Raw genomic sequence first — 112054 nt, 5'->3', positions numbered from 1 at the left:
GAGGTGCTGATCGCGCCGGCCATCGCCGACGGCGCCGACCCGGAGGTCCGCTTCGCCGGCGCCCCCGACGGCGCCTGGCTGTCGCTCACCGGCACGGCCGAGCCCCTCGTGACCTCGGTCGACGGGGCGGCGCTCTTCGCATCGATCGCCGGGCCCGACGGTGCCCCCGTCGCCGCCGGGCGCCTCGCGCTCACCGCGGACGCGGCGGGGACGCTGTGGGGCGGGATCGGATCGATGGCCGTCGCGACCGAGCACCGTCGACGGGGCCTCGCCACCCGCGTGCTCGCGGCGCTCCGGGCGCGGGCGGCGGAGGAAGGCGCGCAGCGCGTCTTCCTCGAGGTCACCGCCGACAACTCCGGCGCGCGGGAGCTGTACCGCCGGGCCGGCTTCACCCGCCATCACGGCTACCACTACTGGGCCGAGCCGCAGTGACGGCGCCGGGTGCCACGGCGTGGGGTCCTGGTCCCGCCGACCACCGTCGCGCGGAGATCACCACGGTGATCGGCTCCGGCGACGAGGATTTCGCCCGCGCCGCACACGACGTCCTGCGGTGGGCGGTGAAGACGCGCAGCGGCTTCGCCGTTTCGGCCGCGGGCCCCGTCGAACCCGGCCAGCGGCTGACGGTGACAGCCCGGGTCGCCGGGATCACGATCCGGGAGCCCGTCGAGGTCGTCGAGGTGGTGGACGCCCCTGAACGGGTCGGCTTCTCGTACCGCACCCTCCCCGGGCATCCGGTGCGCGGCGAGGAGGCCTTCGTCGTGCACCGCGACGGCGCCACCGTGCGCCTGACGATCCGGTCGCTGACCCGGCCCGCGCCGCGCGGCTTCTGGCGCGCGGCGTTCCCCGCACTCCTCGTGGCGCAGCAGGTGGCGCGCGCCCGGTACGTCCGGGCGCTGCGCCGTCCCGGCTCCTAGGTGTGCGCCGCCGAGTCGACGACGTCCTGGTACTGCGGGAACCGGGTGATGAACGAGCGCACGTAGGTGCACACGGGGATCACGCGCCGGTTCCGGGAGCGCAGATCGTCCAGCACCCCCGACACGAGGGCGCGGGCGAAGCCCTGCTTGCCGAACTTCTCCATGACCACCGTGTGCAGCAGGATCACGTCACCGTGGTCGGTGACCTCGTAGCCCTCGACCCCGATGAGCTCGTCGCCCGACCAGAGTTCGTACCGGTCGCGCACCGGATTGTCGAAGAGACGCAACGACTCCCCCAGTTCCAGCGTGGGCGGGGGAACCTCGACCTTGTCAGCCATGAACACCTCCATGTGATGCGGATCACCCCACCGTACGCCCGAACCCCGACAAGTCGGCGTACTCGCGACCGGTGTTTTCACATCTGTCACATTTCTCGATCGTGAACTTCGGAACGCGGTTACTGTGAACCGCATGACGCTGGTCGCCCGCGGGCTCACGCGGACCTTCAAACAGCACGTCGCGGTCGCCGACGCGACGCTCACGCTGCCCCCTGGCCGCATCACCGGACTGGTGGGCCCGAACGGCGCGGGCAAGACGACGCTGCTGCTCATGCTCGCGGGCCTGCTGCAGCCGTCGTCGGGCGCCATCGAGCTCGACGGTGCGCCCATCGCCCCCGATGCGCTCCGGTCCCGCGTCGGGTGGATGCCCGACGTCTTCGGGACCTGGGACTCACTGACTCCGACCGAGATCCTGACCACCTTCGCGAAGCTGTACGGCGTCCCGTCCGGCGAGGCCCGCGCCCGGGCGACGGACCTGCTGGCCCGCGTGCACCTGACCGAGTTCGCCGACCGGCCGGCGCAGGTCCTCTCCCGCGGGCAGAAGCAGCGCCTCGGCTTCGCCCGCGCCATGGTGCACCACCCGCCGATCCTGCTGCTCGACGAGCCCGCCTCCGGCATGGACCCGCGTTCGCGGTTCGAACTACGCGACTCGCTGCGCGCCCTCGCCGACAGCGGCGTCGCCGTCCTCGTCTCCTCGCACATCCTCTCCGAGCTCGGCGAGATGGTCGACGACGTGGTGATGATGGCGCGCGGCCGCACCGAGGCGCCGCCGGAGTCCGCGGTCACCCGGTGGCGGATCCGGCTCCTCGGTGAACCACCGAGCGGCGGAACGTATCTCACCTTCGATTCCGAGGCCGACGCGGCCGCACACCTCGCGCAGAGCATCGCCGACGGTGCCCGGATCGTCGAGTTCGCCCGCGCCACCAACGCCCTCGAGGACTCGTACTTCGCACTGGAGGCTGATCGCACATGAACGGCTTCACGCAGTGGTGGCGCACCGTCGGCGTGCTCACCGGACTGGAACTCCGTCAACGCACCCGCGCCACCCGCTGGCGCGTCCTGCTCGGCGTGTTCTTCCTCGTGGTCTCCGCCGTGGTCTTCGGCCTGCTGTGGTTCATGACCGTCACCTCTCCCGAATCCGGGCGACAGTCCTTCGAGGAGAACCTGTACTTCATCGTCCTCGGCTTCGTCGGCTTCCTCGGGCTGGTGATCGCCCCGACGATGACGGCGACATCGATCAACGGCGACCGGAAGGACGCCACCCTCGCGGTCGTGCAAGCCACCCCCGCTAGCGGCGCGCAGCTCGCGACCGGCAAGCTGCTCGGCGCGTGGATCGCCTCCTGCGCCCTGCTCGTGGTGTCGGCGCCGTACCTGATCTGGGCCATCGCCGTCGCCGAGTACCCGGTCGTCTTCTCCGTGCTCGGCGTCGTGGTGACCGCGCTGATCTTCCTGTCCTACTGCGGCATCGGTCTCGGCTTCTCCGCGCTGCTCGCTCGACCGATCGGCTCCGCCGCCGTCACGCAGCTGGCCATGCTGTTCCTGTTGATCGGCCTTCCGATCATCGCCGTCCTGCTGGTCCCTGCGACGAAGACCGAGGTCTCCGCGGACCGGCCGATCTGGACGTACTCCGAGAACGGGGAGAGCGGCACCTGCCGCATCGAGCGGACGAACGTCACCGTCGAACACACCGAGCGCGTCTGGTGGATCCTCGCGCCGAACCCGGCGGTCGTCCTCGCGGACTCCGCCGCGCAACGGGACTACGGCCGCGACGCCGACCGGGACCGCCGAGCCTGGAACCGCTACACGTCGGACGACCAGCGCATCCCGTCCGAATCCGGCCTCGCCACCATCGCCGACGGGGTGTCCGACATGCGCACCCCGCCGGCGGCGAACCAGGACCGCACCTGCGGGCGGCCGGGCTTCTCCACGGGCGATGACTTCATCTACTACTCCGACTTCGGCGACCCGCGACGGACGGACGGCTACCTCGGGCACTCCTGGTACTGGGGCCTGCTGGCGAACCTGGCGCTGGGCGGGCTCGGGCTCGCCTTCGCGGCCCGCCGCCTGCGGGTTCCCGCGGCGAACCTGCCGCGGGGCGTGCGGATCGCCTGAGACTCCGCCGTGTGTGCGCTACCCTCGGTAACGCACACCACACGGGAGCTCACCGCAGTGAGCTGAGAGGACGTCTATCGCGGGCGTCGACCGTACGAACCTGTCCGGGTAATGCCGGCGTAGGGAAGAGGAGTCCCGCATGCCTGTTTCGTCGTCCACCCCCGTCTCCACCGTCACCGTCGGCCCGATCGAGGGCTCCGAGAAGCGGTACCGCACCGTCCCGGGCACCGACGGTGACCTGCACGTCCCGTTCCGGCGGATCGCGCTCACCAACGGCGATCACCACGACGTCTACGACACCTCCGGCCCGTACACCCAGTACACCGCCGAGGATCAGCTGCACGACCTCGCCGAGGGCCTCCCCAAGACCCGCGACGCCTGGACCACACCCGCCCCGGTCGACGGCGCGAGCACCCAACTCGCCTGGGCCCGTGCGGGAATCATCACCGACGAGATGCGCTACGTCGCGTCCCGCGAGGGCTTCGACCCCGAGAAGGTGCGCGAGGAGGTGGCGGCCGGCCGCGCGGTCATCCCGGCCAACCGCAAGCACCCGGAGCTGGAGCCCGCCATCATCGGCAAGGCCTTCGCCGTCAAGATCAACGCGAACATCGGCAACTCGGCCGTGACCAGCTCCATCGCCGAGGAGGTCGAGAAGATGGTGTGGGCCACCCGCTGGGGCGGCGACACCATCATGGACCTCTCCACCGGCAAGGACATCCACGAGACCCGCGAGTGGATCATGCGCAACGCGCCGGTCCCCGTCGGCACCGTCCCGATCTACCAGGCGCTCGAGAAGGTCAAGGGCGACCCGACCAAGCTCACCTGGGAGATCTTCCGGGACACCGTGATCGAGCAGTGCGAACAGGGCGTCGACTACATGACCGTGCACGCCGGCGTGCTGCTGCGCTACGTGCCGCTCGCCGCGAACCGGGTCACCGGCATCGTCAGCCGCGGCGGCTCCATCATGGCCGCGTGGTGCCTCGCGCACCACGAGGAGTCGTTCCTGTACACGCACTTCCGCGAGCTGTGCGAGATCCTCCGCGAGTACGACGTGACCTTCTCCCTCGGCGACGGCCTGCGCCCCGGCTCCATCGCGGACGCCAACGACGAGGCGCAGTTCGCCGAGCTCCGCACCCTGGGCGAACTGACGAAGATCGCGAAGTCCTATGGCGTGCAGGTGATGATCGAAGGCCCCGGCCACGTCCCGATGCACAAGATCGTGGAGAACGTGCGGCTCGAGGAGGAGCTGTGCGAGGAGGCGCCGTTCTACACGCTCGGCCCGCTCGCCACCGACATCGCGCCGGCGTACGACCACATCACCTCGGCGATCGGCGCGGCGATCATCGCGCAGGCGGGCACGGCGATGCTCTGCTACGTCACGCCCAAGGAGCACCTGGGCCTGCCCAACCGCGACGACGTGAAGACCGGCGTCATCACGTACAAGATCGCGGCGCACGCCGCCGACCTCGCCAAGGGGCACCCCGGTGCGCAGTCCCGGGACGACGAACTGTCCAAGGCGCGCTTCGAGTTCCGCTGGGTCGATCAGTTCAACCTGTCGCTGGACCCGGACACGGCCCGCGAGTTCCACGACGAGACGCTGCCCGCCGAGCCCGCGAAGACGGCGCACTTCTGCTCGATGTGCGGCCCGAAGTTCTGCTCGATGCGGATCAGCGCCGACGTGCGCGCCTACGCGCAGGAGCACAACCTGGTGACGCAGGAGGACATCGACGCCAAGCTGGCGGCCGATATGGCGGCGAAGTCGCAGGAGTTCGCCGACGCCGGTGGGCGCGTGTACATCCCGCTGGAGCCCTCCCGGGCATGACGGATCGCCGATCCGAACCGACCACGGTGACGGTCGGCGCACCGTCGCGCCTGCCGAGCGCCCCGCGAGGCTCCGCGCCGCACCGGGTGCTGACCATCGCCGGCTCGGATTCCGGTGGCGGCGCGGGCATCCAGGCCGACATGCGGACCTTCGCCGTGCTCGGACTGCACGCCTGCGTGGCGATCACCGCCGTCACGGTGCAGAACAGCGTGGGCGTGCAGGACTTCCGCGGCGTCGAGCCGGCGATCGTGGCGGCCCAGATCCGTTCGGTGGCGGGCGACATCGGCGTCGAGGCCGCGAAGACCGGGATGCTGGCGTCCACGGAGATCATCGAGGCGGTCGCCGCCGCGGCGGACGCGGAGGACATCGGTCACGGCCGTGCGGTGCCGCTCGTCGTCGACCCGGTGGCGGCGTCGATGCACGGCGACCCGCTACTCGCGACCGAGGCCCTCGACGCGCTGCGCTCCGTGCTCGTCCCCCGCGCCACGCTGGTCACCCCGAACCTCGACGAGGTCCGGCTGATCACCGGGATCGACGTGGTGGACTCCGCCACGCAGGCGGCCGCCGCCGACGCCCTGCTGGCGCTCGGGGCGCAGTGGGCACTGGTCAAGGGCGGTCACCTGCGCGATTCGCCGGAGAGCCCGGACCTGCTCACCGACGGCACCGAGTCCATCGCGTTCACGGCGCCGCGGGTCCCGACGGGGCACGACCACGGCGCCGGCGACACCCTCGCCGCGGCGACGACGGCGGCCCTCGCGCACGGCGCGTCGGTGCCGGCCGCCGTCGCCTTCGGCAAGGCGTGGGTCACCGAGGGCCTGCGCTGGGCGTACCCGCTCGGCGCGGGCCACGGCCCCGTCAACCCCCTCTGGGCGGTCGCCACCCCCGATTGAACGATGTTTTGGAGAGGAAAACCGCAGGTCGGAATCTCCAAAACATCGTTCAATCGGAGCAGGGGGTCAGACCGCCGCGGGGCGGAAGGGCTCGCGCACCAGGCGCATGCCCGCCTCGGCCGGCGTGCGGTCGGCCTTGCGGTGGTTGCATTCCGCGCAGCAAGCGACGAGGTTCGTCCACGTGTTGCCGCCGCCGCGGGAGCGCGGGAAGACGTGGTCGATCGTCGTGGCCCGCGCGCCGCAGCCCGCGTACTGGCAGGTGTGGTCGTCACGGCGCAGGATCTCGGTCCTGCTCGCGTGATCGGCGGTGCGACGGTAGGGAACCGCCGCGTACCGCACGAGCAGCATCGACTTGGGCACCTCGATCACCGTGCTCGGGGAGCGCAGCACCCTGGGCGGGTCGTGCGGCTCGAGGGCGAGGGCGACCTCGCGCAGCATCATGCCCACGGCGTCCTGCCAGTGCACCGCGTCGAGCGGGCTGTAGTCGGCGTTGAAGACCCGCACCGGCGGAGCGGGGACGAACGTGCTCATACCGCACCTCCTTCCGGTCGTCCGGGCGTGGCGAGCAGGTCGAGGATAGGAGCGGGCGATTGCGCCCGCAACGCCTTTTCCGCGCGGACGCACCCGCCGACCTGCCGGTTCCCGGCGGTATCCTCACCCCATGCAGTTCCTCCCCCTGCCCGCGGACGGCGAGACCCCCGTGCGGGTGATGACGATCGCGGGCTCGGATTCGGGCGGCGCCGCAGGCCTCCAGTCGGACCTGCGGACCTTCGCGCTCGCCGGCGTGCACGGCACGAGCGCGATCACCGCCGTCACGGTGCAGAACAGCCTGGGCGTCACCGGTTTCCACCCGATCCCGCCCGAGACCGTGGCGGGCCAGATCCGGGCGGTGGTGGAGGACATCGGGATCGGGGCGGCGAAGACGGGCATGCTCGCGACCGCGGGGATCATCGACGCGATCGCCGACACCGCCGAGGAACTCGGGATCGGCGCGCGCATCCCCTTCCTCGTCGACCCGGTCTGCGCGTCGCAGCGCGGCGACCCGCTGCTCACGCCGGAGGCGCTGGAGACCCTGCTGCGCCGCCTGTTCCCGCTCGCGCACCTGGTGACCCCCAACCTCGACGAGGTGCGCCTCATCACCGGCATCGACGTCGTCGACGAGGCCACGCAGCGCGACGCTGCGCGCGCCCTGCACGCCCTCGGGCCGCGGTGGGCCCTGGTCAAGGGCGGCCACCTGCGGACCGCGGCCACCAGCACGGACGTGCTGTACGACGGTGCCGAGTTCCTCGAGTTCGAGGCGCAGCGCCTCAACACCCGGCACGATCACGGCGCCGGCGACACGCTCGGCGCGGCCACCGTCTGCGCGCTCGCGCACGGCTACGACGTCCCGGAGGCCGTGGCCTTCGGCAAGGAGTGGGTCACCCGGTCCCTCGCGGCCGCGTACCCCGTCGGCGCCGGCCACGGCCCCGTCAACGCGTCGTGGCGGCTGCGCGAGAGTTCCTGAGGCCCGTCCACCTGTTCATCGCGGCCACCACCAACGGCAGCGCGAGCACCACGATGATGAGCCGCAGGCTCTGGACCGTCGCGATCAGCGCCATATCGGCCTCGGCACTGCCGGTCGCGCTGGCGACGACCGCGTTGATACCGCCGGGGGTCGTGGCGAGGTAGGCGTCGGCCAGCGGCACCCCGGTCAGGTACGCCGCTGCGGCGGCGAGGAGCGCGACCAGCCCGCACAGGACGACGATGCCGCCCGCGATCGCCGGCAGCAGGTGCGCCAACCGGCGCAGCAGGCGCCGGTCGAACATCAGCCCGACCTCCAGCCCGACGACGATGAGCAGCAGTTCCTTGAAGGCACCCTGCGGCGCGAAGCCGCGCGTGAGCTCGGCGCCGCCGATCACGGCGGCCAGGAGCATCGGCCCGATCAGCCCGCCGCCGGGCAGGTGCAGCCTGCGCCCGAGCCACATGCCCGCCAGCGCGAAGACGAAGGCCGTGGACAGGCCCGCCACCTGGTCGCCGCGCCCCACGATCTGCAGGTCGAGCAGCCAGGACTGCGAGGACGCCGTGGCGCCGCCGGCCAGGCCCACCATGACGAACGGCGCGGTGAGGCTCACCAGCAGCACGCGCGAGTACTGCATCACGCCGACGACGTCCTTGCGCGCTCCGAGCTCGTCGCAGAGGGTGACCACCGCCGAGGAGCCTCCGGCCATGAGGCCCAGTGTCGCCGTGCGCTGGTCGAGCCCGGAGACCCACCTGCTGAGCACCCAGGCTGCGGCGACGGAGAGGACGACGGTGAGGACCGAGATGGCCAGGAAGGGCGCGAGCACAGGACCGACGGCCCGCATCGCCTCCAGATTCAGGTAGCCGCCCAGCATGACGCCGATGAACGCCTGCGTCCACCGGCTCACCTCGGCGGGGACGGCGACCTCCCGCCCGATCGCCATGCGCAGCGTCGCACCCAGCACGAGCGCCGCGAGGAGCGCGGGCGCGGGGACCCCGAACAGCCCCATCGCCTCGGCCAGCAGCCAGGCCCCGACGAGGACCGCGACGTACCGCACGCCCCGTCGCCCGACGGTGCGCCGCACGAGCCCCGGCGCGGGGTCCCGCACGGGCGCGTCCGGGGCGGTCGGCGGGGCGGCGCTCTCGACGGTCACCCTTCCTATGTAGCACTGCGAACGATCAGCGGAAAGGGCCGGCGACGAACGTTCACGCGATGCTTACATAGACCCTGTGAGCTGCGTCGATGTGAAGGCGCAATGAGTCATGCGTCACGTCGCGCGACCAGCGCCGCGCCCCCGGCCCACAGCGCGCCGATCACCACGACCAGGTACACGAAGGACACCGGCGCGCCCCACGGGAAGCTCTCGTCGAAGAGGACGCCCATGAAGTTCTGCAGGTTCGACAGCGGCAGATAGGGGCCGGCTTCCCGGGTCTGCGGGATCGTCGTGATCACGTTGTCGACCACGAACAGGTAGCCCAGCAGCAGGGTGATGGCACCCGCGCCGTTCCGCAGCGCGCAGCCCACCGCCACGCCCAGCACCGCCGCGAAGGCCGTCCCGATCGGGAAGGCGAGGAACGAGCCCGCGCCCGAGCGCAGGACCTCCGCCGGGGATCCGTCCACGATCACGCCGAACAGCAGGACCGCGACGACCATCGCCACGGCGTAGGTCACGGCGCACACCACGGCGACCACGAAAGTCTTGGCCAGCAGGGCGATCCACCGGTTCGGGACGGCGAGGAAGGTCGTCCGCAGCGTGTTGTACCGGATCTCGGTGGTCACCGACAGGACGCCGATGACCCCGGCGAAGGTGATGGCGATACCGGGCAGTGCCGCGAAGCCCGAGAGGGGCGCCAGGGCGACCACGCCGATGTCGTCGATGGTCTCCCCGATGTTGCGGACCACCAGCGCGACGATCACGGTGATGGCCAGCGCCGCCGCCGACGATCCGATGAGGAGCCACTTGGTGGCGCGGACCGTCGCGAGCTTGACGAACTCGGCCTGTACAGCGCGGACGATCATCCGATGCCTCCCGTTCCGCGGTACTCCACGGCTCCGCCCGTGAGGCGCATGAAGACCTGTTCCAGTGAACTGCTCTGCGGGGCTAGCTCGGCCAGTGGCAGCCCCTCCGCCGCGGCGATCTCACCGACGGCGTCGCTCGTCGTGCCGCGGACGGTGAGGACGGTCCGGCCGCCGCCACCGGGCGCGGCCTCGGCCGCCGCATCGACCGCGAGGCCGCGCGACGTGAGCGCCTTCGCCAGCTCGCGGTCGCGCGGGCTCCGCACGCGCACGGTGTGCTCCGAGTTCTGCGCGATGAAGTCGGCCATGGTGCCGTTCCACACGAGGTGCCCCCGGCCGACGATCACCACGTCATCCGCGGTGAGGGCCATCTCCGCGAGCAGGTGACTGGAGACGAAGACGGTGCGCCCCTGTGCCGCGAGGGATTTCATGAAGGTACGCACCCAGACGATGCCCTCGGGGTCGAGGCCGTTCACGGGCTCGTCGAACAGCAGCACGCCCGGATCCCCCAGCAGCGCACCGGCGATGCCGAGGCGCTGCGCCATACCGAGGGAGAAGCCGCCGGCCTTCTTCCGCGCGGCGTCCGTGAGGCCGACGGCCGCGAGGCATTCGTCGGCGCGCCCGGCGGGGATGCCACTCGCCACCGCGAGCCAGCGCAGGTGGTCGCGCGCGGTCCGGTTGGGGTGCACCCATTTCGCGTCGAGCAGCGCGCCCACCTTCGTCAGCGGGCGGTCGATGGCGCTGTACTCGCTGCCGCCGATCGTCGCGCGGCCGGCGGTGGGGCGGTCGAGTCCGAGGATGCAGCGCATCGTCGTCGACTTGCCCGCGCCGTTCGGCCCCAGGAACCCGGTGACGCGACCGGGCCGCACCGCGAACGACAGGTCGTTCACCGCCTGCACGGCCCCGTAGGTCTTGGTCAAACCCGCGACTTCGATCATGGATTCACGCTAACAATTCTTCGGCCGCGCCGCCGTGACGCGCGCCCGGCCATAGACTCGGCCCGACCGGACTCCGCGGAGGGGGCGAGCGATGAGTGGGGACTCGACGAGCGACCGGGCGGGCACGACCTTCGGCCCGTACCGGCTGGTGCGGCTGCTGGGCCGCGGCGGGATGGGCGAGGTGTACCTCGCACACGACACCGTCAAGGGCCGCGACGTGGCGCTCAAGCTGCTGCATGCCGGCGTCGCGCAGGATCCCGGATTCCGCGAGCGCTTCACGAACGAATCGCGGACCGCCGCGCGGCTGTCGGACCCCCACGTCATCCCGATCCACGACTACGGCGACATCGACGGCACCCTCTATCTGGACATGCGCCTCGTCGACGGCAGCAACCTCGCCGAGCTCGTCGCCGCGGGGCCACTGCCGCCCGAGCGGGCCGTCGACCTGGTGACACAGGTCGCCTCCGCACTCGACTCCGCGCATCTACAGGGCCTGGTGCACCGCGACGTGAAGCCCGCCAACGTCCAGGTCACCCCGTCGGGTTTCGCGTACCTCCTCGACTTCGGCCTGGTCGTGGTCGGCGACGCGGACCGGCTCACCTCCGCCGGCCTGTTCGTCGGCTCGCAGGCCTACGCCGCCCCGGAGCGCTTCGACGGTGGCGGCGCCACCCCAACGGGCGACGTCTACTCGCTCGCCTGCGTCCTGTACGAGCTGCTCGTCGGCCGGCCCCCGTTCGCCGCGAGCTCGATCTCCGAGATGATGCGGCACCACCTGCTCTCGGCGCCGCCCCGCGCGGCGGCCGCCGCGCCCCGCCCCGTCCCCGTCGCGCTCGACGCCGTGATCGCCAAGGGCATGGCCAAGCGTCCGGAGGATCGGTATCCCACCTGCGGCTCGCTCGCCCGGGCCGCCACCGCCGCCCTGCAGAGCACGCCGCAGAGCTGGGGCACCACGACGACGGTGCCCTCGGCGCCGCGCGCGGCGGGCCCGCCGTCCGCGCCGTTGCCCACGCAGATCTCGTACCCGCACGGCGGGCCGTCCTCGGGTGGGCAGCCGCGGTACGTCACCCCGAGCTACGCGCCGCCCGCCGCGTACCCGCCCGCCGCGGCAGCGCCGCGACGCAGTCCAATACTGATCCCCGCACTCGCGGTCGGCGCGATCCTGCTGGTCGCGGGCATCGTCGCCGCCGTCGTCCTGCTGGGCGGCGGCGGACCGTCGACGCCCGTCGCGGCGACGACGACCACCGTCGCGCCCACCTCCGAGGCCACCACGACCACGTCACCGTCGGCCACGCCGACGGTGACGAAGGCCGCCCAGCCGCCGAACGTCGAGGTCTGCGTCGGGAGTACGAGCGCGGTCTTCGGCACGGTCGCCGCGGACAGGGGCAGCGGCGTCCCCGGCGAGCCCTACACCTCGTGCGGCTTCGCGAACGTCATCGCGGCCGCCTATCGCGCGCAGTTCACCGCGCCCCAATCCGGATCGGTCTCGGGGGTGAGCCCGAACGCGACGAACCTCGGATCGATCGCCATGTCGTGCACCGGCACGACGAACGTCGTGACGTGCCGGGGAGGGAACAATGCGATCGTCTACATCTACTAGGGCCGCAGCGCTTCTCGCGGTCGCGCTCTGCTCCGCCGCGTGCACGGTCGGCGACGCGGGCTCCACCGCCCCGTCATCGTCCGAGGCGCCGCACGACGCGGCGAGCGCGCGCTCCGGCGCGCCCGTCGGACCGTCGTCGAGCCCCGCACCGCGCGCCGCGGATCCACTGCTGGCGGCGCTGAACCGGGCGGTCGAGCGGATCCCCGGACAGGCGAGCATCGCCGTCGCGGGCGACGGGCGCGTCGTGACCGCCGGGAACGTCACCGGCTTCCCGGCATGGTCGACGTCCAAGGTGCCGCTGGTCATGGCGGCGCTCGAGCGGGCGGAGAAGCCCACCGCCACCGCGGACATGCGTGCCGCGATCACCCACTCGGACAACGCCGCCGCGGAGGCGATCTGGGACTCCCTCGGCCCGCCCGCGAAGGCCGGCCTCGCGGTGCAGCAGGTGCTGCGAGAGGGCGGCGACGCGCAGACCGTGGTGCAGTCCAGCAAGGTGCGCCCCGAGTACTCCGCCTTCGGCCAGACCCTCTGGGAGGACGGCCCCGCCGCGACCTTCGCCGCCCGCCTCCCCTGCTCGCCGTCGGGCCGGATCGCCGCCGGACTCATGCGTGAGGTCGACGCGAACCAGCAGTGGGGCGCGTTCGGTCTGCGCGGCGCGCAGTCGGTGGGTGTGAAGGGCGGCTGGGGCCCCGGCACCGACGGCGCCTACGTGGTCCGGCAGCTGGCCGTCGTGCAGACGCCGCGCGGCTACACCGGGCTCATGCTGTCCGCGCGGCCCGCCGACGGCTCGTTCGCATCCGGCAAGGACGCACTCACCCGGCTCGCGGAGACGGTCCGCGCGCAGCTCGGGGCCCTGCCGGCGGCGCCCTGCTGACGCCGCCCGGCTGTGGTTCCCATCACACGGACGAACCGGTCATGCGATGATGAATCACCCGCTGTGACCCCGGAGAGACCGATGACCGCCAGCACGATCGACGCCGACGTCACCCGGTCCGCCCTGCGAACCATTCGTACGCGCACAGAACTTCCCGTCGCCTTCGTCGGCCTGGTCGATGAGGACCACGTCGTCCTCGGCGGCGGCGTCGGGCTGCGCACCCCCGCGCTCAACGGCCTCCCGGTCGCGCGCGGCGCGGGCCTCGGCGGGCACGTCCTGCGCACCGGCCGCCCCACCGCCGTCGCCGACTACGGCACCGCCGGGATCACCCAGCACTACCACGCCCACGTCCAGGCGGAGGGCCTGCGCTCGATGGTCGCGGTCCCACTCGCGGTGAACGGGGTGGTGCGGGCCGTCTTCTACGCCGCAGACCACAGGCAGTCCACCTTCGGCGATGCGGTCCTGGGCGCCGTCGCGCGCACCGTCCGCGACCTCGCCTACGAGCTCCGCGTGCGCGACGAGGTGGAGCGGCGGATGCAGTTCGCCGAGGCCGCCGCGGCGGAGCGCTCCGCGCTCGGGGGCGTCGACCGGGAGCTCCTGCGCGAGGTCTTCTCCGAGCTCCGCGCCCTCGCCGGGGAGATCACCGACGGTGCCGTGCGGACCCGCCTCGAATCGGCGTGCGGCCGGATCACCGACCTCGGCCGCCCGTCCGGCGGTGCCGCCCGGCCCGAGCGTCCGCTCACCGCCCGCGAGCTGGACGCCCTCGCCCACGTGGCCCTGGGCTGCACGAACGCCGAGGTAGCGCAGCGCCTGTCGATCAGCGCGGAGACCGTCAAGGCATACCTGCGCAGCGCCGGCCAGAAGCTGGGCACGAGCACCCGGTTCGAGGCGGTCACCCGCGCCCGCAGCCTCGGACTCCTGCCGTAGGCCCGGGCACCGTCTACCCCCTTTCGGGGGTATCAGGGGTGTGACCGCGGTCACTACCGTTCGTGGGGTTCACCGACCCGAGGAGCGCACGTGACTGCACCCGAACTCCCCGCCGTCCCGAAAGCCCGGCTCCGCCGGGTGGCGATGGCCAGCTCGATCGGAACCACGATCGAGTTCTACGACTTCTTCATCTACGGCACCGCCGCCGCCCTGGTGTTCCCCACCATCTTCTTCTCGAACATGAGCCCCGGCGTCGCGACGCTGGCCTCGTTCGCCACCTTCGCGGTCGCCTTCTTCGCCCGGCCCGTCGGCGCGATCCTGTTCGGGCACTTCGGCGATCGGATCGGCCGCAAGCGCACCCTGGTGTGGACGCTGCTCATCATGGGCGCCGCGACGGTGATGATCGGCCTGCTGCCCGGTAGCGAGACCGGCGTCTTCGGGCTGTTCCCGAACGGCATCGGCACGCTCGCGCCGGTGCTGCTCGTGGTGATGCGCTTCTTCCAGGGCTTCGCCGTGGGCGGCGAGTGGGCCGGCGCCACGCTGCTCACCGCCGAGTACGCCCCGAAGGGCAAGCGCGGCCTGTACGCGATGTTCCCGCAGCTGGGCCCGTCGTTCGCGTTCTTCCTCTCCAGCGGCACGTTCCTGCTGTTCACGCTGACCGCCGGTGACACCAAGAACGCCGAGAGCGCCTTCATGACGATCGGCTGGCGCGTCCCGTTCCTGCTGTCCGCACTGCTCGTGCTGGTCGGCCTGTGGGTGCGCCTGACCGTGGAGGAGACCCCCGTCTTCACCGAGGTCCGCAAGCGCGCGATGAGCGAGATCAACCGCACCAAGCTGCCCTTCCTGGACGCGATCCGCTTCCAGTGGAAGGAAATCCTCATCGCCGCCGGTGCGCTGGCGTCGCTGTTCTCGCTGTTCTACATGGGCACCGCGTTCCTCACGAACTACGCCACCAAGAACCTGGGCTTCCCACGCACCACGGTGCTGGCGATGGGCATGGCCGGCGCGGTCTTCTTCGGCCTCGCGATCGCCGCGTCGGCGATCTACTCCGACAAGATCGGCCGTCGCAAGGTCATCATGACCTCCTGCGGGCTGGCCGTGGTGTGGTCGCTCGTCCTGTTCCCGATCCTCGACACCAAGAGCCTTCCGATGTACGCCGTCGGGCTGATCGGCACGCTGATCATCTTCGGCATCGCCTACGGCCCGGCCGGTGCCGCACTGCCCGAGATGTTCCACGAACGCTACCGCTACACCGGCGCCGGCCTGGGCTACAACCTCGCGGGCATCTTCGGCGGCGCCATCCCGCCGCTGATCGCCGCGAAGTGGGTGGCGGACGGCAACCAGCTGTGGGTCGGCTTCATGCTGGCCGGGCTCTCCGCGGTGAGCGTGCTCTGCTGCTACCTGATGGCGGAGACCAAGGACCACGACATCGTCGAGTCCACGCCGGCCGACCGCGACGACGCGCGCCCCGGCGAGGACCTCGCCAGCGTCTGACCGATCAGAGCGTACGGGCCCCGCCGAGAAGCAGATTCGTGACCACACGAGCGCTCTCGGCGGGGCTCGTCACGTCGACGTCGCTCACCATCGCCGCCGCGGTGCCGAGCATGTAGCCCAGCCACACCTCCGCGATGTCGCCGATGCCGAGACTCTCGTGCAGCAGGCCCACTGCCAGCGCTCCGCCGAGGATCTCCTCGAATCTCGACGCGGCCTCCCGGTACAGGACCAGGTAGGTGTCGAAGGCCTCGACGTCGACGCCGGGTACCTCCAGCGCGAGGAAGCGGAACTCGTCCAGTCGCTCCGCGATGTCCTGGAGCACATCCCGATTCAGGTCGAACACCGCGGCCTGCAGCGCCTCCACGGTGGCCGCGGGCGGATCGGCCACGACGCGGTCGAGCCGACCGAGGACGGCCTGCCGGTTCCGCTCCACGAGCACCGTCAGCATGTGCCGCTTGCTGTCGAAGTAGTTGTAGAAGGTGCCGTGGCTGACCCCGGCGCGCTCGGTGATCTCGCGGACCCCGACCGCGGCGTAGCCCTTCTCCACGAACTCGGCGATCGCGGCATCGAGCAGCTCGGCGGACCGTCCGGCCACCGGCACCGGCGCGGCGGCGTCGGGCTCCGCGGGCGCCTCTTCGCCCGACGGTGCCAGGGGTGGCAGTGCCGCCCGCGCCTCGCCGGACAGGATCCCGCTCGCCGACATCCGGACCGCGGCGCGCACGTAGTCCCGCCGCCGCTCGGGATCGTCACCGGCGGTCAGCGCCATCACCAGGCCGGGCACACCGAGGGCCGGGAGCAGGCGCCCCAGGTGGACGGTCTCGGTCTCCGGGTGCTCGGTACGGGTCACGATCCACCCGAGCTCGCGGGCGTGGCCGAGCGCGCGCCCCATCATCGAGTCGAAGGTCTGGTAGAGGCCCTGGATCCGGAAGCGGAGCTCCTCGTCGACGGTGCCGGACTGCACCATGACCACCTTGAGGATGTCGGGCCGCGAATCGACCAATCCGAAGAGCCGGCCGGCGACGCCCTCGACCATCTCCTCGGCGGCGGCGAGGTCGCCGCTCGCGGTCACGTCGACGACGCGGTCCGGGGCGATGGCGGTCATCAGCTCGTCGACGCAGCGATCGAAGACGAGGTCGAGGAGCTCGCGCTTGCCCTCGACGTAGCGGTACAGCGTGCCCTGCCCCATGCCGGCGCGCTTGGCGATGTCGGCGACCGAGGCGTGCTCGTAGCCCTGCTCGGCGAAGACGGTGAAGGCGGCGTCCGTCAGCTCCTCGCGGCGCCGCTCGGCGAGGCCGACGGACGGCGGACGGCCGCGGCGCGGCCTGGGGGCCTCCGCGACGCCCGACTCCGTTACCGACATGGTTGAAGATTCTATCGCGGTTCGGCCTCCCGGCGAGTCCGCCACTCTGCGATCTCAACGCCCATCGGCGTCGCGGGCTCCCCCAGTTCCAGGACCTCGCAGGCGATCGCCCGCCACGGCGCGCTCGCCCGGAGCTCGCCGAGCAGCGCCACCGTCGACATGTCGGTGCGCCGACCGAGGGCGTGCTCCGCCTGCAGCATCTGGCCCTCGAACTTGTCGTAGAAGCCGCCGGCCGGGAGCGTCGCGGCGATCACGGCGTCGCGCGCGGTCTTCGGCGTGATGGTCACCGTGCCCTCGCGCAGGTGCCAGCCGACGACGTGGTCGATGTACTCGGCGAGGTCGTCGGCGTCCATGAGGTCCGGGCGGCCGATGAAACCCGCCTGCACGGCGAGGTCGTGCACCCGCTCGGTGTCGCCGCGCAGCAGCGAGGTGAACAGGTCCCGCTCGAAGGCGTGCTCCTCGTCGGTCAGGTGCACCGTCATCCCGAAGTCGACGAATCCGGCGCGGCCGTCGGGCAGCACGAGCACGTTGCCGGGATGGGGGTCTGCGCAGAACCGGCCGGTGCGGTACATCTCGCCGCAGTAGAAGCGGTACACGGCCTCGCCGATCCGGTCCCGCGCCGGCCCGTCCAGGGCGGAGGCGGAGGCGAAGGGCTCGCCCACGAGGAACTCGGTGACCAGGACCCGGCCGGTGCACAGCTCGTCGACGGGCGGCGGGACGACGATGCCGGGGTGTCCGGCGAAGAGGTCGGCGAAGTAGCGGTGGTGGCGCAGCTCGGCGACGAAGTCCAGCTCCGCGAGCACCTGGCGGGCGATCTCCTCGGACAGCGCCGCGGCGTTCGTCGCGGGGATGTACTTGCCCAACACCTTGAGCAGCAGTCGCATGTTCTTCAGGTCCGCCCGGACCATCGCGTCGATCCGCGGGTACTGGATCTTCACCGCCACGGCGCGACCGTCGTCGAGAACGCCGCGGTAGACCTGCCCGATCGACGCCGACGCGATCGGCCCGTCGAGCCGGACGATGCGCCCCCGCCGCTCCCCCAGCTCCCGGTCGAGCACCGTCATCATGGCGGAGTCGGTCCACCGGGGCGCCGACCGGAACAGCGGCTGCAGGCGCTCCGCGAAGGCCTCCCGCGCCGAGCTCCCGGTGATCCCGATGTCGATCACGGCCATCAGTTGGCCCAGCTTCATGGCCGCGCCGCGCATGCCGCCGAGCACCGTCACCAGGTCGTCGGCGAGGGCGAGGAGCGTCGCGTCGCGGGCGTCCCGGGCCGCCCGATCGTCGCGGAACCGTCCGGTGGCCAGAGTGCCCGCCGTCCGGGCGGCGTGGCGCACCGCGACACCGCCGATCTGCGCGCTGCGGCGGATCCGTCCCGACGGTGCCTCCGACGCCCCGTCCGGCAGCCCGCCCCGCTCAGGCCCCGCCACGGGAGCCCGTCGCCGCGGCCATCCGGCCGTCCATCGGGGAGGAGGGCACGGCCCAGCGGCGCTGTGGGATCCGGCCGGCACCGCGGGCGAGCCGGCCGGCCTCCACCGCGAGCCGCATGGCGGTCGCCATCGCCGCCGGATCCGCGGCGCGGGTGACCGCGGACGCGAGAAGCACGGCGTCGCAGCCGAGTTCCATCGCGCGCGCGGCGTCGCTCGCGGTGCCGATCCCGGCGTCCAGGATCACCGGAACGGAGCTCTGCGCCACGATCATCTCGATGTTGTGCGGGTTGAGGATCCCCAGGCCGGTGCCGATCGGCGAGCCGGCGGGCATGACCGCGGCGCACCCGACGTCGGCGAGGCGGCGGGCGAGGATCGGGTCGTCGTTGGTGTAGGGCAGCACCGTGAAGCCGTCGGCCACCAGCTCCTCGGCGGCGTCCACGAGGGCGACCGCGTCGGGCAGCAGGGTCCGCTCGTCGCCGATCACCTCGAGCTTGATCCAATCCGTGTGCAGCGCCTCGCGGGCGAGCCGCGCCGTGAGGACCGCCTCGGCGGCGCCGAGGCAGCCCGCGGTGTTCGGCAGCGGCATGATGCCCAGCTCGCGGATGGTCTCGAGGACGCCGCCGCCCTCGGCCAGGCTGGTGCGCCGCAGCGAGACGGTGGTCAGCTCGGTGCCGGACGCCACGAGGGCGGCCCGCAGATGCTCGAGGTTGGCGCTGCCGCCGGTGCCCGTGATGAGTCGCGAGCCGAACTCCCGGCCGGCGATGACCAGCGGATCGGAGTGCTCAGCCACCCTGGACCGCCGTCAGCACCTCGATGTCGGCGTAGGCCGGCAGCGCCTCGTCCCACCGCGAGCGCGGGTGGACAGCGCCGTTCACCGCGATCGCGACGCCCTTGTCCGGCAGCCCGAGCTGCTCGAGCAGCGTCTGCGCGGACGTCCCGTCGAGCACCTGCCGGTCGTCACCGTTCACCGTCAGCTCCATGCCTGCACCTCCTGCTTCAGAACCATATCCGCCGCTCGCGCCCCGGTCACCGGGGCGAGCAGCAATCCGTTGCGGCCGTGCCCCGTCGCCGCGAAGACGCGGCCACCGAGCGGCGCGATCACCGGGACGTTGCCCGCCGTCGTCGGCCGCAGCCCGGCCGCGACCTCCACGAACTCGTACTCGCGGAGGAAGGGCAGCACGGCGAAGGCGTCGTCCAGCAGCTCCACCACGGGACCGACCCGCACGCCGAGGTCGCGGTCGTTCTCGTACTGCGTCGCGCCGACGACCACGCCGTCGGCGCGGGGCACCACGTACACCTGCCGGCCGCGGACCCGGGCGCGCACCGTCACCGTCGGGGGCGGCAGGCAGGTGGGGCCGCGCCGCAGCCGCACCACCTCGCCCTTGACCGGCCGCACGCCCAGCCCCGGCGCGAGCGCGGCGGAATCCGCACCCGCGCAGACGATCACGGCGTCACCCGGGAGGCCGTCGAGCGCCGCGGCACCGTCGACCTCCTCGGCGCGGAAGGCCACGCCCTCCGCCGCGCACGCCGCGCGGAGTGCCCGGTGCAGTAGGCGGTTGTCGACCGAGATCTCGTCGGGCGCGGTCGCGGCGGCCCGGATCCGCGGCGCCGCACCGGGAACGGCGCGGGCGGCGGCCGACGGACGCAGCGGCGCGAATACCGCGGGATCGCCGACGGCATCGGCGACGGTCTGCAGGTCCGCGGCGTCGCCCTCGTCGACGGCGAGGTGCACGGTGCCGCGGGAGGTGACAAGCGGACCGTCGGCGTAGGGCTGCAGGTCGCGCGCGAATCCCTCCCACAGGCCCAGGGATTCGACCCCGAGCCGGTACAGCTCCTCCTCGCCGGGCCATGCCTCCGAGTACGGGGCGATCATGCCGCCCGCCACCCACGAGGCGCCCGAGCCGGGCCGGGGATCGACGACGGTGACGGTGCTCCCGCGCCGCGCCAGCGTCCAGGCGACGGTGAGGCCGACGGCGCCTCCGCCCACGACGGTCACAGTCTTCTTCACACCTATGGATCCTTCCTTCGCCGGCATTACCCGGATCAGGTCTGACGGTCAGGGGCGCGACGTGCCCCACTCTCAGCCCCGCGGCGGGAGCTCCCGTGTGTACGTGACCCAGCCTACTCCGCCGGGCCTACGCTGGGGCCATGATCTCCCCCCGCGAGCGGCTCACCTCCGCCTCCCTGTACCTGTGCACCGACGCCCGCCGCGAGCGCGGCGACCTGGCCGAGTTCGTCGCCGCGGCGCTGCGTGGCGGCGTCGACATCGTGCAGCTGCGCGACAAGGGCTCGGCGGGCGAGCGGGAGTTCGGAGCGATCGAGGCCGCGCAGGAGATCGAGATCGTCGCGCAGCTGCGGGAGATCGCGCACGCGCACGGCGCGCTGGTCGCGGTGAACGACCGCGCCGACGTCGCGTTCGCGGCCCGGGCCGACGTGCTTCACCTCGGCCAGGACGACCTGCCGGTGCCCGTCGCCCGGGAGATCGTCGGGCCGGACGTCGTGATCGGGCGGTCCACGCACGACGGTGCCCAGGCCCTCGCGGCCGCCGCCGAGGAGGGCGTCGACTACTTCTGCACCGGCCCGTGCTGGCCCACGCCCACCAAGCCGGGTCGCTACGCGCCGGGGCTGCCGCTGGTCCGCGAGACCGCCGCGGCCGCACCCACGCGGAAGTGGTTCGCGATCGGCGGCATCGACCTGGCCCGCGTTCCCGAGGTGACCGCCGCCGGCGCGGATGCCATCGTCGTCGTCCGCGCCATCACCGCCGCCGAGGATCCCGAGTCCGCCGCCCGCGCCCTCAAGGCCGCCCTCGGATAGCCGCACGGTTCACGGACCGCGGTGCAGCTCCTGAAGTCGGGTTCCCGTCCGGTAGAGCTCGATCAGTAGGGGCCGCAGAGTGCGTCCCGCCTCGGTGAGCGAGTACGTCACGCGATTCGGGTAGCCGCGATGGGCGATCCGATCGACGATGCCGCGGTCGACCAGTGCGGCCAGGCGCTCGGCGAGCACCTTGTCGGAGAGGTCGGGAAGCGCCGCTTTCAGGCCGCCGAAGGTGAGCTCGCCGCGGCTCAGTTCCCGCAGGAGGAGCGTCGTCCACTTCCCCGCGATCGCTGCCAGCGCGGTTTCCACCGGGCAGTCGTCCGAGGGCGCGCTGTGGTTTCCCGCACCGTCCGGGACGAGATCGTCGACCACTGCCGCACTCACCGTTTGGTGAGCCACGGAAACGGCTGCCAGCGTGTGCTCATGGACCACACAGCCCACGCTATCGAGCTGACCACCGAGCCGCATCTGCATCCGGACGTCTTCGCCGCGGCCTTCAACTCCGGCGATCCGGCGGCTTTGGAGCGGGTGTACGAGCCGAGTGCGGTCTTCATCCCGCGCGAAGACACCGCGGTCACCGGTGACGAACGGCGGTCCGCGAACACCGCTCTGCAGTCGCTCGGCGTCCCGATCCGCATTGCGGTGAAACAGGTGCACGTGTTCGACGACGCACTCGCGCTGCTGATCGTCGACTGGCAGATCGTCGGACGAACCGCCGCAGGAGACGACGTCGACGTCCGCGGCACGGCGACCGATGTGGCTCGACGCGGGCGGGACGGGCGGTGGAGGTACGTCATCGACAACCCGTTCGGTGTGGCCGAACGTACGTGACGTCGCCTACCGCCTGCCATCGACGGCGCTTGCACGAGCCGTGTGGGCATCAGTGCCGGCGGGGCGAACGCGGCCGCTCGCCGCGGCGACGCGAGCGCGGTGGGACGAGGAAGATCAGCACGACCGCGGTGACGACGAGGACCAGCAGCAGCGCCCACAGCGCTACCCCGTACACGGACGGTCAGTCCTCGGCGAGGGCGCGGACCTGGACCTGCAGGTCCGGCCAGGCGGCGGCGAAGGCGGGGTGCAGCTTGCGGTCGGTCACCGAACCCAGCGAGACCCACTCCAGCGCCGTGGACTCCTCGTTGGGCACGAGGTCCCGCGGCTCGACGAGACGGGCGAGCACCGTCGTATAGGTCCAGCCGACCTGCGAGCGGGCGGTGACCACCTCGGAGAGCACCTCGAGCGACGTGGGCGGGAGGCCCGTCTCCTCGAAGGCCTCGCGGAGGGCGGCGGCGGCGGCGGACTCGTGCGAGTCGCGCGCTCCGCCGGGCAGCGCCCAGGTTCCGCCCTGGTGGCTCCACCACGCGCGGTGCTGCAGTAACACCCGGCTCTCGTCCGGCGACAGAGCCAACAGACCCGCGGCGCCGAACCGGCCCCAGAACCGGGAGCCGTCCGGGTCGCGGACCCAGCCGTTCCCGTCACCCAACACGACACCCACCGTAGCGGACGAAGGGGCCACTCGGGGCGCACACAATGCGCGTCATCCCGTCTTCGGGAGGGGGTCGCGCGATAGGGTCGAAGGCACGAAGTTCGCAGTGGCCCGACCCCGGCCGAAGGGTGGCTCTCAGGGAAGGAGCAGACGGTGACAGCCCAGGCGTCGAAGAATCGGCAGCTGTCGTCCCTGCGCCTCCGATCCTTCCCGGAATCCTCGGTATTCGCGGAACTGCGGGAGTTCTTCACCTCCAGCCCGGGCAAGCTCGTCTCCATGGCGCTCGTGCTCATCACGATGTGCTTGTTCGCCGGCTGGTTCACCTCCGCGGCGCAGCTCTCCCGCACCGAGGTGCTGCAGCAGAACCTGGCCGACTACGAGCCCCGCGCGCACGCGGCGCAGGTGCTCTACAGCTCGCTGTCGGCGGCCAACGAGTCCGCCAACGCCGCCTTCGTCGCGGGCGGCCTCCCGTCCGACGAGATCCAGGGCAGCTACAGCGTCGCCCTCGCCACGGCGGGGAAGGCGCTCATCACCTCCGCGACGAGCCTTCCCGCCGACGACGGTCGCGCCCACGACAACCTCGACACCATCGCGATGAACCTGCCCGTGTACACCGGGTTGGTCGAGACGGCGCGCACGAACAACCGGCTCGACAACTCGGTGGCGGCCGCCTATCTGGCGACCGCGTCCACCCTGATGCAGGACACCCTGCTGCCCGCGGCGGAGAGCTTCTACCGCGAGGAGACCGAGAACCTGCGCCGCACGCACGATCAGTTCGCCTCGCCGCCATGGGCGATCTACGGGGTGCTCGGCATCGCGCTGGCGTCGGTGCTGCTCACCCACCAGTATCTCGCGCGGCGCACGCAGCGCCGGGTCAACCGGGGCCTGGTCGTCGCGGCCGCGGCGCTGACGATCGCGATGACCTGGGTGGTGGTCGCGGGCTTCACCTCGTCGACCTACTCCCTGCGCGCCGAGCAGCGCGGGACCGCCGCGGTCGACGCGCTCTCGCAGGCCCGCACCCTGACGCAGAAGGCCCGATCCATGGAGACGATGGGGCTGGTGCAGCGCGGCGCCGGCCGCGGCGTGCCCGCGTCGGCGTTCGCCGAGACGCTGCAGAGCGCGGAGAAGGACCTCGAGTCCGTCGGCGACTCCGACCCGCAGATCGCCGCCGCGGTCGAGGCGGCGCGGGCCGACGCGCAGCGCTGGGTCACCGCGCACCAGCAGATCGCCGCGCGCGAGGCGACGGGCGACTACCTGGGTGCGACGCGGCTGGCCATCGGCACCGACCCCGGCTCCGCGGCCGTCGCCTACCGCTCCCTCGACGGGCACCTCACGGCGGCGATCGACCGGGCCCGCACCCTGTACCGCGACAACGTCAACACCGCCCGCTTCGCGATCGCCTTCTCCGGCCCGGGCGCGTTCATCCTCTGCGTGCTCGCGGCCGCCGGGGTCGCCGCGGGCTTCTACCCCCGAGTCAGGGAGTACCGATGATGCGCCGCACACTGCAGGGGATCGCCCTCGCGCTGACCGTCGCGCTGGCGTCGACGGGCTGCGTCGTCGCCGCCCCCGAGGCCCCCGGCGACGCGGTGACCGGCGTCGTCCAGCCGGTGCCCGGCTCCGGCTCCCTCGTCCCGACCGACGCGCCTATCCCGTCGGAGGTGTCGATGTGCACAGCCACGCCGTCCCCGTCGGGCCTGCCCGCGCCGGGGCAGATGGTGCCGGGCACGACGATGGCCGACATCCAGGACCGCGGCCGCCTCGTGGTGGGCATCGACATCGGGTCGAACCTGCTCTCCTTCCGCGACCCCATCACGGGCGAGATCAAGGGCTTCGACGCCGACGTCGCGCACCAGATCGCCGCCGCGATCTTCGGCGACCCCGACCGCATCCACTTCCGGATCCTCTCCACCGCCGAGCGGCAGAAGGCGCTCGAGGAGGGCACCGTCGACGTGGTGGTCAAGACGATGTCGGCCACCTGCGAGCGGGCGAAGTCGGTGGCCTTCTCCGCCACCTACTTCATCGCGCAGCAGCGCATCCTCGCGCCGCGGGGCGCGCCGATCAACACCGTCGGCGACCTCTCCGGCCGGCGGGTGTGCGAGGTGCGGGGCACCACCTCGCTCGACCGGGTGCGCCGGCTGGTGCCGAGCGCCTCCGTCGTCGCGGTGGACTCCTGGTCGGACTGCCTCGTGATGCTGCAGCAGTCGCAGGTGGACGCGATCTCCACCGACGACGCGATCCTCGCCGGGCTCGAGGACCAGGACCCGAACCTCACCATCACCGGGCCGTCGATGGGGCTCGAGTATTACGCGGTCGGCGTCGGGAAGAACCGGACCGACCTCGTGCGTTTCATCAATGGGGTGCTGCTGCGGATGGCCTTCGACGGGACGTGGATGCGCCTGTACAACCAGTGGTTCGCGCCGTCGCTCGGCCAGGTCTGGTCGGCGCCGGCGGCGAGGTACGAGGGGTGATGCACGATGACTGACGACGTCGAGGAACACACGCAGGCCCAGGCCGTCTCCTTCGACGACGACGAGGAGCCCGAGCAGGGCACCGTCGGCGCGCCGATGGTGGACCTGTTCGACGACACCGAGCCGCCGCCCGTCGGCACCCAGGTGACGACGGTGCCGCCGCCCGCCCCCGCCGTGGCGACCGAGGCCACGCCGCGGTTCGGCAACGGTCCCGTGCGGACCGCGAGCACCACCCGTGTCGCGGCGCGGCGGCGCGTGGGCGGCGGCCTCGTCGAGATCCCTCGGATCACCGAGGTCGACCCGTCGGAGGCGATCCGCACCAACCCGATCATCGCGGAGGGCAAGCGGTACTGCTGGAACTGCCGCAAGCCCGTCGGCCGCGCGCACGACGGCGAGCCCGGCCAGCTCATCGGCTCGTGCCCGCACTGCGGCGCCCGGTTCTCCTTCGAGCCGGCGCTGAAGCCCGGCGACATCGTCGCCGACCAGTACGAGATCAAGGGCGCGATCGCGCACGGCGGCATGGGCTGGATCTACCTGGCCACCGACCTCAACGTGGTGGACCGGCCCGTGGTGCTCAAGGGCCTGCTCAACTCGGGCGACGCCCAGGCGCAGGCCGTCGCCGTCTCGGAGCGACGGTTCCTCGCCGAGATGACGCACCCGTCCATCGTCAAGATCTACAACTTCGTCGAGCACCCCGATCCGGACGGCACCCAGATCGGCTACATCGTCATGGAGTACGTCCCGGGGAAGACGGTCAAGGACATCCTCGCCGAGGCCGCGGACGACGCCGACGCGGGCGCCAAGGTGGAGGTCGAGCAGGCGATCGCCTACATCCTCGAGGTGCTGCCCGCCCTCGGCTACCTGCACAGCCTGGGCCTGGCCTACAACGACCTCAAGCCCGACAACATCATGATCAGCGAGGAGGACGTCAAGCTCATCGACCTGGGCGCCGTCGCCCCGCTCGGCGGCTACGGATACATCTACGGCACACCGGGTTTCCAGGCGCCGGAGATCGCGAAGACGGGGCCGTCGGTGGCCTCGGACGTCTACACGGTGGGCCGCACCCTCGCGGTCCTGGTCGCCAAGGTGCCGATGGAGGGGGGCCGGTACGTCGACGGTCTGCCCTCCCCCACCGAGGACGACACGCTCGCGAAGTACAACTCGCTGTACCGGCTGCTGGTGAAGGCCACGGCGGAGGACCCGGACGAACGCTTCTCCTCGGCGGCGGAGCTCACCGATCAGTTGCTCGGCGTGCTCCGGGAGTGCCTGTCCACCAAGTCCGGTGAGCCGCGTCCCGGCCTCTCAGTGGTCTTCACGCCGCAGCGCTCCACCTTCGGCGTCGAGCTGATGCTGCGGGCGGTCGATCCCGACCCGGAGGTCCACGACGACCGGCTGCGGGCACCGGAAGTCCTGGCGGCGCTGCCGATCCCGATCGCGAACCCGGCCGACCCCGCGGCCGGCGTACTCGCGCTGACCATGCGCAGCGACCCCACGCAGATCCTCGACTCGCTCGCCGAGCTGCGGGAGGCGATGGCGGGCACCGTCGAGATCGATCTCGCGGAGGCCCGCGCGCACCTGGAGCTGGGCGAGGTGGACGCGGCGACGACGCTGCTCGACTCGCTCGCCTCGCGCGAGCCGCACCGCTGGCAGGTGACCTGGTACCGCGCCGAGACGGCCCTCATGCAGGGCGACTACGCGGCCGCCTACGACTACTTCGAGACGGTGACCGACCAGGCGCCCGGCGAGGCGGCCCCCAAGCTGGCCGCCGCCGTGGCCGCCGAGTTCTGCTACGTCTCCGGCGAATCCGACCCCGAGGGCTGGCTGGACCGGGCGCGATGCCGGTACGAGAACGTGTGGCGCACCGACCGCGGCATCATCTCGGCGGCGTTCGGCGCCGCCCGGATGAGGCGCGCGGCGGGCGACATCGTGGGCACCGTCGAGATCCTCGACCAGGTGCCGTCGACCAGCCGGCACTATCACAACGCGCTGTGCTCGTCTGTGGTCGCGCTGGTGCACGGCCGCGACCTGGCCGACGTCACGGAGGCGCAGCTGCACGAGGCGGCGCGGCGCGTGCGAACCCTGCCCAAGTCCGAGTTCCGCCGGCTGCAGCTGCGCGCCCTGGTCCTCGGCGTGGCCCTCGGCTGGGTGCAACACCGCAACCAGCACGGCCGGCTGGACGGCACCCGCACCCTGCTCGACCACGCGCTCACGGAGCGCGGCCTGCGCAAGGCGACGGAGAAGTCGCTGCGCGACATCGCGGCGCTCGCCGAACGCAAGCGGCAGCGGCACGCACTGGTCGACCTGGCGAACGCGATCCGCCCGCGCACCTTGTTCTGAGGCGCGCCCGCTCGCTGCGCTCGCGCGCTCCCTAGCGGGGCGGCCACCTCCCTATGTCCATGAACATGGGGAATGCACGGCGCGCGAGGGCGATTCACGTCCCGCTAGGGAAGGCGCCCCGACGGTGCCGGGCGCCCCGCTACGCCTCGCCGGTGCGGCGGGTGCCGATCGGCACGATGCAGGGCCGGCCGGGAGCGACGGGATCGTCGATCACCTTGGAGTGGAGTCCGAAGGTCTCGCGGAGCATCTCCTCGCTGATGACGTCCGCCGGCGCGCCCTGGGCGACCACGGCACCGTCCTTCATGGCGATGATGTTGTCGCTGTACCGGATGGCGAGGTTCAGGTCGTGCAGCACCATGACGACGGTCCGCCCCTGGCTGCTGAGCTCGTCGACGAGGTCCAGCACGTCGAGGGCGTGCGAGAGGTCGAGGTAGGTGGTGGGCTCGTCGAGGAGCAGCAGGTCGGTGCCCTGCGCGAGGGTCATGGAGATCCACACCCGCTGCCGCTGGCCGCCGGAGAGGGAGTCGACGGCGCGATCCGCGAGGTCGCGGACGCCGGTCTGCTCGAGCGCGGCGTCGACCACCTCTGCGTCGTCGGAGCTCCACTGCCGCAGCCAGGACTGGTGCGGGTGCCGGCCGCGGGCGACGAGGTCGCCGACGGTGAGCCCCTCGGGCGCGAGGGGGCTCTGCGGCAGCAGGCCCATGGTGGTGGCGATCTGCTTCGACTTGAGCTTGGCGATGTCGTTCCCGTCGAGCACCACGTGCCCGGACGAGGGCTTGATCAGCCGGGCCAGGGTGCGCAGCAGCGTCGACTTGCCGCAGCCGTTGGGGCCGATGATCGTGGTGACCACGCCGGACGGGATGTCGAGGTCCAGGTCGTCGAGGACCGTCACCTGCCCGTAGCCGGAGGTGACCTTGCGGGCGCCGAGGCGCGACGGTGCCGTCGTCGCGGTTTCTGTGGTGGTCACTTGGCCCCCTTGAGGTTCTGGCGGACGAGGAGATAGACGAGGAACGGGCCGCCCACGGCGGCGGTGATGATGCCCACGGGCAGCGCGACGGAGAACATCGTGCGGGCGGCGAGGTCGGCGCACGACAGCAGCGCCGCGCCCATGAGCGCCGACGGGATCAGCGGCGGCGTGGGCAGTCGGGTCAGGCGCATCGCCAACTGCGGCGAGACGAAAGCGATGAAGCCGATCGGGCCGGCTGCGGCGACGCCCGCGGAGGCGAGCAGCACGGACGCGATGAGCAGCACTGCGCGGTTGCGGCCCAGGCGGACGCCGAGGCCGAGCGCCACGTCGTCGCCGAGCTGGACGGCGCGCAGCGGGAAGGCTGCGGCGAGCGCCAGCAGAGCGGCGGGCAGGCCGAGGCCGAGCGCGGTCCACACGTCCGACCAGTCGCGGCTCTCGAGCGAGCCGACGAGCCAGGTCTGCGCGCGCGCCACGTCGCGGATGTCGGCGCGCACCAGCATCCAGTCGACGAGCGCGCGCATGAGGAAGGTGATCGCGATGCCGACGAGGATGAGCCGCATACCGTCGACGCCGCCCCGGACGGCGAGGAGGTAGACCAACCCGCCGGTCAGCAGGCCGCCGGTGACCGCGACGACGGGGAGCCCGAAGTCGGTGTTGAGGGTGGCGGCGAGGGTGCCGGTGGAGGTGACCAGGAAGACCGCGGCCACGCCGGCGCCGGCGGTCACGCCGAGGATGTCGGGGCTGGCCAGCGGGTTCCGCGCGATCGACTGGACGATGGCGCCGGACATGCCGAGGGCCGCGCCGACGAGGAGCCCGACGAGCGCCCGCGGCATGCGCAGCTCCATGACGATGAAGTGCGTCGTCGAATCGCCGGTGCCGGTCAGCGCCTGCAGGACCTCGCCGAAGGTCATCGGAAAGGCACCGAGGCGGATACTCGCGCAGAAGGCGACGAACGCCACCAGGGCGAGGGCCAGAGTGACGGCGACGGGCCAGGGCCGCCACACGAAGGAGACGACGTTCCCGAACCGCAGGCCGGGCCGGATCGGCGGCTTCTTCTGCTCGTCGACCGTGTCGAGGGTGGTGCTCATACCTTGACCGCCTTCCGCCACCAGACGAGAGCCACGAAGAAGGGCGCGCCGAAGAGCGCCACGACGATGCCGACCTCGAGCTCGCCCGGCCGGGCGACCACGCGGCCCACGATGTCGGCCGCCAGCAGCAGCCAGGCGCCCATCAGCGCCGAGTAGGGCAGCAGCCAGCGGTAGTCGGGGCCGGTGAAGTAGCGCACGATGTGCGGCACCATCAGCCCGAGGAAGGAGATGCTGCCGCAGGCGGCGGTCGCGCCGCCGACGAGCAGGGTCACGGCGCCGATGCCGACGGTGCGCGCCAGGCCGATGTTCAGGCCCAGGCCCTTCGCGACGTCGTCGCCCATGTTGAGCAGGTTGACCGCAGGGCCGTTGGCCAGGGCGAGGAGCAGCCCGACGGCGATGAACGGCACGACCACGAGGATGACGTCGTAGCCGCGGCCGACGACGGCGCCGGCGTTCCAGAACCGGAGGGTGTCGAGCGAGGCGTTGTCGCTGAGCGCGATCGCCGAGGTCATCGAGCTGAGGAACATCGCGACGCCCATGCCGGCCAGCACCAGGGTCAGCGGCGAGCCGACGCCGCGCCCCAGGCTGGAGAGCCCGAAGACGAGGATCGCGGTGAGCGCGGTGCCGAGGAAGGCGAACCACACGTACTGGATCGGCTGGGTGAGGCCGCCGATGAACGTCGCGCAGACGACGGCGAAGGCGGCGCCCTGCGTGAGACCGAGGAAGCCGGGATCGGCGACGGGGTTGCGGGTGTGCCCCTGGATCAACGCGCCCGCGAGCGCCAGCGCCGCGCCGGCGATGAGCGCCAGCAGGGTGCGGGGCACGCGCAGCGTCTGGATGATGATCGCCGCCTGGTTCAGCTCGGGGTCCGCGGGGTTCGGCCCCGTGGTGTAGCGGTGCCACAGGCCGTCCCACACGAGCGACGGCGCGAGGCTCCGGGAACCGATCGCCAGCGAGGCGATCACCGTCACCACCAGCAGCACGAGCAGCAGGATCAGCCCGAACAGACGGCGCTTGCGCCGGGCGGCGCCGGAGGTCGCCTCCGGCCGCGCGGGCGTGCCCCCGGCGGGGGCCTCCTCAGTCGCAGATAGGGTCACAACCGTAATGATAGGCTGCCCTTCATTCCAAGGAAGGGGCGGTATGCGTCTGGTCTCGGCAATGCTCGCGGTCCTGCTCTCGCTCGCCCTCGCGGCGTGCGGGTCGGGGGTCGACCCGAGCTCGACGAGCGAGGCGCCGGCCGCGCCCCAGCGGGTCGCCTCGCTGGGCCTGGGCGACGTGGACACGCTCCTCGCGCTCGGCGTGTTGCCCGTGATCGTCGCGCCGTGGGCGCAGGACGCCAAGGAACCGGTCGGTGAGTGGGCGAAGCCGCTGCTGCAGGGCAAGAACCCGCAGATGCTGCTGGGCACCGGCACGCAGATGGACACCAAGGCCATCGAGACGCTCGCCGCCTCGAAGCCCGACGTGATCGTCGCCGTGAACTCCGGTTTCGACGACGCCACGTTCTCCCGGCTCGAGGCGATCGCGCCCGTGATCCGGCGGCCCGCGCAGTTCGCCGCGTGGGGCGTGCCCTGGGAGGACCAGGTCCGCGCCATCGCCGGCGGCGTCGGCCGCGCGGCGCAGGGCGATGCGTTGATCACCAAGACGCAGGACACGATCCGCCGCACCCAGGAGCAGCACCCGCAGTACCGGGGAAAGACGGCGGCCACCGTCCTGCCCAAGTCCGACGGGGGCTTCTACGCCTACGCCACCACCGACGGCCGCGGGCAGGTGCTCACCATGCTCGGCTTCGCGCTGCCCGAGACCGTCTCCTCACTGATCCCCACCGGCAAGTTCTTCGCCGAGATCTCCGCGGAGCGGGTGAGCGTCCTCGACCTCGACGCGCTCGTCTACCTGGACTACGGCACCAAGGTCGAGGAGGACACCGCCTTCCGCGCCCTCGCCGTCAGCCGCGAGAACCGGGTCACCACCATCGACCGCACCATCGGGAACGCCATGTCGATGCCCAACCCGGTGACCATCGAGTGGGTGCTGCAGCAGCTGCCGCCGCGGCTTCCCGCCTTCGCCTGACCGCCACCGTCGGGCGGGTCAGCGACCCGACGAGTCGCGTCAGCGCTTCGCGACGTACATCCGGGTCTCCTGGGTACGCCCCCGCAGCACGTCGATGGGCCCGGGCCGCCACCGCGCGCACTCCCCCGGGTCGGCGGTCTCGACCGCCGGGGCCGAGGCCCACGGCACCGTCGGGTCCGCCTTGGCGTAGGTCGACAGCCGGGCGGCCTCGTTGACCGGGTCGCCGATCACGGTGTACTCGAACCGATCCGCCGCGCCGACGTAGCCGGCGACGACGACGCCGAAGGTCACACCGCAGCCGGCGCGGACCTCCGGCACCTCCAGGGCGAGGCGCCGCATCATCGCCCGCGACGCCGAGAGCGCGGCGCCGGCCGGATCGGTCAGCGGGGCGGGCGCGCCGAAGATCGCGAGCACCGCGTCGCCCTCGAACTTGTTGACCAGCCCGCCGCGGCTGTTGACCTCCGCGACGACGACCCCGCAGAACCGGTTGAGGATCTGGACCACCTGCGCGGCGGGGCGCTCGGCGGCCAGCGCCGTGGAGCCGACAAGATCGATGAAGATCACCGCGACGGTCTGCTCGACGCCGCCCAGCTCGGGTTCGCTCTCGATGGTGGCGCGGGCGACCTGCTCGCCGACCTGCCGGGCGTAGAGGTCCCGCACCCGCTCCCGCTCGCGGAGCCCCGCGGCCATGGCGTTGAAGCCCGATTGCAGATCGCCCAGCGAGGTGCCGTCGTAGACCACGACCTCGGTGTCGTACCGGCCCTCGGACACCCGGCGCATGCCGGTGGTCACGCTCTTCACGGGCGCGGATGTGCGCGACGACGAGAGCAGATTGAAGGTCATGCCGGAGAAGAAGCCGCCGGCGGCGAGGGCGCACATGCTCACCGCGATGCCGCGTACGGTGGCGGCCGGCTCGAAGAGCGCGAACAGAGCCACGGTGATGACGCCGAGGAAGGGCAGCCCGGAACCCAGCAGCCACAGCCGCAGCGACCGGCCCTGCAGGCTCTGGTGCCGCGGCTCGGGCCGGGTGACCTGCAGCGCGATCGCCGTGACGGGCCGCATGCTGAACTCCGTCAGGACCCGCACCACGCCCGAGGTCATCAGACCGGCGCCGAGCACCACCAGGGAGACCTTCGGCACCAGGTCCGGGTCGACGCGGCCGTAGAGCCAGCCGAACAGGATCGCGGCGCACAGCCACGCCACCATCTCGAACCAGTAGAGCCGGCGCGGCAGGGCCAGGGCGTCGGCGGCCTCCTGCTGCGTCGGCGGGTCGTCGCCGCCGGTCCATCGCAGCGAGCGGTAGACCAGCCAGAAGGTGTACAGGTGGCCCACGACGAGGCCCGCCGCGATGTACGAGGGCACCGCCACGGTGTTCACGGTGTGCAGCTCGGGCCGCTGCACGGAGGGCTCGGGGATGCCCACCACGATCAGCATGGCCGCGAAGCCGCCGCCGACGAGTGTCGCGACGGAGCTGCTCGCGGCGATCAGCGCGACGGTGCGGGTCCTGCGCCGTCGGGCGCCGTCGGTGCGGGTGCCGAGGAGCGGCGAGCCGTAGTCGGCCCCGTCGCCCTCGATCCCCACCGCGCGCCCGAGGGGCATCAGAGTGCCGCTGCTTCGCGGGCGATCGCGAGTTCCTCGTTGGTCGGGATCACGAGCACGGCCACGGGTGCCTCGTCCGGCGAGATCCGGGTGGGCTCGGTGATGCGGCCGGCGTTGCGCGCGGGATCGACGACGATGCCGAACCGCTCCAGCCCCGCGAGGGCGTCGGCGCGGACCTGCGCGGCGTTCTCGCCGACCCCGGCGGTGAAGGTGATGGCGTCGGCCCCGCCGAGGTCGACGAGGTAGGCGCCGATGTACCGGCGGAGGCGGTGGATGTACACGTCGTAGGCGAGTTTCGCGTGCTCGTCGCCCTGCTCGATGAGGGTGCCCAGCGCGCGGAAGTCGTTCTCCCCGGCGAGGCCCTTGAGCCCCGAGCGGCGGTTGAGCAGGTCGTCGATCTCGTCGATGCTCATGCCGATGTTGCGCCCGAGGTGCAGCACCAGGCCCGGGTCGACGTCGCCGCTGCGGGTGCCCATGACGAGGCCCTCGAGCGGGGTCAGGCCCATCGACGTGTCGACGGCGCGGCCGCCGCGGACGGCCGAGGCGGAGGCGCCGTTGCCCAGGTGCAGCACGATCTGGTCCACCTCGGCGTTCGGGCGGCCCAGGAACGCCGCGGCCTGCTGCGAGACGTACTCGTGCGAGGTGCCGTGGAATCCGTAGCGGCGCAACGCGTGCTCGGCCGCGAGCTCGCGGTCGATCGCGTAGGTGGCCGCCGCGGGCGGGAGATCGTAGAAGAAGGCGGTGTCGAAGACCGCCACCTGCTTCACCCCGGGCAGCAGCTCGCGCGCCACCTCGATGCCCTGCGCGTTCGCCGGGTTGTGCAGGGGCGCCAGCGAACTGAGCCTGCGGATCTCGGCGAGCACGTGGTCGTCGATGAGCGTGGGCGAGTGGAAGGAGCGGCCGCCGTGCACCACCCGGTGGCCGACGGCGGCGATGCCCGCCGGGGTGCCGGCACCGTCGGCGAGGTCGAGGCCGCGCGCGGTGAACTCCTCGAAGACCCGGCGCAGCGCGGCCTTGTGGTCGGGCACATCGCTCTCGCCGATCCGCTCGACGATGCCGCCGTGCACCACCTCGCCCGTGTCCGGGTGCAGCAGTTGGTACTTCAGCGACGACGAGCCGGAGTTGAGGACCAGGACCGTCCCCGCGACGGCGCTCATCGGGCGCTCCGGTCCGCGGCGAAGGCCTGGGCCTGGATCGCGGTGATGGCGACGGTGTTGACGATGTCCTCGACCAGCGCGCCGCGAGAGAGGTCGTTGATCGGGGCGTTGAGGCCCTGCAGCACGGGGCCGATCGCGATGGCGCCGGCGGAGCGCTGCACGGCTTTGTAGGTGTTGTTGCCCGTGTTGAGGTCGGGGAAGACGAGCACCGTCGCCCTGCCCGCGACGGCGGAGTCGGGCATCTTCGACGCCGCGACGCCGGGGTCGACGGCCGCGTCGTACTGGATCGGGCCCTCCACCAACAGTTCCGGGGCGCGCTCGCGGACGAAGGCGGTGGCGGCGCGCACCTTGTCGACGTCGGCGCCGGTGCCGGACTCGCCCGTCGAGTAGGACAGCATCGCGATCCGCGGGTCGATCCCGAACTGGGCGGCGGTCTGTGCCGACGAGATCGCGATGTCGGCCAGCTGCGTCTCGGTCGGATCGGGCACCACGGCGCAGTCGCCGTAGGCGAGAACCTTGTCCGCCAGGCACATCAGGAAGATCGACGACACCGTCGAGACGCCCGGCTTGGTCTTGATGATCTCGAAGGACGGCCGGATGGTGTGCGCTGTCGTGTGCGCGGCGCCGGAGACCATGCCGTCGGCCATGCCGAGGTGCACCATCATCGTGCCGAAGTAGCTGACGTCCACCACTGTCTCGGCGGCGCGCTCGAGCGTCATGCCCTTGTGCTTGCGCAGCTCGCAATAGGCCTGCGCGAACTTGTCGACGAGGTCGGTCGCGCGTTTGGGGTCGATCACGTCGGTGTTCCCGAGATCGACGCCCAGCTCGGCGGCGCGGGCCCGCACGCGGGACTCCTGGCCGAGGATGGTCAGGTCGGCCACCTCGCGCTGCAACAGCCGGCCGGCGGCGCGCAGGATGCGGTCGTCGCCGCCCTCGGGCAGCACGATGCGCTTGCGGTCGGCGCGGGCCCGGGCGATGAGGCTGTACTCGAACATCTGCGGGGTCACGACGCCCGGGTTGGAGACCTGCAGGGCCTCCAGCAGCGCGTCCGAGACCACGTACTTCTCGGTGAGCGCGATCGCGAGGTCCACCTTGCGCTCGGAGCCGGGGCCGACGCGGCCGCGGGTCGTCGCCGCGAGCCGGGCGGTCTCGTACGTGCCGTGCTCGACGGAGATGATCGGCACGTTGGGCTTGAGGCCGTCGACCAGAGCCGCGGTCATCGGGTGCGGCATGTACCCGCCGTTGAGGATGATCCCGGCCAGCGACGGGAAGCCGTTGGCCCGGTGCGCGGTCACCATGGCGAGCAGCACCTCCGACCGGTCGCCCGCGGCGACCACGGCGACGCCCTCGGTGATCCGCTCCAGGCTGTGCTCGGCGGTCATGCCCGCGACCAGCACGGACATCGCCTCGCGGGAGAGCAGCTCGGGGTCGCCCCAGAGCAGCCGGCCGCCCATGGCCTCCATCAGCTCGCCCATGGTGGGCGCGGTGAGCACGGGCTCCTCGGGCAGCACCCAGACGGGCAGGCCGGTGTCGGCCTTGAGCGCCTCGCACACCGCCTCGAGCTGCTCCGGCGCGCACCGGTTCGCGATGATCGACGCGGTGTGCGCGTGATTGGCCTTGATCTCGGCCATCGACTGCTCGGCGACGGCGACCACCTGCTCCGGCGTGCGGTCGAGCGCCTTGACCGCGAGCAGGATCGACGAGCCCAGGTTGGCGGCGATCCGCGCGTTGAAGGAGAGCTCCGTCGGCGTGGTCACGTCCGTGTAGTCGGAGCCGAGGACCAGCACGAAGTCGCACTTGTCGGCGACGGCGTGGAACCGGCTCACGATCTCGGCGATCGCGGCGTCCGGGTCCTCGTGCACCTGCTCGTAGCTGACGCCGACGCACTCCTCGTAGTCCAGCTCGGCCGTGGCCTGCTCGATGAGCAGCTCCAGGATGTAGTCGCGCTGCTCGCCCGTCGAGCGGGGGATCGGCCGGAACACGCCGATCGTCCACCCGGTGGACGTGAGGAGGTTCATCGCGCCCAACGCGATGGTGGACTTGCCGGTGTCCCCCTCGGGGGAGGCGATGTAGATGCTGGTCGTCTTCGGTGCTCGATCCGCGGCCATGGGATTTACTATCGCAGCCGCGGCTCAGCCGAGCGAACGCAGGCGGGGCTCGAGATCGCGCTGGAAGTTGTCCAGGAACCGGCGCTGGTCGTGGCCGGGCGCGTGGAAGACGAGGTGGTTGAGCCCCGCGTCGACGTACTGCTTCACGGCCGCGACGGCCTCGTCGGGGTCGGAGGCGACGATCCACCGCTTGGCGACCTGCTCGATGGGCAGCTCGTCGGCGAGGCGCTCCATCTCGGCGCTCGAGTTCACCGAGTGCTTCTGCTCCGCGGTGAGCGAGAGCGGCGCCCAGAAGCGCGTGTTCTCCAGCGCCAGTTCGGGATCCGGGTCGTAGCTGATCTTGATCTCGATCATCTTGTCCAGCGCGTCGAAGTCGCGGCCGGCGAGGTCCGAGCCCTCCTTGGCGGCGGGGATGAGCTTGTCGGTGTAGAGCTCCATGCCCTTGCCGGAGGTGCAGATCATCCCGTCGCCCACGCGGCCCGCGTACTTGGCCACGACGGGGCCGCCGGCGGCGATGTACACCGGCACGGGCTTGTCCGGAATGTCGAAGAGGACGGCGTCCTTGGTGTGGTAGTAGTCGCCCTCGAAGTTCGTGATCTCGCCGGACCACAGCTCGCGCATGAGCCGCACGGACTCCCGCAGCCGCGCGAAGCGCTCCTTGAACTCGGGCCACTCGCCCTGGAAGCCGGTGGCGTACTCGTTGAGCGCCTCACCCGTACCGGCGCCGAGGAAGATGCGGTCGGGGTACATGCACGCCATGCTCGCGAAGGCCTGCGCGATGACCGCGGGGTTGTAGCGGAAGGTGGGCGTCATGACCGACGTGCCGATCTTCACGCGCTCGGTGCGCTCGCCGACGGCGGCCATCCAGGCGAGGGAGAACGGGGCGTGGCCGCCGTTCACGCGCCAGGGCTGGAAGTGATCGCTCACCGCGACCGAGTCCATGCCCGCGGCCTCCGCCGCGACCGCGATCTCCACCAATTCGCGGGGCCCGAACTGCTCCGCCGATGCCTTGTACCCCAGCTGCAACTTCGCCATGCGACTCACACTACTGCGTCCGATCGGACACCGTCACTGTGTGCGGCGACCTGGGACTTCGCCGACGGCAGCGACGTTCGTCCGGCTACCGGGAGGCGGGGTCGTCGGCGCGGGAGGCGCCGTACTCGGTCTCGAAGACGCGGCCGTCCTTGGCCATGACGAGGCCGTACGTGCTGACGATGACGGCGTCGGTGCGCGGGTCCTCCTTGTCGACGCCGCCGTACACCTGGGAGGCCTGGGTGTCGTCGAAGGTCTCGCCGCGCTCCGCGCCGCGGACCAGGACGTAGGAGCGCGCCGCGATGGCCTGCGCCTGCAGCGCGGCGACGCCGCCCTGATCGGCCCAGCCGGGCGAGTTCTCGACGGGGACCACGCTGCGCACGTAGTCCTCGATGCCGACCACATTGAGCACGGCGCCGTCGCGGGCGACGAGCCGCCCGCGGTACCGGGCGTTGTCGCCGCAGAAGCGCAGCACCTGGTCGGGGGCGATGCCCTGGTCGGCGGTCAGCGGGCTGATGGTGCGGTCCGCGGCCTCGACGGTGCCGAGCACCTGCCCGCCGCAGCCCTGCCGGATCGTGGCGGTGGTCCCGTCGATGCTGACAGCCTGGCCCGGCGCGACCTGCTTGCCCCCGACGAGGGCGCCCGCGGGCGCGAGCACGTCGACGCGGTTGCGCTCGCTCAGCCGGACGGTGACGGGGAGGCCGGTGTGGACGGTGCCCAGCGTGGTGCCGGGGTAGTAGTAGGCGAGGATCCGCTGCGCGTCCCATCCCTGTTTGGCGTAGGTGAGCGCGCCGAGCTGGCTCATGCCGCGGCCGTGCCCGCCGGATGCACCCGGCGCGACGTCGCCCGGGGCGTCGACGAGTGTCGTCTCGGGCAGCGCGCCCGTCCCCGCGAGAACTCCGCCGATGGCCAGGACGGGCACCGCCGCGAGGAGCGCGGCACGGGCGGCACGGCTGCGCCGCGATCGCCGGGGGCCGCCGTCGATCCACACGGGCATCCTCGGGTCTCCTTCAGTCGTCGGCCACGAGCCCGTGGGGCTGACGTGACTGTTGTGACTACTGAGACTCAAGTAAAGATCGAGGGTTGTCAAGCGCTGGGCGTCATCGGCGCGCCCAGACCCGCTCCGCGACGCGCAGGAAATTGCCGCCCGTCACCGCCGCGATGTCCGACGGTGACCAGCCCCGGCCCGCGAGGAAGGCCTCGAGCCGCACGAAGTCCTCCGGCGGCATCCACTGGATCGGCCCCCAGCGCGTGTACGACTCGTCGAAGACCTCGGGATTGGCCGCGATCTCCGCGAGGAAGTCGTCGGCGTCGAAGGAGTGGTCCGTGCTGACCCCGACGTGCTCGATCCCCACGAGTTCGACCGCGTACTCCAGGTGGCGGGCCATCGCCTCGAGGGTCGGCGTGTTCGGCCCCAGGAAGATCCCGACGCCGGTGATGCCGACGACGCCGCCCGTCTCGGCACACGCCCTTGCCTGATCGTCGGTGATGTTGCGCGGGTGCTCCCACACCGCGGCCATGCACGAGTGGCTGTACACGACGGGACCCGACGACGACGCCGCGATGTCGAGGCCCGTCCGGCGGCCGCAGTGCGAGCCGTCGGGGACGACGCCCACCTCGTTCATGCGGGCGACCAGGTCCCGGCCCCAGCGGGTGAGCCCCGCGTCGGTCGCGTCGAGGCAGCCCGAGCCGGCCCGGTTCGCGTGGTTGTAGGTCGGGGCGACGGTGTGCACGCCCAGCTCGGCGAGCCGGGCGAGGTTGTCGAGGTCGCCGTCGAGCGGATTGGCGTCCTCGAGGTCGAAGGCGACTGCCACCTGCCCCGACGCGGTCGCGGCCCGCAGCTCATCGACGGTGCCGACCGTGCGCAGACCGGGATGCGCCGCGATCGAGGCGCGGAAGGAGGTGAGCAGCGCCGTCGAATCGGCGAACGACTGCGGCCGGTACCCCGCGTTGACGGAGACGAACGTCGGGGCGGGCGACGCGAGCCGGGTGAGCGGTTCGACCCCGGTGCCCACGACGAGCGGCAGGCAGGCATGCTGATCCCAGACGAGGCTCCCCATGGGCCCAGTCTCCACCGTCCGGCGACCTTCGACGAGGGCCTGCTCTTCGCCCAGGGCGAACGGACTGGACATCAACGTAACTTGAGGTCCTAGGCTTCAATGCATGAGCATGGAATCCGTCGCGTGGAGCACGCTGTATCAAGGGAATCGGTCGCTGGACGCCCCCACGCGCCGCCCCATCGAGACGATGCGCCGCATGGGCCCGTTCGCCCGCCCGCACCGCTGGCGGCTCGCCGCGTTCCTCGCCCTGTCGGTCTTCTCCGCGCTGCTCGCGGTGGCCACTCCCCTGCTCGCCGGCAGGGTGGTCGACCGGATCGTCGGCGGCGGGCCGACCAGCACCGTCGTTCAGATCGCGCTGCTCATCGCCGCCATCGCGATCGTGGGAGCCGGGGTGGACCTGCTCTCCCGCTGGTTCTCCTCCCGCATCGGCGAGGGCCTGATCTACCAGCTGCGCACCGCGGTCTTCGACCACGTCCAGACGATGCCGGTGGCCTTCTTCACCCGCACCCGCACGGGCGCGCTGGTCAGCCGCCTCAACAACGACGTGCTCGGCGCGCAGCGCGCCTTCTCCGACACCCTCGCCGGCGTCGTGACCAACGTCGTGACGCTGGCGCTCACGCTGGGCGTGATGCTCAGCATCTCCTGGCAGATCACGCTGCTCGCGCTGGTGCTGCTGCCGGTCTTCATCATCCCGTCGCGCAGCATGGGCCGCAGGATCGCCGGCATGTCGCGCCGCGCGGCCCGGCACAACGCGTCCATGAGCGATCAGATGACGGAGCGCTTCTCCGCGCCCGGCGCCACCCTGGTGAAGCTGTACGGACGCCCCGCGATCGAATCGCACGCCTTCGCGACCCGCGCCGCGGCGGTCCGCGACATCGGCGTGAGCACGGCGATGTGGCGCATGACCTTCGTGACGATCCTGACGCTGGTCAGCTCGCTGGCCCTGGCGCTCGTCTACGGCCTCGGCGGCTTCTACGCGATCCGCGGCGACCTGCAGGCGGGAGCGGTGGTGTCCCTCGCGCTGCTGCTCACCCGTCTCTACGTGCCGCTCACCGCGCTCGCGAACGCCCGGGTCGAGGTGATGACCGCTCTGGTCTCGTTCGAGCGGGTCTTCGAGGTGCTGGACCTGGAGCCGATGGTGCGCGACGCGCCGGACGCGCGCGACATCGCCAAGGGCCCCACCGAGCTCCGGTTCGACGGCGTCGACTTCGCCTACCCCTCGGCGGAGAAGGTCTCGCTGGCGTCGCTGGAGGAGGTCGCGCAGCTCGACACCCGCGGCGGCGAGACGGTGCTGCACGGTATCGAGTTCACCGCGGCGCCGGGCTCGATGGTCGCGCTGGTCGGCAGCTCCGGCGCCGGCAAGTCGACGATCGCGCAGCTCGCCACCCGTCTCTACGATCCGGACGCGGGCGCGATCAGCCTGAACGGCGTGGACCTGCGCGAGATCACGGCCCGGAGCCTGCACTCCGCCGTCGGCCTGGTGACGCAGGACGGCCATCTCTTCCACGACACCATCCGCGCGAACCTGCTGCTCGCGAACCCGGACGCGACCGAGGCCGACGTCCGGGACGCGCTACGGCGCGCCCGCCTCGAGGAGTTGGTCGAGCACCTGCCCGACGGCCTGGACACCGTCGTCGGCGAGCGCGGCTACCGCCTCTCCGGCGGCGAGCGCCAGCGCCTCACCATCGCGCGGCTGCTGCTCGCGCAGCCCTCGGTCGTCATCCTCGACGAGGCTACGGCGCACCTGGATTCGACGTCCGAGGCCGCCGTGCAGGCCGCGCTGGCGGAGGCCCTGGCCGACCGCACCTCGCTCGTGATCGCGCACCGTCTCTCCACAATCCGCGCGGCCGACCAGATCCTGGTGCTGGAGGCCGGACGCATCGTCGAGCGCGGGACGCACGAGACCCTGCTCGCGCGCGGCGGGCGCTACGCGGAGCTCTACCGCACCCAGTTCGCCGACCAGGCGGCCTGAGACGGGGCGTTGGCCGGGCTCAGTGCCCGCCGGCGTAGGCGATGCAGAACTCGTTGCCCTCGGGGTCCTGCAGCACCGTCCACTGGATGCCCCACTCGTCGTGCTCGCGCACCGTCGTCGCGCCGAGCGCCTCGACGCGCGCGACCTCCGCCGCGCGGTCGTCCGCCACGAGGTCCAGGTGCAGGCGGTTCTTCGCGGTCTTGCCCTCGGGCACCGCGAGGAACATCATCCGCGGCAGAGCGGGATTCGCGTAGCCGATGGTGCGCATGAAGGCGTTGCCGTCGTTCTCGTCGACGGGCACGCCGAGCACCTGCGACCAGAAGCTCGCTTGTCCGGCGACGTCGGCGCAGTCGACGTTGATCATCTGCAGTGTGAGGGCCATGTCAGTTCTCCTTCGTCGCGGTGGCCTCGACGGGCCACCAGATCTCGGTGCGCAGGTCCGCGGGGGTCGCGGCCGCGCAGGGGTCCACGAGGTAGCGCTCGATGACGGCGCCGCCCGCGTCGGTGGCGTTGCGGGCCACCCACGCGCCGAGCTGGCCGTAGGTCTCGTCGAACGTCGAGTACGAGCCGTGGTGCACGGCGACGGCGCAGAGCGCGCGGCCGAGCCGGCGGTTGCGCACCCGCCCGGTCACGGCGCCGGGGCCGGAAACGGGGATCAGCGCCGCCACCTGCTCCACCTCGGCGACCTGCGACGGGTACTCGGCGAGCGAGGGCCCGGTCACCGTCAGGCCCGACGCCGCCGCGCATGCCTCGAGCTCGGAGTAGGCGGCGTCGAGGAACTCGGGGAGGCGCGCGTGCTCGACGGTGCCCGCGATCTCCAGCACGTCGATCGCCTCGAACTCGCGCAGGTGGGTCGGCGTGTGCGCGACCGGGGCCGTCGCATCCTGCAGCGCGACGATGGCCCGTTCCAGATCGGCGCGACGCTCGCGCAGCGTCGCCTCGTGCTCGGCGAGGATCTCGCGGGTCACGTCGGGGTCGCGCGCCTCCAGCACCCGCGCGACGGCCGCGAGCGGCACGTCGAGGTCGCGGAGCCGGGTGAGCACCGCGGCATCGTGCACCTGCGCCGCGTCGTAGTGCCGGTAGCCCGTCGTGGGGTCGATCGCGGCGGGCACCAGCACGCCCTGCTCGTGATAGCGCCGCAGCTGCTTGACGGAGAGCAGGGTTGCGCGCGAGAACATCCCGATCGACATGAGGCCCGGTGTGGTCACGGGTCGAGTATGGGGTCTCCCCCCGAGGGGAGGGTCAAGTCCGGCGCCGCGGGCTACGGTCGAGCGATGACCGTCACCGCGCCCAGCGCCGCCGATCTGCCGTATCTGCGCCGCTGCGTCGACCTCGCCCGCGCCGCCCTCGACGACGGTGACGAGCCCTTCGGTTCGCTGCTCGTGCACGCCGGCGCGATCGTCTTCGAGGACCGCAATCGGGTGTCGGACGGCGACGCGACGCGGCACCCCGAGTTCGAGATCGCCCGCTGGGCCGTGGAGCACCTGACCCCGGCGGAGCGCGCCGAGTCCGTGACGTACACGTCGGGCGAGCACTGCGCGATGTGCAGCGCCGCGCACGCCTGGGTCGGGCTGGGCCGCATCGTCTACGCGGGGAGCACGGAGCAGCTGGTCGCCTGGCACGCGGAGTGGGGCGTCGCCCCGGCGCCGGTCGCGCCGCTGCCGATCCACACCGTCGCGCCGACGGTGCCGGTCTCCGGCCCGGAGCCCTCCCTCGCCGACGAGGTGCGCGCCCTGCACGCCCGCGCCGCGGGCGTCGACGCGTGAGGCGCCTCGCCGCCATCGCCGCCGCGGCGCTGCTCGCCGGCTGCTCGGTCGAACAGCTCCCGCCTGCTCCCTCGAGCACGTCGGCGGCCCCGTCGGGCCCGATCGCGGCACCGTCGTCGACGGTGCGCCCCGCCCCGACCCCGGAGGCGACCCGGGCCCTCGTGCGCGCGGTCACCGACGGTGACCTCGCCGGCACCCGCGCCGCCATCGCCGACGGCGCCGACCTGGAGGTGCGCATCACCCGCGCCCGGACGGCGGTGGTGGCGGCGACGAAGGCCGGGCACACGCAGATCGCGCTGGCCCTGCTCGACGCGGGCGCGGACCCGAACGCCAAGGACGACATCCAGGACTCCGCGTACCTCTACGCGGGCGCGGAGGGGATGACCGAGATCCTCGCGTCGACGCTGCGGCACGGCGCGGACGTGCGCAGCCTCAACCGCTACCGCGGGACGGCGCTGATCCCGGCGTGCGAGCACGGGCACGTCGAGAACGTGAAGCTACTGATCGCCGCCGGGGTCGACGTGGACCACGTCAACAACTCGGGCTGGACCTGCCTGCTGGAGGCGGTGATCCTGGGCAACGGCGACGCGAACCACGTCGAGACTGTCCGCCTCGTCCTCGACGCCGGGGCCCGCCCGGACCTCGCGGACCGGCAGGGCGTCACCGCGCGCCAGCACGCCGTCGCGCGCGGGCAGGATGCCGTCGTCGCGGAGATCGACCGGCGCCGCTGAGACAGTATTGGCAAGGCTCGCCTATTTAGTGCAATACTCTCCGGTAAATATCGAGAGAGGCGGAGCGCGATGCCCGAACCCACCAACGAACTCCCGCTGCACGCCCGCAGGACCGAGGACCTGCCCGGCCACTGGCTGCTCGCGCGCCTCGGGAAGCGGGTGCTCCGGCCCGGCGGGCGGAGGATGACCGAGGACCTGCTCACCGACGCGGGCCTGCGGGGCGCCGACGTGGTCGAACTCGCCCCCGGCCTGGGCAAGACCGCCGCCGAGATCGTGGGCCGCTCCCCCGCGTCGTACGTCGGTGTCGAATCCGACCCGGCCGCCGCGGACTGGACCGGCGCTGCGGGGGCGCCGAAGGGCGCGTCGTCGTCGCGGAGGCCCAGGCCACCGGCCTGGATGCGGGCAGCGCCGACGTCGTGATCGGCGAAGCGATGCTGACGATGCAGACCGAGCGCGGGAAGAAGGAGATCGCCGACGAGGCGCACCGCGTACTCCGCCCCGGCGGCCGCTACGCGATCCACGAGCTCGCGCTGCACCCCGACACATTGCCGGACGAGACCAAGACGGAGATCCGCAAGGCCCTCGCGCGTTCGATCAAGGTGAACGCGCGGCCGCTCACCGAGGACGAGTGGCGGGCGACGCTCGACCGCTCCGGATTCGACGTCGAGGTCGTCCGGTTCGCGCCGATGGCACTCCTCGAGCCCCGGCGCGTGATCGCCGACGAGGGCGTCGTACGGACCCTGCGGTTCGTGGGCAACGTCCTGCGCGACGGTGAGGCACGCAAGCGCATTCTCGCGATGCGCACGGTGTTCACCCGGCACAAGGCCAACCTGGCCGCGATCGAGATCGTCGCCGTGAAGCGGGCGGAGGCGTGAGCGCGGGCTGGGCCGAGGTCGACGGGCTGGCGACGGGAACCCCGAAGGCCGGCGGCGCCCCCGACGTGAGGCTGCGGCAGCGCACCGACGCCGCACGCATCATCCAGATCACCTTCTCCGCAGGCCAGAGCATGCCCGGGCACAGCGCGCCCCGGCCGATCGTGCTCCTCGGGCAACGCGGCACCGTCACCGTCGAGATCGACGGCGACATGGTCGCTCTGGAGTCCGGGCGGGCGGTCCAGATCGACGAGCGCGTCCCGCACTCCCTCACCGCCGTCACCGACGCCGACGTCACCCTCATACTGGTGGGGTGAGCGCCCGGGCCCCGGGCGAGACGGTCCGGGAGGTCATGCGCATGGAGTCGGCGGGACGCGACGGGGTGTTGACGCTCGTGCGCACACGGGGTCCGCTGACCGCCCCGGAGGTCGCGGAGGCACTGGACGTCCACGTGAGCACGGCCCGGTTCCACCTGACCAACCTGGTGGAGTCCGGCCTGGTCGATACCGCGCCGGACAAGCGGCGCACCGTCGGCCGGCCGCGGGTGACCTACACCGCGCGCCCGCAGGCACCCACGGGCGAGCTGCTCGGACTGCTCCTCGCGCAACTCGGGCCCACGCCCGAGCTGCGCGAGCGGGCGGCGGCCGATGCCGGCCGGCTGTGGGCCTCGTCGCGCGCCGTGGCCGCGCCGTCCGACGGCCTGCCGGACCCCGCGGCCGTCGCGGGTGCGATCCTGCGCGCCCTCGGCTTCGAGATCGAGTCCACGACCAGCGCGTTCGGCACGCACACACTGCGGATCTGCGCATGCCCGCTGCAGAGCCTGGCGAGCGGCTCACCCGAGGTCGCGCGCGGCGTGGTCCGCGGCGCCGTCGAGCAGGCCCTGGCGATCGCCTCGCCCTCGCTGGGCTCGCAGTACGCGGTGCGTGTGCAGCCGGATCCCCACGGCGACTGCGCGATCGGCGTCCGCCTGGCCCCGATGGCGGCTCGCACCGTGTGATCGACATCTCCACAAGGCGAGCCTTGCCTAAATTATTTGAATGAGTCAGACTCCTTTTTATCCGGGCGACCGTCGCCCGGTGAGAGAGGAACCGATGCCGACCATCCGCCCGCGCACCGTCGCCACCGCCACGCTCGTGGCCCTCAGCGCGCTCGCGCCCGCCGCGCCCGCCCTCGCCGCTCCCGGCGCCGGATTCCGCGTCACCTCGGAGAGCCCCACCGCGGCCGAGCTGAACGACCTGGTGCAATTCATCGTGACCACGCCCGCCAGCGACGCCGACAAGGCCGCCAACGTCGAGGGCGGCATGTCCTCGGTCGTCGTGCCCCGCACCGTCTACACCCTGGGCCTGTTCCGCGCGCCGCGCGGCTCCAGCGAAGTGACGGGCCCGCTGGCCCGCAACGGCAACCGGGTCACCGGCAACCTGACGGCGAGCTCGGTCGGCATCCCCACCGTCCGGATGAAGGTCGACTTCGTCCGCGAGGGCGGCAACTGGAAGCTCGCCTCGAGCTCGATGTGCGAGGGCGTCAAGGCCGTCGGCCTGCCCATCTTCTGCAACGCCTGATGATCTCGGTCCAGGACCTGCGGGTGCACCGCTCCCGACGCCCGGTCCTGCGGGGCGTCACGCTCACCATCCCCGACGGTGCCGTGACCTACCTGCTGGGACGCAACGGCGCAGGCAAGTCGACGCTGCTCCGCGCCGTCGCCGGGCTGGTCCGGCCCAGTGCCGGCACCGTCGACCCGGGCGGTGACATCGGCCTGCACCTGGGCCCGGACACGGCCGACCCCGGGCACACCGTGCGCCGCCACCTGCGCTGGGTCGCCGCGGGCTCGGGCTGCCCGCGGTCGCGCGTGGACGCCGTGATCGGCGACGCCGGCCTCGACGGGGTGGCCGGGACCCGGATCGGCACCCTCTCCCTCGGGTGGCGGCAACGCGTCGCGGTCGCCGCGGCCCTGCTCCCCGACGCGGGCACCGTCATCTTCGACGAGCCGCTCAACGGCCTCGACATCGACGCGGCGCTGTGGTTCCGCGGCGTGCTCGCCGACCTCGCCGCCCGCGGCGCGAGCGTCCTCGTCGCGACGCATCACCTCGACGAGGCGCTCCGCACCGGCGACCGGCTCGCGGTGCTCGCGGGCGGACGGATCGTCGGGGAGCACCTCCCGTCGGACTTCGCCGACGGCGCCGCCCTCGAGACCGCGTATCTGCGCGCGATCGGCGGGGCGCCGTGACGGGCGTCGTGCGTGCGGTCCGCGCGGAGGCGATCCGCATCGGCGGTCGGCGCGGCGCGTCCGCGGCGCTGCTCGCCCTCGCGATCGTGGCCCCCGCGGTGGTGACGCTCGCAGTGGCGGCGCTGTCCGAGCACGTCGCGCGGCTCGCGTCGTCCGCCCAGGTGACGGCGGTGGCGACGACGAACGCCGCCTACTGGGTGCTGTCGCTGACGCCGGTGGCGTGCTGCGCGGTGACGACGTACGCGGCGGCGGGCTCGGCGCGCCGGGAATGGGACCGCTTCCTGGTCCCGAACCCGGCAGTGGGCGCCGCGGCCCGGTGGCTGGTCTTCGGCGGCTTCGCCGCGGCCGCGACCTCGGGCCTCACCGCGATCGCGCTCGCCGCACTGCCCCTCGTCTTCCCCCGCGTCTACGGCGACGTGCGGCTGGTGAGCGGCGCGGGCGCGCGGATGGTCGTGGTCGGCGGAGTCACGGCGTTCCTGTTGTGCGGCGCGGCGATCGGCGTCGCGCTCCTGCTCCGGCACCCGGTCGCGGCCCTGGTCGCCGTTGTCGGGTGGGCGGAGATCATCGAGCCCGGTATCGCGCTGGTCCCCGGCGCGGCAAACGCCCCGCGGTACATGACCTTCCTCAACGCCGTGTACGCGAGCGGGCAGGAGCTGATCTTCGCGCCGCCCTGGTCGCCCGACGGTGCCATCGCCTACCTCGCCGCGCTGTGCACCGCGGCGTTCGCCCTCGGACTGCTCGCCTCCGCCGCCGAGGGGCCGAGGCGGCGCGCATCACGCCGGCACGGCGACGGGCAACCGGGCCACGTCGACCTTGGAGACGGCGAGGTTCGTGCAGAGGTCGGTCGACCACGACGCGGCGCCGGTGCGGCTCTTGGTGACCAGTAGCCGGACCTTCGCTCCGTCGCGGTAGTTCAGGCCGCAGGACGCGCCGAGCCGTGCGGGGACCCCGACGGTGACGGTGCGTGGGGCCGGCGCCCCGGTGTTCCCGAGGATCCGGGTCACCGCGACGGTGTAGACGAGGCCGTCGGCCCACTGTTCCCTATCACGCGGGACCTCGCGGCCGGACCGGACGACGCCCTCGATCACGACGGGATTCGGCATCACCCGCGGCGGCGCACAACTGCACGCGCAGGCGGTTCCCGCGGTGCCGAGCGCCGTGACCGTGCTCGCGCAGGCGACCGCGGCCGTCGTAGCAGCGAGCGCCCGGACCGTCCATCGCATCCCCATGCGGCGAGTTTACGATGAGCAACCCCTGGTGCGCGATGTTTCGCCGGACTCGGTCAGGCCGCTGCGCTGCGCTCGGCTTCGGCCTCGGTGAGGTGCTCGGAGAGGAAGGCGACGGCCGTCTTGTACGCGGCCCACGACTCGGGGGTCAGGCCGGCGCTGACGACGAAGGCGTGCACCTGGCCGTCGTAGACGTGCACCTCGTTCTCGACGCCGGCGCGGTCGAGGGCGGCGTGCAGCTCCAGCGAGTCCAGCTCGAGCGCCTCGCGGTTCGCGGCGAACAGGATGCTCGGCGGGAAGTAGCGCGCCGTGGCGTCGGTGGTCATGTCCTCCGGGCCGCGCAGGTCCTCCGGACCGCGGCCCAGCACCGTGCGCAGCTTGCGGATCTTGCCGAGCGGCAGCATCGCGTCGTGCCGCGAGGAGCGCGGCAGCGTCGCGCTGATGTCGAGGAACGGGGAGAAGCCGGCGAAGGCCGTCGGGTGCTGGATCCCGTCCTCGGCGGCGTACTGGATCACCTTGGCGCACACGAAGCCGCCGGCGGAGTCGCCCGCCACGAGGATCCGGTCGAAGTCGCCGGAGTCCAACAGCTCGCGGTACGCGGCGTAGCCGTCGGCGACGGACGTGCCGACGCCGCCGTCGGGGTACTGCCGGTACTCGACGTTGTAGACCGGCACCCGCAGGCCGCGGGCCAGCAGCACCGCGATCCGCCGGTGGGTGTCCAGGTTGCAGCCGATGAAGGCGCCGCCGTGGTAGTAGACGAGGGCCGCGCGCGGGTGCGGGTCGGCGTCACCGTCGGGGATGATGCGCTCGGTGGGCACCCCGCCGAGGGTGATCTTCTCGATCCGGACGCCGCGCACCGATTGGGGCACCCGGCTGAGGTAGGGCTCCGCGGCGCGGAGGATCGGCAGGGTCCGGTCGCTCATCGGGAAGACGCGGAAGACGGTCTTCATCACGATCCGGACGAACCACAGCACGATCAGGGCGCGCACACTGCGGCCGCGATGGGCGATGACGGCCATGTCGAACACTCCTTGTTACTGGCCAGTAATCTATGCCTCCAGGATAGCCCCGCCGGTCGATGCGGCGACATCCGCGTGACCTGACACAATCAACGCGAAGTTCTGTGTTCTCTGTCGTGCCCGTCTGCATAACCGGAGGAAGTCGGCCATCGTGGTCCCGAACGAGATCCCCCCGCAGTACCTGCTGTCCGCCCAAGCGCCCGAGCCGCGGACCCTGATCGACATCCTCCGGGCGACCGTCGACGCCTACCCCGAGGTGCCCGCCATCGACGACGGCGACGCGGTCCTCACCTACTCCGAGCTCTGGGAGGAGGTGCTCGAGGGCGCCGCCTTCCTCGGCCGCAGCGGCGTGCAGGCCGGCGACCGCGTCGGCATCCGGATGCCGTCCGGGCACCGCTCGCTCTACGTCGCGATCCTCTCCACGCTCGCCGCGGGCGCCGCGTACGTGCCCGTCGACGCCGACGACCCACAGGAGCGGGCCGACCTCGTCTTCGGCGAGGCGCACGCCGCCGCCATCTTCACCGGCGACGGGCTGTGGCGCGCACCGTCGACCAAGGAGCGGGCGGCCGCGATCGAAGCCGGCACCGTCGAACCCGGCAACCGCCTGCCCGTGCCCTACGACGACTCCTGGATCATCTTCACCTCCGGATCCACCGGCACCCCGAAGGGCGTGGCCGTCACGAACCGCAACTCCGCGGCCTTCGTCGACGCCGAGGCGCGCCTGTTCCTGCAGGACGAGCCGCTGCGCCCCGGGGACCGCGTCCTCGCCGGCCTGTCCGTCGCCTTCGACGCCTCCTGCGAGGAGATGTGGCTCGCCTGGCGCCACGGCGCCTGCCTCGTGCCCGCGCCGCGCTCGCTGGTGCGGTCCGGCATGGACCTCGGGCCCTGGCTCGTCTCGCGCGACATCTCCGTGGTGTCGACGGTGCCGACCCTGGCCGCCATGTGGCCGGCCGAGGCCCTCGAGGCCGTGCGCCTGCTGATCTTCGGCGGCGAGGCCTGCCCGCCCGAGCTGGCGCAGCGACTCGCCGTCGACGGCCGCGAGGTGTGGAACACTTACGGCCCCACCGAGGCCACCGTCGTCGCGTGCGCCGCGCCGCTCGACGGGCAGGGCCCCGTCCGGATCGGACTGCCGCTGGAGGGCTGGGACCTCGCGGTGGTCGACCCCGCCACGTCGCTGCCCGTGGCCGTCGGCGAGTCCGGCGAGCTGGTGATCGGCGGCGTGGGCCTGGCCCGCTACCTCGACCCGGCGAAGGACGCAGAGAAGTACGCGCCGATGGACACCCTCGGCTGGGAGCGTGCCTACCGCTCCGGCGACCTGGTGCGTCTGGAACCCGAGGGCCTGCTCTTCGAGGGCCGCGCCGACGACCAGGTCAAGGTCGGCGGACGCCGCATCGAGCTCGGCGAGGTCGACAACGCCCTGCAGAACCTCCCCGGCGTCTCCGGCGCGGCCGCGGCCGTGCGGAAGAACAAGGCTGGCACCTCGATGCTCGTCGGCTACCTCGCCTCCACCGACCCCGATTTCGACCTCAAGGCCGCCCGCGAGCTGCTCGCCGAGCAGCTGCCGGCCGCGCTGGTCCCGCGGCTCGCGCTCATGGACGAACTGCCCACCCGCACCTCGGGCAAGGTCGACCGCAACGCTCTGCCCTGGCCGCTGCCCGGTTCCGACGACACCGACACCGGCGATCTCGAGGGCACCGCGGCCTGGGTCGCCGAGCGCTGGTCCGGCATCCTCGGCGCGTCGATCACCAGCGAGGACGCCGACTTCTTCGCCGAGGGCGGCGGCTCGCTCAGCGCGGCCCAGCTGGTCACGGCGCTGCGCGAGCAGTACCCGTCGGTCACCGTCGCCGATCTCTACGACCACCCGCGCCTCGGATCGCTCGCGTCGTACCTCGATTCGCTACGGCCGGCCGAGGTCGCCGAGCCGCGCGACGTGCGGCCGACGCCGCGCTCGACGGGCGTCGCGCAGATCCTGCTGTCGGTGCCGCTCACCACTCTCACCGGCCTGCAGTGGCTGACGTGGATGGCGATCGCCAACAACGTCTTCGCCTGGGCCACCGGCTCGACGCTGCTGCCCACGCTGAACTGGTGGGTCGTCCTCGCGCTGTTCCTGGTGTTCATCACCCCGATCGGGCGCATGGCGCTCTCGGTGGTCGCGTGCCGCCTGCTGCTGGGCGGGCTGAAGCCCGGCGTCTACCGCCGCGGCGGCCCCGAGCACCTGCGGCTGTGGATCGCCGAGCGGTTCACCGCGGCGTCCGGCGCCGAGAACCTCTCCGGCGCACCGTGGATGATCTACTACGCCCGTGCTCTCGGCGCCACCATCGGCCGTGGTGTCGATCTGCACGCGCTGCCCCCGGTCACGGGCATGCTCGAGCTGGGCGACCACGCCTCCGTGGAGCCCGAGGTCGATCTAGCCGGCCACTACCTCGACGGCGACGAGCTGCACATCGGCGCGATCAGCATCGGCGAGGAGGCCTCGATCGGGGCGCGCTCCACGCTGCTGCCCGGCGCGAAGGTCGGCAAGCGCGCCGAGGTCGGCCCCGGCTCCGCCGTGTTCGGCAAGGTCAAGGCGAAGCAGCACTGGGCCGGCTCGCCCGCGGAGAAGATCGGCAAGGCCGAGCACCCGTGGCCCGCGGAGCATCCGCCGCGCAAGCCCTACTGGGTGTTCGTCTACGGCGTCAGCTCGGTGCTCCTGGCCGGCCTGCCGATGGTCGCGATCGGCGCGGGGCTCGCGCTCCTCGGGTGGATCGTGCGCGACGACTCGAACCTCAAGGAGGCGGCGCTGCACGCCCTTCCGGCGCTGCCCATCGCGGTGATCGTCTCGCTCACCGTGTACGCCCTGCTCACCCTGATCGCCGTCCGGCTGCTCGCGGTCGGCCTCAAGCCGGGCTACCACGCGGTGCGCAGCCGCGTCGGCTGGCAGGTCTGGGCGACCGAGCGGCTCATGGACGCCGCTCGCACCTTCCTCTTCCCGCTGTACGCCTCGCTGCTGACCCCCATCTGGTTCCGCATGCTGGGCACCAAGGTGGGCAAGGACGCCGAGATCTCCACCGCGATGGTGATCCCCAAGTTCACGACGATCGGCGAGGGTTCCTTCCTCGCCGACGACACCATGGTCGGCAGCTACGAGCTCGGCGGCGGCTGGATGCGCATCGACGAGGCGAAGATCGGCAAGCGCGCCTTCCTCGGCAACTCGGGGATGACGGGGCCGGGCCGCCGCGTCCCGAAGGACGGCCTCGTGGCCGTGCTGAGCGCGACCCCGTCGAAGGCGAAGAGCGGCAGCTCCTGGCTCGGCTCTCCCCCGGTCCGCCTGCGCCGCACCGCCGGCAACACGGACTCGACGTTCACCTACAACCCGTCGTTCGCGCTGCGCGTCGCGCGCGGCTCGGTCGAGACGGCGCGCCTACTGGCCGTTTTCGTCAGCTTCGGCCTGGGCCTGGCGACGCTCGTGTCGCTCAACTACTTCGTGATCAACGTGGGCTGGTGGCTCGCGGCGCTGCTGTCGGGCGTGACGCTGCTCGTCGCCGGCGCGATCGCGTGCTGCGTCGCCGCGGCCGCGAAGTGGTTGGTGGTCGGGCGGATCGGCCGCGAGGAGCACCCGCTGTGGTCCTCGTTCGTGTGGCGCAACGAGCTCTCCGACGCCTTCGTCGAGTGCGTCGCCGCGCCGTGGTTCGCGCACGCCGCCACCGGCACCCCGATCCTCAACCTGTGGCTGCGGATGCTGGGCGCGAAGATCGGCCGCGGCGTCTGGTGCGAGACCTACTGGCTGCCCGAGGCCGACCTCGTCACCCTCGGCGACGCCGCCACCGTCTCCCGCGGCTGCGTCGTGCAGACGCACCTCTTCCACGACCGGATCATGGCGATGGACACCGTGGTGCTCGGCAAGGGCGCCACGCTGGGCCCGCACTGCGTCGCGCTCCCCGCGTCATCCGTGGGCGACGGTGCCACCGTCGGCCCGGCGTCGCTCGTCATGCGCGGCGACTCGGTGCCCGCCAACACCAAGTGGCAGGGCAACCCCATCTCGCCGTGGGTCTTCAACGAGGGCAAGCGCAAGCGCGACTGACCCGACGGTCCGCCGACCCGCTGAGAACTCCGCTCGCCCCGCACGTCCGCGGGGCGGGCGGAGTTCTCTACTGTGGGCGGCCGCCGCTGCCGCGATCACGACTTGAACCAGTCGATTGACACAAGATCGAGAAGCGATCTAGTCTTGTGCCAGTCCACTGACACAAGGAGTTCGGATGCTGATTCTTCCGTTCATCGGCCTCACGGTCATCGCGACGATCGTGACCATCACCTACGTCATCACACGCACCCTGACACCGGACGACTCCGCGCCGGAGTCGGCGAGCTACCGCGCCTACCGGGCGACGATGCGCTCCCGGCTGAAGGTCGCCTTCCTCGTTCCCGTTGTGGCCGTTGTCGTGGCGACGATCTACGGGATCATCGCCCAGGCACTCGATCCGACCAACCCCTACCCCACCTACCGGCCCGTGAGCGTGGTCCTCGGTCTGCTCTGGTGGCCCGGCATCTTCCTGTTCCCGCTGTTGGCGATGCTGCTCACAGAGAAGACGACCCGCCCATCGGGCCCCCGCGTCGCGACGCTCGCGCCGCGCGGCGTCCGCGAGCTGTTCCCCCGCTGGCTCCTCGTCGCGTTCGGCTCCGCCTTCGCGACCGCCGCGCTCGCGCCGTTGATCCTGTTCTCCCCGCTCGGCGCCGATCGCGCCCTGGGCAGCGCGAGCAACCCTCCCACGCAGGAGTACTCGGTGGATCCGTCGGACATCTGGATCTCCTACGGCACTTTCCTCGTCGCGGCCGCCCTCGCCCTCTCGGTGATCCTCGCCGCCGCCCGTCGACCGGACATCGACCCGCTCACCGGTAGCGACAGCTGGGGGCGCAGCGGCACCTCGGTCCGTGCCCTGTGCCTGCTCTACATCCCGGCGGTCTTCGTGATCATCGACGCCCTCGAGATTCCCCGCAACGCGGCGATGGCCTATGTCGATCACGTGCGCGCCGGCGGCGAGGCGGTCGACGGATGGCCCGCGTGGTTGAACTCGACGACCGTCCCGTACGTCACCGACGGCATCAGCGCCCTGCTGATGCTCGGCATCGTCGTCGCGCTGGTGATCTTCGCCCGTCCGCCGGTGCCGCGCGCCCTCGCCACGGCCGCGGCCCCGGTCGCCGCCCCGCAGAACGACTCCGGCGACGAGGCCACCGCACTGTGACGGCACCCCGCATCGGCGTCGACGAGTCGGACCCCACCCCGGCGTTCGAGCAGATCCGGCGGCAGATCACCGGGCACATCGCCGCGGGCGCGCTGCCGGTCGGGGCGAAGCTACCGCCGCTGCGCCAGCTGGCGCGGGACCTGGGCATCGCGGTCGGCACCGCAGCGCACGCGTACCGGGAACTCGAGGCGACCGGCCTCATCGAGAGCCGCCGGGGCGGCGGCACCCGCGTGATCGCGCTGCCCTCGCCCGACGAGGCGCCCGCCTACGACGCCGAGGCCCTCCGTGCGGCCGCGGCGCGCTACGCGGACGCTGCCCGCCGGATCGACGCCCCGCCGCAGGCCGCCCTCGACGCCGTCATCGCCGCGTTCCGGGCCGGGAACGACAGCGCCGCCCACTAGGGTTGGCACCGACACCCCCGACGAAAGGTCCCCCCGTGAGCGACGGGCTCGAGATCACCCCGTTCCAGCCGAGCGACGTGGCGGAACTGCTCGTCCTGCAGCGCTGCTGCTGGGTGCAGGAGGCGATCGCGAACGACAGCCTCGAGATCCCGCCGCTGACCGAGACCCACGACGACATCCTGCAGTGGACCTCCCAGTGGGCCACCTTCGTGATGCGGCTCGACGGCCGGCTCATCGGCGCGGTCCGCGGCCGGGCGGAGCCGAACCACCGCTGGCACATCGGGCGCATCATGGTGGCGCCGGACCTGGCGGGCCGCGGCCTCGGCACCGAGCTCATCGCCCTCATGGAGTCCCTCGCCCCGCAGGGCACCGAGGAGTTCATCATGTTCACCGGCGCGGGGAGCGCGCGCAACATCCGGACGTACGAGCGAGCGGGCTACGTCGTCTCCGATCCCGAACCCGCGCCGCACGGCGGCGTCGCGACGGTGACGCTGCGCAAACCGGTAAGGTGATCACCCGACCCCCGAGCGAGAAGGAAGTGGATCCGTGGTGCGCAAGTCGGCCAGGCCGAAGCTCGTCGCAGCACCGAATCCGCAGCACGCGCGCGCGGTGGATCCGTACATCCCCGGCCACGGCAATCCCGGCTACCGGGTCTCGCGGTACGACCTCGAGCTGACGTACAAGGTCGAGAGCAACCGCCTCGAGGGCAAGGCGGAGATCACCGCGACGACGAACGAGCCGCTCAAGCGGTTGGCGATCGATCTCTCCGACGCGCTGACCGCCTCCAAGATCGCGATCAACGGCCGCCGTCCGCAGCGGTACTCGCAGCGGGGCGGCAAGCTGGAGCTCACCCTCGCGAACGAGGTCCCCGCCGGCGCGGCGATGACGATCTCCATCCGGTACGCGGGCACGCCGAAGCCGATCCGCTCGACGTGGGGCGAGGTCGGCTGGGAGGAGCTGTCCGAGGGCGTCATCGTCGCCTCGCAGCCGAGCGGCGCACCGTCGTGGTTCCCCTGCGACGACCATCCCGCCTCCAAGGCCTCCTACCGCATCGCCATCACCACCGATTCGCCGTACCGCGTCGTCTCCAACGGCCGGCTCGTCTCCCGCAAGGTCTCGGCCGCGCACACCACCTGGGTCTACGAGCAGGCCGCGCCGATGGCCTCGTACCTCGCGACCATCCAGATCGGCAGCTACGACCTGCTCAAGGTCGCCGAGAAGCCGGTGCCGATCCGGGCCGCCGTCCCGGCCCGGCTGACCTCGGACTTCCAACGCAGCTTCGGGAACCAGGAGCGCATCATGCGCGCCTTCACCCGCTGGTTCGGCCCGTACCCGTTCCCCGAGTACACCGTCGTCGTCACCGACGACACGCTGGAGATCCCCGTCGAGGCCCAGACCGTCTCGATCTTCGGGGCCAACCACTGCGACGGGACGCGGCACGCCGAGCGGCTCGTCGCCCACGAGCTGGCGCACCAGTGGTTCGGCAACTCGCTGACGCTGACCCGCTGGAAGGACATCTGGCTGCACGAGGGCTTCGCCTGCTACTCCGAGTGGCTGTGGGCGCAGGAGTGCGGCGAGGCGACCACCCAGCAGATGGCGGCGCGCTACTACGCGAAGCTCGCGGGCTCTCGGACCGACATCGTCGTCGGCGACCCGGGCCCGGACCTGATGTTCGACGACCGCGTCTACAAGCGCGGCGCGCTGACGGTGCACGCGCTGCGGGTCGCGCTCGGCGACCCGGCGTTCTTCTCGGTCCTCCACGAGTGGACCTCCGAGTACGCGCACCAGTCGGTCACGACCGAGGACTTCGTCTCGCTGGTCGCGAAGCACAGCCCGGAGCCGCTGCGCGACCTGTGGCGCACGTGGTTGTACGAGACGGCGCTGCCGCCGCTCCCCGTGCTCACCGCGCTCTGACCCGATCCCGCCCGCCCGGCCGCGAGGCGGCGGAAACTTTTCTGTGGGGCCGATGTCGAAACGGGGTCGTCCCGTTCGACGCCTGTACGAGACACGCTCACCACCACAGAAGAAGGACTGATCGATATGCCTCGTTTCATGGGACTTGTACGAATGGAAGAGGGCGGCGACTTCGGTGCCCCGCCGCAGGCGCTCTTCGACGCGATGGACGTGCTCATCGCCGAGCAGACGGCCAAGGGCCAGTTCCTCGACGGAGGCGGACTCTTCGGCACCGAGGACGCGGTGAACTTCGTCGTCCGCCAGGGCGAGGTCACCCGATTCGACGGGCCGTACGCCGAGGCCAAGGAGGTCGTCGGCGGCTGGGCACTGATGCAGTTCGACACCCTCGAGGAGGCCATCGAGGGCCAGAAGGCGTTCGCGGATCTGCACGCCGAGCACTGGCCCGAGATCTCCATGGTCGCCACGCTCCGCCAGGTCGCCGACGAGCCGCCCGCGGCCGCGGAGGACTGACCCGCGGAGGACTGACGCGCCGGCGGTGGTCCCGCCTACGCTGGTCGAGTGCCAGCCGGGACCACCGCCGAAGCGATCACCGCCACCTGGCGGGCCGAATCCACGCGCCTCGTCGGCGCGCTCACCCGCATGACCCGCAGCATCCAGCTCGCGGAGGACCTCGCGCAGGACGCGTTGGTCGCCGCGCTGGAGCAGTGGCCCGAGACGGGTGTCCCCAAGAACCCCGCCGCGTGGCTCATGACCACCGCGAAGCGCCGCGGCGTCGACTCGATCCGCCGTGCCGAGAACCTGCGCCGCAAGACCGAGGAGATCGGTCGCGGCCTGCGGGAGGACGACGGTATGCCCGACCTCGACGCGCAGGTCGACTTCATCGAGGACGACGCACTGCGCCTGATCTTCCTGTCCTGCCACCCGGCGCTCACCCCCGAATCGCGGGCGGCGCTGACCCTTCGGGTCGTCGGCGGGCTCACCACCGGCGAGATCGCACGCGGCTTCCTGGTACCGGAAAAGACCATGGGGCAGCGCATCTCCCGCGCGAAGAAGACGCTCACCACCGCCCGCGCGGAGTTCGAACTACCCGTCGGCGAGGAGCGCACCCGCCGCCTCGACGACGTCATGGCCGTGATCTACCTGATCTTCACCGAGGGCTACTCCGCCGCCGCGGGCGACGACTGGATGCGCCCCGACCTCGCCCGCGAGGGCATCCGGCTGGCCCGCATGCTCGCCGAACTCGCGCCCGACGAGCCCGAGGCGCACGGCCTGCAGGCGCTCGTCGAGCTGCAGGGCTCCCGCATCGACGCCCGCACCGACGCCGACGGTGCCCCGGTCCTCCTGGACGACCAGGACCGGGAGCGCTGGGACCGGCTCCTGATCCGACGGGGCCTGACCGCCCTGCGCCGGGCCGAGGAACTCGCCGCCCGCGGGATCCCGGTGGGCCGCTACTACCTGCAGGCCGCGATCGCCGCTCAGCACGCCCGCGCAGCGACGCCCGCCGACACGGACTGGACGCGGATCGCCCGCCTGTACGACGCGCTCGCGCAGGCCGCCCCGGGACCGGTGGTGGAGGTCAATCGGGCTGTGGCGCACGGCCGGGCGTTCGGCGCCGAGTCGGGCCTGACGGTGCTCGACGCCGTCGATCCGGCCGCCCTCGGCGACGCGCCGCTCGTGCCGAGCGTCCGGGGCGACCTGCTGGAGCGCGCCGGACGGCACGCGGAGGCGGCGGCGCACTTCGACGAGGCCGCGCGCCGCACCCGCAACGCCGGCGAGCGCGCCCTCCTCGACCGTCGCGCCCACGAGAACCGATCGTTCGACCAGTCCACGTAGATATATTTTGTTGTAGCGTGGTCGCATGAGCGACACCGAAGGCATCGTCGACCGGCGCGCCGAATTCCCCAAGTTCACGCCGGTCACCCCGCCGCCGTCGTACGGCGCCTTCGTCGAGGCGATGCGCGACCTGATGGACCTCGCGGTCGCCTCCGACGCCGACGACGCCGCCTACGCGCTGGCCGCGGAGCAGATCCGGCGGGCGAGCGCGACGCTCGCGCCCCACCGCGAGGCCACCGAAGCGGCGGGCCCCGCGAGCCGGGTGCCGGAGCTGCCGGGCCGCGGGAACCCGATGCAGATCCCCTGGCGGATGGAGCGTTTCGACGGCGACGGGATCCGATCGATCGTGCGCTTCCGGCGGGCCCACCTCGGCGGGCATTCCGCCGCGCACGGCGGCATGATCGCCCAGCTCTTCGACGAGCACCTCGGCTGGATCGTCTACAGCGGCGGGCATCCCATCGCGCGCACCGCCTATCTCAAGGTCGACTACCGCAAGGTGACACCGCTCGACACCGACCTCGTGCTCGACGGCTGGATCGACCGCGTCGAGGGGCGCAAGATCCACGTGACCGCCCGGCTCACCGAGACCGACGGGACGGCGCTGGCCGACTGCGAAGCGCTCATAGTCGCGCTCCTGCCGCACAACGCCTGATCAGCCCCGCCAGCGCGGCAGCGCGCCCGCGGCGAGCGCCTCCGCCAACGACGGTGCCGCGGTGTCCTTCTCGGAGAGGGTCGGCGGGACGTCGTCCGGCCAGGCGATCGCGAGCTCCCGGTCCAGGGGGTCCACACCGTGCTCGGCGGACGGGTTGAACTCGGACGAGACGTGATATGCGACCACCGCGCCGTCCGTCAGGGCGCAGAATCCGTGCCCCAGCCCCTCCGCGAGGTACACCGTGCGGTGCCCCTCGGCGTCGAGGCGCACGGTCTCGACCGCGCCGAAGGTGGGCGAGCCGACCCGCAGGTCCACGATCACGTCGAGGATCGCGCCGTGCAGGCACGCCACCAGCTTCGCCTGCCCCGGAGGGACATCCGCGTAGTGGATGCCGCGCACGGCGCCCACCCGGTTCACCGAGACGTTCGTCTGCGCCACGACGAGCTCGTGCCCCGTGGCCTCACGGAACGCGGACGCCTTGAACAGTTCGAAGAACTCGCCGCGCGTATCCGGCCGGACGATCGGGTCCAGGACGAAGGCGCCGGCGATGGGCAGCGGCGCGACGTTCATCGGCCCTCCTCGAGCAGTCCGTGCAGGTAGGTGCCGTAGCCCGACTTGACGAGGCGATCCGCATGGTCGCGCAGCTGCGCGTCGTCGATGAAGCCGCTGCGCCACGCCACCTCCTCGGGGGCGCCGATCTTGGTGCCCTGCCGCTGTTCCACGGCGCGCACGTAGCCGGTGGCGTCGGCGAGGGCGTCGAAGGTCCCGGTATCGAGCCAGGCGGTGCCGCGCGGCAGCACCTCGACCGTCAGCCGACCCTCGTCCAGGTAGTGCCGGTTGACGTCGGTGATCTCGAGTTCGCCACGCGGCGAGGGCTTCAGGTTCCGCGCGGCCTCGACCACCGACGGGTCGTAGAAGTACAGGCCGGGAACCGCGTACGGGGACCGGGGGTGCTCCGGCTTCTCCTCGAAGCCCACGGCGCGCCCGGCACCGTCGAACTCGATGACGCCGTAGGCGCGGGGGTCGGCGACCCGGTACGCGAAGACCGCGCCGCCGTCGATCCCGTCGAACCGGCGCAGCTGGGTGCCGAGCCCCGGGCCGTAGAAGATGTTGTCGCCCAGGATCAGCGAGACCGTCTGGTCGCCGATGAAGTCGGCGCCGAGCACGAAGGCCTGCGCCAGCCCCTCGGGGCGCGGCTGCACCACGTACTCGATCCGGATCCCGAACTGCGAACCGTCGCCGAGGAGCCGCCGGAACTGGTCGGCGTCGCCCGGCGTGGTCACGACCAGCACCTCGCGGATGCCCGCGAGCATCAGGGTCGAGAGCGGGTAGTAGATCATCGGCTTGTCGTAGACGGGGAGCAGCTGCTTGCTGACGCCGACGGTGATCGGGTGGAGCCTGCTGCCCGTGCCGCCGGCCAGGATGATCCCTCGCATGCTGCGACTCTATCGGATCACATAACTATCTTTTCAATACCGGTCGTCATTGCTACGATAGTTTCATAAGCAAGAAAACCTGGGCCCTCGCGGCCGTCGCACTCGTCGCCGCCCTCGTGGTGCCCCTGGGCATCCGGATCGCGGTGGCGAACACCTTCGCCGTCGACGAGCACGCGGTGAGCATCCCCGTCACAGACGCGGTCGCGGCGGGTGGAACCGTTCCCGACGCGCACACCGGCGGCCGTCTCGACGGCGTGCTCACCACCCCGAAGGGGAGTTCGGGCCGCCACGGCCTCGTCGTCTTCGTGCACGGCGACGGTCCGGCGAACGCCTCCCGGGACGACGCCTACCGCCCGATCTGGGAGGCCTTCGCCCGCGCCGGCTACGCCACTCTGTCGTGGAACAAGGCCGGCGTCGGCGGCGCGCCGGGCAACTGGCTCGACCAGTCGCTCGCCGACCGCGGCGCCGAGGTCGCCGCGGCCCTCGACTGGGCCCGCACCCGGCCCGAGATCGACACCGCCCGCATGGGCGCATGGGGCGTCAGCCAGGGCGGCTGGGTGCTGCCGCCCCTGGCGGCGCGCCGCCCGGACCTGCGCTTCCTCGTCCTCGTCGGCGCGGCGATCAACTGGCTCCGCCAGGGCGAGTACAACCTCCGGTCGGACCTGCGCGACGCCTCCGACGAGGAGAAGCAGCGCGCCTTCGCCCGCCGCACCGCGAACATCGCGCTGCTCGAGCGCGGCGCCACCTACCAGGAGTACCTCGCGGCGAAGGTGGACGAGAAGCCGATGACCGAGGAGCGCTACGACTTCGTCCTGCGCAACTTCCGCGCCGACGTCACGCCCGACCTGGGACGCATCGCCGTGCCCACCCTGCTGCTCCTCGGCACCGCGGACCGCAACATGGACACCACCGAGACCGCACGCGTCTACGCCGCGCGGATGCGCCCCGGCCTGCTCACCGAGCACACGTTTCCGGGTGCCACGCACAGCCTGACCCGCGACGACATCGAGTACCGCCCGGACGACCCCCGGGTCATCGCCCGGGCGGTCCTCGCGCCGCGCGACATCTACGCGCCCGGATACCTCGACGCGCTCACCGACTTCGCGTCCCGGCAGCCGGCCGCGCGATGAGGGTCGCCGTCCTGGGCGCGGGCGCGATGGGGGCCCGCGCCGCCCGGACCTTGGCCGGCCTGCCCGGCGTGGAGGCGCTCGTGGTGGGCGACCTCGACGGGGACGTCGCCGCGCGGGTGGCGGCGGGGCTCCCCCGCGCAACGGCCCGGCGGATCGACGTCACCGACGGGCCGGCCCTGCGCGGCGCGCTCGCGGGCGTCGACACCGTGCTCACCACCGTCGGGCCCTTCTACCGGTTCGGCGCCGGCGTCCTTCGCGCCGCGATCGAGACCGGGACGGACTACGTCGACATCTGCGACGACTGGGAGCCCACGCTGCATCTGCTTGAGCTCGACGGTGCCGCCCGCGCGGCCGGGGTCTGCGCCGTGGTCGGCGCGGGCGCCAGCCCGGGCCTGAGCACCCTGCTGGCGGGCGCCGCCGCCGGCCGCCTGGACCGGGTGCGCGACCTCTACACCGCCTGGCCCGTGGACGCTGTCGGACGGCCCTCCCCCGGCGACGCCCCGGCCGAGTCCATGGCCGGCGCCGCGGGCGTGCACTGGATGCACCAGTGCAGCGGCGAGGTCGCCGAACTCTCCGGGGGCACCGTCGTCCGCCGGGCCCCGCTGCGGCCCGTCGCCCTGCGGCTCCCCGGCGGGCGGCGCGGCACCGGCTGGACCGTCGGGCATCCCGAGCCCGTCACGCTGCACCGGACGGCGGCACCGTCGGGCGAGTCGGCCTGCCTCATGCTGCTCCGGCCCGCGACGGCCGCCTACCTCGACGTGCTCCGCCGCGACATCGACGCCGGGCGGCTCTCGCCCGACGATGCCGCGAGCGTGCTGGAACCACCGTCCCGATCTCGCGTGCTCCGCTCGCTCCCCGGCGCGTTCACCCGCCCCGGCCCCGGCGACCTGCCGGCCTTCTTCGCCGCCGCGGACGGCACCGTCGACGGGCGCCCCGTCCGGATCTGCGCGCGCCTCGAGACCGACGGTGCGCTGCTGCACGACATGGCCGCCGTCACCGGGGTCCCGGCGGCGCTGGCGACGGCGCAGCTGCCCGGCGTGCGCCGCCCCGGGGTGCACCCGCCCGACGCCGTACTCGACGGTCCGCGGCTGTTCGCCGACCTCGCGGTAGCGTTTCCGGGCACGCGCGTGATCATCGAGGAGGAGGCCGGATGGCTGACGGACTGATCTCGACGCGCGCGCTCATCGAGGCGATGCTCCGCGAGGACGCGACGATCGACGCGGGCGAGCTGTACGCGGTCGCCGACGCGCTCGGGATGGGCGATCAACAGGTGCGCCTCGCGATCAAGCGGCTCGTGGCGGAGGGCCGGTTCACCGTCGCCGGGCGGGGCCGCGGTGCCGTCCTCACCGCGACCGACGCCACCCGGGCCGGCATCGAGCCCGACCGCGAGCACGTCCGGCTGATGTACGCGCAGGACCGCGGGGAGGCGCCGTGGGACGGCGTCTGGCACCTGGCCGGCTTCGCCGTGCCCGAGGCGGAACGGGAGGCACGCGGCGCGCTCCGCGACGCCATCGTCGCCCTCGGCGGCGCGCCCGTGCAGGGCGGGCTGTACGCCTCCGCCCACGCCTGGGAGGAAGCGCTGCGGGAGACCGCCCGCGAAGCCGGCGCCGCGACCTACCTCACCACCCTGAGCAGCACCGACCTCGACGTGGGTGGCGCGCGCGGCGCCGCCGCCGCGGCCCGCCTGTGGCCCCTCGACGAGCTGGCCGACGGACACCGTCGGCTCGCGGACCGGGCGACCGAGGCCCTCGACCGGACCCGCGACGCGACGCACGCCGAGCGGCTCGCGCTGACGGTCGGCCTCGTCGCCGAATTCACCCGCGCGCACGAGCCCGATCCCCTGCTGCCGCCGGAGCTGCTGCCGCCGAACTGGATCGGGGCGCGGGCCCGCGACAGCGCCGCGCGCGCGTGGGCGGCGCTCGCGGCCGCGGAGGCCGATTCGTCCCTGCGACTCCTCCGCTGGTTCGACGCGCCCTTGCAACCCCACTAACCTGATCCCATGCACATCGTGGTCACCGGCGGCGCCGGCTTCATCGGCGCGAACTTCGTCCGGCGCACCGCCCGGACCCGTCCGGACGTGCGGATCACCGTGCTCGACGCGTTGACCTACGCCGCGAACGAGTCCTCGCTCGACGACCTGCGCGAGCGGATCGACTTCGTCAAGGGCTCGATCGCGGACCCCTCCGTCGTCGACGAGGTGGTCGCCGGCGCCGACGCGGTGGTGAACTTCGCCGCCGACACGCACAACGACAACTCGCTCAGCGACCCGTGGCCCTTCCTGGACACCAACATCCGCGGCACGGCTGTGCTCCTCGACGCGGTCCGCCGGCACGACGTCCGGCTGCACCACATCTCGACCGACGAGGTCTTCGGCGACCTGCCGTTGGACACGCCCGAGCGGTTCACCGAGGACACCCCCTACCGGCCGTCGAGTCCGTACTCGGCGTCCAAGGCGTCGTCGGATCACCTGGTGCGGGCGTGGGTCCGCAGCTTCGGCGTGCGGGCGACGATCTCCAACTGCTCCAACAACTACGGCCCGTACCAGCACGTCGAGAAGTTCATCCCGCGGCAGATCACGAACATCCTCGCGGGCGAGCGACCGAAGCTCTACGGCGCGGGCGCCAACGTGCGCGACTGGATCCACGTCGACGATCACAACGACGCGGTGTGGGCGATCCTGGAGCGGGGCGCGATCGGCGAGACCTACCTGATCGGCGCCGACGGCGAGCGGTCCAACCGCGAGGTGCTCCGCACCCTGCTCGCCGTCATGGGCCGCCCGGCCGACGACTTCGACACCGTCCCCGACCGGCCCGGGCACGACCTGCGCTACGCCATCGACTCGAGCAAGCTCCGCCGCGAGTTGGGCTGGGCGCCGGCGCACGCCGACCTCGACGCGGGCCTGCGCGCCACCGTCGATTGGTACCGGGAGAACCGGGCGTGGTGGGAGCCCGGCAAGGCGGGGGTCGAGGCGGCCTACGCGCGGCGCGAAGCCACCTCCTGACGCCACCGATCGTGTGATCTTCGACCGAACCGGCGTAGAACGCACTGGTCCGGCACGAAAACCTGTTTCAATTGTCGCGACATCACATGCGACCGACCGTCCGGACACCTGCCGGCGGCCGAAGAGATTCCGAGGTGACCACCCATGCCGCCCGAAGGCACCCCCGCCGCCACCGCTACTGCGCCCGCTCCCGCCCCGTCGCGGGAGGACCTCGATACAGCGGGGCAGCGCGAGCGGCGCAAGCGCATCATCGACGCCACGCTGGCGCTCGCCCGCAAGGGCGGCTACGACGCGGTGCAGATGCGCGCGGTGGCGAAGAAGGCCGACGTGGCGCTGGGCACCCTGTACCGGTACTTCCCGTCGAAGGTGCACCTGCTGGTCGCCGGCCTGGTCAGCCAGTTCGAGCGCGCGGGCGAGCGGATCGGGAAGGCGCAGATCCCGGGCGACACCGCGGCGGAGCGCCTGATGTTCGTGCTCGACCGCAACACCGAGGCGCTGCAGCGGGCCCCCCTGCTCACCGAGGCGATGGTGCGGGCCTTCATGTTCGCCGACGCCACGGCCGCGGCCGAGGTCGAGCGGGTCGGCCGCCTGCTCGAGGGCATGTTCGCGCACGCCCTCGGCGTGGAGGACCCCGACGAGCGCCAGCGCGATACGTTCCACCTGATCGCCGATGTGTGGATGGCGAACCTGGTTGCCTGGGTCACCCACCGCGCGTCGGCCACCGAGGTGCAGAAGCGCCTCTCCGTGGCCGTCGATCTCCTCATCAAGGACTGACAACAACGCAGGTCACATCGGGTAGTCCAGGGAAAAACTGAAACACGTACTAGTTTTGCCCCGACAGTTGATACGCTCCTCTCGAAAATGAGGAGAGGACACCCGATGGTGGTATTCGGAGGCCCGGCGTGAGGGCCGCGGCGCTGTACCGGTTGTACCGGTTGGCCGCGATCTTCACCAAGAGCCTGTCCACGATCGGACGCTCGGTGGTGCTCGCCGGCGAGATCATCTCGTGGACCGTTCGCGGGATCCTGAAGCGGAACTTCGCGGTCGGCGAGATGATCACCCAGTCGGTGACGCTGCTGCGGGTCACCACGCTGCCGGCCATCCTGGTGGCGATCCCGTTCGGCGCGGTCGTCTCCGTCCAGGTCGGCGCACTCGTCGACACGGTCGGCGCGAACTCGCTGGTCGGCGCCGCGTCGGGCATCGGCATCATCCGGCAGGGCGCACCCCTGGCCACGGGCGTGCTGCTCGGCGGCGTCTGCGCCTCGGCCATCGCCGCCGACCTCGGATCCCGGACGGTCCGCGAGGAGCTGCAGGCCATGCAGGTCATGGGCGTCGATCCGATCGCCCGCCTCATCGCGCCCCGCATGCTCGCCCTCATGATCATCGCGCCGATGCTGCTCGTCGCGATCGTGGCGGTGGCCATGATCGTGGCCCTCACCGTCTCGGTGTGGCAGTTCGGCCTCAGTTCCGGCGGCTTCTGGTCCTCCTTCGGCGCCTTCTCGGCTCCGTCGGACCTGGCCTTCGCGGTGCTCAAGGCGGAGACCGGCGCGATGATCGTCGGCCTCGTCGCCGGCCTGCGCGGCCTCGAGGCCTCGGGCGGCCCCCGCGGCGTCGCCGACGGCGTGAACTCCTCGGTGGTCCTGTCGATCACCCTGATCTTCCTGTCCTTCCTCGGCCTCACCCAGCTGCAGACGATGTTCTTCCCGAGTCAGGTGGCCTGATGACCACCACGAATCCCCCGGCGCCGGCGCAGGCGAAGAAGAAGACCCCCGCCCTGGACTCGAAGCCCGCCAGCCTGGTCGCGCGGATCGGCGAGGCCGTCGTCTTCGTCGCCCAGTCCATCTACCTCGTGCCCGTCGCGCTGATGAAGTACCGCGGCGAGACCTCGCGGGTGCTCAAGCAGCTGGCGTGGGGCCGCGGGTCCGTCGTGGTCGACGGTGGCGTCGTCGTCATGATGGTCATCCTGGGCGCGGCGAGCGGCGCCGCCGTCGCCATCGAGGCCTACGCAGGCCTCAACCTCATCGGCTTCGGCCCGCTCACCGGCGTCATCGGCGGCCTCGCGAACATCCGCGAGATGATCCCCATCTCCGCCGGCATCGGCTTCGCCGCGCAGGCGGGCTGCCGCATGACCGCGCAGATCGGATCGATGCGGATCGCGGAGGAGATCGACGCCGTCGAGGCCCTCGGCATCCGCTCGATCCCCTACGTGGTCAGCACCCGCCTGATCGCCGGCATCGTCGTGGTGATCCCGGCGTACATGCTCACGCTGCTGCTCGCCTTCCTCACCTGCAAGCTGATCGTGGTCGTCTTCCACGGCCAGGCGCTGGGCACGTACAACCACTACTTCGAGCAGTTCCTCAGCCCGGGCGACATCGCGCTGTCGACGCTCAAGGCCGTGGTCTTCTGCGCCGCCGTCACGATCATCCACTGCTACTACGGGTTCTTCGCCAAGGGCGGCCCGGAGGGCGTCGGCCTCGCCAGCGGCCGTGCCGTGCGCGCCAGCCTGGTCACGGTGCTCACGCTCGACTTCATCCTGACCATCATGTTCTGGGGCATCACCCCCACGATCATCTTCAAGGGTTAGGGGGAGACCGATGTACGAACTGCTCGGCGGCACACCCGGTCGCCAACAACGCGTCTTCTTCACCGTCGGCGTCGCGACGATCGCCGTGATCCTGATCGCCGTCCTCGCGGGCGTCGTCGCTTCCCGCATCCCCGCATCCGACCCGCGGCTCGCGCTCACCGTCGAATCCGCCGACGTCGGGCCCGGCGTCAAGACCGGCACCCGGGTCACGCTGCGCGGCGTGCCCGTCGGCGAGGTCGAGTCCGTGGTCATCCCGCGCGCGGGCCAGGCCCGTGTGGCCGTCCGCCTGGACCGCGGGAGCCTCCGCGGCCTCACCGACGCGCTGTCCGTGCGGTACCAGCCCGGCAACTACTTCGGCGTCACCGAGATGGCGCTGGTGCCCGGCCAGGGCGGCGCCGACCTCCGCTCGGGCAGCACGCTGCGCCCACGCTCCAGCAACGACACGATCTCCGACCTGCTCACGCGCAGCGCGGTGTCGGTGTCCGGCGTCATGACGCCCAAGCTGATCGAGGTGACCCGGAAGGCCACCCAGTACACCCAGGCGATCACACCGCTGCTCCAGGTGGCGTTCTCCGTCGAGCAGCAGAACGCACGATCGGTGAGGGTGCCGATCGGGACAACGCTGCGCACCGTCCGCACCACGCTCGACGGTGCGCCGGGCCTGGTCGAGGGGGCCTTCGAGGGCTGGTTCGTGCCGCAGATGCGGGGCGGCGAGGTCGCGGGCACGCTCGACTACACGGTCAACAACTACGACAAGATCGACAAGACGACCACGCTGCTCGGCACCGGCTTCTTCACGCCGCTGGCCGACATGTTCGGCTCGCACGAGACCGAGTTCACGCCGGGCACCGTCATGCTGCGAGTCATCATGGACAGCACCACCAAGGTGATGCGCACCGTGAGCGTCCCGCGCCAGATCGTCCCGCTGATCACCGGCGTCAACAGCGCCTTCATCACCGTCCCGGAGGGCACCGCACTGCGCATGAACGTCGTCGCCGATCGACTCCCGGGCGCCGCCTCGGTCCTCGAAGGGGGGCGATGACATGCGCGCCAAGAACACTCGGGCCACCATCACCCTCGCGATCGCCCTGATCATCACGCTCGTGATCGCGGCGGGCATCTTCGCCGCGCTGCGCAACCCGGCCGGCGGCGAGACCCGCGACTACGAGGCGCACCTCTCCGACGCCTCCGGCCTGCGGGTGGGCAGCGACGTGCGGCTGCGCGGCGTGCTCATCGGGAAGGTCACGGCGGTCGAGGTCCGCGGCACCGCGGACGGGAACGGCAACGAGGCGGTCATCGGCTTCTCCGCGCAGGACGACCACCCCGTCACGTCGACCACGCGGCTCGCGGTGAAGTACCGCAACCTCACCGGTGAGCGGTTCATCGAGGTCCAGCCCGGCAGCTCCGCGGGCGGCGCCCCCACCACGTCGATCCCCATGTCGCGCACCACCCCGTCGTTCGACATCACGACCCTGTTCAACGGGCTCGCGCCGGTGCTCCGCACCCTGAGCCCCGAGGACGTCAACGAGCTGACGCGGAACCTGTTGGGGCTGTTGCAGGGCGACGACACGACCGCCGCGCAGACGTTCGGGTCGATCGACCGGATCACGGCGAACCTCGCCGACCGGCAGACCGTCATCAAGACGCTCATCGACAACGTCACCCGCGTCGCCAACATGATCAACGACTACTCGCCGCAGGTCGTGGAGTTCATCCTCAACTTCGACCTGCTGTTGACGAAGGTGCTCGAGAACCTCGACGAGTTCCGCCGCACCGCCACCTACGGTCCGGGCTTCGGCGCCGCGACCAACCGGGTGCTCACCGCGCTCGGCCTGTCCAAGGACCTCGACGTGGAGAAGCTCATGCGCACCGCCTTCCAGGACCCGGGCGCCGCGGTGCAGGCGATGGGCAAGCTGCCCGGCCTGTTCACCGGCGTCGCGGCGCTGCTCGGCGCGCCGCCCGCGCCCTGCTCGAAGGGGTCGGCACCGCTGCCGAACAAGGTGACCGTGCTGACCGGCGGAACGAATGTGACGGTGTGCCTGAAATGATCTTCACCGGACGCCCGCCCTGGCGCGGACTCATCAACCGCAGCACCAAGCTCGGCGCGATCGCCGTCGCGGTGGCGCTGCTCATCACGGCCGTGCTGGCCTTCGTCTACCTGCGCCCGCCGGGCCAGAAGGAACTGACCTTCGTCACGCAGGACGCCGCGCTCATCAAGCCGGGCGTGGAGGTGCGCGCGTCGGGCGTGCGGATCGGCTCCGTCTCCTCGGTCGAGCTCCGCAAGGACGACGTGCAGGTGACCACCCGCATCGACGACTCGGTCTTCGTCGGCGACCAGACCTCCGTCGCGGTCCGCATGCTGACCGTCGCGGGCGGCTTCTACGTGGCGGTGTCCTCGGCCGGACGGGCCGCCCTGGGCGACAAGCCGATCCCGCGGAACCGGGTGAGCCTGCCGTACAGCATCGGCGACCTGCTGCAGGACACCCCGGAGAAGCTCGAGCCCGTCGACCGCACGCAGCTCGCGTCCTCGATCAAGGCGCTGAGCACCGGGCTCGACGCGAACCCCGGCTCGGTGGACAACATCGTGGAGGGCGTGAACTCGCTCCTCGGCCAGCTCACGGAGCAGCGGGACCAGATCGGCCGCATCATCAACGTCAGCACCCAGTACGCGACCGGCTTCGCCGAGCAGCGCGAGACGATCATGAACATGATCCACAAGGCGTCGCTGGCGATCGTCACGCTCGACCAGACCGCCACCAACTTCGGCATCGCCTATCAGGGCCTCGCCGGGATGTTCGGGAAGATCAAGCCCTTCCTCGATCTGTACTGGAAGTACCGCGACACCCTCGGCGACGCCTTCGCGAAGATGGAGACGGCGCTGCAGACGACCAACGTCACCATCCCGGCCATGATCGGCGAACTGCAGAAGGCGATCGACACCATGCAGAAGAGCCTGGAGAAGCAGGGTAAGCCCATGTCCGCCGATACGGTGCTCGCCAGCCGCCTCTGCTTCCCGACGGCGACGGTGAGCTGCTGATGCGCCCGATGAGGATCTCTCTGCTCGCCGCCGCCGCGGCCCTGCTGGCGCCGCTGGTGCCCGCCGGGATCGGCACGGCCACGGCTGCCGCCAGCACCCAGTGCGCGTACCTCGCCGACGGCATCGGCCTGTACCCCGACAACGACGTGACCCAGATGGGCGTCAAGATCGGCGCCGTCCGGAAGGTGGAGCCCTCCGGCGACGGGGTGAAGGTCACCTTCGACGTCTCCGGCCGCACGCTGCCCGCCACGGTGAAGGCCGTGACGCGCTCGACGTCGATCCTCGCGGACCGCTCGCTGGAGCTCGTCGGCAACTACTCGTCGGGGGCGACGCTCAACCCGGGCACCTGCATCACCCGCGAGAACTCGGCGACGCCCAAGTCGATCTCCGAGACCACCTCCGCCGCGACCCGCCTGGTCGACTCCGTCACCGAGGGCGGCGCCTCCGCCGACCTCGGTCGGCTCCTCACCCGCCTCGACACCGAGGTCGGCCCGTCGGTGCCGCCGCAGGCCGCGCGCTCGCTGACGAACCTCTCCACCGTGCTCAGTGATCCGGCCGGCTTCCTCGGCGACGTGACCACCGTGGTGAGTAACGTCCGCCCGCTGATGCAGAGCATGGATCAGCAGTGGGGCGAGCTGCTGCTCACCCTGCAGCACGTGGGGAACGTCCTCGACCAGTACGGCAAGATCACCTTCCCGGCGGTGTCCGAGATCTTCCAGACGCTGCCCGTGTTCTTCCTCGTCGGCGACGACATGATGCGCCGCTACGGCCACATCCTGCGGCCCGGCGGCACGATGGCGGCGGACGCGGTCAAGCTGGCCGCGAGCGGCGTGCGGTCCAACGAGGCTCTCGCGCGCATGCTGCCGGTGTTCGGCTCGCAGATCGCGCCGTACCTCCCCCGTGGCGACGAGGCGCCCACGGCCGTCGCGGGCGTCCCCGTCACCACCGTCGCCACCCGCGATCCGAACGCCCTGTGCGCGCAGATCAACGCGCAGGCGCCGGGCGCCTGCACCGTGGTCGCGGGCAAGGCCCAGACCGCCACCGTCGACCTCGCGCAACTGCCCTTCCAGGGAGGCCGCTGATGACCCGCACCCGCAGCGCCGTGCGCTGGCTCCCCCGCCGCGTGTCCACCGCGATCGTGATCGGCGCGGCCGTCGTCCTCGCCGGCTGCGGCGTGAGCCCAGCCAACATGGACATGCGCAACCCGCTCGGCGACGGCGACCAGTACGACGTGCAGCTCCAGTTCGCCGACGTGCTGAACCTGCCCATCGGCGCCCGCATCTCGCTCGGCGGCCTCACCGTCGGCCGGGTGAAGGCCGTGGCCCTCGGCGAGGACGCGGCGACGGTCACCGTCCGCGTCGACAAGACCGTCTCGCTGCCCTCGGACATCCACGCCTCCGTGCTGCAGGACACCCTCCTCGGCGAGGCCTACGTCCGGCTGGAGACGCCCGAGAAGTCCACCGGCACCGCGGCACCGCTGCGCGCCGGTTCGGTGCTGCCGCTGAGCCAGACGAGCCCGCCCCGGTCGGTGGAGAGCACGCTCACCATCCTCGCCGACTACTTCGGCAGCGGCTCGGTGCAGGACGTCAGCAAGACGATCACGCGCCTGAACACCGCTCTGCCCAAGGACCGTCCGCAGTTCGACCTGCTCTCCGCGCAGCTGAACCGCGACATCACCGGCATCGGGGCCGGCACCGCGGAGGTCAACCGCCTGCTCGACTCCGCGACCGAGATGGCCGATCGGATCGCCAAGCAGGAGAAGAACTTCAAGGACACGCTCTCGCCGTACCACCTCAAGTACTGGTCGAACCAGGGCAAGCTCATGTCGAACATCGGCGTGCTGCTGCCGGCCGTCGGAGGCATGCTGCAGCAGGGCTCCTGGCTGATCCCGTTGATGAACTCGTCCTCCGACCTCTTCGAGCTGCTCACCGCCGACATGGTCTCGCTGGGCTCCGCCATCCACGGCGGCTCGATCCTGGTGAACAAGAACCTCGCCCCCTTCCTGAAGAAGCCGGTGGTGAAGGTCGACTCGGTGACCAACACCGCCGGGCAGGACGTCTCCCCCGGCGCACTCAAGGTGCTGCGACTGATCGGACAGGCACGATGACCCGCTCCGGACTCGCCTCCACCCTCGGCCTCATCGCACTGGTCGTGGTCTCCATGCTGCTCCTGGGCAACCAGGGCGTGCAATGGTTCTCGCCGTCGGACGAGCGGGTCGCGTACATCCGCCTCACCGATGCCAACGGCCTGCAGGAGGGCTCGCGCGTCCTCGACCGCGGCGTCGAGGTCGGCAAGGTGCGCGGGCTCACCGTCGACGCCGACCGGGTCGAGGTCGAGGTCGGCTACGCCAAGGACACCCGGATCACCCAGGGCGCCAAGGTCCGCGTGCAGAACCTCTCGGGCCTCGGCGAGACCTACCTGACCATCGCCCAGGGCGACGGCGCCGCCGTCCCCGACGGCGCGCGCCTCGAGGGCGTCGTCGACACCGCCGACTCCACCGTCGGCGCGCTGTCGAGTTCCCTGTCCCGCCTGATGAAGCAGCTCGATCCCGCGACGGTGCAGCGCCTCCTCGCCCGCGCCGACGACGCGCTGCCGGACGGCGAGCGGACGGTGCCGACCATCGACGCCGGAGCGGTCCTCACCGCGACGTCGATCCTGCGCCAGCTGCCCGACATCAGCGACCTGCTGCAGTCCTTCAACTCGATCACGCCGCGCGCCGGCGACGTCGGCGCGCTGCTGCTCAGCCTCGACCAGCCGCTGCGCACCTTCGGCAAGGGCTACGGCGAGATGGCGCCCTACTCCGTCTCGTACATCAGCAAGGGCGACTACCCGAACGTGATCAAGGACGGCATGCTGGAGCTGTTCAAGGTGATCCAGGGCTTCGAGGACGGTGCCGCGCCGAGCGTGCAGTACCTGTCCGAGCTGATGCTCCCGTCGGTCCGGGCGATCGCCGACCCGCTGTCCACCATCAACGGCGGCCAGCTGCTCGACACCGCGCTCGCCTCGGTCCGCGGCCGCTCCGGCGCCGTCACCCTGCGCCTGGCGCCGTCCGACGCCCGCCCCGCGGGCCCGTCGTCGGCGAAGCCGTCCGCCAAGCCCTCGGGCGCACCGTCATCGAGCTCGAAGCCCGCGGCTCCGTCCAGCAGCACCGCACCGTCCAGCACCCCCGCGCAGCCCCGCTGACGCGGGCCGAAGGAGAACCGTGGCCCTCGCGATCACCGATGTCCAGACCGCCCTCGCCGAGTCGATCCGCGACTGGGCCGAGCGCGCGCACCCCGTCGACGCGGTCCGTTCCGGCGACGCCGGCGCGGTCGAGAAGGCCTGGCGCGGACTGGCGGAGATCGGCGTCTTCGGCATCACGCTGAGCGAGGACCTCGGCGGATTCGGCGGTAGCCCGGACGACGCCGCGGCCGCCGTCGAGGCCGCGGCGGCGGTCCTCGCCCCCGGCCCCGTGGCCGGCACCGTCGCCGTGGGCGTCCTCCTGGAGCGGTACCTGGGCGGGACGGACCGGCTCGCCGCGGTGCGCGCGGATCTCGCCGCCGGCGAGGCGCGGGCCGCGCTCGTCGTCGACGGTGACGGCTCCCTCACCGCGGACGCCACCCCGCAGTCGCACCTGCTCGTCGAGTCCCCGTCGGGCGCCTGGCATCTACTCCCGCCGGGGCACCCCGGCGTGACGGTCGAGCCACTGCCCGGCCTGGACACCTCGCGGCCGCTCGCCCGGATCCACCTGGAGGGCCCCGACTTCGACGCGACCACCGAGATCCCCGGGCTGACCGGCGACGACGCCCGCGCCGCGCTCGCGACCTTCGCCGCAGCCGAGGCCGCCGGCGTCGCCGCGTGGACCCTGCGCACCGCCGCCGAGTACTCGAAGGTGCGCGTGCAGTTCGGCAAGCCGATCGGCTCCTTCCAAGCGATCAAACAGATCGTCGCCGACATGCTGTGCCGCTCCGAGCAGTCCGCGGCGCTGGCCTGGGACGCAGCCCGGTCCGTCGGGGCCGGTCCCGAGCACCACCTGGCGGCCGCCGTCGCCGCCGCGGGCGCCCTCGACGCGGCGGTGGAGAACGCGAAGGACGCGATCCAGGTGCTCGGCGGCATCGGCTTCACCTTCGAGCACGACGCACACCTGTACCTGCGACGCGCCACGGCGCTGCGACTGCTGCTCGGCGACACCCCCGGATGGCGCACGCGCGCCGCAGAACTCGCGCTGGCCGGCGTGCGGCGCGGGCTGGACTACGAGGTGGAGGGCGACCACAGCGCCGCCGCGGCGGAGGCGGAACGGATCGCCGGGATGACGGCGGACGAGCAGCGGCGCTCCCTCGCGGAGTCCGGTCTCCTGGTGCCGCACTGGGACCCGCCGTACGGGCGGGGCGCGGGCCCCGCGGAGCAGCTGGTGCTCGACAGCGCGCTGGAGGCGGCGGGGGTCGAGCGGCCGCCGCTGGTGATCGGCGCGTGGGCCGCCCCCACGATCCTGGAGCACGGCACGCCGGAGCAGGCCGAGCGCTTCGTGTGGCCCACCCTGCTCGGCGAGATCCGCTGGTGCCAGCTGTTCAGCGAGCCCGAGGCCGGTTCCGACCTCGCCTCGCTGCGCACGAAGGCGACGCGCGTCGACGGCGGCTGGTCGCTCACCGGCCAGAAGGTGTGGACCTCGCTCGCGCACGAGGCCGACTGGGCCATCTGCCTGGCGCGCACCGATCCGGACGCCGCGAAGCACAAGGGCATCACCTACTTCCTCGTCGACATGCTCTCCGACGGGATCGACGTCCGCCCGCTCCGCGAGATCACCGGCGACGTGCGGTTCAACGAGGTCTTCCTCGAGGACGTCTTCGTGCCCGACGACTGCGTCGTGGGCGCGGTGAACGGCGGCTGGCGGCTGGCCCGCACCACCCTCGCCAACGAACGGGTCGCGATGAGCGGCTCCGGCCTCGGCGCGCGCCTCGAGTCCCTCCTCGCCGACCCCGGCCCGGAGCCCGACCTGGCGGCGCTCGGCGGCCTCGTCGCCGAGGCGGCGTCCTGCACCCTCCTCGACCTGCGCGCCGTCATCGCGAGCGTCGGTGGCCAGGACCCGGGCGCGGCGTCCAGCGTGCGCAAGCTGGTCGGCGTGCAGCACCGGCAGGCGGTCGCGGGGGCCTGCCTGCGGCGCCTCGGGCCCGACGGTGCCATCGCCGGCCCCGAGGACCCGGCCGACGCGCGGTACGAGTTCCTCCTGACCCGGTGCCTGTCCATCGCGGGCGGGACGTCGCAGATCCTCCGGAACGTCGCGGCGGAGCAACTCCTCGGGCTCCCCCGCTCCTGAGTCGTTCCCTACCGCAGGACTGAAACCTGTTCTAGTATTCGAGCATGGACGATTCCGCTGTCTCCGCCGCCGCCGACGCGCTGCTCGGCGCGTACGCCGCATGCGCGCCGATCGACCCGATCATCGGCATGTTTCCCGACGCCACGATCACCGACGCCTACCGGATCCAGCAGGAGCAGGTGCGCCGCTGGGAGGCCTCGGGCGACGCCGTGAAGGGCCACAAGGTCGGGCTCGCCTCGCTCGCGATGCAGCGGCAGATGAACGTCTACGAGCCCGATTTCGGGCACCTCACCGCATCGATGTTCCACCTGGAGCAGATGCCGATCGACACCTCGTCGTGGATGCAGCCGCGGATCGAACCGGAGATCGCCTTCGTCCTCGGCCGCGAGCTCCGCGGCCCCGGCGTCACCGTGGCGGACGCGATCCGCGCCGTCGACTTCGTGGTCCCCGCCCTCGAGGTCGTCGACTCGCGGATCAAGGACTGGAACATCTCGATCGTCGACACGGTCGCCGACAACGCCTCGTCGGGCGGGGTCATCCTCGGCAGCCGGCCCACCCGCCTCGCCGACGTCGACCTGCGCACCGTCGGGTGCACCTTCCGGATCAGCGGCGAACAGGTGGGCACGGGCGCCGGCGGCGCCGTCCTCGGCTCGCCGATCAACGCGCTGGTCTGGCTCGCGAACACCGTCGGCCCGCTCGGCACCACGCTCGAGCCCGGCCACGTCGTGCTGCCCGGCTCCATGACGCGCGCCGAACCGGTGCGCGCCGGAGACATCGTCGTCGCCGACATGGGCCCCCTGGGCTCCGTGACGGCCGTCCTCGCCCCCTGACCGACCCCGAACGGAGAACACCATGAAGATCATCATCGGCGACGCCTGCACCGGTTTCGGTGTCTGCGAGGGCATCCGCCCCGACGTCTTCGAGGTCAACGACGAGGGCTTCGCCGAGGCCACCGACGAGGGCCTCACCGACGCCGACCGCGAGGACATCGAATACGCGGCCTCCCAGTGCCCCACCCAGGCCATCCGCATCGAGAACTGACCCCACCCCCGACTTAACAGCGTTAGCCCATACCGTCACCTGCGGGTTCGGTATGGGCTAACGCTGTTAAGTCAAGGGTAGTGGCCCGACGGTGCCGCGCGGGCACCGTCGGGCCGCCCGTCAGACCTTCTGGGCCGCGGACATCTCCACGGCGATGGCGATGATCATGTCCTCCTGGCCGCCCACGTAGCCGCGGCGGCCGCACTCGTAGAGGATCTCGTACGCGGGCACGCCGTAGCGCTCCGCGGCCCGCTCCGCGTGCAGCAGGAAGCTGGAGTACACGCCCGCGGCGCCCTGGACGATCGAGCTGCGGTCCATCACCGGCAGGCGCGTGATGTACGGCTTCACCACCTCCTCCGCGGCGGCCATGAGCGCGTCCTTGTCGGTGCCGGTCCGCACGCCGAGCTTCTCGAAGGCGGCCGAAAGGACCTCGGTCGGCGAATTGCCCGCGCCCGCACCGAGGGCGAGCAGGGAACCGTCGATCTGCTTCGCACCGGCGCGGTAGGCGAGCACCGAGTTGGCGACGCCGAAGCTCAGGTTCTGGTGGCCGTGGTAGCCCACCTGCGCGTCCTCGCCGAGCTCCGCCACGAGCGCGGCGACGCGATCGCCGGCGTCCTCCAGGATCAGTGCGCCGGCCGAGTCGACGACGTAGACGCACTGGCAGCCCGCGTCGGCCATGATCCGCGCCTGCTTCGCCAGCGCCTCGGGCGTGGACATGTGCGAGAGCATGAGGAAGCCGACCGTCTCGAGACCGAGTTCCCGTGCGGCACCGAAGTGCTGGATCGAGACGTCCGCCTCGGTGCAGTGGGTCGCGATGCGCAGCGCGCCGGCGCCGAGATCCGCCGCGACGCGGATGTCCTCGACGGTGCCCAGGCCGGGGAGCATGAGCACGGCGATCTTCGCCTGCTGCGCCTCGTCGACCGCGGCGGCGATGAGCTTGCGCTCGTCGACCAGCGAGAAGCCGTAATTGAAGGTGCTGCCGCCGAGGCCGTCGCCGTGGGTCACCTCGATGAGCGAGACGCCCGCGTCGTCGAGGGCGCGCACGGTGTCGCGCACGTTCTGCTCGGTGAACTGGTGGGCCATCGCGTGGCTGCCGTCGCGCAGCGACGTGTCGACGATGCGCACGTCCCGGTTCGGGTCGCTCCAGAGGTCGCCGTTGATGCCGGTCATGCGTTCACTCCTGCCAGGATGCGCTGCGCGAGCAGCTCGCCGGCGCGCGCGGCGGCGGCGGTCATGATGTCGAGGTTGCCCGCGTACGTGGGCAGGTAGTCGCCGTTGCCCGCGACCTCCAGGAAGACCGCGACGCGCGCCTTGCCCTCCCAGCCGGGCCGGGGCTCGTCGTACTGCGGTGGGGCCTTGAGCGTGTAGCCCGGGACGTACGCCTGCACGTCGGCCACCATCTTCTCGATCGAGGCGGTGATCGCGTCGCGATCGGCGTCGGGGTCGATGGCGCAGAACACGGTGTCGCGCATGATCATCGGCGGCTCGACCGGGTTGATGATGATGATCGCCTTGCCCTTGGCGGCGCCGCCGACCTCTTCGATCGCGCGGGCGGTGGTCTCCGTGAACTCGTCGATGTTGGCGCGCGTGCCGGGTCCGGCCGAGCGCGAGGACACCGACGCGACGATCTCCGCGTAGCTCACGGGCGTCACGCGGCTGACCGCGTGCACGATCGGGATCGTCGCCTGTCCGCCGCAGGTGATCATGTTGACGTTGGGCGCGTCCAGCTGGGACTCCAGGTTCACCACCGGACAGGCGAGCGGGCCGACGGCCGCGGGCGTCAGATCGACGGCGACGATGCCCGCCTCCGCGTACCGGGGGGCGTTGGCGCGGTGCGCCTTCGCCGACGTCGCTTCGAAGACCAACTGCGGCGGCTCCGGCCGCGCGAGCAGCCAGTCCACCCCCTCGGCCGAGGCCTCGAGCCCGAGCTCGGCGGCGCGCTTGAGGCCGTCCGATTCCGGGTCGACACCCACCATGTAGCGCACGTCCACGTGCTCGCTCCGTCGCAGTTTCGCCAGCAGGTCGGTGCCGATGTTGCCGGGCCCGACGATCGCCGCAATCACTTTCTCCGTCATGCCGCCATCGTCGGCCGCGCGGCGTGGCCGCGTCCACGCCCGCGTTCCGCTCAGCGGAACACCAGCTCCGGACCTCAGCACCATTGACGAACTGCGTTCGAAGTCTTAGATTCGAGACGTTCTATCTTGTTTGTCTCACCAGGAGCATCCATGCCCGCAGTCGCCTTCGCTCCCCGCTCCGCCGACACCTGGGCGGACCCGTTCGCCCTGTACCGCGACCTCCGCGCCACGGGCGCAGTGCACCGAGCCGAGCCGCTGGACGGCGAGGAGCTCGAGTACTACGTTGTGCCGCGCCACGCCGACGTGTGGCGCGCGCTGCGCGAGCCCGGCGACTTCTCGTCCGCGCAGGGGTTGACGCTGCACTACGGCGAGCTCGAGAAGATCGGCCTGCAGGAGAACCCGCCGATGGTGATGCAGGATCCGCCGGTGCACACCGCGTTCCGTCGCCTCGTCGCCCGCGGCTTCACGCCGAGGCAGGTCGCCGCGATCGAGCCCGACGTCCGCGCCTTCGTCGTGGAGCGGATCGAGCGCCTGCGCGGGCAGGGCGGCGGCGACATCGTGCACGAGTTGTTCAAGCCGCTGCCGTCCATGGTGGTCGCGCACTATCTGGGCGTTCCCGCCGCGGACCGCGGGCGGTTCGACGGCTGGACCGAGAGCATCGTGGCCGCGAACTCCGGCGGCGGAGACCTCTCCTCGGTGGTCGCCTCCGCGGCCGACGCGGTCGGCGAGCTCATGGCCTACTTCGCGGCGCTGATCGAGCGGCGGCGCACCGATCCCGAGGACGACGTGGTCTCGCACCTGGTCGCGGCCGGCGTCGGCGCCGACGGTGACCCGGCGGGCGTGGTCTCGATCCTCGGGTTCACGTTCACCATGGTCGCCGGCGGTAACGACACCACGACGGGTCTGCTCGGCGGCGCCGTCCAGCTCCTGCACCGGCACCCCGAGCAGCGACGTCTCCTCGCCGGCGATCCGGGGCAGATCCCCGGCGCCGTCGAGGAGTTCCTCCGGCTCACCTCGCCGGTGCAGGGCCTAGGGCGCACCACCACCCGCCCGGTGGACGTCGACGGGACCACGATCCCCGCCGACCGCCGCGTGCTCCTGCTCTACGGCTCGGCGAACCGCGACGAGCGGGTCTTCGGCGCGGACGCCGATGAGCTCGACGTCACGCGGAACCCGCGCAACATCCTCACCTTCGCGCAGGGGGCGCACCACTGCCTGGGCGCCGCGGCCGCACGCATGCAGTCGCGCGTCGCCCTCGAGGAACTCCTCGCCCGCATCCCGGAGTTCGCCGTCGATCTCGACGAGGTGCGCTGGGCGCCCGGCGCGTACGTGCGCCGCCCGACGACGGTGCCGATCTCCGTAGGATGACCGCCATGACCTCCGCCACGCCGAGCAGCTGGGCCGCGGCCGCCCGGTCCGGCGCGGCGGAGCGCATCCTCGACGCCGCGGCCGCACTCTTCGCCGAGCACGGCGTCGCCGCGGTGGGCATGGACGACATCGCCCGGGCCGCGGGCTGCTCCCGCGCCACGCTCTACCGGTACTTCGCCAACCGCGAGCTGCTGCGGTCCGCGTACGTGCTGCGCGAGATGTCCCGGGCCCTCGACCACCTCGCGTCGACCGCGCCGCCGTCCGGATCCGCCCCGGAGCGCCTCGTCGCCGTGATCGAGGCCGCGGTCGCCTACGTGCGGGACCGGCCGGAGCTGCTCGCCTGGTTCTCCTCGGAGGACTTCGCCGTGGGCCCCGTCCTCGCCGAGAACGCCGGAGCGCTCGCCGCGGCGGCGTCGCGCTCCCGCGTCTCCACCGACCTCCCCCAGCTCGCCGATCCGCAGGTCTTCGACTGGGTCGTCCGGGTCATCGTCGGCCTCCTGGCGCATCCCGGGGCGAGCGCCGCCTACGAGCACGAACTCCTCGTCCGGTTCGTCGGGCCGATCGTCCGCGGATAGCCGTCCGACGGGGCCCGGGCTGGCACACTGTGGCCATGTGTCCCGCTGAGCGGAACGACGGCGCCACCGTCGACCGCATCTCCGCGCTGCTCTCGGCGTACCGCCCCGGCGATGGCGGGCTCGGGGTGTCCGAGCTGGCGCGGCGCACGGACCTGCCCAAGTCGACGGTGCACCGCCTCACCGGGCACCTCGTCGCCGCGGGCCTGCTCGAGCGGTCCGGGACCGACCTGCGGTTGGGCGTGCGCCTGTTCGAGATCGGCCAGCTCGCCACCGGCCACCGCGATCTCGTCGACGCGGCGCGACCGGTGCTCGCGGATCTGCGCTCCGCGACCCGCAACACCGTCCACCTCGCGCGCCTCGAGGGCACGGAGGTCGTCTACTTCGAGGTCCTGCCCGGACCGGACGCGCCGGACCTGCCGTCGCGTGTGGGCGGCCGCATGCCCGCGCACGCCACCGGTGTGGGCAAAGCGATCCTCGCGTTCGCCGACGATGCCGTCGTCGACGGCGTGATCGCCACGGGCCTGCCGCGGCTGAGCACCCGGACCATCACCTCCCCCGCGATCCTGCGCCGCCAGCTGCAGCGGGTCCGCGACGAGGGCGTGGCCTACGAGCGGGAGGAGTCCGGCAACGGCACCGTCTGCGTGGCCTGCCCCATCCTCGACGCCGACGGTGCCCCCGTCGCCGCGATCTCCGTGGCGGGCTGGAGCAACCGCATGCGCCCCGAGCGCGTCGGCCCCGCCGTCCGCGCCGCCGCCCTCACCCTCTCCCGCGTCACCGCCCCCAATTGAACGATGTTTTGGAGAGCATTTCCGCAGGTCGCGTTCTCCAAAACATCGTTCAATCGGGGAGGTGGAGGGTGAGTGCCGGTTCGGTGCCGGTGAGGTCGACGACGGCGAGGCCGCGGCGGTCACCGTCGTAGACGGTGGCGGTGACCGTCGAGCCCGAGGCGAGGACCTTGCCCACCTGCAGCCCTCGCACGTGAAGTAGGTCGGCGGCCCGGCGGCGGCCCCTGCCGCCGACGCCGCGGATCCCGCCGAGGAAGCCGAGGGCGGCGCGCGTCCCGAGGGTGCGGAAGAGGCGGGGGCCGAGGAGTGCGCCCGCGGCGAGCCCACGCGGGCCGGAGAGCAGCAGCGCGGCGATCATCCCCCGCAGCTCCCAGTGCGCGTACAGCCCGGTGATGGCGGCGCCCTCGGGCCCGTCGGTCACGGTGTAGCGCAGGTGCATCGGGATGTGCAGCGTGACGCCCGTGCTCATCGTCGTGTGCACCGTGAGGTCGCGGATCATGAGGCCGGTGCCCTCGCCCGGGACGATCATGTCGTGCTCGACGTCGAAGACGATCCGGTTGGGCGCGATGAACATGTCGTAGAACCGCGCGATCGCGGCCGGATTCGTCTGCGGCGGCGGGCCCACCGGATCGTGGACGGCGCCTCCGGGCGCGAACAACGCGGTCCAGGCGTCCTTGTCGTGCGCGGCGACCGCGGCGGGGGACGCCTCCACCACCCGCCGGATCGCTTCCGTGCCCGGCATCTACAGCTTCAGCGCGTGCGTCGCGGTGGCACCGCCGTCGGCGACGAACTCCGCGCCGGTGCTGTAGCTCGCCTCGTCGGAGGCGACGAAAAGCACCAGCGAGGCGATCTCGTCGGCGCTGCCCTGCCGCCCGATGGGCAAGCGCTGCTTGAGCCAGTCGGTGGGCGGCTCGTTTCCGCCCAGGGCGTCGGCGACCATCGCGGTGTCGATCATGCCGGGGTGCACCGAGTTGACGCGGATGCCGTACTGCCCCAGCTCCATCGCGGCCGACTTGGTCATGCCGCGGATCGCGAACTTGCTGGCGGTGTACGCGGTCAAGTACGGCATGCCGCCCAGCCCCTCGACCGACGACGTGTTGACGATCGACCCGCCGCCCGCGGCCTTCATCGGCTCGACGGCGGCGCGCATGCCGAGGAAGCAGCCGAACTGGTTGATCCGGATCACGCGCTCGTAGTCGGCGAGGGCGGTCTGCTCCAGGGCCGAGAAGAAGAGCACGCCGGCGTTGTTGACCAGCACGTCGAGCCCGCCGAATCGCTCCTGCACCTCGGCGACCGCGGCGGCCCAGTCCTCCTCGCTCGTCACGTCGAGGTGGCGGTAGACGGCCGCGTCGCCGAGCTCGGTGGCGAGGGCCTCGCCCTGCTCGTCCAGCACGTCGCCGAGCAGCACCTGCGCGCCCTCCGCGACGAACCGTCGCGCGACGGCGGCGCCCTGTCCGCGCGCGGCGCCCGTGACGAGCGCCCGCTTCCCACTGAGTCTTCCGGTCGTGCTCGTCATGATCAGCCCTCCAGCTGTGCTGCGACGAACATGCGGTCGTCGCGGTCCGCGAAGTAGTCGCCGACGGCGGCGGCGAGCCCGGCGTCGTCCCACTGGCCGCCGTCGGCGTCGAAGCGGGCCTCCAGGCTCGGCGGCGCCATCAGCGCGACCATCCCGCCGTGCACCACGAAGACCTGCCCGTTGACCTTCGCGGCCTCGGGCCCGGCCAGGAACCGCACGAAGCGCGCGACGTGGTCGACGGACAGCGGGTCGACGGCACCGTCGGGGGCGTCGCCGAAGACGCCCTCCGTCATGGCGGTCCGCGCGCGCGGGCAGATCGCGTTGGCGCGGACGCCGTAGCGGCCGAGGCCGCGCGCCGTGGCGATGGTGAGCGCGGCGATGCCCGCCTTCGCGGCGGCGTAGTTGGGCTGCCCGACGGAGCCGAACAGGAACGCCTCCGAGGAGGTGTTGATCACGCGGCCGTACACCTCGCCGCCCGACGCCTTGGCCGCGTCGCGCCAATACGCCGACGCGTTCCGGGAGAGCAGGAAGTGTCCGCGCAGGTGCACCCGGACGACCGAATCGAACTCCTCGTCGGTCATCGAGAAGATCATCTTGTCCCGGCAGAAGCCGGCGTTGTTGACCACGATGTGCAGTCCGCCCAGGCCTTCCGCGGCGGCCATCAGCGCATCGGCCGTCTCCCGGTCGCCGGAGTCCCCGAGCACGAGCTCGGCGCGGCCCCCGTCGGACCGGATCTGCGCGACGACCTCCTCGGCCGCGGGCGAGACATCGCCCACCACGACGGCGGCGCCGCCGCGGGCGAGAGCCAGCGCCTCGGCCCGGCCCAGGCCGGCCCCCGCACCGGTCACGATCGCGACCTTGCTGTCCAGGCTCTCCGTCTCTGCCCGCGTCATGTGCCACCCTTCGATGTAGGAACCTGTTCCACCGGGGAGCGCGCGCTCCCTCCTTCAAGGAAAATACTGCCGAGAGCGCGGTTTCGTTCCGCTTTTCTAGAACTTGTTCTACAGTGGCGCCATGCGGATCGACTATGCGCCGGAACAGCAGGAGCTGCGGGCCGAGCTGCGCGCGTACTTCGCCCAGCTGATGACGCCCGAGCGCCGCGAGGCCCTGCTCGGGCCGGGCGGCGAGTACGGCGACGGGGAGGTGTACAAGGAGATCACCCGCACCCTCGGCAAGGACGGCTGGCTCGCCATCGGCTGGCCCGAGGAGTTCGGCGGGCAGGCCCGGCCCATGCTCGATCAGCTCATCTTCACCGACGAGGCCGCCGTCGCCGGCGTGCCCGTCCCCTTCCTCACGGTGAACACCGTGGGCCCCGCCATCATGGCGGGCGGCACCGCGGAGCAGAAGGCCGAGCTACTGCCGGGCATCGCCGCCGGCGAGACCCACTTCTCCATCGGCTACTCCGAGCCGGAGGCGGGCACCGACCTCGCGGCGCTGCGCACGCGCGCGGTCCGCGACGGCGACGACTACGTCATCAACGGCCAGAAGATGTGGACCTCGCTCATCGAGTACGCGGACTACATCTGGCTCGCGGCGCGGACGGATCCCGAGGCGCAGCGCCATCGCGGTGTCTCGATCCTCGTGGTGCCCACCGACGCCGAGGGCTTCTCCTGGACGAAGGTGCACACCGTCGCCGGGCCGGGCACCTCCGCCACCTACTACCAGGACGTCCGGGTCCCGGTGACCTCGGTCGTCGGCGACCTGCACGGCGGCTGGAAGCTCATCACCAACCAGCTCAACCACGAGCGCGTGGCCCTAACCTCCGCGGCGCCCCTGCTCGACTCGGAGCGGCAGGTGCGGCACTGGGCGCAGAACACCAGGCTGGCCGACGGCTCGCGCGTGATCGACGCCGAGTGGGTGCAGACGCACCTGGCCCGCGTGTACGCCCACGCCCAATACCTCAAGCTGCGGAACTGGAAGATCGCCTGGGCCGCCGACCACAGCGAGCTCGGCCCCGCCGACGCCTCCGCCACCAAGGTCTTCGGCACCGAGTACGCCACCGAGGGCTACCGCCTGCTGATGGAGGTGCTGGGCAGCGCGGGGATCATCCGCGCCAAGTCGCCGGGCACGCTGCTGCGCGGGCGGATCGAGCGGCTGCACCGCAGTTCGCTGATCCTCACGTTCGGCGGCGGCACCAACGAGATCCAGCGCGACCTTATCGCTGGTGCCGGACTGCACCTGCCCGTGAGCCGCTGAGCAAAGGAGAGGCACCCATGGACTTCACCGTTCCCGAGGCACAGACCGACCTCGCCTCGCTCACTCGCCGGATCGTCGAGGACTGGGCTGAGAAGAACCCCCAGCCCGGCGATTCGGGCCTGTCCCGCGACCTGTGGGCCGCGCTGGCCCGGTCCGGCGTCCTCGACGCGGCGCTGCCCACGTCGGTCGGCGGCGGCGGCCTCGGCGTCACCGCCCACGCCGCGGTACTCGCCGAGCTCGGCCGCACCGTCGCCCCCGCCCCGTATCTGGACACCGTCCTCGTCGGCGCCGAGATCCTCGCGGAGTACGGCACGCCCGAGCAGATCGAGACGTGGCTCGTCCCGGTGCTGCGGGGCGAGGACACCGTCGCCTTCGTCTTCAGCGACGACCACACCGGCTTCACGACGACCGTCTCCCCCGACGGGTGGCGACTCAACGGCGCCCAGACCGCGGTCTCGTCGGCGGCCTTCGCCGACACCCTGCTGATCGAGGCGACCACGCCGGAGGGGCCCGCGCTGTTCCTGCTGCCCCGGGACGCCAAGGGCATCAGCATCACCCGGCAGCACGTGGTGAACGGCTCCGACGCCGCGCTCGTGGAGGCCGCGGCCGTGCCGCTCCCGCGCGGGGCCCGTCTCCTCGGCGACCCCGCCCGGGCCCGCCGCCTCGCGATCATCGGTTGGTGCGCCCTGCAGGCCGGCATCACCGAGCGGGCACTCGAACTGACCGCCGACTACGCCCGCACCCGCGAGCAGTTCGGCAAGCAGATCGGCAGCTTCCAGGCCGTCCGGCAGCGGCTCGCCGACGCCTACATCGACGTCGAGGCCGTCCGCCTCACCGTTCTCGAGGCGGCCTGGCGCGAGTCCGAGGGACTCGACGCGACCGCCGAGATCGCCACCGCCAAGTTCTGGGCCGCCGAGGCCGGACATCGGGTGGCGCACACCACCGTCCACGTGCACGGCGGCGTCGGCATCGACACCGATCACCCCACCCATCGCTACTTCGTGGCGGCCAAGCGCGCGGAGTTCGCGCTCGGCGGCGCGACGGCCCATCTCCGCGCCCTCGGCGCGACCCTCGCCGGAAGGAACCCCGCATGATCCGCAAGCTGTACAAGACCGCGACCACCCCGCTGTCGCCGAACGAGGCCGTCGACTACGTCGTGATCGGCTCGGGCAGCGCGGGTTCCGTCGTGGCGGGCCGGCTGGCCGACACCGGCGCCACCGTCGCGCTGCTCGAAGCGGGTCGCAACGACAACACCCGGCTCGCTCAGGTACCGGGCATGATCTCGATGGTCCACACGGTGCCGCAGCTCAAGTCCCGGGTCGCGTGGAAGCAGTACTCGGTGCCCCAGAAGTTCGCCAACGACCGGCGGATCCCGATGACGCGCGGCAAGATCCTCGGCGGCTCGAGCTCGATCAACGGCATGCTGTTCGTCCGCGGCAACCGCGCGAACTACGACTCGTGGGCCGCCGAGGGCGCGACAGGCTGGGACTACGAGGGCGTGCTGCCCGCGTTCAAGCGACTCGAGAACTGGGAGGACGGAGCCACCGACCTGCGCGGTACCGGCGGCCCCATCGAGGTCACCCGCCAGCGCCACCTCACCGCGGCCACCCGGTCCTACATGCAGGCCCTCTCGTCCACGCTGGACACGCCGGTCATCGAGGACTACAACGGACCGTCGCAGGAGGGTGTCAGCGTCTTCCAGCAGAGCGCATCGGGCGGAACGCGGTTCAGCTCGTCACACGGCTACCTCCGCGGAGCGCGACCGAACCTGCGCGTGCACGTGGGGGCGCACGTCAAGCGGGTGGTGATCGAGAACGGACGCGCCACCGGCGTCGAGGTGCTCGACGGCAACTCCGTCACCACGATCCGCGCCAACCGCGAGGTCATCGTCTCCGGCGGTGTCATCGGCACCCCGCAGATCCTCATGCTCTCCGGCATCGGACCGGGTGCGCACTTGCGCGAGAAGGGGATCGACGTGCACGCCGACCTCCCCGTCGGCCAGAACCTGCACGATCACCTCTTCGTCCCGCTGACCTTCCTGATGAAGGATGCAGTGCACAAGGGCACGCCCCCGTACTTCGCGAAGGGCCTCGCCAAGGAGTGGCGCAGCCCCGGCGAGAGTTTCATGGCCAACACCGTCTTCGACGCCGCCGCCTTCGTGCGCACCTCGTACGCGAAGGACATCCCGGATCTGCAGATCCACTGCCTGCCGTGGAACTACCCGACGCCGAACCAGGACGCCGACAAGCTGCACATGGTCGATCCGCGGCCGGGTCTGACGATCCTGCCGACACTGATCTACCCGCAGAGCCGCGGCGAGCTGCGCCTGAACTCCGCGAACCCGTTGGATCAGCCGTCGATCGACCCCGGCTACCTCAGCGACCCGCAGGACACCGAGGTGCTCATGGAGGGCATCGGCATGATCCGCGAGGTGATGAGCCACCCGTCGGTCGCACCGATGGTCAGCGAGGAGTTCACCCCGGGCGCCGCGTACGCGGACGACGCCGCGCTGCGCCGCGAGCTCCCGAATCGCGTGCACTCGGTGTACCACCCGGTGGGCACCTGCCGGATGGGCACCGACGAGCGCGCCGTCGTCGATCCCGAGCTCAAGGTCATCGGCGTCGAGGGGCTGCGCGTCGCGGACGCCTCGATCATGCCGTCGATCACGGGCGGCAACACGAACGCCCCGTCGTACATGATCGGCGAGATGTGCGCGCGGTTCCTCGGCGCCTGAGATGACGGCTCCGCTCCCCACGGTCGCCGACCTGCTCCGTGCCCGCGCCGACGATCCCGGCGCGGGCCTGCGGGCCGGCGACCGCACGTGGAGCTGGGCGGAGCACGTCGCGGCGTCCGCGGTCCGCGCGTCCGTCCTGCGGGAGCTCCTTCCGGACGGCGCGCCGCAGCACGTCGGCGTGCTCGCGGACAACGTCCCCGAGTTCTCGCTGCTCCTCGGCGCGGCGGCACTGTCGGGCGCGGTCGTGGTGGGGCTCAACCCGACCCGCCGCGGCGATGCCCTCGCCCGGGACGTCGCGCTCGCCGACTGCGGCGTCGTCCTCACACAGGGCCGGCACGCCGGGCTCCTCGAGGGCCTCGACCCGGGCGTCCCGGTCATCGATCTCGACGGTCCGCGGTGGGCCGCGCTCCTCGACGCCCACGCTGACGCCCCGCTGCCGACCGCCGGCGTGACCACCGACAGCCTGCTCGCCCTCGTCTTCACCTCCGGGACCAGCGGCGAGCCCAAGGCCGTGCAGGCCACCCACGGCAAGTTCACCGGCGCGGGAATCATGCTGGCGCAACGGTTCGGGCTGGGCGGCGCCGACACCGCCTACGTCGCGATGCCGCTCTTCCATTCCAACGCGCTCCTCGCGGGCTGGGCGGTGGCCGTGGCCGCGGGCGCGACCATCGCCCTGGCCGAACGCTTCTCGGCGTCCGGCTTCCTCACCGACGTGCGCAGGTACGGCGCCACCTACGCGAACTACGTGGGCACGCCGCTCTCCTACATCCTCGCCACCGAGGAGCGCCCCGACGACGCCGACAACCCGCTGCGCGTCCTGTACGGGAACGAGGGCCGCGCCGAGGACGTCGCCGCCTTCGCCCGGCGCTTCGGCTGCCACGTCCAGGACGGCTACGGCTCGTCGGAGAACGGCGTCGCCATCGCCCGCACCCCGGACACCCCGGCCGACGCACTCGGCCCGCTGCCCGACGGCGTCGCCGTGTGGAAGCCCGGCACCTCCATCGAGTGCCCGCGTGCCGAGACCGCCCCGGACGGCACGCTCCGCAACGCCGACGAGGCGATCGGCGAACTCGTGAACACCGCCGGCACCGGCGGGTTCTCCGGCTACTACAACGATCCCGCCGCCGACGCGGCGCGCTCGGACCGCGGCGTCTACCGCACGGGCGATCTCGCGTACGTCGACGAGGCGGGCTACGTCCACTTCGCCGGCCGCACCGGCGACTGGATGCGGGTGGGCGGCGAGAACCTGGGCGTCGCCCCCATCGAGCGCGCTCTCCTGCGCCACCCGGCGGTCGCGGAGGCCGCGGTCTACGGGTTGCCGGACCGCGTCGGAGACCAGGTGGCGGCGGCACTCGTCCTCGTACCTGGCACGGACCTCGACCCGACGGAGTTCGCCGCGTTCCTGCGTGCACAGCCGGACCTCGGACCGCGGCAGTACCCGCGCCGCTGGCGGGTCGTGGCCGAGCTGCCGCGGACGCCGTCGTTCAAGGTGCTCCGCCGCGCCCTCGTCGCGGACGGGATCGACGCCACCGCACCGCTACCCGGGCAGTAGTGCCCGCACCGCGTCGATCGTGTCCGCCTCGGCGGCGGTCTTGTCCGGGCGATAGCGCAGCACGCGGGCGAAGCGCAGGGCGACGCCGCCGCGGTAACGGCGCGAGACCTGCACCCCGTCGAGCTCGATCTCGACGACGATCTCGGGCCGCAGGTAGACGGTGTGCCCGTCGCGAGCACGCTCGTGCAGCGGGAACTCGTCGGTCTGCCAGCGCAGCAGCGCGTCGGTGAGCCCCTTGAAGGTCTTGCCCACCATCACCGGATCGCCGCCGTCCGGGTTGCGGGCGCCGAGGTGCAGGTTCGACAGCATCCCCGTGCGGCGCCCGTAGCCCCACTCGGCACCGAGCACCACCAGGTCCAGGGTGTGGGTCTGCTTGACCTTCTGCCACGCGCGGCCCCGGCGGCCCGCAGCGTACGGCGAGGTGAGCGCCTTGATCATGACGCCCTCGTGCCCCGCGGCGAGGGCGGCTTGGTAGTGGGCGACGGCCTCATCCCGGGTGGGCCGGGCCAGCGCGGGGATGCGTAGCTCCCCGGTCACCGTCTGCAGTGCGTCGAGGCGGACCGACAGCGGCTCGTCCAGCAGGTCGCGCCCGTCGAGGTGCAGGCAGTCGAAGAAGTACGGGCGCAGCACCGTCTCCCCGGACTCGCTCGACCCGAACCGGCTCATCGTCTCCTGGAAGGGCCGCGGCCGACCCGCATCCGTGAGCGCGAGCGACTCTCCGTCGAGCACGACGGACCGGCAGGGCAGTTCCCGAGCCAGCGCGACGATCTCGGGCACCGCGTCGGTGATGTCGCGCAGCGTGCGCGTGAAGACGCGGACCTCGTCGCCGAGGCGGTGCACCTGGATCCGGGCGCCGTCGAGCTTGAACTCGACGCTCACGTCGGTGCCCAGGTCCGCCAGCGCGGCGTCCACGCCCTCCGCCGGCGAGGCGAGCATCGGCGAGACGCCGCGCAGCACCTCGAGGCCGAAGCCCGCGAGCTCGTCGGTGCCGCCGCGCAGGGCCGCGGCGGCGGTGTCCGGCAGCGAGCCGGAGAGCATCGCCGCGCGCCGCACCGTCTCCAGCGGGACGTCGGCGGCGCGAGCGACCGCGTCGGTCACCACGCCCGCGAGGGCGCCCTGCCGCAGCTCGCCCGTGATGAGCCCGACGAGGAACCGCTGCTCCGCGGCCGTCGCCCGTCTGAACAGGCCGACGAGGACGGCGTCCCGTCGGGCGACGGAGCCCGCGCCCGAGGTGCCGGCCAGCTCGTCGAGCGCCGCGGTCACCTCTTCGACCGTCAGCGTCGGCTCCGCCGCCGGGGCCAGCCCGTCGACGGTCCGCGCGACGGTGCGCCACCCCGCGCCCAGGCGGCCCTGCAGCAGCTCCCCCGAGAGCCACGCGACGACGGGGCGCACGTCCGCCGCGTCGGCGGCGCGGATCATCGAGGCCAGCGCGGCGATCTTCGCGGTGCGCGAGCGCGTGCCCGCGACCTCGGTGGACACGGCGACGACCTCGGCGAACAGCACCCCGTCATTGTGGCGCAGACCCCTGACAGAAGCGGCGCGACAGCGGGCGACGGTCCGCGTCAGCGCCACGACAGTCCCACGACAGCGGGGCGATGCATCGTGATGACCATGACGATCACACAGATGAGGACCGGCCAGAGCCCGTCCTCCCCCACCGACCTCGCGATCGACGCCCGCGGCCTGGTCAAGCACTTCGGTGCGACCCGCGCGGTCAACGGCGTCGACCTGCAGGTGCCCACCGGCACCGTCTACGGCGTCCTCGGCCCCAACGGCGCCGGCAAGACGACCACCATCAGCATGCTCGCGACGCTGCTCAAGCCGGATGCGGGCAGCGCCCGCGTCTTCGGGCACGACGTCGTCGCCGAGTCCACCACGGTGCGCTCGCTCATCGGCGTCACCGGCCAGTACGCCTCCGTCGACGAGGACCTCACGGCGCGGCAGAACCTCGTGCTCTTCGGCCGTCTGCTCGGCAAGAGCCGCGCCGAGTCCCGGTCGCGCGCCGAGGAGCTGCTCGGCGCCTTCGGCCTGGAGGACGCGGCGAACCGCCCGCTCAAGGAGTTCTCCGGCGGCATGCGGCGGCGGCTCGACCTGGCCGCCAGCCTCATCGACACCCCGCCGCTGCTGTTCCTCGACGAGCCGACCACCGGCCTCGACCCGCGCACCCGCTCGCAGATGTGGGACACCATCCGCGAGCTCGTCGCCCAGGGCTCGACGGTGCTGCTCACCACGCAGTACCTCGACGAGGCCGACCAGCTGGCCGACCGCATCGCGGTGATCGACCACGGCCTCGTCATCGCCGACGGCACGGCCGACGAGCTCAAGGCCTCGGTCGGTTCGTCGACGCTGCAGCTCACCCCGGCCGACCGCGCCGACGCGCCGGTCGTCGCGCGCACCGTCGAGAAGATCCTCACCGAGACGGCGGCGTTCAGCCCCGAGGCGGCCCGCGTGACCGCCCCGCTGCACCGCCCCGACCTGGTGCCCGACCTGCTCATCGCGCTGCGAGAGCAGGGCGTCGCCATCGAGGAGATCACGGTCTCCAAGCCCAGCCTCGACGAGGTCTTCCTCACCCTCACCGGCCGCCCCGATGACGCGGCCGCCACCGATTCCGCCCAGGAGGCGTCATGACCACCACCCTCACCCGCGCCCCCGGCCGCACACCGGACCGCGCGGCTCCTAACCACATCGGCCTCGCCGAGACCGTCCGGCAGTCCTTCACGATGGGCTGGCGCGGCGTGCTCAAGATCCGGCACAACCCGGAGCAGCTCTTCGACGTCGTGCTGCAGCCCGTCGTCTTCACGCTGATGTTCACGTACATCTTCGGCGGCGCGATCAGCGGCGACGTGCACAGCTACCTGCCGGTCATCATCCCCGGCATCCTCGTGCAGACCGTGATCGTCGCGTCGATCGTCACGGGCACCCAGCTCCGCGAGGACATGAACAAGGGCGTCTTCGACCGGTTCCGGTCGCTGCCGATCGCCCGGATCAGTCCCCTCGCCGGCGCGCTGCTCGCGGACGTCGTGCGCTACCTCATCGCCACGGTCATCACCTTCATCGTGGGCATCGCGATGGGATGGCGCCCGGATCCGGTGGGCGTCCTGGCCTCCACCGCGCTGATCCTGTTCTGCAGCTTCGCCGTGTCGTGGATCTTCGCGCTCATGGGCTGCCTCATGCAGAAGGCCACCGCCGTGCAGGGCGTCTCGATGATGATCATGTTCCCGCTCACCTTCCTGTCCAACGCCTTCGTCCCGGTCGAGACCATGCCGGGCTGGCTGCAGGCCTTCGTGAACGTGAACCCGATCAGCCACCTCGTCTCCGCGATCCGCGAGCTGTGCAACACCGGCCACGCGGGCATCCACGTCGTGTGGAGCCTCGTCGGCGCGCTGGTGATCATCGCGATCTTCGCGCCGCTCGCCGTGCGGGCCTACATCCGCAACGCCCGCTGACGGGACCGCCCGCAGCAGCCGCCGGCACCCGACCGCCGCGCTACGCCCTCCGGCGGAGCGCGGCGGTGGTGTCGCGCAGGAGCCGGACCGCTCGGGACCGGGACAGTCCCGCGATGCGTTCGCCCTGAGCGCGCCACGCCGCCTCCGGGGCGCCCTGCGGCGGGTCGGCGAGCCGCTGCATCGTCTCGTGCATGACCGGATAGTCCTGACGCGCACCGAGCCTGCGTGCGAGCCCCGCCATGATCGCGGCCTCCTCGGACGCCGGATCCGTCGCCACCAGGTGGGCACCGACGGCCAGGGCCATCGTCGCCGCCTGGGGCAGGTCCCAGTAGCCGGTGATCCCGAACATGGCCTCGTCGCCGGCGATCAGCGCCGATACGAGCTCTCCTCCGGTCTCCGGCGCCACGCTCGCCACGACCCCGAGCAGCGCGATGGCGACCAGCATCTCGCCGCCGGGGTCCCTGCTGCCGTTGGGGATCCGCCGCACCAGCAGCTCGCCCGCCCGCCGGTACAGGGCCGCGTCGGGGGCGCCCCGCAGCCGTGCCAGCTCGGCCGCCCCGATCATCATGGCGGCCACGATCTCGGGCCCGCCGTCGGGATCGGGGTCCGTGGGCAGCCACGCCCCCTGGAGGGTGCGTTGCAGCGCCTCCGCCTCGTCGATCCGGCCGAGCGAGCACAGGCTCGCGACCAGGTACGCCATCGCCTGCTTCGCGTCCTCGTCGGCCCCGATCGAGGCCAGCTTCTCGGTTGCCGTGCGGTAGCGCCGCTCCGCCTCCTCCCAGCGGGCCTGCTGGCCGAAGATGCTCGCCGTGCTCATGGCGAGCATCGCCTCCGTCCACGCGTCGCCCGGTTCGCCGATCGCGCCGATCGCGGCGGAGTCCTCCAGGGCGCCCACCAGATCACCGCAGTTCTCCCGCAGGTTCATCCGCGCCGCCAGCGCGTGCAGGCGGACGTCGTCCGCGGGCGAGCTCACCCCGGCCAGCACGAGCCGGAGGAGGCCGTAGACCGAACGCTGGAGGAAGAAGGCGCTGAAGTAATCGGCCGGCTCGAGCAGCGTTCGCTCCGGCCGGTGCAGCCGGCGGATCATGGTGCGGCCCCGCGCGACGTGCCGCGACGTCGGATCCGCCCCCGGGGCGGCGCACGCCGCGAGTACCGTGGCCTGCCACAGCTCGCGGTCCTCGTCGGCGAGCCCCGCGGCCAGTTCCTCCCGCGGGTCGGGGAGGGCCTGGACGATCCGGATGCCGATCTCCTGCACCTGCGCGTGCAGGCTCCGCATCGACCACAGGCCCGCGAGCAGCGGGAAGACCCGGATCACCGTCCACGCCGCGTCGCGATCGCCGGCGACGAGCGCGTCTACGGCCCCGCGGAGCACGAACGCCAGGTTCTCGAGGTCCTCCGCGAGGCGCCCGATCACCGCATGACCACCGACGGAACGGTATTCGCGCCACATCGCGGAGGCGAGATCGGCGGCCCAGGACGACATGGCGAGGTCCACGAGACGGCTCTCGGGCGTCCCGGCGGCGGACGGCGGCGCCTCCGTGAGCCGCTCCTCGCCGAACTCGCGGACCGTCTCGAGCATCCGGTAGCGGGTGCGGCCCCCGCTCTCGGCGACGTGCACGAGGGACTGGTTCGCCAGCGAGATCAGCGCGTCGTCGAGCGCGACCGGATCCAGCCCCGTGGTCGCGGCCGCGGCCCCGGTGTCGAAACCCGCGGGGAAGCGGCAGAGCCGGCGCAGGGCGAGCTGCGCGTCGGGTTCCAGTAGGTCCCAGCTCCATTCGATCACCGCGTGCAGCGTGCGGTGGCGGTCGGGTGCGGACCGGTCGGCGGAGCGCAGCAGCGCGAACCGCTGTTCCAGCCGGTCGGTGATCTCCTCCACGCTCAGGGTGCGCACGCGCGCCGCGGCGAGTTCGATCGCCAGCGGGAGGCCGTCCAGTCGGCGGCACAGCTCGGCGACGGCGTGCTCCGGCAGCGCCACGTCGGGACGCACGGCGCGGGCGCGCTGCGCGAACAGCTCGACCGCGGCGGACCCCGCACCGTGGGTCGCCAGGACGGGCAACGGGTGCACCCGCTCCGCCCGGATCTGCAGGGGCGAGCGGCTCGTCGCGAGCACCGTGACGCCGGGCGCCCCGGCCACGAGGTCGGCCACCACGTCGGCGCAGGCGTCCACGACCTGCTCGCAGTTGTCCAGGACGACGAGGCAGCGGCGCCGCCCCAGCGCCTCCAGAACACGGGCGCCCAGATCTCGGATCACCCTGCGCGGCATACCGTCCGCGCCGAGGTCCGACTCCGCCAGGCCGAGGCCACGGGAGATCGCGGGCAGCACGCCCGCCGCGGAGCGGACCGCGGCGAGGGGCACGTAGTAGACCGGAGTGCCGGCGTCCGCGACGGCGGCGCCGACCGCCTCGGCGATGCGGGTCTTCCCCACCCCGCCCGGTCCGAGCACGGTCACGACCCGCGCCTCGTCGACCAGGCGCACCAGTTCGGCGACCTCCGCAGCGCGCCCGATGAGCGGCGTCACCTCGGCCGGAAGTCCCACGGCCGCGGCGCGTGCGGGCTTCGACGACGTCGGCGCCGTACCCGCCAGCAACTCGCGGTGCAGGCGCGTCGCCTCGTCGCCGGGCTCGGTCCCCAGCTCGGTGATCGACGTCCGCCGCAGGTCCGCGTAGGCGGCGAGGGCCTCGGCGGTCCGCCCCGATCCGGCGAGCGCCCGCATGAGCACCACCCGGGCGGGCTCGTCGAGCGGATCGGCGGCGATGCGCCGCTCGGCGATCGCGTGCGCCGCGTCGAGGTCGCCGGCGGCCAGCGCGCCGGCGGCCCGCCGCGCTTCGAGGCGGTCGAAGACGCCGGCCGCGCGCCGCGCGAGCTCGTCCGCGGGCCCACCGTCGTCGAGGTCGCCGGCCGGGGTTCCGCGCCACAGGCGCAGGGCCCGCGCCTCGTCGCCCCGATCGCGGAGGGCGGCCTCGGCCCGGGCGAGATCGGAGTCCGCGTCGAGGCGGTAGCCGCCGGCCACGGCCTCGAGGACGGCGGGCCGGATGAGCGCACGGACGCGCGAGATCTGCGTGTGCAACGCGGCGTTCGGCGACTTGGGCGGGGCGTCGCCCCACACCTCGTCGACGAGACGGTCGGCACTGACCGGGCGACCGTCGGCGAGCACCAGGGCGACGAGGAGCCGCCGGGCCCGCACGCCGGGCACGGGCCGACCGCCGGCGACGACCGGTCCGAGGACGCCGATCATCGCCGCGTCGTCGGGGGCGCTGCCGTCGTGCACCCGGCCAGCGTAGTCGCGGACGGTCCGCCGGTCCGCGGTCGCGGTGGCCCGCTCAGCGGATGCGCAGCTTGCGCATCCAGCGCAGGACCTGCTTCGTCTGCTGGGCGTACTGCTCGTAGCTCTGCCCCGGGCGCGGGTTGTACACCTGCTGCTTGAGCGTCGCGAGGTTGGTGGTGTCGGTGTACTTGAGCAGGCCCGCGTCGCCGTGGCGCACGCCGACGCCCGACGCCTTCCAGCCGCCCGACGGGGTGCCCTTGCTCGCGAAGGAGGCCGCGAAGCCGTCGTTGACGTTGACGTTGCCCGCCTCGAGCTGCGCGCCGATCCGCGCCGCGCGGCGCAGGTCCTTGCCCCACACGCTGGCGTTGAGGCCGTAGCGGGTGTCGTTGGCGAGGCGGATCGCCTCGTCATCGCTCGAGTACCGGAACAGGGCGACGACGGGGCCGAAGGTCTCGGCGGAGGCGAGGTGCATGTCCGGGGTGACGCCGGTGAGGATCGTCGGCGCGTAGAAGGCGGGGCCGACGTCGGTGCGTTCCCGCCCGCCGCACAGCACAGTGGCGCCCTTGGCCCGCGCGTCCTCGACGTGTGCGGAGACGCGGCGCAGCTGGTCGGGCGAGGCGAGCGAGCCCATGTCCGGCTCGTAGTCGTAGGTGGCGCCCAGCTTGAGGGCACCCGCGGCGGCGACGAACCGACGGGAGAACTCGTCGTAGATCTTCTCGTGCACGTACATCCGCTCGATGTGCATGCACGCCTGGCCGGCGTTGGCGAAGACCGCGAAGATCGCCGACGGGATGGCCTCGTCGAGGTCGACGTCGTCGAGCACGATCATCGGGTTCTTGCCGCCGAGCTCGAGGCTGCAGCCGATGAGGTTGCGCCCGGCCCGCTCGCCGACGGTGACGCCCGTGGCGGACGAGCCGGTGAACATGACGAAGTCCGACTCGTCGATGAGCGCGGGGCCCACGTCCGGCCCCTGCCCGCAGACCACCTGGAACAGTCCCTCCGGCGCGCCGGCGCGCCGCAGCAGCTCGACGCCGTAGAGGGCGGCCAGCGCGGTCTTGTTGTCCGGCTTGAGGACGACGCCGTTGCCGGCGATGAGGGCGGGGATCGCGTCCGAGAGGGCCATCGCGAACGGGAAGTTCCACGGAGCGATCACGCCGATGACGCCCTTGGGCCGGTGCAGCTCCACGGAGTTGCTCACCACGGGGACGGGTCCGCCGCGGCGGCGGGAGCGGAGCAGCTTGGGCGCGGACTTGAGGTAGTGGCTGATCACCATCGGGACGTCGCAGGACTCCTCGAAGGCCATCCGCCGGTTCTTGCCGGTGCCGCTCTGGATGAGGTCGACGAGCAGCTCGTTGTTCTCGAGGATCAGCTCGTGCAGCCGCCGGAACACGGCGAGGCGCTCCTCGAGGGAGCGCTGCGCCCACTGCCGCTGCGCCTCCCGGGCGGTGGCGAAGGCCGCGACCACGTCGCTCGGGGTGGACTGCGGGAGCGCACCGATGGCCGCGCCCGTGAACACCTCGCTCATGGTGAACGGTTCGCGACTGCCGTCGGCCACCACCAGCGCTGTGAGGCGCTCGATCAGCTCGTCGGTGATGCGCGCGGGCAGGGTGCTGTCGATCTGCGTGGGCGAAGCCATACCGAACTGTAACCCAAACCCTAGAACTTGTTCTAGATTCGAGGAATGGTCAACGATCTCAATCTGGGCATCAACCTCGGCTACTGGACCCGTGGGCCGGAGGACCACACCGCGGCCGTGGTCGCCGCCGACGAGCTCGGCTACGACTACGTCTTCACCGCCGAGGCCTACGGCTCCGACGCCTTCTCGACGCTCGCCTGGTACGGGGCCCGCACGAAGCGGATCAAGCTCGGCACCGCCGTCGCGCAGATCCCCGCGCGCACGCCCACCGCGACCGCCATGCACGCCCTGACGATCGACGGCCTGTCCGGCGGCCGCATGGTGCTCGGCCTCGGCGCCTCGGGCCCGCAGGTCGCCGAGGGGTGGTACGGGAGCCCGTTCCCCAAGCCGCTCGCCCGCACCCGCGAGTACGTCGACATCGTGCGCCAGGTGATCGCCCGCGAGGAGCCCGTGACCAGCGCGGGCCCGCACTACCCGCTGCCGCTGCCGGGCGGCACCGGACTGGGCAAGCCACTCAAGTCCATCGCCCTGCCGGTGCGGCCGCGGATCCCGATCTTCCTCGGCGCGGAGGGACCGAAGAACGTCGCGCTGTCGACCGAGATCGCCGACGGCTGGCTGCCGCTGTTCGCCGATCCGCAGCAGGTCGAGTCGGTCTTCGGCGAGTCCCTGGCCGGCCGATCCGCGGACTTCGAGATCGCCGCGACCGTCTCGGTGATCGTCTCCGACGACCTCGATGCCGCGCTCACCCAGGCGAAGGTCCCGCTCGCGTTCTACATCGGAGGCATGGGCCACAAGTCGACCAACTTCCACCTCGACCTCATCGGGCGGCTCGGTTTCGCCGACGCCGCGGTCGCGGTGCAGGAGAAGTTCCTCGCGGGCGACCGCGTGGGCGCCATCGCCGCCGTCCCCGACGAGCTCGCCGATTCCATCGCCCTGCTCGGGCCGATCGACCGGATCGCCGAGCGCCTGGCACTCTGGCGGGATTCCCCGGTGACGACGGTGCTGTTCAGCGGAGTCCGGGACGAGCCCACGCTGCGGGCGCTGGCCGAGGCCGCCCGGGGCTGAGCGTCAGCGCCGGCCGAAGGTGAAGGCGAGATCCCACGGATCCGCGTCCCACCGGCTGATCGCCTCGATCATCACGGTCGGGGCGGTCGCCACGGTCTCTGGACTCGACGGTGCGCTGATCGTGGCGGTCCGGTCCCAGTCGTCGATGTAGGGCGCCCAGAGATCGGAGTCCCGCGGCGGCGGCGCCGTCTCGACGACGGTGACGAAGACGCCGGGCTCGGCGCCCGCCGGGAGCACCGCGAAGAGGCAGAAGGGCTCGCGCTTCGCGTCGCGCGCGCCGCGTTCGACCACGAGGTACTCGTCGGTGGCGGCGCAGTGCTCGACCGCCCGGGTCAGCACCTCGCGGAAGTCCTCGAAGGTCGAGCGGGAGGGCCGCTTCTCCGGGGCGAGGGCGATGGACTGCGCCTCCATCGTGAGGCTCCCGTCGTCCGCCCGGAGCGGGACGCGGGGCCGCACGAGGAGCGCACCGTCGGCCTCGGACAGCCGCGCCGCCTCGCGGTACCGGCCCTCCTTCCGCGAGACACGGCCGACACGGCCCGTCGCCTGGACCTCGCGGAGCCAGGCGTCGTCGGGCACCGACCAGAGGCGGGTGGCACCGTCGTCCGACCAGGTCCGGACGAGGCCCCCGACGCAGGGGCTGATCTCGACGAACCCTTCGGAATCCTCCGACTGCGCATGCGATCCGGGCATCGTCCGCCCCTACAGGTACGCCGCGGTGCTTCCGCCGACCGGCAGCTCGGGCATGCCGAGCTTGCGGTGGTCCCAGGAGCGCACGCGGCCGCCGCGCAGGCGCACGGCGACGCGCTTCTTCATCATCTCGTCGATCGCGGGTTTGAGCTCCTCGGAGTACGGACCGAAGTAGCGCTCGTAGACCTGCTCGCAGACCGCGCGCACCGTGGCCTCGTCCTCGACGATCTCGGCGGTGCCCTCGATGGTGACACCGCGCAACTGGTCGTAGGACTGCCCGGCCTCGACCGACGCGCTCATGAGCGGGTTGCGGCGCAGGTTCACGACCTTCTGCGACTTGGCCTTCGTCTCGATCCACAGGTCGCCGTCGATCACGGCGTACCACATGGCGACGAGGTGCGGCACCCCGCCGGCACCCAGGGTGGCGATGGTGGCGGTGCGGCTGCGCTCGAGGAAGTCGCCGATCTCCGCCTCGGTCATCTGGATCGTGCCGCGCTGATTCGTTCCCATGGGGTCAGCGTGCCAGGTTCAGGCGGTCGACGGCATCCTCGAACTCGCCGACCAGCTCGGCCATGATCTCGGCGACGGGCCGCACCGCGTTCATCCGGCCCACGATCTGGCCGACCGGCATCGCGACGACCGAGGGATCGCCCGAGGCGTGGATCCGGCTGTGCGCCTCCCCCACCAGCAGGTTCTGCAGGGGCATGGGCAGGGCCGACGGTGCACCGGGCTGCTCCCAAGCCTCCGTCCACCGGGTCTTGAGCAGGCGGGCAGGCTTGCCGGAGAAGATCCGCGTGCGCACGGTGTCGGCGCTCGTCGCGGCGACCAGGGCGTCCTGCATGGTCTGCGATTTCGTGTGCGTCTCGAGGTACTCGGTGGTGGTGAGCCAGTACGAGCCCATCCACACGCCCTCGGCGCCGAGGGTCAGGGCCGCGGCGATCTGCCGGCCGGAGCCGATGCCGCCCGCGGCGACGACGGTCGCGTCGTCGCCCACCTCGTCGACGATCTCGGGGAGCAGCACCATGGAGCCGATCTCGCCGGTGTGACCGCCCGCCTCGTAGCCCTGCGCGATGACGATGTCGACGCCGTTGTCGACGTGGGCGCGGGCGTGCTTGGCGCGGCCGGCGAGCGCGGCGACCTTGACGCCGTGCTCGTGCGCGGCGTCGATGACGTCCTTCGGCGGCGAGCCGAGGGCGTTGGCGATCAACGCGATCCGATGCTTGAGTGCGACGTCGACGTGCGAGCGGGCCACCGAGTGCAGCCAGCCGAGCACGCCCGCGCCGGCGGCACCGTCGGGCAGCTCGGGCACCCCGAGCTCGCGCAGCGTTCGCTCGACGAAGGCGCGGTGCTCCGCGGGGATGAGCTCGGTGAGGTCGCCCGCGCTGCCCTCGGTGGGCACCTTGTTGGGCATGACGATGTCCACGCCGTAGGGCCGCCCGTCGGTATTGGCGTCCATCCAGTCGAGGACGGCGTCGAGCTCCGCGGGATCGTTGAACCGGACGCAGCCGAGGACGCCGAGGCCGCCGGCCCGGGAGACCGCCGCGGCCACGTGCTCCGACGGGGTGAAGGCGATGACCGGGTACTGGATGCCCAGGTCCTCGCACAGGGGTGTGCGCATGAATCCTCCTGAAGACTTCTTTCCTCCAAACTAGAACCTGTTACTGTCCGGGGAGGCGGATTCCCGCAATTGCCGATCCTCGTCTCGGCGAGGGTCCTCGACCCAGGAGCCTCAGTCATGACAGACGCCCCGCACGCCCTCGTCGAGCAGCGCGGCCACACGCTGCTCATCACGATGAACCGGCCGGAGCGCAAGAACGCGCTCACCGGCGAGATGCTGCAGATCCTCAGCGACGCCTGGGACCGCATCGATGCCGACCCCGAGATCCGCAGCGCCGTGCTCACCGGTGCGGGCGGCGCCTTCTGCGCCGGCGCGGACCTGAAGAACATGGCGAAGTCGAACCCCGGCGAGGCGATGAAGGAGGGCAGCGCCTTCGATCCGGCCCGGATCCCCGGCCTGATCAAGGGCCGCCGGCCGGGTAAGCCGCTCATCGCCGCGGTCGAGGGCGCCGCCATCGCCGGCGGTACGGAGATCCTGCAGGGCACCGACATCCGCGTCGCGGGCGAGAGCGCGAAGTTCGGCGTCTCCGAGGCGAAGTGGAGCCTCTACCCGATGGGCGGCTCCGCCGTCCGGCTGCCGCGCCAGATCCCGTACACGGTCGCGGCGGACCTGCTGCTCACCGGCAGGCACATCACCGCTGCGGAGGCCAAGGAGTACGGGCTGATCGGCCACGTCGTGCCCGACGGGGACGCACTGGCCAAGGCCCTCGAGCTCGCCGAGCTCATCAACGCCAACGGCCCCCTCGCCGTGCAGGCGATGCTGCGCACCATGCGCGCCACCGAGGGCATGCACGAGGAGGAGGCCTTCAAGGTCGACGCGAAGGAGGGCCTGCCCGTCTTCCTCTCCCGCGACGCCAAGGAGGGCCCGCGGGCCTTCGCCGAGAAGCGCACCCCGGTCTTCGAAGGCCGCTGACCCTGCAATTGAACGACGTTCTGGAGAATCCGACCTGCGGGTTTACTCTCCGGAACGTCGTTCAATTGCGGTGATCAGGCGTACTGGGCGCGGAGGGCCTTCTTGTCCGGCTTGCCGAGGGGGCTGACGGGGATCGACTCGACGAGGTCGACGGTCTTGGGTGTGTAGACGGCGCCCTTGCGGTCGCGGACCAGATCGCGGAGTTCCTCGACGTCGACGGTCGCGCCGGCGCGGGGCACCACGACGGCCTTCACGGCCTCACCCCACTTCTCGTCGGGCACACCGATCACCGCGACGGACGCGACCGACGGGTGCGTCGAGATCACGTCCTCGACCTCCCGTGGGAAGACGTTGAAGCCGCCGGTGACCACCATGTCCTTCTTCCGGTCGACGATGTACAGGTAGCCCTCGTCGTCGAACCGTCCCACGTCGCCGGTGTGCAGCCAGCCGTGCTCGGTGGCCTCGGCGGTCTGCTCCGGCTTGTTCAGGTAGCCCTGCATCACCAGCGGGCCGCGCACGCAGATCTCCCCCGGCGCACCGGGTTCGACGGGGCGCCCGGCATCGTCGAGCAGGGCGACATTCACCCACGGGACGGGCTTGCCGCAGCTCGCCAGCCGCTCCGGCTTCGATGGGGCGTGGTCACCGCGGCGCAGCACGGAGATGGTCATGGGGCACTCGGCCTGACCGTAGAACTGGAAGAACACGGGCCCGATGCGCTCGATCGCCTCGGTCAGCCGGGTCGGCGAGATCGCGGACGCGCCGTAGAAGACGGTCTCCAGGCTGGAGAGGTCGTAGTCGCCGAACTTCGGGTGATCGAGCAGCGCGTAGATCATGGTGGGCACCAGCATCGTCGCGGTGATCCGGTACTTCTCGATCGCCGCGAGCACGGCCTCCGGCTCGAACCGGGGCAGCACGACCATCGAGCCGCCGGTCATCGACGTCGGGTTCCAGAAGGCGCCGCCGGCGTGGCTGAGCGGCGCGCACACGAGGAACCGGATCTCCTCCGGCCATTCCCATTCCGTGCGCTGGATGCGCAGCAGCGCCGCGCCGCCGGAGTAGCTGAGCATGACGCCCTTGCTCTTGCCGGTGGTGCCGCCGGTGTACGCGAGGCTCGCGGTCGACGACGGGTCGGCGGTGTGCGCAGCGAGCGGTCCTGGCTCGAATCCGGCCGCGACGGCGGTGAGGTCGACGCCCGCCTCCGTGGGCCCCAGGGAGAGCAGTGTTTTCAGCCCCGGCACCCGGTCCCGCAGGTCCGCGGCGCGCTGCTCGTACAGGCGCGGGTCGTAGATGAGGGTCTCGATCCCCGCGTCCTCCATGACGTAGACGTGATCGTCGAGCGAGCCCATCGGGTGCAGCGCGGCGAAGCGGACGCCGGTGATCAGGTTGGTGGACTGGGCGATCAGGACCTCGTGCCGATTGCCGGAGAGCATCGCGACTGGGCTGCCCACGCCGAGCCCGACGGCGGCGTACGCCTGCGCGTAGCGACTGACCTCGTCGCGCACCTGCGCGTAGGTCAGCACGGAGTCACCGTCCGCTCCGGTGACGTGGACGGCGACGCGGTCGGGGTAGGCGGCGAGGGAGCCGAGCAGGATGTCGCCGGCCAGTGGCTCGCGGTGCAGATCGTCCATGGAACACCTCGTGGATCGTTTGCGGGAATACCGGCGCGGAACGCGGTAGGAACGTTTTCCACGGTAAGGGCTGATCGCCGTTTCCGGGATACCCTTGCGCCAAAAAGTTAGAACATGTTTCACTCGTGAGGTGACCGCAGAAACGCAGACCCTCTCGGCGCCGATGCACCTGTCCTTCGACTACACCCGGTCGCTCGGACCGGTCCTGGGCGCGTTCATGACGAACCTCCGCGAGCGCCGCATCGTCGGCACCCGCGACGCGGCCGGGCGGGTGCACGTGCCCCCGCTGGAGTTCGATCCCGACACCACGGCCGCCCTCAACGAGATCGTTCCGGTCTCCGACACCGGCACGGTGACCAGCTGGAGCTGGAACGCGCACCCGGTCGACGGGCAGCCCTTCGACCGGCCCTTCGCGTACGCCCTCATCAAGCTCGACGGTGCCGACACCTCCCTCCTGCACGCCGTCGACGTCGAGGGCCCCGAGGACATCTCGACCGGCATGCGGGTGCACGCCCGTTGGGCCGCCGAGACGACCGGCGCGATCGGCGACATCACGCACTTCGTCCCCGGCGAGGGCGACGGCGTCCCTGCGGTCGCCGCACCGTCGGGCGACCCGATCGAGGTCCTCATCACCCCGGTCGCGCTGCGGCTCGAGCACTCCGCCTCCGTGCCGGAGACCCGGTACCTGCAGGCCCTGGCCGAGGGACGGCTACTGGGGCAGCGGTGCGGGACGTGCGGCAACGTCTACGTCCCGCCGCGCAACGCGTGCCCGATCGACGGCATCCCCACCACCGAGGAGGTCGACCTGCCGGACACCGGCGTGGTCACCACCTTCTGCGTGGTCAACGTGCCCTTCCAGGGGCAGCGGATCAAGCCCCCGTACGTCGCCGCCTACGTGCTGATCGACGGCGCCGACATCCCGTTCCTCCACCTCGTGCTCGGCTGCGACCCGTCCGAGGTACGGATGGGCATGCGGGTGCGCGCCGTGTGGAAGCCGCGCGAGGAGTGGACCGAGAGTCCCGGGAACATCTCGCATTTCGAACCGACCGGTGAGCCGGACGCCTCCTACTCCAGTTACGAGAAGCACCTGTGAGCACACGCACCTGCACCGATCCGGACGGCTCCGTCGCTGTCGTCGGCTACGCCGCCACCCCGTGGCTGCGGGCCGCGCAGACCACGACCAACGGCGTGGAGATGCTGATCCCGCTGTTCGCCGACGTCTTCGCCCAGACCGGCCTCACCAAGTCCGACATCGGATTCTGGTGCTCCGGGTCGTCGGACTACCTGGCAGGCAGGGCCTTCTCGTTCATCGCCGCGATCGACTCCATCGGCGCCGTGCCTCCGATCAACGAGTCGCACGTGGAGATGGACGCCGCGTGGGCGTTGTACGAGGCCTGGGTGAAGATCCGCACCGGCGAGATCGACACCGCCCTCGTCTACGGCTTCGGCAAGTCCTCCGCCGGCGTGCTGCGCCGCACGCTGACCATGCAGCTCGACCCGTACACCGTCGCGCCGCTGTGGCCCGATTCGGTGTCCGTCGCCGCGCTGCAGGCCCGTGCGGGCATCGACTCCGGCGCGTGGACCGAGGCCGACATGGCCGCGGTCGCCGCGCGCAGCCTCACCGACGCGACGGCGAACCCCGCGGCGCAGGTGTCGCGCACCGTCGACGCGGAGACGCTCCTGGGCGAGCCGCTGTGGGCGGATCCCCTGCGCCGGCACGACATCGCGCCCGTCACCGACGGTGCCGCCGTCGCTATCCTCGCCTCCGCCGAGCGCGCCCGCGAGATCCGGGAGAACCCCGCGTTCATCACCGGCCTCGAGCACCGGATCGACTCGCCCGCACTGGGCTCGCGCGACCTCACCCTGTCGCCGTCGACCACCGCCGCGGCCCGCGCCGCCGGAGCGGACGGCGTGCAGCTCGCCGAGCTCCATGCGCCCTTCACCCACCAGGAACTGATCCTGCGCAGGGCGATCGGTCTCGACGACGACGTACGGATCAACCCGTCCGGCGGTGCGCTCGTGGGGAATCCCATGTTCTCCGCGGGTCTCGCCCGGATCGGCGAGGCCGCCCGCGCCGTGTGGAACGGCGACGCGGAACGCGTCCTGGCGCACGCCACCGGCGGACACGCCCTGCAGCAGAACCTGATCGCCGTGATGGAGGCCAAGTGATGGGCAAGCCCACCGCAGTACTCGGAACGGGCCAGACCCGCCACCGCGCCAAGCGCACCGACGTCTCGATGGCCGGCATGATCCGCGAGGCCGTCGACGCAGCGCTGCTCGATTCCGGCACCACCATGGCCGACATCGACGCCATCGTGATCGGCAAGGCGCCCGACATGTTCGAGGGCGTCATGATGCCCGAGCTGTTCCTCGCCGACGCGCTGGGCGCCGTCGGCAAGCCGCTGCTGCGCGTGCACACCGCGGGCTCGGTCGGCGGGTCGACCGCCGCCGTCGCCGCCGCCCTGATCAAGTCGGGCGTGCACAAGCGGGTACTCACGGTGGCGTGGGAGAAGCAGTCGGAGTCGAACGCCATGTGGGCGCTGTCGATCCCGGTCCCGTTCACGGTGCCCGTCGGCGCCGGCGCCGGCGGCTACTTCGCCCCGCACGTCCGCTCCTACATCCGGCGCTCCGGCGCGCCCGACCACGTCGGCGCGATGGTGGCGGTCAAGGACCGGCGCAACGGCGCCCGGAATCCGCTGGCGCACCTGCACCAGCCCGACATCACCCTCGAATCCGTGCAGGCGTCCCAGATGCTCTGGGACCCCATCCGCTTCGACGAGACGTGCCCGTCGTCCGACGGCGCCTGCGCCATCGTACTCGGCGACGAGGAGGCCGCCGCGGCATCGGAGGCGGCCACCGGCAACCGCGTCGGCTGGGTGCTCGCGACCGCGATGCGCACCGAACCCCTCGCCTACGCGGGCCGCGAGCACGTCAGTCCTCGCGCAGGTCAGGACGCCGCAGCCGCGCTGTGGCGCGACGCCGGCATCACCGACCCGCTGCGCGAGGTCGACGCCGCCGAGATCTACGTGCCCTTCTCCTGGTTCGAGCCGATGTGGCTGGAGAACCTGGGGTTCGTCCCCGAGGGGCAGGGCTGGAAGCTCACGGAATCCGGGGGCACCGAGATCGGCGGGGAACTGCCCGTGAATCCGTCCGGCGGCGTGCTCTCCTCCAACCCGATCGGCGCGTCCGGCATGATCCGGTTCGCGGAGGCCGCGAAGCAGGTCATGGGGCGGGCCGGGGACTACCAGGTCGACGGTGCCCGCAAGGCACTCGGGCACGCCTACGGCGGCGGTTCACAGTACTTCTCGATGTGGCTGGTGGGCGCGGACAAGCCGCAGTAGCCGCAGAAAGTGAGCAGCGGCCATCACGACGCAACGGTAGCCACGAAGCCGCAGGCCACAAGGCCCCTCTCCCCAGATCGCGGGGCCCGAAAAGCGAGTTGTCTACGGCGCCTGCCGCGGTGACGCTGGAGGCATGGATGTCGAGAGATACGAACGTCGAATGCCGCTCGAGCTGCGCGAGCATCCGGTCTCCCCACCCGCCTCGGAGTGGTACCTCTGGCGCGGCCATGCGGTGCACGTCGCGCGGGCACCGAACCCTCAGGCCACCGCACGCCTTCTTGCGTTCCACGGCGCCGGAGGCAACGCCGGCATGCTCTGGCCGATGCTGGGTCGCCTAGCCGCACTCGGATCAGATGTGACCGCGATCGACCTTCCGCTCTACGGGGACACCGTGAGCCCACGCCCCCGGGCTGTGCGATACACGGACTGGGTGTCCTTGGCCGCGGACTTCGTCACCGACGAACGACGCGAGGATGCCCGGCCGATCGTGATCGTCGGTGCGAGCATGGGCGGAATGCTCGCCTACGAGACGGCACAGCGAACCGGTGAGATCGCGCACGTTGTGGCAACGTGCCTGCTGGACCCGCGCGATCCCGAGGCGATCGCGGCGGCCTCGCGTCTTCCTTGGATAGAACGTGTGCCCACCCACGTCCTCAGGGTTATCGGACGAGCCGCCGGCAGCCTCCGCGTTCCTGTTCGATGGTTCGCCGAGGCGCGCAGGATGAGCCGGGATCCCGCGCTGACGCGGGCCTGCCTGGGTGATTCACGCGGAGCCGGCGCCTCAGTTCCACTGGGCTATTTGACCGACTTCATGACCTTCGATCACTGGCGTCCCGAATCAGCGATCGGCACGCCGATCACCCTTGCGCATCCGGCCGCCGACGCGTGGACACCCTCCCGGCTCAGTATGCGTTTTCTCAATCGCATTGCGAGCACGACGCGTCATGTGCCGCTCGAGAACTGCGGCCATTTTCCGATCGAGCAGCCGGGTCTTTCTCAGTTCCTCGCGGTGGTCTCCGAAGCGCTCGACGACGCTGGAGCGTGAAGGTCGACCAGTCCGGCCACTACCCGGTGGAACGCGACCCGGTCGCCGGTCCTGAGGAAGACCCTGTGCAAGTACCCGTCCACACCGGTCAGGATCGCTGACACTGCTTGTTCCGGATCCGGCGCACCCCGGCTCGCCCTGACGAGATGAAACGAGATCTCTGGTAATACCGCCTGTTCAAGGAGTTCGCCCCGTCGCGCTGCGATCCCCGTTCGGGAGACAGCACGGTACATGAGAGCGTGGAGCGCACGACGGTCGTCGTGCAACTCGATGATCGCGTCAACGAGCGATGCCATCAGCTGCTCCAGGGGCGGCGGGTCCGCCCGGGCATCGTCGAGAATCGTTTGAACGGCCGCCGCTGCCTCGTCGACGTGCTTGGTCGCGAGCGCTTCGAGAAGCGCGGCCTTGTTCGCGAAGTACTGGTAGAGGCTGCCCACTGAATAACCCGCCCGCGCCGCGATGCGATTCGTCGTGGCCGACAATCCTTCGCGGTCGAACACCTGCGCAGCCGCTTCCAGGAGCACGTCCACCGTCTCCTGAGCCCGCTGCTGTCGCGGTGACCTCCGCATACGCCGAACCTACCGGGGCGGTCGCGGGCAGGCGAGCCCTGGCCTCGACCGCGAGCGGATGCGCGATTCCCAGTCGAGCACGCACTGCCCGTCGAGGACCTCAGCGCTCTTCGACACTTCCGGCCTCACCACATCGCAGCGTTCGCCCGGAGCGCGACGCCGCCCACGATCGCCGCGGTGACGACGGCCGCGGCGAATCCGGCCGGACCCGCGATCCCGCCGAGACGGTCGAGGGCGGCGCCCGCGCCGATGGGTCCCGCCACCGCGCCCACGTTGAGCGCGGCGGTGGCGTAGGAACCGGCCATCGTGGGTGCAGTCTCCGAAGCGGACCCGATCGAGAGCGCGATCAGAGTCCCGCCGACGGCGAATGCGAGGAGACCCGACAGGGGCACGATCGCCAGCAGGAGGAGCGGGTCCCGTCCGCCAGAAGCGAGAATCATCCACGCGCCCACCAGGAGCGGTGCTCCCGCAGCGAGGAGGGCTCGCGGTCGGGCGTCGGCGACGCGGCCGACGAGCGCGACGCCGGCGCACGCACCCGCCCCGAAGAGCATCAGCACCAGCGGAATCCACGCCGCCGACAGCACCTCCGCCACCGGGACCGCGAGGTAGGTCAGGACGCCGAAGGTGCCCGCGTTCACCAGCGCGGTGAGGACGAGCATCGTCGCCGTCCGGCCTTCGCGCAGTGCGACGAGTTCCGTTCGGAGTGAGCGACGCCCGCTGTCGACGGGGTCGAGGTGAGCCGCACCGAGGATCGCGAGGAAGGGCGGCACGCACAGCACCGCGACCGCCCAGAACAGCGCGCGCCACCCCGCCGCGTCGCCCACGACTGCGCCTGCCGGAACGCCCGCGACCATGGCGACGGTGGTCCCCGCGAGCAGCATCGACAGCGCCCGCGCCCGACGGTCGGGGCCGACCACCGCGGCCGCCACGGTGAACGCGACGGCGAGGAAGCCCGCATTGGCGAAGGCGGCCACCACGCGGGTCCCGAGCAGCACCGGGAGGGACGCGGTCAGCGCGCCGACGACGTGCGCCGCCGCGAACAGCGCGAGGAAGCCGAGCAGGGCCGAGCGGGGCGCCCACCGTCGGGCGAGGGCTGCGGTGACCGGGGCACCGACGACCATCCCGACCGCGAACGCGGAGACGAGGCTTCCCGCGGCGGACGGGGCGACGGCGAGGTCGTCGGCGAGGGCCGGCAACACGCCGGCGAGCATGAATTCGGAGGTACCCATCGCGAAGACGGCGAGGGCGAGGAACAGGACGAGTCGAGGCACGAAGCACTCCTGGGACGACGGAAACGTGGGATCGTCTCCGGTCGCCGCGGCCGACTCGGGCCCGCGGATCAGCGCACGACGGCGCGGTTCTGCACGGGGTCGGCGGCGGGACCGGCGACCCCTTCCTCATGCGATTCCGGTGTGCTCACCCGACCACGCTAACCGCCACGACCGTCCCGGGGCCACCGGGTTTCCGGCTCGCACCACCACGACGAAGCCCCCGGGAGAATCCCGGGGGCCTCGTCAGTGAGTTCGCCGACTACTCGTAGGCGACCTTCCAGTGCTTGATGCCGTTGAGCCAGCCCGACCGCAGGCGCTGCGGGGGCTCGAGTTCGCGCAGGTTCGGCATGACGTCCGCGATGGCCTTGAACATCAGGTCCATCTCGAGGCGGGCGAGGTTCGCGCCCACGCAGTGGTGGGTGCCGGAGCCGCCGAAGCCGACGTGCGGGTTCGGGTCGCGCAGGATGTTGAAGGTGTAGGGATCCTCGAAGGCGTCCTCGTCGAAGTTGGCCGAGGCGTAGAACAGCGCGACGCGCTGGCCCTTCTTGATCGTCTGCTCGCCGAGCTGGACGTTCTCGAGCGCGGTCCGCTGGAACACCGAGACGGGCGTCGCCCAGCGCACGATCTCGTCGGGCGCGGTGCGCGGCCGCTGCTCCTTGTAGATCTCCCACTGGTCGGGATGGTCGACGAAGGCCTTCATGCCGTGGCTGATGGCGTTGCGGGTGGTCTCGTTGCCTGCGACCGCGAGCAGTAGCACGAAGAACGCGAACTCATCACTGCCGAGCCCGTCGCCGTCGATGTCCGCCTGCACCAGCGTGGTCACGATGTCGTCCATCGGACACTTGCGGCGCTCCTCCGCGAGGTTCCACGAGTAGCCGGTGAACTCGGTCATGGCGGTGAGGTAGTCGCCCTCGAACTCGGGGTCGTCGTAGGCCATCATCGAGTTGGACCAGTCGAAGAGCTTCTTGCGGTCCTCCTGCGGCACGCCCAGGAGCTCGGCGATCGCCTGCAGCGGGAGCTCGCTGGCGACCTGCTCGACGAAGTCACCGCCGCCGGCCTTGCGGGCCTCGTGCACGATCTGCTCGGCCCGCTCCGCGAGCGCGTCGTGCAGGGACTGCACCGCCTTCGGCGTGAAACCGCGCGAGATGATGCGCCGCGTCTTGGTGTGCTGCGGCGGATCCATGTTGAGCAGCAGCATCCGCTGCATGTCGATCTGCTCGCGCTCGATCTCCGGACCGAACCGGACGATCGCTCCGTTCTCCCAGTTCGAGTACTGCTTCGGGTTCCGCGAGATGGCCTTGATGTCCTCCAGCTTGGACACCACCCAGAAGCCACCGTCGTCGAACCCGGTGGTGCCGGGCGGGATGTCCTGCCACCAGACCGGTGCCGATCGCCGCAGCTCGGCGAACTCGGCCTCGGGCCGCCGCTCCGACCACAGGTCGGGGCTGGTGAAATCGAACCCCGCGGGGAAGTGCACGCTCACGCCGCCTCCTCAAGCGTCTCCACCCGGACTCTGGCCAGGCGTATCTGAAACATGTTCTACTCATTGAAGCACAGACGGTCCGCTCGTGAGCTAGATTGCGAAGGACGCTGGTTGCACAGCAGTTACACAGGGACGAACCAGTCGCGGCGCCACCGCATGAGGCTCGACAGAGCCGGAGATCGGCGCCACAATCGAGAACGTGCTCTACCCAATCGGGCGAGCCGAGAATGTGAGGAACGATCGATATGGGCATCCCCGTCATCGTCGACGCCGTCCGCAGCCCCATCGGCAAGCGGGGCGGCTGGCTGAGCGGACTGCACCCCGCCGAACTCCTCGGCGGCACCGTCACCGCACTCCTCGAGCACGCCGGCGTCGATCCGGCACAGGTCGAGCAGATCATCGGCGGCAACGTCACCCAGGCCGGCGAGCAGGCCGGCAACATCACGCGCACGGCCTGGCTCAACGCCGGCCTGCCCGAGCTGACCGGCGCCACGACGATCGACGCGCAGTGCGGGTCCGCGCAGCAGGCCACGGGCCTGATCGCGGGCC

109 protein-coding genes, 1 pseudogene and 2 riboswitches (2 of these 112 cut by a window edge) are annotated in these 112054 nt (G+C 72.0%); of the genes and pseudogenes, 67 read left to right on the top strand and 43 right to left on the bottom strand.

Annotated features, from left to right (window positions below; translation table 11 throughout):
- A protein-coding gene (locus WFK95_RS12975; RefSeq protein WP_224645260.1) for a GNAT family N-acetyltransferase crosses the window boundary here: on the top strand, positions 1 to 432 show its 3' portion. The gene continues 459 nt to the left of window position 1, outside the view; 432 of the gene's 891 nt are visible here — the last part of the coding sequence; its start codon lies beyond the left edge, outside the window; it ends in the stop codon at positions 430 to 432.
- Complete coding sequence (locus WFK95_RS12970; RefSeq protein WP_224645261.1) at positions 429 to 914, top strand: DUF1990 family protein; 486 nt, start codon at positions 429 to 431, stop codon at positions 912 to 914. The genes WFK95_RS12975 and WFK95_RS12970 overlap by 4 nt, the downstream gene beginning before the upstream one ends.
- On the opposite strand, the gene WFK95_RS12965 is transcribed toward WFK95_RS12970, so the two are convergent.
- Positions 911 to 1252 carry a GNAT family N-acetyltransferase gene (locus WFK95_RS12965; RefSeq protein WP_224645262.1) on the bottom strand — a complete coding sequence of 114 codons (342 nt, stop codon included), beginning with the start codon at positions 1250 to 1252 and terminating at the stop codon, positions 911 to 913. The genes WFK95_RS12970 and WFK95_RS12965 overlap by 4 nt on opposite strands.
- A gap of 133 nt (positions 1253 to 1385) precedes the next feature.
- Between WFK95_RS12965 and WFK95_RS12960 the strand changes: the two genes are divergently transcribed.
- The 4 genes from WFK95_RS12960 (at position 1386) to thiD (WFK95_RS12945) (ending at position 6076) form a co-directional block, all read left to right on the top strand.
- Positions 1386 to 2225, top strand: a complete 840-nt coding sequence (locus WFK95_RS12960; protein ID WP_224645263.1) for an ABC transporter ATP-binding protein — start codon at positions 1386 to 1388, stop codon at positions 2223 to 2225.
- The gene (locus WFK95_RS12955) at positions 2222 to 3364 is read left to right on the top strand and encodes an ABC transporter permease (protein WP_224645264.1); all 1143 of its coding nucleotides are present in this window, start codon (positions 2222 to 2224) and stop codon (positions 3362 to 3364) included. Before WFK95_RS12960 ends, WFK95_RS12955 begins: the two co-directional genes overlap by 4 nt.
- Before the next feature lie 31 nt (positions 3365 to 3395).
- Positions 3396 to 3508: riboswitch (TPP riboswitch) on the top strand.
- Complete coding sequence (gene thiC, locus WFK95_RS12950) at positions 3504 to 5186, top strand: phosphomethylpyrimidine synthase ThiC (RefSeq protein WP_224645265.1); 1683 nt, start codon at positions 3504 to 3506, stop codon at positions 5184 to 5186. It overlaps the preceding riboswitch by 5 nt.
- Positions 5183 to 6076: a bifunctional hydroxymethylpyrimidine kinase/phosphomethylpyrimidine kinase gene (thiD, locus tag WFK95_RS12945; protein ID WP_224645266.1), complete on the top strand. Its 894-nt coding sequence runs from the start codon at positions 5183 to 5185 to the stop codon at positions 6074 to 6076. The genes thiC and thiD (WFK95_RS12945) overlap by 4 nt, the downstream gene beginning before the upstream one ends.
- Before the next feature lie 66 nt (positions 6077 to 6142).
- Here thiD (WFK95_RS12945) and WFK95_RS12940 read toward each other — a convergent pair whose 3' ends face one another.
- Positions 6143 to 6607, bottom strand: a complete 465-nt coding sequence (locus WFK95_RS12940) for an HNH endonuclease (protein ID WP_336670966.1) — start codon at positions 6605 to 6607, stop codon at positions 6143 to 6145.
- Positions 6608 to 6737: 130 nt separating this feature from the next.
- On the opposite strand from WFK95_RS12940, the gene thiD (WFK95_RS12935) reads away from it, so the two are divergent.
- Positions 6738 to 7580 (top strand): bifunctional hydroxymethylpyrimidine kinase/phosphomethylpyrimidine kinase, encoded by an 843-nt coding sequence (gene thiD / locus WFK95_RS12935; RefSeq protein WP_224645268.1) that lies wholly within the window; start codon positions 6738 to 6740, stop codon positions 7578 to 7580.
- Here thiD (WFK95_RS12935) and WFK95_RS12930 read toward each other — a convergent pair.
- The 3 genes from WFK95_RS12930 to WFK95_RS12920 form a co-directional block, all read right to left on the bottom strand.
- Entirely contained in the window at positions 7546 to 8727 is a 1182-nt protein-coding gene (locus WFK95_RS12930) for an AbrB family transcriptional regulator (RefSeq protein ID WP_224645269.1), read from the bottom strand. The genes thiD (WFK95_RS12935) and WFK95_RS12930 overlap by 35 nt on opposite strands.
- Before the next feature lie 107 nt (positions 8728 to 8834).
- A complete protein-coding gene (locus WFK95_RS12925; protein WP_224645270.1) occupies positions 8835 to 9593 on the bottom strand; it encodes a hypothetical protein in 759 nt (252 codons plus the stop codon).
- Positions 9590 to 10528 carry an ABC transporter ATP-binding protein gene (locus WFK95_RS12920; RefSeq protein ID WP_224645271.1) on the bottom strand — a complete coding sequence of 313 codons (939 nt, stop codon included), beginning with the start codon at positions 10526 to 10528 and terminating at the stop codon, positions 9590 to 9592. Before WFK95_RS12920 ends, WFK95_RS12925 begins: the two co-directional genes overlap by 4 nt.
- Before the next feature lie 91 nt (positions 10529 to 10619).
- On the opposite strand from WFK95_RS12920, the gene WFK95_RS12915 reads away from it, so the two are divergent.
- From WFK95_RS12915 to WFK95_RS12900, 4 genes are all read left to right on the top strand, one after another.
- Positions 10620 to 12125, top strand: a complete 1506-nt coding sequence (locus tag WFK95_RS12915) for a serine/threonine-protein kinase (RefSeq protein WP_336670965.1) — start codon at positions 10620 to 10622, stop codon at positions 12123 to 12125.
- Positions 12103 to 12999 carry a class A beta-lactamase-related serine hydrolase gene (locus tag WFK95_RS12910; RefSeq protein WP_224645273.1) on the top strand — a complete coding sequence of 299 codons (897 nt, stop codon included), beginning with the start codon at positions 12103 to 12105 and terminating at the stop codon, positions 12997 to 12999. The genes WFK95_RS12915 and WFK95_RS12910 overlap by 23 nt, the downstream gene beginning before the upstream one ends.
- An 81-nt stretch (positions 13000 to 13080) precedes the next feature.
- On the top strand, positions 13081 to 13926 hold the full coding sequence (locus WFK95_RS12905; RefSeq protein ID WP_224645274.1) for a LuxR C-terminal-related transcriptional regulator: 846 nt from the start codon (positions 13081 to 13083) through the stop codon (positions 13924 to 13926).
- A 144-nt stretch (positions 13927 to 14070) separates the two neighbouring features.
- Positions 14071 to 15420: an MFS transporter gene (locus tag WFK95_RS12900; protein ID WP_224645389.1), complete on the top strand. Its 1350-nt coding sequence runs from the start codon at positions 14071 to 14073 to the stop codon at positions 15418 to 15420.
- Positions 15421 to 15424: 4 nt separating this feature from the next.
- Here the strand turns inward: WFK95_RS12900 and WFK95_RS12895 are convergent, their stop codons facing one another.
- The 5 genes from WFK95_RS12895 to thiO all read right to left on the bottom strand — a co-directional run bounded on the left by WFK95_RS12895 (position 15425) and on the right by thiO (position 20215).
- Positions 15425 to 16780, bottom strand: a complete 1356-nt coding sequence (locus WFK95_RS12895) for a TetR/AcrR family transcriptional regulator (protein WP_224645275.1) — start codon at positions 16778 to 16780, stop codon at positions 15425 to 15427.
- An 11-nt stretch (positions 16781 to 16791) separates the two neighbouring features.
- A complete protein-coding gene (locus WFK95_RS12890; protein WP_336670964.1) occupies positions 16792 to 18207 on the bottom strand; it encodes an ABC1 kinase family protein in 1416 nt (471 codons plus the stop codon).
- Positions 18194 to 18997, bottom strand: coding sequence for a thiazole synthase (locus WFK95_RS12885; RefSeq protein WP_224645277.1), 804 nt, complete (start codon positions 18995 to 18997; stop codon positions 18194 to 18196). The genes WFK95_RS12890 and WFK95_RS12885 overlap by 14 nt, the downstream gene beginning before the upstream one ends.
- Positions 18990 to 19187: a sulfur carrier protein ThiS gene (gene thiS / locus WFK95_RS12880; RefSeq protein WP_224645278.1), complete on the bottom strand. Its 198-nt coding sequence runs from the start codon at positions 19185 to 19187 to the stop codon at positions 18990 to 18992. Before thiS ends, WFK95_RS12885 begins: the two co-directional genes overlap by 8 nt.
- The gene (gene thiO, locus WFK95_RS12875) at positions 19178 to 20215 is read right to left on the bottom strand and encodes a glycine oxidase ThiO (protein ID WP_336670963.1); all 1038 of its coding nucleotides are present in this window, start codon (positions 20213 to 20215) and stop codon (positions 19178 to 19180) included. The genes thiS and thiO overlap by 10 nt, the downstream gene beginning before the upstream one ends.
- Positions 20211 to 20322: riboswitch (TPP riboswitch) on the bottom strand. It overlaps the preceding gene by 5 nt.
- A 33-nt stretch (positions 20323 to 20355) precedes the next feature.
- Here thiO and thiE point away from each other — a divergent pair.
- Complete coding sequence (thiE, locus tag WFK95_RS12870) at positions 20356 to 21021, top strand: thiamine phosphate synthase (protein WP_336670962.1); 666 nt, start codon at positions 20356 to 20358, stop codon at positions 21019 to 21021.
- 9 nt (positions 21022 to 21030) lie between these two features.
- Here thiE and WFK95_RS12865 read toward each other — a convergent pair whose 3' ends face one another.
- Positions 21031 to 21330, bottom strand: a complete 300-nt coding sequence (locus tag WFK95_RS12865) for a winged helix-turn-helix transcriptional regulator (protein ID WP_336670961.1) — start codon at positions 21328 to 21330, stop codon at positions 21031 to 21033.
- A 24-nt stretch (positions 21331 to 21354) separates the two neighbouring features.
- On the opposite strand from WFK95_RS12865, the gene WFK95_RS12860 reads away from it, so the two are divergent.
- Positions 21355 to 21852: a YybH family protein gene (locus tag WFK95_RS12860; RefSeq protein ID WP_336670960.1), complete on the top strand. Its 498-nt coding sequence runs from the start codon at positions 21355 to 21357 to the stop codon at positions 21850 to 21852.
- A 49-nt stretch (positions 21853 to 21901) separates the two neighbouring features.
- Here the strand turns inward: WFK95_RS12860 and WFK95_RS12855 are convergent, their stop codons facing one another.
- A complete protein-coding gene (locus WFK95_RS12855; protein ID WP_255602884.1) occupies positions 21902 to 22027 on the bottom strand; it encodes a hypothetical protein in 126 nt (41 codons plus the stop codon).
- Positions 22028 to 22033: 6 nt separating this feature from the next.
- Positions 22034 to 22504 (bottom strand): NUDIX domain-containing protein, encoded by a 471-nt coding sequence (locus WFK95_RS12850; protein ID WP_336670959.1) that lies wholly within the window; start codon positions 22502 to 22504, stop codon positions 22034 to 22036.
- 153 nt (positions 22505 to 22657) lie between these two features.
- On the opposite strand from WFK95_RS12850, the gene WFK95_RS12845 reads away from it, so the two are divergent.
- Genes WFK95_RS12845 through WFK95_RS12835 form a run of 3 tightly spaced genes read left to right on the top strand, consistent with a single transcriptional unit; the run spans position 22658 to position 27309 of the window.
- Entirely contained in the window at positions 22658 to 23995 is a 1338-nt protein-coding gene (locus tag WFK95_RS12845; protein WP_224645284.1) for a hypothetical protein, read from the top strand.
- The gene (locus WFK95_RS12840) at positions 23992 to 24972 is read left to right on the top strand and encodes a glutamate ABC transporter substrate-binding protein (RefSeq protein WP_336670958.1); all 981 of its coding nucleotides are present in this window, start codon (positions 23992 to 23994) and stop codon (positions 24970 to 24972) included. The genes WFK95_RS12845 and WFK95_RS12840 overlap by 4 nt, the downstream gene beginning before the upstream one ends.
- Positions 24973 to 24978: 6 nt before the next feature.
- Positions 24979 to 27309 carry a serine/threonine-protein kinase gene (locus WFK95_RS12835; RefSeq protein WP_336670957.1) on the top strand — a complete coding sequence of 777 codons (2331 nt, stop codon included), beginning with the start codon at positions 24979 to 24981 and terminating at the stop codon, positions 27307 to 27309.
- A 104-nt stretch (positions 27310 to 27413) separates the two neighbouring features.
- Here WFK95_RS12835 and WFK95_RS12830 read toward each other — a convergent pair.
- The 3 genes and pseudogenes from WFK95_RS12830 to WFK95_RS12820 form a co-directional block, all read right to left on the bottom strand.
- Positions 27414 to 28276: pseudogene (locus WFK95_RS12830) on the bottom strand (ABC transporter ATP-binding protein).
- On the bottom strand, positions 28273 to 29364 hold the full coding sequence (locus WFK95_RS12825; protein ID WP_224645288.1) for a FecCD family ABC transporter permease: 1092 nt from the start codon (positions 29362 to 29364) through the stop codon (positions 28273 to 28275). Before WFK95_RS12825 ends, WFK95_RS12830 begins: the two are co-directional and overlap by 4 nt.
- Positions 29361 to 30461 carry a FecCD family ABC transporter permease gene (locus WFK95_RS12820; RefSeq protein WP_224645289.1) on the bottom strand — a complete coding sequence of 367 codons (1101 nt, stop codon included), beginning with the start codon at positions 30459 to 30461 and terminating at the stop codon, positions 29361 to 29363. Before WFK95_RS12820 ends, WFK95_RS12825 begins: the two co-directional genes overlap by 4 nt.
- A gap of 43 nt (positions 30462 to 30504) precedes the next feature.
- Here WFK95_RS12820 and WFK95_RS12815 point away from each other — a divergent pair, with 43 nt between their 5' ends.
- Positions 30505 to 31431 (top strand): ABC transporter substrate-binding protein, encoded by a 927-nt coding sequence (locus tag WFK95_RS12815; protein WP_336670955.1) that lies wholly within the window; start codon positions 30505 to 30507, stop codon positions 31429 to 31431.
- A 39-nt stretch (positions 31432 to 31470) separates the two neighbouring features.
- Here the strand turns inward: WFK95_RS12815 and WFK95_RS12810 are convergent, their stop codons facing one another.
- The 6 genes from WFK95_RS12810 to WFK95_RS12785 form a co-directional block, all read right to left on the bottom strand.
- Positions 31471 to 33030, bottom strand: coding sequence for an adenylate/guanylate cyclase domain-containing protein (locus WFK95_RS12810; protein WP_336670954.1), 1560 nt, complete (start codon positions 33028 to 33030; stop codon positions 31471 to 31473).
- Positions 33030 to 34187, bottom strand: a complete 1158-nt coding sequence (locus tag WFK95_RS12805) for an acetate kinase (RefSeq protein WP_336670953.1) — start codon at positions 34185 to 34187, stop codon at positions 33030 to 33032. The genes WFK95_RS12810 and WFK95_RS12805 overlap by 1 nt, the downstream gene beginning before the upstream one ends.
- Positions 34184 to 36295 (bottom strand): phosphate acetyltransferase, encoded by a 2112-nt coding sequence (gene pta, locus WFK95_RS12800; RefSeq protein ID WP_336670952.1) that lies wholly within the window; start codon positions 36293 to 36295, stop codon positions 34184 to 34186. The genes WFK95_RS12805 and pta overlap by 4 nt, the downstream gene beginning before the upstream one ends.
- A gap of 24 nt (positions 36296 to 36319) precedes the next feature.
- Positions 36320 to 37330, bottom strand: coding sequence for a glucose-6-phosphate dehydrogenase (coenzyme-F420) (gene fgd, locus WFK95_RS12795; RefSeq protein ID WP_224645294.1), 1011 nt, complete (start codon positions 37328 to 37330; stop codon positions 36320 to 36322).
- Positions 37331 to 37415: 85 nt separating this feature from the next.
- The gene (locus WFK95_RS12790) at positions 37416 to 38324 is read right to left on the bottom strand and encodes a SpoIID/LytB domain-containing protein (protein ID WP_336670951.1); all 909 of its coding nucleotides are present in this window, start codon (positions 38322 to 38324) and stop codon (positions 37416 to 37418) included.
- A 103-nt stretch (positions 38325 to 38427) separates the two neighbouring features.
- On the bottom strand, positions 38428 to 39387 hold the full coding sequence (locus WFK95_RS12785) for a dipeptidase (protein WP_336671062.1): 960 nt from the start codon (positions 39385 to 39387) through the stop codon (positions 38428 to 38430).
- A 103-nt stretch (positions 39388 to 39490) separates the two neighbouring features.
- Between WFK95_RS12785 and WFK95_RS12780 the strand changes: the two genes are divergently transcribed.
- Entirely contained in the window at positions 39491 to 41359 is a 1869-nt protein-coding gene (locus tag WFK95_RS12780) for an ABC transporter ATP-binding protein (RefSeq protein ID WP_336670950.1), read from the top strand.
- Between the two features lie 19 nt (positions 41360 to 41378).
- Here WFK95_RS12780 and WFK95_RS12775 read toward each other — a convergent pair whose 3' ends face one another.
- On the bottom strand, positions 41379 to 41741 hold the full coding sequence (locus tag WFK95_RS12775) for a VOC family protein (RefSeq protein WP_224645298.1): 363 nt from the start codon (positions 41739 to 41741) through the stop codon (positions 41379 to 41381).
- A gap of 1 nt (position 41742) precedes the next feature.
- Positions 41743 to 42567, bottom strand: coding sequence for a MerR family transcriptional regulator (locus WFK95_RS12770; protein ID WP_224645299.1), 825 nt, complete (start codon positions 42565 to 42567; stop codon positions 41743 to 41745).
- Positions 42568 to 42633: 66 nt separating this feature from the next.
- Between WFK95_RS12770 and WFK95_RS12765 the strand changes: the two genes are divergently transcribed.
- The 9 genes from WFK95_RS12765 to WFK95_RS12725 all read left to right on the top strand — a co-directional run bounded on the left by WFK95_RS12765 (position 42634) and on the right by WFK95_RS12725 (position 47839).
- Positions 42634 to 43125: a nucleoside deaminase gene (locus WFK95_RS12765; RefSeq protein WP_336670949.1), complete on the top strand. Its 492-nt coding sequence runs from the start codon at positions 42634 to 42636 to the stop codon at positions 43123 to 43125.
- Positions 43122 to 43856 (top strand): ankyrin repeat domain-containing protein, encoded by a 735-nt coding sequence (locus WFK95_RS12760; protein WP_336670948.1) that lies wholly within the window; start codon positions 43122 to 43124, stop codon positions 43854 to 43856. The genes WFK95_RS12765 and WFK95_RS12760 overlap by 4 nt, the downstream gene beginning before the upstream one ends.
- A 69-nt stretch (positions 43857 to 43925) precedes the next feature.
- Complete coding sequence (locus WFK95_RS12755) at positions 43926 to 44276, top strand: hypothetical protein (RefSeq protein ID WP_336670947.1); 351 nt, start codon at positions 43926 to 43928, stop codon at positions 44274 to 44276.
- A complete protein-coding gene (locus tag WFK95_RS12750) occupies positions 44165 to 44731 on the top strand; it encodes a methyltransferase domain-containing protein (RefSeq protein WP_336671061.1) in 567 nt (188 codons plus the stop codon). Before WFK95_RS12755 ends, WFK95_RS12750 begins: the two co-directional genes overlap by 112 nt.
- Positions 44728 to 45045 (top strand): cupin domain-containing protein, encoded by a 318-nt coding sequence (locus WFK95_RS12745; protein ID WP_336670946.1) that lies wholly within the window; start codon positions 44728 to 44730, stop codon positions 45043 to 45045. Before WFK95_RS12750 ends, WFK95_RS12745 begins: the two co-directional genes overlap by 4 nt.
- Entirely contained in the window at positions 45042 to 45725 is a 684-nt protein-coding gene (locus WFK95_RS12740; RefSeq protein ID WP_336670945.1) for a helix-turn-helix domain-containing protein, read from the top strand. The genes WFK95_RS12745 and WFK95_RS12740 overlap by 4 nt, the downstream gene beginning before the upstream one ends.
- A 94-nt stretch (positions 45726 to 45819) precedes the next feature.
- Positions 45820 to 46287 (top strand): hypothetical protein, encoded by a 468-nt coding sequence (locus tag WFK95_RS12735; RefSeq protein ID WP_224645304.1) that lies wholly within the window; start codon positions 45820 to 45822, stop codon positions 46285 to 46287.
- Complete coding sequence (locus WFK95_RS12730; RefSeq protein ID WP_336670944.1) at positions 46287 to 46952, top strand: ABC transporter ATP-binding protein; 666 nt, start codon at positions 46287 to 46289, stop codon at positions 46950 to 46952. The genes WFK95_RS12735 and WFK95_RS12730 overlap by 1 nt, the downstream gene beginning before the upstream one ends.
- Positions 46949 to 47839, top strand: a complete 891-nt coding sequence (locus tag WFK95_RS12725) for an ABC transporter permease (RefSeq protein ID WP_336670943.1) — start codon at positions 46949 to 46951, stop codon at positions 47837 to 47839. Before WFK95_RS12730 ends, WFK95_RS12725 begins: the two co-directional genes overlap by 4 nt.
- On the opposite strand, the gene WFK95_RS12720 is transcribed toward WFK95_RS12725, so the two are convergent.
- Together WFK95_RS12720 and WFK95_RS12715 are read right to left on the bottom strand one after the other, a co-directional pair.
- Complete coding sequence (locus WFK95_RS12720; RefSeq protein ID WP_336670942.1) at positions 47726 to 48181, bottom strand: hypothetical protein; 456 nt, start codon at positions 48179 to 48181, stop codon at positions 47726 to 47728. The two genes, WFK95_RS12725 and WFK95_RS12720, sit on opposite strands and share 114 nt — an antisense overlap.
- A gap of 53 nt (positions 48182 to 48234) precedes the next feature.
- Entirely contained in the window at positions 48235 to 49197 is a 963-nt protein-coding gene (locus WFK95_RS12715; RefSeq protein WP_336670941.1) for an alpha/beta hydrolase, read from the bottom strand.
- Positions 49198 to 49348: 151 nt separating this feature from the next.
- Here WFK95_RS12715 and WFK95_RS12710 point away from each other — a divergent pair, with 151 nt between their 5' ends.
- From WFK95_RS12710 to WFK95_RS12675, 8 genes are all read left to right on the top strand, one after another.
- Positions 49349 to 53257, top strand: coding sequence for a Pls/PosA family non-ribosomal peptide synthetase (locus WFK95_RS12710; protein ID WP_336670940.1), 3909 nt, complete (start codon positions 49349 to 49351; stop codon positions 53255 to 53257).
- 175 nt (positions 53258 to 53432) lie between these two features.
- Complete coding sequence (locus tag WFK95_RS12705) at positions 53433 to 54416, top strand: hypothetical protein (RefSeq protein WP_336670939.1); 984 nt, start codon at positions 53433 to 53435, stop codon at positions 54414 to 54416.
- On the top strand, positions 54413 to 54817 hold the full coding sequence (locus WFK95_RS12700; RefSeq protein WP_224645311.1) for a GntR family transcriptional regulator: 405 nt from the start codon (positions 54413 to 54415) through the stop codon (positions 54815 to 54817). Before WFK95_RS12705 ends, WFK95_RS12700 begins: the two co-directional genes overlap by 4 nt.
- A gap of 35 nt (positions 54818 to 54852) precedes the next feature.
- A complete protein-coding gene (locus tag WFK95_RS12695) occupies positions 54853 to 55329 on the top strand; it encodes a GNAT family N-acetyltransferase (RefSeq protein ID WP_224645312.1) in 477 nt (158 codons plus the stop codon).
- A gap of 37 nt (positions 55330 to 55366) precedes the next feature.
- Positions 55367 to 56731 carry a M1 family metallopeptidase gene (locus WFK95_RS12690; RefSeq protein WP_336671060.1) on the top strand — a complete coding sequence of 455 codons (1365 nt, stop codon included), beginning with the start codon at positions 55367 to 55369 and terminating at the stop codon, positions 56729 to 56731.
- A 138-nt stretch (positions 56732 to 56869) separates the two neighbouring features.
- A complete protein-coding gene (locus WFK95_RS12685) occupies positions 56870 to 57241 on the top strand; it encodes a YciI family protein (protein ID WP_224645313.1) in 372 nt (123 codons plus the stop codon).
- 48 nt (positions 57242 to 57289) lie between these two features.
- Positions 57290 to 58564 (top strand): RNA polymerase sigma factor, encoded by a 1275-nt coding sequence (locus WFK95_RS12680; RefSeq protein WP_336670938.1) that lies wholly within the window; start codon positions 57290 to 57292, stop codon positions 58562 to 58564.
- Positions 58565 to 58589: 25 nt separating this feature from the next.
- Positions 58590 to 59216 carry a PaaI family thioesterase gene (locus WFK95_RS12675; RefSeq protein ID WP_336670937.1) on the top strand — a complete coding sequence of 209 codons (627 nt, stop codon included), beginning with the start codon at positions 58590 to 58592 and terminating at the stop codon, positions 59214 to 59216.
- On the opposite strand, the gene WFK95_RS12670 is transcribed toward WFK95_RS12675, so the two are convergent.
- Both WFK95_RS12670 and rfbA read right to left on the bottom strand, forming a co-directional pair.
- The gene (locus WFK95_RS12670) at positions 59217 to 59786 is read right to left on the bottom strand and encodes a dTDP-4-dehydrorhamnose 3,5-epimerase family protein (protein WP_336670936.1); all 570 of its coding nucleotides are present in this window, start codon (positions 59784 to 59786) and stop codon (positions 59217 to 59219) included. It abuts the gene before it with no gap.
- A complete protein-coding gene (rfbA, locus tag WFK95_RS12665; protein ID WP_336670935.1) occupies positions 59783 to 60652 on the bottom strand; it encodes a glucose-1-phosphate thymidylyltransferase RfbA in 870 nt (289 codons plus the stop codon). The genes WFK95_RS12670 and rfbA overlap by 4 nt, the downstream gene beginning before the upstream one ends.
- A 119-nt stretch (positions 60653 to 60771) precedes the next feature.
- Between rfbA and WFK95_RS12660 the strand changes: the two genes are divergently transcribed.
- The 16 genes from WFK95_RS12660 (at position 60772) to WFK95_RS12585 (ending at position 76738) form a co-directional block, all read left to right on the top strand.
- Positions 60772 to 61782, top strand: a complete 1011-nt coding sequence (locus tag WFK95_RS12660) for an alpha/beta hydrolase family protein (RefSeq protein WP_336670934.1) — start codon at positions 60772 to 60774, stop codon at positions 61780 to 61782.
- Positions 61779 to 62948, top strand: a complete 1170-nt coding sequence (locus tag WFK95_RS12655) for a saccharopine dehydrogenase family protein (protein ID WP_336670933.1) — start codon at positions 61779 to 61781, stop codon at positions 62946 to 62948. Before WFK95_RS12660 ends, WFK95_RS12655 begins: the two co-directional genes overlap by 4 nt.
- Positions 62933 to 63772 carry a PaaX family transcriptional regulator C-terminal domain-containing protein gene (locus WFK95_RS12650; protein ID WP_224645320.1) on the top strand — a complete coding sequence of 280 codons (840 nt, stop codon included), beginning with the start codon at positions 62933 to 62935 and terminating at the stop codon, positions 63770 to 63772. Before WFK95_RS12655 ends, WFK95_RS12650 begins: the two co-directional genes overlap by 16 nt.
- 9 nt (positions 63773 to 63781) lie before the next feature.
- Positions 63782 to 64783, top strand: coding sequence for a dTDP-glucose 4,6-dehydratase (gene rfbB / locus WFK95_RS12645; protein ID WP_224645321.1), 1002 nt, complete (start codon positions 63782 to 63784; stop codon positions 64781 to 64783).
- Between the two features lie 144 nt (positions 64784 to 64927).
- A complete protein-coding gene (gene kstR, locus WFK95_RS12640; RefSeq protein WP_224645322.1) occupies positions 64928 to 65557 on the top strand; it encodes a cholesterol catabolism transcriptional regulator KstR in 630 nt (209 codons plus the stop codon).
- 128 nt (positions 65558 to 65685) lie between these two features.
- Positions 65686 to 66504, top strand: coding sequence for an MlaE family ABC transporter permease (locus WFK95_RS12635; protein ID WP_224645323.1), 819 nt, complete (start codon positions 65686 to 65688; stop codon positions 66502 to 66504).
- The gene (locus WFK95_RS12630) at positions 66504 to 67367 is read left to right on the top strand and encodes an MlaE family ABC transporter permease (protein ID WP_336670932.1); all 864 of its coding nucleotides are present in this window, start codon (positions 66504 to 66506) and stop codon (positions 67365 to 67367) included. Before WFK95_RS12635 ends, WFK95_RS12630 begins: the two co-directional genes overlap by 1 nt.
- Positions 67368 to 67377: 10 nt before the next feature.
- On the top strand, positions 67378 to 68409 hold the full coding sequence (locus tag WFK95_RS12625; protein ID WP_336670931.1) for an MlaD family protein: 1032 nt from the start codon (positions 67378 to 67380) through the stop codon (positions 68407 to 68409).
- 1 nt (position 68410) lies between these two features.
- A complete protein-coding gene (locus WFK95_RS12620) occupies positions 68411 to 69415 on the top strand; it encodes an MlaD family protein (RefSeq protein WP_336670930.1) in 1005 nt (334 codons plus the stop codon).
- Entirely contained in the window at positions 69412 to 70404 is a 993-nt protein-coding gene (locus WFK95_RS12615) for an MlaD family protein (protein WP_336671059.1), read from the top strand. The genes WFK95_RS12620 and WFK95_RS12615 overlap by 4 nt, the downstream gene beginning before the upstream one ends.
- A gap of 8 nt (positions 70405 to 70412) precedes the next feature.
- Positions 70413 to 71486, top strand: a complete 1074-nt coding sequence (locus tag WFK95_RS12610) for an MlaD family protein (protein ID WP_336670929.1) — start codon at positions 70413 to 70415, stop codon at positions 71484 to 71486.
- The gene (locus tag WFK95_RS12605) at positions 71486 to 72511 is read left to right on the top strand and encodes an MlaD family protein (RefSeq protein WP_336670928.1); all 1026 of its coding nucleotides are present in this window, start codon (positions 71486 to 71488) and stop codon (positions 72509 to 72511) included. The genes WFK95_RS12610 and WFK95_RS12605 overlap by 1 nt, the downstream gene beginning before the upstream one ends.
- The gene (locus WFK95_RS12600; protein WP_336670927.1) at positions 72508 to 73587 is read left to right on the top strand and encodes an MlaD family protein; all 1080 of its coding nucleotides are present in this window, start codon (positions 72508 to 72510) and stop codon (positions 73585 to 73587) included. The genes WFK95_RS12605 and WFK95_RS12600 overlap by 4 nt, the downstream gene beginning before the upstream one ends.
- 19 nt (positions 73588 to 73606) lie before the next feature.
- Complete coding sequence (locus WFK95_RS12595; protein ID WP_336670926.1) at positions 73607 to 75697, top strand: acyl-CoA dehydrogenase; 2091 nt, start codon at positions 73607 to 73609, stop codon at positions 75695 to 75697.
- A gap of 44 nt (positions 75698 to 75741) precedes the next feature.
- Positions 75742 to 76527, top strand: a complete 786-nt coding sequence (locus WFK95_RS12590; protein WP_224645331.1) for a 2-keto-4-pentenoate hydratase — start codon at positions 75742 to 75744, stop codon at positions 76525 to 76527.
- 22 nt (positions 76528 to 76549) lie between these two features.
- A complete protein-coding gene (locus tag WFK95_RS12585) occupies positions 76550 to 76738 on the top strand; it encodes a ferredoxin (protein ID WP_013128373.1) in 189 nt (62 codons plus the stop codon).
- Positions 76739 to 76858: 120 nt separating this feature from the next.
- Here the strand turns inward: WFK95_RS12585 and dmpG are convergent, their stop codons facing one another.
- Both dmpG and WFK95_RS12575 read right to left on the bottom strand, forming a co-directional pair.
- The gene (gene dmpG, locus WFK95_RS12580; protein WP_224645332.1) at positions 76859 to 77908 is read right to left on the bottom strand and encodes a 4-hydroxy-2-oxovalerate aldolase; all 1050 of its coding nucleotides are present in this window, start codon (positions 77906 to 77908) and stop codon (positions 76859 to 76861) included.
- Positions 77905 to 78813 carry an acetaldehyde dehydrogenase (acetylating) gene (locus tag WFK95_RS12575; protein ID WP_224645333.1) on the bottom strand — a complete coding sequence of 303 codons (909 nt, stop codon included), beginning with the start codon at positions 78811 to 78813 and terminating at the stop codon, positions 77905 to 77907. The genes dmpG and WFK95_RS12575 overlap by 4 nt, the downstream gene beginning before the upstream one ends.
- A gap of 150 nt (positions 78814 to 78963) precedes the next feature.
- On the opposite strand from WFK95_RS12575, the gene WFK95_RS12570 reads away from it, so the two are divergent.
- The 3 genes from WFK95_RS12570 to WFK95_RS12560 are packed head-to-tail and all read left to right on the top strand — an operon-like array spanning position 78964 to position 81544.
- Positions 78964 to 80181 carry a cytochrome P450 gene (locus WFK95_RS12570; protein WP_224645334.1) on the top strand — a complete coding sequence of 406 codons (1218 nt, stop codon included), beginning with the start codon at positions 78964 to 78966 and terminating at the stop codon, positions 80179 to 80181.
- 5 nt (positions 80182 to 80186) lie between these two features.
- Positions 80187 to 80756: a TetR/AcrR family transcriptional regulator gene (locus WFK95_RS12565; RefSeq protein ID WP_224645335.1), complete on the top strand. Its 570-nt coding sequence runs from the start codon at positions 80187 to 80189 to the stop codon at positions 80754 to 80756.
- A 35-nt stretch (positions 80757 to 80791) separates the two neighbouring features.
- Complete coding sequence (locus WFK95_RS12560) at positions 80792 to 81544, top strand: IclR family transcriptional regulator (RefSeq protein WP_224645336.1); 753 nt, start codon at positions 80792 to 80794, stop codon at positions 81542 to 81544.
- Positions 81545 to 81593: 49 nt separating this feature from the next.
- Here the strand turns inward: WFK95_RS12560 and WFK95_RS12555 are convergent, their stop codons facing one another.
- Genes WFK95_RS12555 through WFK95_RS12545 form a run of 3 tightly spaced genes read right to left on the bottom strand, consistent with a single transcriptional unit; the run spans position 81594 to position 83950 of the window.
- Complete coding sequence (locus WFK95_RS12555) at positions 81594 to 82283, bottom strand: nuclear transport factor 2 family protein (RefSeq protein WP_336670925.1); 690 nt, start codon at positions 82281 to 82283, stop codon at positions 81594 to 81596.
- Positions 82284 to 83057 (bottom strand): glucose 1-dehydrogenase, encoded by a 774-nt coding sequence (locus WFK95_RS12550; protein ID WP_336670924.1) that lies wholly within the window; start codon positions 83055 to 83057, stop codon positions 82284 to 82286.
- A gap of 2 nt (positions 83058 to 83059) precedes the next feature.
- Positions 83060 to 83950, bottom strand: coding sequence for a 3-oxoacyl-ACP reductase (locus WFK95_RS12545; RefSeq protein WP_336670923.1), 891 nt, complete (start codon positions 83948 to 83950; stop codon positions 83060 to 83062).
- 121 nt (positions 83951 to 84071) lie between these two features.
- Between WFK95_RS12545 and WFK95_RS12540 the strand changes: the two genes are divergently transcribed.
- From WFK95_RS12540 to WFK95_RS12525, 4 genes are read left to right on the top strand one after another with little or no spacing between them, the layout of a single operon-like run.
- Positions 84072 to 85253 carry an acyl-CoA dehydrogenase family protein gene (locus WFK95_RS12540; protein ID WP_224645340.1) on the top strand — a complete coding sequence of 394 codons (1182 nt, stop codon included), beginning with the start codon at positions 84072 to 84074 and terminating at the stop codon, positions 85251 to 85253.
- Positions 85254 to 85270: 17 nt separating this feature from the next.
- Positions 85271 to 86347 (top strand): acyl-CoA dehydrogenase family protein, encoded by a 1077-nt coding sequence (locus WFK95_RS12535; RefSeq protein ID WP_336670922.1) that lies wholly within the window; start codon positions 85271 to 85273, stop codon positions 86345 to 86347.
- Entirely contained in the window at positions 86344 to 87987 is a 1644-nt protein-coding gene (locus tag WFK95_RS12530) for a GMC family oxidoreductase (protein ID WP_336670921.1), read from the top strand. Before WFK95_RS12535 ends, WFK95_RS12530 begins: the two co-directional genes overlap by 4 nt.
- A gap of 1 nt (position 87988) precedes the next feature.
- A complete protein-coding gene (locus tag WFK95_RS12525; RefSeq protein WP_336670920.1) occupies positions 87989 to 89539 on the top strand; it encodes an AMP-binding protein in 1551 nt (516 codons plus the stop codon).
- Here WFK95_RS12525 and WFK95_RS12520 read toward each other — a convergent pair.
- Entirely contained in the window at positions 89525 to 91042 is a 1518-nt protein-coding gene (locus tag WFK95_RS12520) for an ATP-dependent DNA ligase (protein ID WP_336670919.1), read from the bottom strand. The two genes, WFK95_RS12525 and WFK95_RS12520, sit on opposite strands and share 15 nt — an antisense overlap.
- Before the next feature lie 102 nt (positions 91043 to 91144).
- On the opposite strand from WFK95_RS12520, the gene WFK95_RS12515 reads away from it, so the two are divergent.
- The gene (locus tag WFK95_RS12515; protein WP_443081549.1) at positions 91145 to 92167 is read left to right on the top strand and encodes an ATP-binding cassette domain-containing protein; all 1023 of its coding nucleotides are present in this window, start codon (positions 91145 to 91147) and stop codon (positions 92165 to 92167) included.
- On the top strand, positions 92164 to 92985 hold the full coding sequence (locus WFK95_RS12510; RefSeq protein WP_336670917.1) for an ABC transporter permease: 822 nt from the start codon (positions 92164 to 92166) through the stop codon (positions 92983 to 92985). The genes WFK95_RS12515 and WFK95_RS12510 overlap by 4 nt, the downstream gene beginning before the upstream one ends.
- Before the next feature lie 40 nt (positions 92986 to 93025).
- On the opposite strand, the gene WFK95_RS12505 is transcribed toward WFK95_RS12510, so the two are convergent.
- Together WFK95_RS12505 and WFK95_RS12500 are read right to left on the bottom strand one after the other, a co-directional pair.
- Positions 93026 to 96253 carry a BTAD domain-containing putative transcriptional regulator gene (locus WFK95_RS12505; protein ID WP_336670916.1) on the bottom strand — a complete coding sequence of 1076 codons (3228 nt, stop codon included), beginning with the start codon at positions 96251 to 96253 and terminating at the stop codon, positions 93026 to 93028.
- Between the two features lie 52 nt (positions 96254 to 96305).
- Positions 96306 to 97886 carry a succinic semialdehyde dehydrogenase gene (locus WFK95_RS12500; RefSeq protein ID WP_224645347.1) on the bottom strand — a complete coding sequence of 527 codons (1581 nt, stop codon included), beginning with the start codon at positions 97884 to 97886 and terminating at the stop codon, positions 96306 to 96308.
- A 45-nt stretch (positions 97887 to 97931) separates the two neighbouring features.
- Between WFK95_RS12500 and WFK95_RS12495 the strand changes: the two genes are divergently transcribed.
- Complete coding sequence (locus WFK95_RS12495) at positions 97932 to 98951, top strand: LLM class F420-dependent oxidoreductase (protein ID WP_224645348.1); 1020 nt, start codon at positions 97932 to 97934, stop codon at positions 98949 to 98951.
- Positions 98952 to 98954: 3 nt separating this feature from the next.
- Here WFK95_RS12495 and WFK95_RS12490 read toward each other — a convergent pair whose 3' ends face one another.
- The 3 genes from WFK95_RS12490 to WFK95_RS12480 are packed head-to-tail and all read right to left on the bottom strand — an operon-like array spanning position 98955 to position 101256.
- Positions 98955 to 99641, bottom strand: a complete 687-nt coding sequence (locus WFK95_RS12490; protein WP_224645349.1) for a hypothetical protein — start codon at positions 99639 to 99641, stop codon at positions 98955 to 98957.
- Between the two features lie 9 nt (positions 99642 to 99650).
- A complete protein-coding gene (locus WFK95_RS12485) occupies positions 99651 to 100148 on the bottom strand; it encodes a pyridoxamine 5'-phosphate oxidase family protein (protein ID WP_224645350.1) in 498 nt (165 codons plus the stop codon).
- A 4-nt stretch (positions 100149 to 100152) separates the two neighbouring features.
- Complete coding sequence (locus tag WFK95_RS12480) at positions 100153 to 101256, bottom strand: NAD(P)H-dependent flavin oxidoreductase (protein ID WP_224645351.1); 1104 nt, start codon at positions 101254 to 101256, stop codon at positions 100153 to 100155.
- 117 nt (positions 101257 to 101373) lie between these two features.
- Between WFK95_RS12480 and WFK95_RS12475 the strand changes: the two genes are divergently transcribed.
- The gene (locus tag WFK95_RS12475; protein ID WP_336670915.1) at positions 101374 to 102168 is read left to right on the top strand and encodes a crotonase/enoyl-CoA hydratase family protein; all 795 of its coding nucleotides are present in this window, start codon (positions 101374 to 101376) and stop codon (positions 102166 to 102168) included.
- A gap of 74 nt (positions 102169 to 102242) precedes the next feature.
- Here WFK95_RS12475 and WFK95_RS12470 read toward each other — a convergent pair whose 3' ends face one another.
- Positions 102243 to 103796 (bottom strand): AMP-binding protein, encoded by a 1554-nt coding sequence (locus WFK95_RS12470; protein ID WP_336670914.1) that lies wholly within the window; start codon positions 103794 to 103796, stop codon positions 102243 to 102245.
- A 163-nt stretch (positions 103797 to 103959) separates the two neighbouring features.
- On the opposite strand from WFK95_RS12470, the gene WFK95_RS12465 reads away from it, so the two are divergent.
- The 4 genes from WFK95_RS12465 to WFK95_RS12450 all read left to right on the top strand — a co-directional run bounded on the left by WFK95_RS12465 (position 103960) and on the right by WFK95_RS12450 (position 108182).
- A complete protein-coding gene (locus WFK95_RS12465) occupies positions 103960 to 104889 on the top strand; it encodes a Zn-ribbon domain-containing OB-fold protein (RefSeq protein WP_336671058.1) in 930 nt (309 codons plus the stop codon).
- Positions 104886 to 105965: a thiolase domain-containing protein gene (locus WFK95_RS12460; protein ID WP_224645354.1), complete on the top strand. Its 1080-nt coding sequence runs from the start codon at positions 104886 to 104888 to the stop codon at positions 105963 to 105965. Before WFK95_RS12465 ends, WFK95_RS12460 begins: the two co-directional genes overlap by 4 nt.
- Positions 105965 to 107137: a thiolase domain-containing protein gene (locus WFK95_RS12455; protein ID WP_336670913.1), complete on the top strand. Its 1173-nt coding sequence runs from the start codon at positions 105965 to 105967 to the stop codon at positions 107135 to 107137. Before WFK95_RS12460 ends, WFK95_RS12455 begins: the two co-directional genes overlap by 1 nt.
- Positions 107138 to 107297: 160 nt before the next feature.
- On the top strand, positions 107298 to 108182 hold the full coding sequence (locus WFK95_RS12450) for an alpha/beta hydrolase (RefSeq protein WP_336670912.1): 885 nt from the start codon (positions 107298 to 107300) through the stop codon (positions 108180 to 108182).
- Here the strand turns inward: WFK95_RS12450 and WFK95_RS12445 are convergent.
- The 3 genes from WFK95_RS12445 to WFK95_RS12435 all read right to left on the bottom strand — a co-directional run bounded on the left by WFK95_RS12445 (position 108134) and on the right by WFK95_RS12435 (position 111505).
- A complete protein-coding gene (locus WFK95_RS12445) occupies positions 108134 to 108712 on the bottom strand; it encodes a TetR/AcrR family transcriptional regulator (protein ID WP_336670911.1) in 579 nt (192 codons plus the stop codon). The two genes, WFK95_RS12450 and WFK95_RS12445, sit on opposite strands and share 49 nt — an antisense overlap.
- Before the next feature lie 164 nt (positions 108713 to 108876).
- Positions 108877 to 110022 carry an MFS transporter gene (locus tag WFK95_RS12440; protein WP_336670910.1) on the bottom strand — a complete coding sequence of 382 codons (1146 nt, stop codon included), beginning with the start codon at positions 110020 to 110022 and terminating at the stop codon, positions 108877 to 108879.
- Positions 110023 to 110281: 259 nt separating this feature from the next.
- Positions 110282 to 111505: a cytochrome P450 gene (locus tag WFK95_RS12435; RefSeq protein WP_336670909.1), complete on the bottom strand. Its 1224-nt coding sequence runs from the start codon at positions 111503 to 111505 to the stop codon at positions 110282 to 110284.
- Positions 111506 to 111750: 245 nt separating this feature from the next.
- Here WFK95_RS12435 and WFK95_RS12430 point away from each other — a divergent pair, with 245 nt between their 5' ends.
- Positions 111751 to 112054: the start of a steroid 3-ketoacyl-CoA thiolase gene (locus WFK95_RS12430; protein ID WP_336670908.1), read on the top strand. 857 nt of this gene lie beyond the right edge of the window; only the first 304 of its 1161 coding nucleotides appear in the window; its start codon is at positions 111751 to 111753; its stop codon lies off the right edge, out of view.

Source organism: Tsukamurella sp. USMM236, from assembly GCF_037148755.1.
GTDB lineage: Bacteria > Actinomycetota > Actinomycetes > Mycobacteriales > Mycobacteriaceae > Tsukamurella.
Note: the sequence above shows the minus strand (reverse complement) of the source record. Positions and strands in the feature narration are given on the sequence as shown.

Excerpts from the sequence above, each read along its gene's own strand:
- WFK95_RS12570 (WP_224645334.1), top strand. The coding sequence starts at position 78,964 with ATGCCCGCAGTCGCCTTCGCTCCCCGCTCCGCCGACACCTGGGCGGAC.
- thiS (WP_224645278.1), bottom strand. The coding sequence starts at position 19,187 with ATGGAGCTGACGGTGAACGGTGACGACCGGCAGGTGCTCGACGGGACG.
- WFK95_RS12575 (WP_224645333.1), bottom strand. The coding sequence starts at position 78,813 with ATGACGGAGAAAGTGATTGCGGCGATCGTCGGGCCCGGCAACATCGGC.
- WFK95_RS12540 (WP_224645340.1), top strand. The coding sequence starts at position 84,072 with ATGCGGATCGACTATGCGCCGGAACAGCAGGAGCTGCGGGCCGAGCTG.
- WFK95_RS12835 (WP_336670957.1), top strand. The coding sequence starts at position 24,979 with ATGACTGACGACGTCGAGGAACACACGCAGGCCCAGGCCGTCTCCTTC.
- WFK95_RS12925 (WP_224645270.1), bottom strand. The coding sequence starts at position 9,593 with ATGATCGTCCGCGCTGTACAGGCCGAGTTCGTCAAGCTCGCGACGGTC.
- WFK95_RS12720 (WP_336670942.1), bottom strand. The coding sequence starts at position 48,181 with ATGGGGATGCGATGGACGGTCCGGGCGCTCGCTGCTACGACGGCCGCG.
- WFK95_RS12955 (WP_224645264.1), top strand. The coding sequence starts at position 2,222 with ATGAACGGCTTCACGCAGTGGTGGCGCACCGTCGGCGTGCTCACCGGA.
- WFK95_RS12685 (WP_224645313.1), top strand. The coding sequence starts at position 56,870 with ATGGGACTTGTACGAATGGAAGAGGGCGGCGACTTCGGTGCCCCGCCG.
- WFK95_RS12815 (WP_336670955.1), top strand. The coding sequence starts at position 30,505 with ATGCGTCTGGTCTCGGCAATGCTCGCGGTCCTGCTCTCGCTCGCCCTC.
- WFK95_RS12600 (WP_336670927.1), top strand. The coding sequence starts at position 72,508 with ATGACCCGCTCCGGACTCGCCTCCACCCTCGGCCTCATCGCACTGGTC.
- WFK95_RS12730 (WP_336670944.1), top strand. The coding sequence starts at position 46,287 with ATGATCTCGGTCCAGGACCTGCGGGTGCACCGCTCCCGACGCCCGGTC.
- WFK95_RS12675 (WP_336670937.1), top strand. The coding sequence starts at position 58,590 with ATGAGCGACACCGAAGGCATCGTCGACCGGCGCGCCGAATTCCCCAAG.
- WFK95_RS12810 (WP_336670954.1), bottom strand. The coding sequence starts at position 33,030 with ATGCCCCTCGGGCGCGCGGTGGGGATCGAGGGCGACGGGGCCGACTAC.
- WFK95_RS12525 (WP_336670920.1), top strand. The coding sequence starts at position 87,989 with ATGACGGCTCCGCTCCCCACGGTCGCCGACCTGCTCCGTGCCCGCGCC.
- WFK95_RS12605 (WP_336670928.1), top strand. The coding sequence starts at position 71,486 with ATGACCCGCACCCGCAGCGCCGTGCGCTGGCTCCCCCGCCGCGTGTCC.
- WFK95_RS12615 (WP_336671059.1), top strand. The coding sequence starts at position 69,412 with ATGATCTTCACCGGACGCCCGCCCTGGCGCGGACTCATCAACCGCAGC.
- WFK95_RS12550 (WP_336670924.1), bottom strand. The coding sequence starts at position 83,057 with ATGACGAGCACGACCGGAAGACTCAGTGGGAAGCGGGCGCTCGTCACG.
- WFK95_RS12450 (WP_336670912.1), top strand. The coding sequence starts at position 107,298 with ATGCCGCTCGAGCTGCGCGAGCATCCGGTCTCCCCACCCGCCTCGGAG.
- WFK95_RS12910 (WP_224645273.1), top strand. The coding sequence starts at position 12,103 with ATGCGATCGTCTACATCTACTAGGGCCGCAGCGCTTCTCGCGGTCGCG.
- thiE (WP_336670962.1), top strand. The coding sequence starts at position 20,356 with ATGATCTCCCCCCGCGAGCGGCTCACCTCCGCCTCCCTGTACCTGTGC.
- WFK95_RS12840 (WP_336670958.1), top strand. The coding sequence starts at position 23,992 with ATGATGCGCCGCACACTGCAGGGGATCGCCCTCGCGCTGACCGTCGCG.
- WFK95_RS12530 (WP_336670921.1), top strand. The coding sequence starts at position 86,344 with ATGATCCGCAAGCTGTACAAGACCGCGACCACCCCGCTGTCGCCGAAC.
- WFK95_RS12455 (WP_336670913.1), top strand. The coding sequence starts at position 105,965 with ATGGGCAAGCCCACCGCAGTACTCGGAACGGGCCAGACCCGCCACCGC.
- WFK95_RS12705 (WP_336670939.1), top strand. The coding sequence starts at position 53,433 with ATGCTGATTCTTCCGTTCATCGGCCTCACGGTCATCGCGACGATCGTG.
- WFK95_RS12535 (WP_336670922.1), top strand. The coding sequence starts at position 85,271 with ATGGACTTCACCGTTCCCGAGGCACAGACCGACCTCGCCTCGCTCACT.
- WFK95_RS12825 (WP_224645288.1), bottom strand. The coding sequence starts at position 29,364 with ATGAGCACCACCCTCGACACGGTCGACGAGCAGAAGAAGCCGCCGATC.
- thiC (WP_224645265.1), top strand. The coding sequence starts at position 3,504 with ATGCCTGTTTCGTCGTCCACCCCCGTCTCCACCGTCACCGTCGGCCCG.
- WFK95_RS12775 (WP_224645298.1), bottom strand. The coding sequence starts at position 41,741 with ATGGCCCTCACACTGCAGATGATCAACGTCGACTGCGCCGACGTCGCC.
- fgd (WP_224645294.1), bottom strand. The coding sequence starts at position 37,330 with ATGGCGAAGTTGCAGCTGGGGTACAAGGCATCGGCGGAGCAGTTCGGG.
- WFK95_RS12670 (WP_336670936.1), bottom strand. The coding sequence starts at position 59,786 with ATGAACGTCGCGCCGCTGCCCATCGCCGGCGCCTTCGTCCTGGACCCG.
- pta (WP_336670952.1), bottom strand. The coding sequence starts at position 36,295 with ATGGCCGCGGATCGAGCACCGAAGACGACCAGCATCTACATCGCCTCC.
- WFK95_RS12620 (WP_336670930.1), top strand. The coding sequence starts at position 68,411 with ATGCGCGCCAAGAACACTCGGGCCACCATCACCCTCGCGATCGCCCTG.
- rfbB (WP_224645321.1), top strand. The coding sequence starts at position 63,782 with ATGCACATCGTGGTCACCGGCGGCGCCGGCTTCATCGGCGCGAACTTC.
- thiD (WP_224645268.1), top strand. The coding sequence starts at position 6,738 with ATGCAGTTCCTCCCCCTGCCCGCGGACGGCGAGACCCCCGTGCGGGTG.
- WFK95_RS12790 (WP_336670951.1), bottom strand. The coding sequence starts at position 38,324 with ATGCCCGTGTGGATCGACGGCGGCCCCCGGCGATCGCGGCGCAGCCGT.
- kstR (WP_224645322.1), top strand. The coding sequence starts at position 64,928 with ATGCCGCCCGAAGGCACCCCCGCCGCCACCGCTACTGCGCCCGCTCCC.
- WFK95_RS12965 (WP_224645262.1), bottom strand. The coding sequence starts at position 1,252 with ATGGCTGACAAGGTCGAGGTTCCCCCGCCCACGCTGGAACTGGGGGAG.
- WFK95_RS12915 (WP_336670965.1), top strand. The coding sequence starts at position 10,620 with ATGAGTGGGGACTCGACGAGCGACCGGGCGGGCACGACCTTCGGCCCG.
- WFK95_RS12485 (WP_224645350.1), bottom strand. The coding sequence starts at position 100,148 with ATGGGAACGAATCAGCGCGGCACGATCCAGATGACCGAGGCGGAGATC.
- WFK95_RS12495 (WP_224645348.1), top strand. The coding sequence starts at position 97,932 with ATGGTCAACGATCTCAATCTGGGCATCAACCTCGGCTACTGGACCCGT.
- WFK95_RS12510 (WP_336670917.1), top strand. The coding sequence starts at position 92,164 with ATGACCACCACCCTCACCCGCGCCCCCGGCCGCACACCGGACCGCGCG.
- WFK95_RS12900 (WP_224645389.1), top strand. The coding sequence starts at position 14,071 with ATGGCCAGCTCGATCGGAACCACGATCGAGTTCTACGACTTCTTCATC.
- WFK95_RS12585 (WP_013128373.1), top strand. The coding sequence starts at position 76,550 with ATGAAGATCATCATCGGCGACGCCTGCACCGGTTTCGGTGTCTGCGAG.
- WFK95_RS12555 (WP_336670925.1), bottom strand. The coding sequence starts at position 82,283 with ATGCCGGGCACGGAAGCGATCCGGCGGGTGGTGGAGGCGTCCCCCGCC.
- WFK95_RS12465 (WP_336671058.1), top strand. The coding sequence starts at position 103,960 with ATGCACCTGTCCTTCGACTACACCCGGTCGCTCGGACCGGTCCTGGGC.
- WFK95_RS12500 (WP_224645347.1), bottom strand. The coding sequence starts at position 97,886 with ATGGCTTCGCCCACGCAGATCGACAGCACCCTGCCCGCGCGCATCACC.
- WFK95_RS12895 (WP_224645275.1), bottom strand. The coding sequence starts at position 16,780 with ATGTCGGTAACGGAGTCGGGCGTCGCGGAGGCCCCCAGGCCGCGCCGC.
- WFK95_RS12805 (WP_336670953.1), bottom strand. The coding sequence starts at position 34,187 with ATGAGCGCCGTCGCGGGGACGGTCCTGGTCCTCAACTCCGGCTCGTCG.
- WFK95_RS12560 (WP_224645336.1), top strand. The coding sequence starts at position 80,792 with ATGTGTCCCGCTGAGCGGAACGACGGCGCCACCGTCGACCGCATCTCC.
- WFK95_RS12490 (WP_224645349.1), bottom strand. The coding sequence starts at position 99,641 with ATGCCCGGATCGCATGCGCAGTCGGAGGATTCCGAAGGGTTCGTCGAG.
- WFK95_RS12905 (WP_224645274.1), top strand. The coding sequence starts at position 13,081 with ATGACCGCCAGCACGATCGACGCCGACGTCACCCGGTCCGCCCTGCGA.
- WFK95_RS12475 (WP_336670915.1), top strand. The coding sequence starts at position 101,374 with ATGACAGACGCCCCGCACGCCCTCGTCGAGCAGCGCGGCCACACGCTG.
- WFK95_RS12630 (WP_336670932.1), top strand. The coding sequence starts at position 66,504 with ATGACCACCACGAATCCCCCGGCGCCGGCGCAGGCGAAGAAGAAGACC.
- WFK95_RS12545 (WP_336670923.1), bottom strand. The coding sequence starts at position 83,950 with ATGACGCGGGCAGAGACGGAGAGCCTGGACAGCAAGGTCGCGATCGTG.
- WFK95_RS12610 (WP_336670929.1), top strand. The coding sequence starts at position 70,413 with ATGAGGATCTCTCTGCTCGCCGCCGCCGCGGCCCTGCTGGCGCCGCTG.
- WFK95_RS12650 (WP_224645320.1), top strand. The coding sequence starts at position 62,933 with ATGGCTGACGGACTGATCTCGACGCGCGCGCTCATCGAGGCGATGCTC.
- WFK95_RS12625 (WP_336670931.1), top strand. The coding sequence starts at position 67,378 with ATGTACGAACTGCTCGGCGGCACACCCGGTCGCCAACAACGCGTCTTC.
- WFK95_RS12480 (WP_224645351.1), bottom strand. The coding sequence starts at position 101,256 with ATGCGCACACCCCTGTGCGAGGACCTGGGCATCCAGTACCCGGTCATC.
- thiD (WP_224645266.1), top strand. The coding sequence starts at position 5,183 with ATGACGGATCGCCGATCCGAACCGACCACGGTGACGGTCGGCGCACCG.
- dmpG (WP_224645332.1), bottom strand. The coding sequence starts at position 77,908 with ATGACCGGCATCAACGGCGACCTCTGGAGCGACCCGAACCGGGACGTG.
- WFK95_RS12940 (WP_336670966.1), bottom strand. The coding sequence starts at position 6,607 with ATGAGCACGTTCGTCCCCGCTCCGCCGGTGCGGGTCTTCAACGCCGAC.
- WFK95_RS12780 (WP_336670950.1), top strand. The coding sequence starts at position 39,491 with ATGAGCATGGAATCCGTCGCGTGGAGCACGCTGTATCAAGGGAATCGG.
- WFK95_RS12565 (WP_224645335.1), top strand. The coding sequence starts at position 80,187 with ATGACCTCCGCCACGCCGAGCAGCTGGGCCGCGGCCGCCCGGTCCGGC.
- WFK95_RS12590 (WP_224645331.1), top strand. The coding sequence starts at position 75,742 with ATGGACGATTCCGCTGTCTCCGCCGCCGCCGACGCGCTGCTCGGCGCG.
- WFK95_RS12785 (WP_336671062.1), bottom strand. The coding sequence starts at position 39,387 with ATGGGGAGCCTCGTCTGGGATCAGCATGCCTGCCTGCCGCTCGTCGTG.
- WFK95_RS12755 (WP_336670947.1), top strand. The coding sequence starts at position 43,926 with ATGCCCGAACCCACCAACGAACTCCCGCTGCACGCCCGCAGGACCGAG.
- rfbA (WP_336670935.1), bottom strand. The coding sequence starts at position 60,652 with ATGCGAGGGATCATCCTGGCCGGCGGCACGGGCAGCAGGCTCCACCCG.
- WFK95_RS12735 (WP_224645304.1), top strand. The coding sequence starts at position 45,820 with ATGCCGACCATCCGCCCGCGCACCGTCGCCACCGCCACGCTCGTGGCC.
- WFK95_RS12920 (WP_224645271.1), bottom strand. The coding sequence starts at position 10,528 with ATGATCGAAGTCGCGGGTTTGACCAAGACCTACGGGGCCGTGCAGGCG.
- WFK95_RS12715 (WP_336670941.1), bottom strand. The coding sequence starts at position 49,197 with ATGGCCGTCATCGCCCATCGCGGCCGCAGTGTGCGCGCCCTGATCGTG.
- WFK95_RS12765 (WP_336670949.1), top strand. The coding sequence starts at position 42,634 with ATGACCGTCACCGCGCCCAGCGCCGCCGATCTGCCGTATCTGCGCCGC.
- WFK95_RS12515 (WP_443081549.1), top strand. The coding sequence starts at position 91,145 with ATGACCATGACGATCACACAGATGAGGACCGGCCAGAGCCCGTCCTCC.
- WFK95_RS12470 (WP_336670914.1), bottom strand. The coding sequence starts at position 103,796 with ATGGACGATCTGCACCGCGAGCCACTGGCCGGCGACATCCTGCTCGGC.
- WFK95_RS12960 (WP_224645263.1), top strand. The coding sequence starts at position 1,386 with ATGACGCTGGTCGCCCGCGGGCTCACGCGGACCTTCAAACAGCACGTC.
- WFK95_RS12655 (WP_336670933.1), top strand. The coding sequence starts at position 61,779 with ATGAGGGTCGCCGTCCTGGGCGCGGGCGCGATGGGGGCCCGCGCCGCC.